Source organism: Oceaniradius stylonematis (assembly GCF_003149475.2).
Classification (GTDB): domain Bacteria; phylum Pseudomonadota; class Alphaproteobacteria; order Rhizobiales; family Rhizobiaceae; genus Roseitalea; species Roseitalea stylonematis.
On sequence record NZ_QFWV02000002.1, the window covers coordinates 52,854 to 163,498 of the forward strand.

Sequence of the window (110,645 nt, forward strand, 5' to 3'; positions counted from 1 at the left end):
CAACCGTCCCTCGGTCGATTTTGCCGCTTCCGGTTCGCTCCTTTTGAAATCGGGCAACGAGGCGATCGGGCGCAACCGCTGGAACCAGACGGTCACGCTGGCATGGCGCGACGAAACACTGCTCATCGCCGGGTTTACCCACAGCTTCTACGACACGCTCGATCCCGACGCCAATGGCGGCTGCGACATCAACGTGCTGACCGGCAAGGGTATCGTCCGCGAGGAGACCACGGAAACCGCCGTTTCACTGTCCCCGCAGCGGCTGACGCTCGAGCAATGGCTGGCGCAGGGCAGCCCGTCGCTCTGTCCTGACAGCTGACTTCAGCTCTCGCCGAACACCCGCTCGAAGATCGTGTCGACATGCTTGGTGTGATAGCCGAGATCGAACTTGTCGCGGATCTCGTCTTCGCCCAGATGGGCGCGGACATCGTCGTCGGCGAGCAGTTCGGTCAGGAAGTCTTTGCCCTGTTCCCAGACCTTCATGGCGTTGCGCTGGACCAGCCGGTAGGCGTCCTCGCGGCTCACACCGGCCTGGGTCAGCGCCAGAAGCACGCGTTGCGAATGAATCAGGCCGCGGAAGCGGTTCATGTTCGCCGTCATCGCGTCGGGATAGACGACGAGCTTTTCGATGACCCCGGTCAGGCGGGCCAGAGCGAAATCGAGCGTGATCGTCGCATCGGGGCCGATCATCCGTTCGACCGAAGAGTGCGAAATGTCCCGCTCATGCCACAGCGCGACATTTTCGAGCGCCGGCGTCACATAGCCGCGCACCATGCGCGCAAGACCGGTCAGGTTTTCGGTCAGCACCGGGTTGCGCTTGTGCGGCATCGCCGACGAGCCCTTCTGGCCGGGCGCGAAATATTCCTCCGCCTCAAGCACTTCGGTGCGCTGCAGATGGCGGATCTCGACGGCCAGCCGCTCGACGGACGAGGCGATCACGCCGAGCGTGGCAAAGAACATCGCATGCCGGTCGCGCGGGATCACCTGCGTCGAGACTGGTTCGGCGGTCAGGCCCATCGCTTCGGCCACATGGGCCTCGATGGCCGGGTCGATGTTGGCGAATGTGCCGACCGCGCCGGAAATCGCGCAAGTGGCGATGTCGGCACGCGCCGCTTCAAGGCGGCACTTGCACCGTTCGAACTCGGCATAAGCCTGGGCGAGCTTGAGACCGAACGTCGTCGGCTCGGCATGGATACCGTGGCTGCGGCCGATGGTGACGGTGTCCTTGTGCTCGAAGGCCCGCGTTTTCAGCGCGGCGAGCAGCGCGTCGAGATCGGCGAGAAGAATGTCCGCCGCGCGCGAGAGCTGTACGGCCAGACATGTGTCCAGCACGTCCGACGAGGTCATGCCCTGATGCACGAACCGCGCTTCGGGCCCGACGATCTCGGCCAGATGGGTCAGGAAGGCGATCACATCATGCTTGGTCTCGCGTTCGATCGCGTCGATGCGTTCGACATCGAACGTCGCCGAGCCGGCCTTTTCCCAGATCACCTGCGCCGCGCGCTCGGGGATCACGCCGGCCTTGGCGAGCGCGTCGCAGGCATGGGCCTCGATCTCGAACCAGATGCGGAACTTGGTTTCGGGCGACCAGATGGCGACCATGTCGGGGCGCGAATAGCGGGGAATCATGTGATGAACCTGCGGGTAGGAGAGGTGTGCGCGGTCCGCCTAACAGGCCTCAGCGCAACACTCAATGCGCCGTGCGGTGCACCCACCAGCTTGCGGCGACGATCAGCGCCAGCGCACCGACACCGAAATAGCGAATGCCCATCACCGCGAATTGGGCGGCCCCACCCAAAGCCGTGAAAGCCTGCTGCCAGAACCAAAGCCGCGTCAGGGCGGCATCGTGCCACTGGCTGTAATAGCTTCGGTGTTCGAGAAAGAAGATGAAGTAGGTGGCACCCAGGACGGCGAGAACGGCAAGCAGGACCGTCACCATTGTGCGCCGGCGCCTGCTGGCATGCGGCATGGCAAGGCTGGTTGCAAAAAGCGATGCCGCAAAACCGGTACCGGCCCCCGCTGCATAGATCGCGCTGACGATGCCGATATGTCCGGCGTCCGACCAGCCATATTGCCAGCGCAGCGTCAGCACCGTCAGAAGCCCCGCCACAACCGCGCATGCCAGGCTGGCTGTCGCCGCGCGCCGCAATGTCAGCCGCGATGCGGCCAGTCGCCCCCAAAGTCTCATGCGCCTCGCCTAAGGCATCATCGGCGCTGTCACCGCCATCCAGCGGAAGTCCGGTCCCTCGAAGCCGAACGAGCGGATGGCGATCAGGACGGCAAAGACCGGGTCGGCCTTGTCGGGGTAGAAGGTCTGGATGCCGCCGATGGCATAGCCGAGCGGGCAGCCACGGCTTGAAGGAACGCTTTCGTCCTCGTTGAGAAGCTCAGTGGACCCGCCCGGCGTCGGATCGATCTTGACGAGCCGGAAGCCGATGCTGGCGTCCGTCACGCCGTCGCAGGGCGGCTCGGCGAGGAAGCTCAATTCGGTCAACCGCACTTCGAGCGGCGCATCGATCGGCGGATTGACGGGACGCGGATTGACCACCATGCGGAACGGATCGGCGCCGATCTCGGTGATCGGGTTGAAACCGGCCAGCACGCCTCCATTGGCGGCGAGCAACGCATCGGAAATCGTCGTCTCGCCCACCGCCCGCGCCTGGGCGCGTGCCTCGGCGACGCTCGCCGTCTCGTCGTCGATCCGCTTGCGGATCGGCGAGCCGGGCAGGAACGTGTCGGTCGCCGTGTCGATGTAATAGCGGTTCGCATAGGGAAAGCCGGACCCATCCTGGACGCCATATTCCTCGAAGGCGAAAATCGCGCCGTCCGACGAAAAGCCCAGAACGTTGAGGGTCGCCGCATCACCGGCCTTCGCCGGTGCCAGTGCGCCAAAGACGGCGAACGCCGTCAGCAGCGCCAGGGCGAGGCAGGCGCGAAGCCTGCAGAAAAACCGTTCAACCATATCGACCTCCTATGGCCGGTTGTCCGTCGCCGCCGCCCGAATGGCCTCGATGTTAGCACGGTAGGCGTCCACTGTCCCGCCCTTGAAGACCGCCGAGCCTGCAACGAACGCATTGGCGCCGGCCTTCGCGCAGGCGGGCGCGGTGTCGGCCGTCACCCCGCCATCGACTTCAAGGTCGATCGGGCGGTCGCCGATCAGCGCATCGATGGCGGCGATCTTCGGCACCACGGCGTCGATGAACTTCTGGCCGCCGAAGCCCGGATTGACGCTCATCACCAGAACCAGATCGACCATGTCGATGACGTGTTCGATGGCCGACACGGGCGTTGCCGGGTTCAGCGTCACCCCGGCCTTCTTGCCGAGCGCGCGGATCGCCTGCAGCGAGCGGTGCAGGTGCGGCCCCGCCTCGGCATGGACCGTGATCGTGTCGCAGCCGGCCTTGGCGAACGCCTCGAGATAGGGATCGGCGGGCGCGATCATCAGATGGCAGTCGAAAGGGATGTCGGTGTGCGCGCGCAGCGCGGCGATAACATCGGGTCCATAGGAGATGTTGGGCACGAAATGGCCGTCCATCACATCGAGATGAATCCAGTCTGCGCCCGCCTCGGTGACCGCGCGCACCTCTTCGCCGAGCTTCGAGAAGTCCGATGCGAGAATGGACGGAGCGATCTTGATGTCGCGCATGGCTGGTCTCTCCTCGATGATGCGGCTGGGCTGTCAGTGGCGCGCGTGCCGCCGGCCTGTCAACGGCGCGACGACCAGACCGGCATGATATCCCCCGGCTCTTCGTGAGCGGCATAGACGCCCCGTGCCACCGCGCGCGCCATGGTCGCGGACGCCGCCGCGCACAGATCGACAAACACATCGAGATCGGGACCGATCTCGGTCCGGCCGGTCGCCAGCGCAAAGATGCAATCGCCGTCGAACGGCGTGTGCGCCGGCCAGATGGCGCGCGCCAGCCCGTCATGGGCGGCGATCGCCAGCCGCTTGCATTGCGCCTTGGTCAGCTTGGCGTCGGTGGCGACGACGCCGATCGTCGTGTTCACCGGCGCGCCGTCGGAGACCAGATCGCGGAACTTGATGCGCAGATCGGTCGCATTGGCGGGCATCGGTTCGGGCAGGCCCTCATCGCCGAACTCCCCGTCCTGTTCGAAAGGGGCGGCCCAGAAATGGCGGGTGCCGCCGACCATCGGCGTGCCCAGGCTGTTGACCGCAACCAGCGATCCGACGGTGATGCCGGTGCGTTCGAGCTCTGCCGAGGCCGAGCCGAGGCCGCCCTTGAGGTCGGCTGTCAGTGCGCCGGCGCCCGCGCCATGGCTGCCGATGGCGAACTCGGTCGCCGCCGTCTGCGCGGCAAGCGTGCCCAGCGCCCGATAGGGCGATTTGTCGCCCCAGTCCTTGTCGCCGCCATTGATCAGGTCGAACAGGATCGCCGACGGCACGATCGGCACCCGGTGCGGGCCGACGGGAAAGCCGCGTCCCTGTTCGGCCAGCCAGTCCTGAACGCCGGAAGCGGCGTCCAGCCCGAAGGCCGATCCGCCCGAAAGAACGATGGCATCGACCGCCTCGACCGTGTTGTGCGGCGCAAGAAGATCGGTCTCCCGCGTGCCGGGCGCGCCGCCGAGAACCTGCACGCCCGCCGCGGCCGGCGCGTCGCAGATGATGGCGGTGACGCCGCTCTTGATGCGGGCATGGGTCGCCTGGCCGACCTTGAGGCCTGCAATGTCGGTGATCAGGTTGCGCGGGCCGGGAGTCATGGGGCTATCCATCCATGTCGGGGGTGAGCGGTTCGGGGCGGCCGTTCCGGAATGTGTGGATGCGGAAGAACCGGGCATCGGGCTCGCCATCGTCGCCGAAGGCGAGGGGGCCGATATCGGTCTGGAATGTCAGCGTGCGCAGCGCATCGATCACGGGCATGTCCGCCGCAAGTGCCGCCTGCGCGACCTGCGCGGCGATCCGCGCCGGATCGATGTCGGCGGGCACGGCGACGGTGATCGTGCCGTCCGGAAGGCGCCCGTCGGCGGGCGGCGCGACCAGAATGCTGCCGCCGGCAATCGCAAGCCGATAGCCGATCCGCGCCGCGTCGGCCGCGATGATCGCCGCATCGCGCGCCTCTCCACCGATCAGCACATGGCTTGCGCCCGACCGTTGCAGCCGCCGCACCAGCGCGGCCTGACTTTCGAGCAGCGGCCGATATGTGTCGACGAAGACCGGCTCCAGTGCTGCATCGGCCAGCAGCAGGCGGACATTTTCGGCCAATTGCCGGCCATAGAGCGTGCCGTCATCGATGATCGCGAAACTGGCCTCGCGCCAGGCACGGGCGAGATGGCCGGCCAGCACGGCGAATTCGGTGTGCGCCGCCGGTCCGGAGCGAAACACCGGCCATCGCGTTGCACCGCGCGGCGCGGTCGTGATGTCCGCGGCGCGAACGTCCACCGCGATCACCGGCACGCCGGCGTCGGCAAGCGCCGGCATGGCGGCATCGAACGCATCGATGCAGGGCAGGCCGATCACCAGCGCGTCGCCGGCCTCGATCACGTCTCGGGCCGCACTTTCGGCCATCTGCGCATCGCAGCCATCGTCCAGCGCGGGCACATCGTCGCCGAGCACGGCCCGGACGCTCTCGTCGAGCGCCCGGCCGACCGGCGCATAGGGCCCGCTGAGCGGGGCGACGACCGCCGCGCCGTCGGCGGCGTGCGCCGGCTGGCCGGCCGTGGCGGCCAGCAGCAGGGCGAATGCGGCACATGTCGAAACGAGCCGGAACATGGCAGTTGTGATGCACCGGACCCCTGCAAAGGGCAAGGCTGCCGCGCTTTTCCAACCTCCGTCCATGGCCTATGGTGGCTGCCGTGAACGAGACAACGCCCACACAGACCGACCATGCCGCCGACCACGATCCGTTGCGCTTTGCCGAATCGGCGATGCGCGCGGGCCGCGATGTTGCGCTTGCGACGGTGGTCGAGACCTGGGGCTCGGCGCCCAGGCCGCCAGGCAGCCATCTGGCGGTCGATGCGGACGGTCTTTTCGAGGGATCGGTCTCTGGCGGCTGTGTCGAGGGCGAGGTGATCGTCGCGGCGATGGACGTGATCGCAACCGGTGAACCGCGCATGCTCGAATACGGCGTCGCCGATGAAACCGCCTGGCGCGCGGGCCTGTCCTGCGGCGGCCGCATCCGCGTCTATGTCGAAAGGGTCGGCTGACCGTGGAGCCCGCCGTTCTGAAAGCGCTAAACGCGGCACGGGACGAACGGCGGGCGGTTGCCGTGGTCACCGATCTGGGCGATGGCCGCGACCGGGTGGTGAGCGAGGACGACGCGATCCCCGGCGAACTCGGCGCGGCAATCGCCGAGGCGTTCCGGTCGGGCAAAGCGGCACCGGTGTCGGTTTCCGGCCGCGACTTCTTCATCAATGTCCATCTGCCGCCGGTGCGCATGGTGATCGTCGGCGCGGTGCATATCAGCCAGGCGCTGGCGCCGATGGCTTCCGCCGCCGGCTTCCACCCGGAGATCATCGATCCGCGCACTGCCTTCGCAACGCCCGAGCGTTTCGCCGGCATCGAACTGTCGGCGGATTGGCCGGAGATGGTGCTGGCCCAACGCCCGCTCGACCGCTGGTGCGCCCTGGTCGCCCTGACCCATGATCCGAAGATCGACGATCATCCGATCCGCGCCGCGCTCGAGGCGGAGTGCTTCTATGTCGGCGCGCTGGGCAGCCGGAAGACGCATGGGCGCCGCATCGAGCGGCTGATCGCCGCCGGCGCCGATCCCGATGCTGTTTCGCGCATAAGGGGACCGATCGGCTTGCCGATCGGCGCATCGACACCGGCCGAGATCGGCGTCTCCATTCTGGCCGAAATCATCGGCGAACGCCGCAAGTCACGCTCCGCGCCGGTTTAGCGGCCGGTCTTGACCTTCCCGTGGCGGGAAGGGTTAACCATGGCCGTTCGCGCACGTTGCGGACACATTATTGTCAAAAGGCCGTCACCGGCCATCGGGTGTAAAGACGTGGACAGGGCACCACATTGCGACCATGACCGAGCGACAGATGGCAACCGAACCGGAACTGGGCCAGCGCGAACCGGCCGCGTGCGAACCGGCCAGCTTTGCCCAGTTTTTGCGGCGCGCGCGGATGCTGGGCTTCACCGATGCGGAGATCGACCGGCTGCGCGCCACCTACGGCGCATCGAAACTGGGGACGGGCAATGAACATCGGCTCGGCGGCGCGCGCGACTGAGCTGCCCAGAAAGACCATCCGCTACTATGAAGAGATCGGTCTGGTCCATCCGGCGCGGGCGCACAATGGCTATCGCGACTATTCCGATACGGACGTGCACAGGCTGAAATTCGTGCAACGCGCCCGCAGCCTGGGTTTTTCGATCGAGGAGTGCCGGCTGCTGCTGTCGCTTTATGACGACGAGCACCGGGCCAGCGCCGACGTCAAGGCGCTGGCGCTGGAGAAGATCGGCGAGATCGACCGCAAGCTCGACGAATTGCAGTCGCTGCGCGCGACGCTGTCGCGGCTCGTCGAGACGTGCCAGGGAAACGACCGGCCCGACTGCCCGATTATCGACGATCTGGCACGCGCCTGACGGCGCGATGCGCTCGATGCTGCAATGAGAGAGAAAGTGGCACGCCCAACGGGACTCGAACCCGTGTTTCCGCCGTGAAAGGGCGGCGTCCTAGACCGCTAGACGATGGGCGCGCATCAAGGTGAGCGGTGTATAGGCACATTCAAACGCCGCCGCAACCCTGATCGCAAACCGGAAAACCGATTTTTTGCGACCGGGCAGTCACATAGGTTTCCGCCCGGCCCACGGCAAGCGATCGGCGGTCAGCTCCGCCGGCGGCAGCGCCAGTTCCAGTCGCGCTGGGGACCGATGTCGATATGCACCGACTTGGTGTGACAATAGGTGCCGACGCCGCCACGGCCGGGCACCGAGCGCAGATAGGCGGCCAGATCCCATTTGCTGACGCCCTCGACCTGGATATCGGCGGCCGCGCAATACATGTGCAGCGAATTCTTGGCGCCGCGCGCCCGGCGGTTGCGTTGCGGGCTGCGATAGCCGGACGTGACGACCACGGGCCTGCCGTAACGCTGCTCGACGCGCTTGAGAAGGCGCACAAGCGCCGGCTTGAGGCAGGCGACATCGACACCCGAATGCTGTGTGCGCAGGCCGTTTGGCGCCAGACGCGCCAGGCCGGCGGCCGACGCAAGCTGAACAGGCGCATCGGGCGTCACCGCACCCTGATTGATGCCAAGCGCCCGTTCCCGGCTGAAACCCGGCAGGGCGGCGGTGCTGCCGCTGGCCGACGCGCGGGCGATCACCGGCTGCGGAGCGGCGGGCTGCTCGATCACCGGCGAAGGCGCGCTTTGACTTGATGCTGTGGCGACCAGAGGCCGCGGGCGGCCCTGTGTATCGCGGCGGCTGCCGAACAGGGCATTGAGAAAACCCGGACGGTTCCCGGTGGCCGCGGCAGGCGCGGTGATGGCCGGTGGCGGCGCGGTGGCCACCTGGGGTTCCGGTTCGACCGGTTCGGTGCCGTTGGCGGTCGGCGCGTTGCTGGCCGCGAGAATGCGCTGGGTGGCGACATCGTCGGTGGCGGGCGCGGCGGGAGCCGGGGATTCGGCCGAAGGAGCGGGTGCGGAACCCGGTGTTGCCGCCTCGGCGGCTTCGGCTGCGATGACGGACTGCGCCGGCGCCTCGGCGATGGAGGTCGGTTCTGCCGCCGCGGTCTGAAGCGGTGCAGGCTCCGTCGGCGTCGGTCCGGCAAAGGCCACCGTGGCGCTGTCGGCGACCGGCGCGGTCTCGCCGATCGGCGCGGCGGGCCGCACGTCGGGAGCGGGCAGGGCTTCACCGTCGCTCAGCGCCATCATGGTGCCCGTATCGACGCCGGGTGCGGGGCCGAGCCCGGTCGCGACCGTGTCCAGGGAGGAAGTCGTGCACGCCGACACCAGCAGCGCGGCCGTGACGATGGCGAGACCCCCCGGCGCGCGGCCTTGAACAGCAAAGCGGAGCGATGACTTCAAAAGTACGTTTCCCCTCGGGCCCCCGATCGAACAATCCCGTCGGCTATCCGGCGATCTCATGATCGCATCTCTGGCTTGCCGCGGGCTGTCCCGCCATCATCGCCGCAAAATATGCGCAATGGCTTAATGCTGGCGCGAACCGATAAGGAGCGATTACGGCCAAATCGTGAAGCAATCAAGGCAGCGGGGCAAACCGCGATGCGGCCCCGGGCCGCAGGGCGGCCCGGCCTACCAGCTTCCGGTGTTTTCCATGCTCGCCCAAGGCTCCTTCGGCGCCAGCGCGTCGCCCTTTTGCAGCAACTCGATCGAAATGCCGTCGGGCGACCGCACGAAGGCCATATGGCCGTCGCGCGGCGGGCGGTTGATGGTCACGCCATTGTCGGCCAGCCGCTGGCACGTCGCATAGATGTCGTCGACCAGATAGGCCAGGTGACCGAAGTTGCGTCCGCCCTGATAGTCCTCGGGGTCCCAATTATAGGTCAGTTCGATCAGCGGCGCCTTGTTGGCCAGCGCGGCCTCCTTGTCCTCGGGCGCGCACAGGAAGATGAGCGTATAGCGCCCCTTTTCGCTCTCGTGACGCCGGACTTCCTCCAGCCCCAGCTTGTCGCAGTAAAATGCCAGCGATTCGTCGATGTCGCGAACGCGGACCATGGTGTGTAGATAGCGCATTGTCGGGTTCCGGATCCTGAATTTCGGTTGCGGCGATGCTGACCCGGCGTCACCTTCGCTGTGCGCCGCGCCGTGGCTGTCGCATTTCCGACGCGCATGGCGACGGCGCGTGACTTATTCACAGTATCGGGCCGCAATTCGGCTGGCTAGCCCGGTATTCCGGGGCAAATCGGGATTTCGCTCTTGCCGGAATCGGGCGTCGTGATGCTATCCTTGCCTCGAATCACGGCTTGCGCGCTCCTGGTCCGACTGCGCCAAGCGTGCGGGGGATGTCGATCGTATGAGTGACGAGTCGCAATCAGGCAAGGACAAGACCGTCGGCCAACGCGCGCCGCTTGCGCACGAGGCCGGTGTGGGCGCCCTTGTCGAGATCGCCGGCAAGATCAAATGGTTCGACATCGCAAAGGGCTATGGCTTCATCGTGCCCGACGATGCCGCTTTCGGCGACGTGATGCTGCATGTCACCTGCCTGCGCCGCGACGGATACCAGACCGCGTTGGAGGGCGCGCGCATCGTCTGCGAGGCACAGCGCGGCGAACGCGGCTTTCAGGCCTTCCGCATCATGTCCATGGACGCATCGACCGCTGTTCATCCGGCCTCCAGCGAGCCGCGCACCCACGCCAATGTCACGCCGACCAGCGGCTTGGAGCGGGTGATCGTCAAATGGTTCAACCGCACCAAGGGCTTCGGCTTCCTGACGCGCGGGGAGGGCACGCCCGACATCTTCGTGCACATGGAGACGCTGCGCCGCTTCGGCCTGACCGAACTCAGGCCCGGCCAGGTGGTCATTGCCCGTTTCGGCGAGGGCGAGAAGGGACTGATGGCGGCTGAAATCTACCCCGATATCGGGGTTCAGCCGCCATCGTCCCATTGATCGCCGCCGCGCGCGCTCATATCTGAGCGCATGCACCGAAACGCTCCGCTCCGATCCCCCGTTTCCGCGATGGTGTTGGCTGCGCTCATGGTTCTGGGCGCGTCGTTTGCCGTTCTGGCGAACGAGCCGATGCGGCTGCCGGTCGATCCCGCCCAATTGTCGGTCCTGTCGGCTGAAGGCGAAGTCAGGGCCCGCTTTGACCTCGAAATCGCGCGCACCGGCGAGCAGCACATGCGCGGGCTGATGCACCGCACCGATCTGCCCGAGAACCGCGCCATGCTGTTCGTCTTCGAGGTGTCCGGCCCGCGCGCCTTCTGGATGAAGGACACGCCGCTGCCGCTCGACATCGTTTTCGCCGCCGCCGACGGCACGATTGTCCGCGTCGCCCGCGACACGGTGCCCTTTTCGACCGTGCCGATCCGGTCGGGCGCGCCGGCGCTCTACGTGCTCGAGGTTCATGCCGGCACGGCCGAGACACTGGGCATCGAAGCCGGCGACCGGCTGGTTCATCCGGCGATCGGTGGGGGCTAGGGGCGCAACCGCGCCCAAGGCGGCACAGCTCTGCTACTGATCCTGATTGGGCTCGTGGTCCGGCTCTGCCTCTTCACCGTCGATCTTGGGAAGTTCGTCTTCGGCCTTGTCATAGACTGGCAGAATTTCGAGCGGCAGCCCAGCCGGATTGCGGGGGGCGACCCGAGGCGGCGAATGCTCGTCTTTCGGCGCGCCGGGCATCCCGCGCGGAGCATTTGGGATGTGGGGAACAAATCCTCGTGCCATATCATCCTCCTCTTGACCGATGCAGCAACGCTCACACTGCACGACAGCGGCCGGACGATCCTGCCGGGCCGCCGTTACGAATGAGGCTGCCGCGCCTGAACAGCGGCGTCAAGTGGACCCCGCTGCCCGGCACGGTTCGTAGCCCCAATGCGCGCGATTTGCTCCCTTGCCGAACCCGGGTTTCCGGTTTAGAGCGTCGGCCCATCGCCGGTGTCCGGCATCCGGAGCGTAGCGCAGCCTGGTAGCGCATCTGGTTTGGGACCAGAGGGTCGCAGGTTCGAATCCTGCCGCTCCGACCACGATACGCCGACCGTACGCCGGCGGCAGATGTTTGGCAGAGGAGACCAATGCCATGAGCGCGCGAATTTTCAGTCCCGCCAAGACCGCCATGCAGTCCGGCAAGGCCAAGACCGGCCACTGGGTTCTGGAATTCGACCGCGAGCAGCCGCGTCGCATCGAGCCGCTGATGGGATACACCTCTTCGTCGGACACCCGCACGCAGGTGCATCTGCGCTTCGACACCATGGAAGCCGCGGTTGCCTATGCCGAAAAGCACGGTCTGACCTATCGCATCGAAAAGCCGCAAAAGGCCGAACGGCGGCGCCAGGCCTATTCTGATAACTTCAAGTTCGACCGCCGTATCCCCTGGACCCACTGAAGGGTTCCGACCGGCAGGCGCCGGCATCGCCGAATCCGTCCCGGCATGCGATTGCGCCGTGCCGTGCCCAGCGTCTATATCTGCACCGACGGACCCGTAGCTCAGCTGGATAGAGCAGGTGACTTCTAATCATCAGGTCGCAGGTTCGAATCCTGCCGGGTTCGCCATCTACTTCAGATAATTGCAGGCGTTTCTTCAAGTATCCCAACGGTCTGGCCGTTGGGGTTATCGTGCGGGCATCCGGTTTTCCTTGCCGAGCGATAAACCGGCGTCCTAGACTGATCGCAATTGGAAACACGAACCGTCGCGCGGTCCGTGTGCAAATGACCGGTCGGGTGCGCAGGGAGGGGCTGCGCCTGCCATTGATCCGTCGGGAGCCCGCGATGCCGTGCCGCTCCACCGCCATGATCGGCGCGTGGGGGAGGATTGACCGATGAACATCGCAGCCGTCCGTCTGGACGACACCTACACCGCGTCCGGGGGCGCGGTGTATATGAGCGGCATGCAGGCGCTCGTCCGCCTGCCGATGGTGCAGATGCGCCGGGACCGCGCCGCCGGCCTGAACACCGCCGCCTTCGTGACCGGCTACCGCGGCTCGCCGCTTGGCGGCTACGACCAGCAACTGGTTCGCGCCAGGAAGCACCTCGATCCGCTCGACATCACGTTCCAGCCCGGCGTCAACGAGGAACTCGCCGCAACCGCGGTCTGGGGTACGCAGCAGGTCGGTCTGTCGCCGGGCGCCCGAAAGGACGGCGTACTGGGCATCTGGTACGGCAAGGGGCCGGGCGTCGACCGGTCGGGCGATGTCTTCAAGCACGGCAATGCCGCCGGGTCCGCGCCCCATGGTGGCGTGCTGTGCCTTGCCGGCGACGACCACACTTGCAAGTCGTCGACCGTGCCGCACCAGTCCGACCATGCGTTTGCCTCGGCGATCATCCCGTGTCTGTACCCGTCATCCATCCACGAATTTCTGGAGATCGGCCTGCTCGGCATCGCCATGTCGCGCTATTCGGGCCTCTGGGTCGGCATGAAATTCATTTCCGACACGGTGGAGACCACATCGGTGGTCGATTTGTCCGCAGAAAGCCGCCAGTTCGTCATTCCGGACTTCGGGCTGCCGCCCGGCGGTGTGAACCTGCGATGGCCGGATGCGCCGCTGGTTCAGGATCAGCGCCTGCAGGAGATCAAGCCCTATGCGGCGCTCGCCTTTGCGCGTGCCAACGGGGTCGACCAGATCACCATGGATTCGCCAAAGGCCCGGTTCGGCATTGCCGGCTCCGGCAAGGCTTATGAGGATGTCCGCCAGGCGCTGTTCGAACTGGGCATCGGAGACGAAGAGGCCGCCCAAATCGGTCTGAGGCTCTACAAGGTGCGGATGACCTGGCCGCTCGAACCCGAGGGCGTGCGCGAATTTTCCGAAGGTCTCGAAGAGGTCTTGGTTGTCGAAGAGCGCCGCGAGATCATCGAGAACCAGATCAAGATGCACCTGTTCAACTGGCGCGCCGATGTGCGCCCGCGCATCGTCGGCAAGTTCGACGAGCACGACCGGCCTTTCCTGTCGCTGTCCAAGGCGCTGTCGGTGGGGGCGGTGGCGCGCGGTATCGCCGACCGGGTGCTCAGGCTCGACGGCATCGATGACGGCCTGCGCGACCGGATCGGAGACCGGCTCGCCTATCTCGAAGAGCGCGAGCGTTTCGCCGAAAGCCATGTGCCGGCCGTCACGCGCCAGCCGCATTATTGCGCCGGCTGCCCGCACAACACCTCGACCAAGGTGCCCGAGGGCTCTCGCGCGCTGGCCGGGATCGGCTGCCACTACATGGTCCAGTGGATGGACCGGAACACCGAGACCTTCACCCAGATGGGCGGCGAGGGCGTGCCGTGGACGGCCATCGGCCGCTACACCGATGAAAAGCACGTCTTCGTCAATCTGGGCGACGGCACCTATTTCCACTCCGGCATTCTGGCGATCCGCCAGGCGGTCTCGGCGGGCGCCAACATCACCTACAAGCTGCTCTACAACGATGCCGTCGCCATGACCGGCGGCCAGCCGCTCGACGGCAGCCTGACGCCGCAGCAATTGACGCACCAGCTCAATCATGAAGGTGTCGGCTCGATCGTCCTGATGAGCGACAATATCGATGCCTACAGCGCGCCGGACTTGCCGCCGGGCACCGACATTCGCCATCGCGACGAGATCGATACGGTAATGAAGGAGCTGCGCGAGCAGCCCGGCGTGACGGCGATCGTCTATGTGCAGACCTGCGCGGCCGAAAAGCGCCGCCGCCGCAAGCGCGGGCTGATGGAAGACCCGGACATGCGCGTGCTGATCAACCCGGCCGTCTGCGAAGGTTGCGGCGACTGTTCGGTGCAGTCCAACTGCATCGCCATCGACCCGCTTGAAACGGAAATGGGCCGCAAGCGGACGATCAACCAGTCGGCCTGCAACAAGGATTTCTCCTGCGTCAAGGGCTTCTGCCCGTCCTTCGTGACGGTGCGCGGCGGCGAACTGCGCAAGAGCGCGCGCACCACGGCACCTGATGTTTCGGCCCTGCCCGTGCCCGACCTGCCCGAAATGGCGCCAAGCTGGAACATCGCTGTGACCGGCGTCGGCGGCACCGGCGTTCTGACCATTGGCGGCATCATCGCCATGGCGGCCCGGCTCGAAAACGTCGCGCCGCTGGTGCTCGACATGGCGGGTCTCGCGCAGAAGGGCGGCGCGGTGATGAGCCATATCCGGCTGTCGGCCGGCGACAATCCGCGCAAGAGCCCGCGCATCGCGCCAGGCGGGGCCAACGTCCTGATCGCCGCCGACAGTGTGGTCGCCGCCTCGCGCGACGGCACCGTGCGCTGCGATCCCGAGCGCACCCATGCGGTGGTCAATGCCAGGCTGACGCCGGTCGCCGAATTCGTGCGCCAGCGCGATTTCGATTTCCGCAAACAGACGGTCGAGGACACGGTGCGCTCCGTCGTGCGGCCCGATGCCCACTTCCACGATTTCGGCAAGGCGGCGATGGCGGTCGCCGGCGACGAGATCGCCACCAACATCCTGATGGTCGGCTTTGCCTGGCAGAAGGGGCTGATCCCGCTGTCGGCCGATGCGATCGAGCAGGCGATCGCGATCAACGGCGTCGCCGTCGATGCCAACATCGACGCGTTCCGCTGGGGCCGCGTCATGGCGCACGATCCCGCCGCGATCGAGGCGATGGAAACCCGTGCCAACGGCTTCAAGCCGATGGCGGAGATGACGGCGGACGAACTGGTTCGCCATCGCGCCGCCCATCTGACCGCCTATCAGAACGATGCGCTCGCCAAACGCTATCGCGACATGGTCGCGCGTGTCGCATCGGTTGCCGAGGACCGCCTGTCGCAGCCCGCCGACCGCGACGCGTTGGTGCGCGCCGTTGCCCATAACTATGCGAAGCTGCTCGCCTACAAGGACGAATATGAGGTGGCGCGGCTGTTTGCCGATCCGGCCTTCGACCGCTATCTGACGCAGACCTTCACCGGCGATTTCAGACTGTCCTTCAATCTGGCGCCGCCGCTGCTGCCCGGCGAGGACGCCGAGGGCCGGCCCAAAAAGCGCGAGTTCGGTCCCTGGATGCTGCGCGCCATGCGCCTACTGGCCCGGCTGAAGGGGTTGCGCGGCACCCGGCTCGATCCGTTCGGATACACCGCCGAGCGCCGTGCCGAGCGGGCGCTGATCGAACAATATGAGGCCGATGTGGAGTTGGCGCTCGCAAGGCTGGATGAGGCGCGGTTCGAGACGTTGCGCGATCTTCTGTCGGTGCCGGAGATGATCCGCGGCTTCGGCCCGGTCAAGGAGGAGGCGATGGAAAAGGCCGCAAACGAACGCCGGCGCCTGCACGCCGAGCTTGACAGGCCGCCCGAACAGGCGCGACTGGCCGAAGCGGCCGAGTAGCGCCAACGAGCAGGACGGGGAGGGGATATGTTTACGGCGACGATGAATTTCGCGCTCGGCGAGGAGATCGAGGCGCTGCGCGACATGGTGCACCGTTTCGCGCAGGAGCAGATCGCCCCGCGCGCTGCCGAGATCGATGCGACCAACCGGTTTCCTGCCGACCTGATACCGAAACTGGGCGAATTGGGCCTGCATGGCATCACCGTGCCCGAGGCCGATGGCGGCGCTGGCATGGGCTATCTGGCCCATGTGGTCGCGATGGAAGAGGTCAGCCGTGCTTCGGCGTCGCTGGCCCTGTCCTATGGCGCCCATTCCAACCTCTGCATCAACCAGATCGCCCGCAACGGCACTGACGCGCAGAAAGCGCGCTATCTGCCGGGCCTGATCTCCGGCGAACAGGTCGGCGCGCTGGCGATGAGCGAGCCGGGTTCGGGGTCCGATGTCGTCTCCATGAAGCTGCGCGCCGACAAGAGAAACGACCGCTACGTTCTGAACGGCAACAAGATGTGGATCACCAACGGTCCCGTCGCCGACACGCTGGTCGTTTACGCCAAGACCGATCCCGAAGCCGGCCCGCGCGGCATCACGGCGTTCCTGATCGAAAAGCAGATGACCGGCTTTTCGACCGCCCAGAAGCTCGACAAGCTTGGCATGCGCGGCTCGGACACCTGCGAACTGGTGTTCGAGGATTGCGAAGTACCGTTCGACAATGTGCTGGGCGAGGAGGGCCGCGGCGTCAACGTGCTGATGAGCGGCCTCGATTATGAGCGCATCGTCCTCGCCGGCGGCCCGCTCGGCATCATGGCCGCGGCGATGGACGTCGTCATGCCCTATGTGCACGAGCGCGAACAGTTCGGCCAACCGATCGGCGAGTTCCAGCTGATGCAGGGCAAGCTGGCCGACATGTATACGGTGATGAACGCCTGCCGCGCCTATGTCTACGCCGTCGCGCAGGCCGCCGACCGGGGCGAGACGACGCGCAAGGACGCCGCCGGCTGCATTCTCTATAGCGCTGAAAAGGCGACGCAAATCGCGCTGGAAGCGATTCAGTGCCTGGGCGGAAACGGCTATATCAACGAATACCCGACAGGACGCCTGCTGCGCGACGCCAAGCTCTACGAGATCGGCGCGGGCACGAGCGAAATCCGCCGCATGCTGATCGGCCGGGAACTGTTCGCGGAGACGCGGTGATGCTAGCGATTTCGGATCCGAATGCGCCGACGATCATTTTCGGCCGATGCGGCTTCAGAAACAGTATCCATGATCCACTGATTGAGCGATCGTCCGGTACGTTTTGCGGCTTCATCGGCCATGGCGTGCACCTCGGGATCCAGTCGGAGCGCAAGGCGACCCGAGTACGGCTTCTTGGGCTCGATCCCCTTCTCGGCGCAGAACTCCAAATAGTCATCGACGCTGTCTTCGAACGCATTCTGCAATTCAGTCATCGACCCTGCCGAAAAATGAATCATATCGGAGACATTGGAAACACGGCCATGAAAGGCGGCGTCGTCCTCTTCCCACCAAATATCGGGCACAAATCCTCTATAGCGCTTCATGGTCTGACACCCGCTTGTTCCAAGAACTCACATAGAGCAACAATAGCACCCTTGTCCGTCGTTGGCCGTGGATGCGGTCGATGGAAAGTCGCAACCTCGCCGTTCAGGAGAACCCGAATTCGCGACCCTCGGCCTTCTGAGACCTCGGCTCCCATTGCAACAAGCATCCGCTCGATATCCTGCCACCGAATGTCATTGGCGACCGGCCTACGAAACAGTTTGGTCAGAGTTCGCTTGTTCTTCGAGTTCATGACGCTCCTCGCAAAAGGCATTGACCACAAATGGTCATTCGGCGTGGCACGTCATGCGCTCGATCCGGCATTGAGATATCAATTTATGATACCACTCCTTGATTGTCAACGACGTAGGGCGGCCGCGTGACAAACCTCCTCCGCACCCAGACCGAACAGACCGCCGCCGAAGCCGCTCGCATCATGGCCGGCGGGTCCGAGGCGTCGCGCGAGCGGCATCTCAAGCGCGGCAAGCTGCTGCCGCGCGACCGCGTGCAGGGGTTGCTGGACCCCGGTGCACCGTTTCTCGAAATCGGGCTCTTTGCCGCGCGCGGCGTCTACGAGGACGACATTCCCGCCGCCGGTGTTATCGCCGGTGTCGGCAAGGTGTCGGGCCGCGACTGCATGATCGTCTGCAACGACGCGACGGTGAAGGGCGGCACCTACTATCCGCTGACCGTCAAGAAGCATCTGCGTGCCCAGGAGATCGCCGCCGAGAACCGGTTGCCGTGCCTCTATCTGGTCGATTCCGGCGGCGCCAACCTGCCCAATCAGGACGAGGTGTTCCCGGATCGCGACCATTTCGGCCGCATCTTCTACAATCAGGCGCGGATGAGCGCGGCGGCCATACCCCAGATCGCCGTCGTGATGGGCTCGTGCACGGCGGGCGGCGCCTATGTGCCCGCGATGAGCGACCAGACGATCATCGTGCGCGAACAGGGCACGATCTTCCTGGCCGGCCCGCCGCTGGTCAAGGAAGCCACGGGCGAGGTGGTCGATGCCGAAACGCTCGGCGGCGGCGACACGCACACGCGGCTTTCCGGCGTTGCCGACTATCTGGCCGATGACGACCATCACGCGCTGGCGCTCGCCCGCCAGATCGTCGCCGGCCTCGGCCCGGCGCCGGAACCGAGTGTTGCGATCAGGCAAGCGAAAGCGCCTGCTTACGATCCGGACACCCTGTTCGACCTGATCCCCGACGACACCAAGACGCCCTACGACGTGCGCGACGTCATCGCCCGGATCGTCGACGGTTCCGATTTCGCCGAGTTCAAGCCGCGTTACGGCACGACGCTCGTTACCGGCTTCGCCCATATTGACGGCGTGCCGGTGGGGATCATCGCCAACAATGGCGTTTTGTTTTCGGAATCGTCGCTCAAGGGCGCGCATTTCATCGAACTGTGCTGCCAGCGGAAAATCCCGCTCCTGTTCCTGCAAAACATCACAGGCTTCATGGTCGGCTCGAAATATGAGGCCGGCGGCATCGCCAAGGACGGCGCCAAGCTGGTGCAGGCGGTCTCCACCGCCGCCGTGCCCAAGGTGACGGTGATCATCGGCGGCTCCTATGGCGCGGGCAATTACGGTATGTGCGGCCGCGCCTACGGCCCGCGCTTTTTGTGGATGTGGCCGAACGCGCGCATCGCCGTGATGGGCGGCGCGCAGGCGGCCGGCGTCCTGGCCACCGTCAAGCGCGCCGGCATCGAGGCAAAGGGGGCGACGTGGAGCGCGGATGAGGAAGCGGCGTTCAAGCAGCCGACGCTCGATCTGTTCGAGGAGCAATCGCATCCGTTCTACGCCTCGGCGCGGCTTTGGGATGATGGCATCATCGATCCGCGCACCACGCGCGACGTGGTGGCGCTGAGCTTGCGCGCCGCGCTTAACGCGCCGGTCGAAGAGACGCGCTTCGGCGTGTTCCGGATGTGACGCCATGATCACCCGTCTCCTCATCGCCAATCGCGGCGAGATCGCCTGCCGCGTGATCCGGACTGCCAAACGCTTGGGCATTACCACGGTCGCGGTCCATTCGGACGCGGATGCAGGCGCGCTGCATGTCGAAATGGCCGACGAAGCCGTGCGGATCGGACCGGCGCCGGCTGCTGAAAGCTATCTGGACATCGATGCGATCCTAAAGGCCGCCAAGGCGACCTGCGCGGACGCGATCCATCCCGGCTACGGGTTCCTGTCCGAAAACCCGGCCTTCGTCGAAGCGGTCGAGGCGGCCGGGCTGGTCTTCGTCGGCCCGTCGGCGGATGCGATCCGCGCCATGGGCCTCAAGGATGCAGCAAAGGCGCTGATGGAAAAGGCCGGCGTGCCGGTGGTGCCGGGCTATCACGGCGACAGTCAGAACGCCGATTTCCTCGCCGGCGAAGCCGACCAGATCGGCTACCCGGTGCTGATCAAGGCGCGCGCGGGTGGTGGAGGCAAGGGCATGCGCAAGGTCGAGCGCGCCGGCGACTTCAAGAGCGCGCTCGAAAGCTGCCGGCGCGAGGCGCAGGGCGCCTTCGGCGACGATGCGGTGCTGATCGAAAAATATGTGACCGCGCCGCGGCATATCGAGGTGCAGGTGTTCGGTGACGCGCATGGCAATGTCGTGCACCTGTTCGAGCGCGATTGCTCGCTGCAGCGGCGCCACCAGAAGGTGATCGAGGAGGCGCCTGCGCCGGGCATGACCGAGGAGGTGCGCGCGGCGATGACGGGCGCGGCGGTGCGCGCCGCCAGGGCGATCGGATATCAGGGCGCCGGCACGGTCGAATTCATCGCCGACGGTTCGGGTCCGCTCCGGCCCGACGGGTTCTGGTTCATGGAGATGAACACGCGGCTGCAGGTCGAGCATCCGGTGACCGAGGCGATCACAGGCCTCGATCTGGTCGAGTGGCAGTTGCGTGTGGCGTCCGGCGAGCCGCTGCCCAGAGATCAGGACGAGATCGCCATATGCGGCCATGCCTTCGAGGCGCGGCTTTACGCCGAAGACCCGGCCAACGGTTTCCTGCCGCAGACCGGAACGCTCGCGCATCTGGCGTTCGGCGATGCACGCATCGACACCGGCGTCCGGTCGGGCGATGCCATCTCGCCCTTCTACGATCCGATGATCGCCAAGCTGATCACCCATTCGGGTTCGCGCGAACAGGCGCTTGGCCGGCTGCGACGGGCTCTCGCCGAGACCCATGTCGCCGGAACCATGACCAACCGCGCCTTTCTTCTGGCGCTGGCAAGCCATGACGGATTTGCCGCAGGCGAGCTGGATACCGGCCTGATCGACCGCGATGTGGATGCGCTGACCGCGAAACCGGAGACATCAGACATGGCGGTGGCTTTGGCAGCCATCGCCGCGCTTGATCTCGATCCGGCCGATCCGCGCCTGGGCTGGCGGCTCTGGGGCGAGGCCAGCCATCAGGTGCGGCTTCTGCAGGGCGATACCATGATCGGGCGCCGGCTGATCCTGCACGGGCACGGTAGCGTGACGCTGGAGGGCGAGACGCCGTTCCGGCTCGACAATCTGGTTCGCGACACGACGACCATCGGCGGCAATTCGGGCAGCCGTGGCTTCGCCGCCGGTCTCGTGCGCTACCAATCCGCCGGCGCGACCCATGTCTCGGTTCTGCTCGGTGGCGCGTCGCATGATTTCACGGTGCCCGACCCGCTCACCGCGGGCGCCGATATCGCGGGCAGCGGTGACGCGGTGACCGCGCCGATGACCGGCATCGTGCGATTGATCGACGTCGATGTCGGGCAGGCGGTTTCGGCCGGCGACCGGCTGGCGGTGGTCGAAGCGATGAAGATGGAACATCCGCTGACCGCGCCGCGCGACGGCACCATTGCCGCGATCCATGGCGAACCGGGCAGCGCGGTGGAGGGCGGTGCCGTGCTGATCGCGCTTGAGCCGGACGAAGACTGATGCTGCCCGAAGCGGCAACATACGAGGAGTTGGCCGACCGGTTCCGCTGGGATGTGCCGGAGCGCTTCAACATGGGTGCGGCCTGCTGCGACCGCTGGGCGGAGGCCGATCCCGACCGGCCGGCCCTGATCCTCGACGATGAAGACCGCACGATCAGCTTTGGCGAACTGCGCGACATGTCGAACCGCATCGCCAATCTGCTCGCGGCCCAAGGCGTTTTGCATGGCGACCGTGTTGGCGTCCTGTTGCCGCAGGCGGTCGAGACCGCCGCCGGCCATATCGCCATCTACAAGATGGGCGCGATCGCCGTGCCGCTGTTCGTGCTGTTCGGCCCCGATGCGCTGGAGCATCGCATCGTCGATGCCGGCATCGGGCACGTGATCACGAACCGGGACGGGGCCGCCAAGCTGCGCGCCATGTCCAAGGGCGCGCAGGAGGGGCTGACGATCGCGACGATTGACGGCGCCCATGACGCTCTCGAAACCGTCGACCTGCACGCGCTGCTGGCGGGCCAGCCAGCCGATTTCGATGTGATCGACACCGCCGCCGGCGATCCGGCTTTGATCATCTACACGTCTGGCACGACGGGGGCGCCCAAGGGCGCGCTGCACGCCCACCGGGTGTTGCTCGGCCATCTGCCGGGTGTCGAGATGCACCATGAGTTCTTCCCGCAGCCCGGCGATGTCATCTGGACGCCGGCGGACTGGGCATGGATCGGCGGCCTGCTCGATGTGCTTCTGCCGGCGCTGTTTCACGGCGTGCCGGTGGTTGCGCGGCGCTTCGACAAGTTCACTGCCGAGGACGCGTTTGCGCTGATGGCGCGGCGCAAGGTCACCAACGCCTTCCTGCCGCCGACGGCGCTGAAGATGATGCGCGCGGCGTATCCCGAGGCGCCGCCGCGACGGCTGCATCTGCGCACGGTCGGCTCGGGTGGTGAGTCGCTTGGTGCCGAGCTTGTCGACTGGGGCCGGAGGGTGCTCGGCGTGACGATCAACGAGTTCTACGGCCAGACCGAATGCAATCTCGTGATTTCCTCGTGCGCGGCGCTGATGCCGCCGCGCCCCGGCGTGATCGGCCGGCCGGTGCCCGGGCATTCGGTCGCCATCCTGCGCGAGGATGGCACCGAATGCGCCGAAGGCGAGCAGGGGCTGATCGCCGTGCGCCGGCCCGATCCGGTCATGTTCCTGGAATACTGGAACAATCCTGATGCGACGGCTGAAAAGTTCATCGGCGACTGGCTGATCATGGGCGATGTCGGGGTGCGCGAGACGGGCGGCTGGATCCGCTTTGTCGGCCGCGACGACGATGTGATCACATCGGCCGGCTACAGAATCGGGCCGGGGAGCATCGAGGATTGCCTGATCCGCCATCGAGCCGTGCGCATGGCAGCCGCCATCGGCAAGCCTGATCCGGAACGCACCGAAATCGTCAAGGCCTATGTGGTGCTGGCCGAAGGATACGCGCTCGATGCGGCGCTGGAGGCCGGGTTGAAAGCGCACGTCAGGGACCGGCTTGCCGCGCACGAATATCCGCGCGAGATCGAGGCCGTCGACGAGCTGCCGGTGACGACCACGGGCAAGATCATGCGGCGTGTCCTGCGCGACAGGGCCGCACGGGAAGGATGAGGGGCCATGGCGCGCTACGAAACGATCAGGATTGAAACCGACGCGCGCGGCGTTGCCACGCTGACGCTCGACCGGTCCGACAAGCATAATGCGCTCAGTGCGCAGATGATCGCCGAACTGACCGAGGCCGGCAATGCACTTGCCGCCGATCCGGCGGCCCGCGTGGTCGTGCTCCGGTCGGAAGGTCCGACATTCTGCGCAGGCGGCGATCTGAACTGGATGCGCCAGCAGATGGAAAAGGACCGCGCCGGCAAGATGGAAGGCAGCCGCGCGCTGGCCGATATGCTGGCGACGCTGAACGGGCTTCCCAAACCACTGATCGCCCGCGTCCAGGGCAATGCCTTCGGCGGTGGCGTCGGCATGCTCTCGGTGTGCGACATCGCCATCGCCGTGCCCGAAATGCGCGTCGCACTCACCGAGTCCAAGCTGGGCCTGGCGCCGGCGACCATCGGACCGTTCGTCGTCAGGCGGCTGGGAGAGGGGTTTGCCCGCCAGATGCTGCTGGCCGGCAGGGCCTTCGACGCCGAATTCGCGCTGCGCGCCGGCCTGATCGCCGAAATCTGCCCGGCCGAGACGCTTGATGAGGCCGTGGACCGGGCCGCGACCGCTGCGCTGATCGGTGCACCGGGCGCGATTGCCGACGCCAAGCAATTCTGCCTGACGTTCGAGCGGCTCGATCCGGCAACGCTCACCGAGGAGACGGCAGCGCTTCTGGCGGATCGCTGGGAGACGGAAGAGGCGGCCAAAGGCATCGCCGCCTTCTTTGCGCGCAAGCCGCCGCCCTGGGCGCCCGAAAGCTGAGCGTCAGCCTGCGGCCTTGGCGGCGGCGAGCCCGCGCTCAATGTCCGCCCGCAGGTCAATCTCGTCTTCCAGACCGATCTGCAAACGGATGACTTCGCCGCCATGGTCGCGCGCCGAGACGGTGCGATCCTTCAGATAGACGTGGGTGACGAGGCTCTCATAGCCGCCCCAGGAATAGCCCAGTCCGAAGAGTTCGAGTGCGTCGAGGAAGGCATGCGCCTGCGCTTCGGTTCCATCCTTGATGACGAACGAAAAGATGCCGCACGCGCCGCAGAAATCACGCTTCCAGAGGTCGTGACCGGGAAAGCTCTCGAGCGCGGGGTAGAGCACGTCGCCGACGATCGAGCCGGGCTCCTTGGCCATGTCTTCCAGCCAACGGGCGAGAGCCAGGGTCGTTTTCTGGTGCCGCTCCAGCCGGATGCCCATGGTCCTGAGGCCACGCAGAACGAGATAGGCGTCGTCCGGTGCGCCGCACGTGCCGAGCGCGACCTGCGTGTTGTAGAGCTGGCCCCACGTCGCCGCGTTGGCGCTGACCATACCCATGATCACGTCCGAATGGCCGCCGGGATATTTTGTCGCGGCATGGATCGAGATATCGACGCCATGGTCCAGCGGCTTGAAGAAGAGCGGCGTCGCCCACGTGTTGTCGATCATGGTGACGATGCCGCGCTCCTTGGCCGCGGCCGTCATGGCCGGCACGTCCTGGATCTCGAATGTGTTCGAGCCCGGCGCCTCCATGAAAACGACCTTGGTGTTGTCGCGGAACAGGGTCGCAATGTCGGCGCCGATTTCGGGCAGATAATATTCGACCTCGACGCCCATACGCGCGAGCATCGTGTCCGCAAAGCGCCGCGTCGGATAATAGACCGTATCGACGATCAGAACGTGATCGCCCGCCGACAGAAAGGCGAGCAGCGGCACGGTGACGGCTGCAAGACCGGAGGGGACGAGAATGGTGCCCGCGCTGCCTTCCAGCGCATTGACGGCCTCGCACAGCGCATCCGTCGTCGGGCTGCCATAGGTCGCATAAGTATAGGGCTGGACGCGGCTTCGGCTTGTCGCGTCGGCATTGCGGACCTGTGTCGCCTTCATGGTCGCCGCGTCGGGGAACAGCACCGTCGAGCCATGCACGACCGGCGGGTTCACCCAGCCGAAATAGGCGTGCGGGTCGTTCCCCGAATGCGCCAATTGCGTGTTGATGCCGCGTTTGCCGCCCTTGCCGCCGCCTGCCATGGTCCGGTGATCTCCTTGTCTCGTTCAGCGCCCAGCGCCTAGGCGGTCGTCCCGCCGGCGTCAACCTCAACCGGCCGGCAGGCGACGCGTCGCATGGATGCCGGCACTTCGCCAGGTCTTGCGGTGGCCTCGCACGAAAGCCGCCGGAGGCACCCAAACCGGCTCTCAAAACGCTTTGACGTTAAGTTAACCGGCGACCAAACCGGCAGATAGTCCTTGACCGGTCTCGTTTTTTGGCCTTGTCTCACATGCGGGAAGGGAGGTGCCGTTCGCGTTCTGGCTGTGGCCGGAGCACGCGGTAAGTCGGCGCTCAAGCCCAAAGCAACTTGAGCAACCATGAGGAAAAACGATGACAAAAACTGTACTCACAGGTGTCCTGGGAGCCGCCGTGCTTGCGCTCGGCGCGTCGACCGCATCGGCGGCAACGCTCGATGATGTCAAGGCCAAGGGCTTCGTGCAGTGCGGCGTGAGCCAGGGTCTGCCGGGGTTTTCCAACCCTGACGCCGATGGCGAATGGAGCGGCATGGATGTCGATCTGTGCCGGGGCATCGCCGCGGCGATCTTCGGCGACGCCACCGCTGTGAAGTTCACGCCGCTGTCGGCCAAGGAGCGTTTCACCGCGCTGCAGTCGGGCGAAGTCGATGTTCTGTCGCGCAACACGACCTGGACGATGAGCCGCGACACGCAGCTCGGCCTGAACTTCGCCGGCGTCAACTATTATGACGGCCAGGGCTTCATGATCCGCACGGACATGAACATCAATTCGGCGCTCGAACTGTCCGGTGCCTCGATCTGCACCAACACGGGCACGACGACCGAGCTGAACGTGGCCGACTATTTCCGTGCCAACAACATGGAGTACGAGCTGGTCGCCTTCGAAAAGGCCGATGAGGTCGTCGCCGCCTATGACGCCGGACGCTGCGACGTCTACACGACCGACCAGTCGGGCCTTTATGCGCAGCGCCTCAAGCTGACCGATCCCGGCGCCCACAAGGTTCTGCCGGAAATCATCTCCAAGGAGCCGCTCGGTCCGGTTGTCCGTCAGGGCGACGACCAGTGGTTCAACATCGTCAAGTGGGTACATTTCGCAACGCTGAACGCCGAGGAACTCGGTGTGACGATGGCCAATGTCGAGGAGATGAAGGAAAGCGACAATCCGTCGATCCGCCGCCTTCTCGGCACCGAGGGCGAGTTCGGCAGCGATATCGGTCTCGAAAACGACTGGGCCGCCAAGGCCATCGCCGCCGTCGGCAATTACGGCGAGATCTTCGACCGCAACGTCGGCCCGGACACCGAACTGGCGATCGGACGCGGCGTGAACGCACTGTGGTCGCAGGGCGGCCTGCAATACGCACCGCCGATCCGCTGAAGACCGGCTGAAAAAGGGCCCGGGCGGCATTCCGCCCGGGCACGTCCAGACGGCACGCACCAGCGGGATACGTCACGATCGTGACAGTGTGATCCCTGGGCCGCGTGGTCGATGGCGCCCGTTCAGGTCCCGACCGGTACCGACGACAAGAGCAAGGCAGGAGGTCGAATGGCTGTCACGGATATGGGGCGCGGGGTCGCCGATGCACCGCCCAAGGTGGCGCTGCTCAACAATCCCAAGTTTCGCAGCTGGCTGTTCCAGATCCTTTTGGGCGTGGCGGTCGCCTATCTCGTCTACTCGGGCTGGGTGAACATGAACGCCAACCTGCAGGCGGCCGGCGTCGCCTCGGGCTTCGGGTTCCTTGGCGAAAATGCCGGCTTCTCCGTTGCGCAGTCGCTGATCGACTATGACCAGGGCACATCATCCTATGGACGGGTCTATGTCGTTGGCGTCCTGAACACGCTCATCGTCGCCGTCGTCGGGATCGTTTTCGCGACCGTCATGGGCTTCCTGCTCGGCATCGCCCGGCTCTCCAACAACTGGATCGTCAGCCGCCTTGCCACCTCCTATGTCGAATTTGCCCGCAACGTCCCGCTGCTGCTGCAGATCTTCATCTGGTATTTCGGCGTCTTGCGGCTTCTGCCACAGCCGCGCGACAGCCTCGATTTCGGCCCGCTCGGCCTTCTGAACATTCGCGGCTATTTCGCGCCCAAGCCCGTCTGGGGCGATGGCTCGGCGTTCGTCCTTTACGCGCTCATCGCCGGCATCGTCATCGCGATCGGCGTATCGCGCTGGTCGTACCGGCGCCAGATGGCGACCGGTCAGCGCTTTCCGTCGCTCTGGGTCGGTCTTGGCGCCGCTGTCGGTCTTCCGCTTGTCGTGTTTCTTGCGCTTGGCGCGCCGCTCACCTGGGACATGCCTGTCCTGGGCGGGTTCCGGCCATCGGGCGGCATGACGGTCATCCCCGAATTCATCGCGCTGCTCGTCGCGCTGTCGACCTACACGGCCGCCTTTATCGCCGAGATCGTGCGCGCGGGCATTCTCGGCGTCAGCAAGGGACAGTCCGAGGCTGCCCACGCACTGGGACTGCGGCAGGGGCAGAACCTGCGGCTTGTCGTCATCCCGCAGGCGCTGCGGATCATCATTCCGCCGCTCACCAGCCAATATCTCAACCTGACCAAGAATTCGTCGCTCGCGGTCGCGATCGCCTATCCCGAGCTGACGTCCGTGTTTGCCGGAACGGCACTGAACCAGACCGGTCAGGCGGTCGAGATCATCTCGATCACCATGCTGACCTATCTGACCTTCTCGCTGCTGACCTCGGCATTCATGAACTGGTACAATGCGCGCGTGGCGCTGGTGGAGCGCTGATATGATCGATCGAACCAATGTCACCGCTCCGCCCGAGAACGTCGGTCCCGCAACGGCGTTCGTCCGCGGCAAGATGCTGGCCGAGCAGGCCGCCCCTTCCGTCAGTCGCGGCCCCGTCGGCTGGATGCGCGAGCACCTGTTTCCGAGCGTCCCACAGACAATCCTCACGCTGGTCTGTATCTATGTGCTCTATCTGATCGTTCCGCCGATCGCCAATTTCATGGTCTTCGATGCCGTCTGGTCGGGTACCGACCGGACCGCATGCGCGACCGAGGCGCAGGGCGGCGTTCAGCCCAATGGATGGTTCGGCGCGTGCTGGGCCTATGTCGGCGCCTACATGAACCAGTTCATCTATGGCCGCTATCCGGACGAGGAGCAGTGGCGTGTGAACATCGTCTGGCTGATGTTCTTCGGTGGGCTGATCCCGCTCCTGATGCCGTCGCTTCCGTTCAAGCGCGAGAACATCGCCTTCATGGTGCTGGCCTTCCCGGTGATCACGCTGATCCTGCTGACCGGCGGCAATTTCGATGTAATTGGCACCTATCTGCCGCTTGCCATCCTCACCGTGCTGGCGCTGGCAGTGGCCTACGGCTTTGCCAGGGGATCGCAATCCGACCCGATGCCGGGGCTGAAGGCCACGGCGGTCATATTCGCCAGCCTGTTCGTGATCGTCGCGGTGCTCGGCATCGACTTCGGCCTCGAACGGGTGCGGACCGACGTCTGGGGCGGACTGCTCGTGACGATGGTGATTGCCGTCACCGGCATCGCCGCATCGCTGCCGATCGGCATCGCGCTGGCGCTAGGGCGCCGGTCCGACATGCCGATCGTCCGCTTCATCTGCATCGTCTTCATCGAGTTCTGGCGCGGCGTGCCGCTGATCACCGTCCTGTTCATGTCCTCGGTCATGCTGCCGCTGTTCCTGCCCGAGGGCGTGACCTTCGACAAGTTGCTCAGGGCGCTGATCGGCGTGGCGCTGTTCTCGTCGGCCTACATGGCCGAGGTGGTGCGCGGCGGGCTTCAGGCGCTGCCCAAGGGCCAGTATGAGGGCGCGATGGCGCTCGGTCTCAACTGGGGCCAGATGATGCGCATGATCATCCTGCCGCAGGCGCTCAAGCTGGTCATTCCCGGCATCGTCAATACCTTCATCGGCCTGTTCAAGGACACCACGCTGGTGCTGATCATCGGACTGTTCGACTTCCTTGGCATCATCCGGTCTTCGACGAGCGATGCGACGTGGGCGACGCCGGTACAGAGCATTACCGGTCTGATCTTCGCCTCGATCATCTATTTCATCTTCTGTTTCGGCATGTCCCGCTACTCCATGTACATGGAGCAGCGTCTCGACACGTCACACCGCAGCTAGGAGCCGCCTTCATGAGCGCAAACGCCGTCAAACCCGATGAAATCCATGTCGACCGGTCCAGGATGCAGGTGTCGGAGACCGATGTCGCCGTCGAGATCAACGACATGCACAAATGGTATGGCGAATTCCATGTCCTGCGCGACATCAATCTGAAGGTGATGCGCGGTGAGCGGATCGTCATTTGCGGCCCGTCCGGCTCGGGCAAGTCGACGCTCATCCGCTGCATCAATCGCCTGGAAGAACACCAGAAGGGCCAGATCGTCGTCGACGGGATCGAACTGACCAACGATCTGAAGAAGATCGACGAGGTGCGCCGCGAGGTCGGCATGGTGTTCCAGCACTTCAACCTGTTCCCGCATCTGACGATTCTCGAGAACTGCACGCTGGCGCCGATCTGGGTGCGCAAGATGCCCAAGAAGGAAGCCGAGGAGCGGGCAATGCATTTCCTGACGCGGGTCAAGATCCCCGAGCAGGCCCAGAAATATCCCGGCCAGCTCTCGGGCGGCCAGCAACAGCGCGTGGCGATCGCGCGCTCTCTGTGCATGAACCCGCGCATCATGCTGTTCGACGAGCCGACATCGGCGCTCGATCCGGAGATGATCAAGGAGGTGCTGGACACGATGGTCGGCCTTGCAGAGGAAGGCATGACCATGCTGTGCGTCACCCACGAGATGGGCTTCGCCCGCCAGGTGGCAAACCGCGTCATCTTCATGGACCAGGGCCAGATCGTCGAGCAGAACGAGCCCGATCCATTCTTCGACAATCCGCAGCACGAGCGGACAAAGGAATTCCTCAGCCAGATCCTGCACTGATCCGCGCGCAAGGCCGCCGGGCCGATGCGCCGCCTTGCCGCCGTCCTTGCGATCGTCCTCGCGCTGCCGGCACTCGCGCTCATGGCGGGCGCCGTACCGTTCCCCGCATCTGTGCCTGCCGGCGGCCCCGTGACGGCGGAGCAGCGCCACCGCATCTACGTCCTGTCGAACGGCTTTCATGCCGGCATCGCGCTGCCAGCCGATGCGATGCTGGCCGATGTTGATGGCGAGCGCGGGATCATGGCCGCGATCGGGCTCGATGAAGCCCATCACCCGGTCGATCCGGACGCCGTGCGGTACTGGCTGTTCGGCTGGGGGTCGCGCACCGCCTACACCAGCCTGCGCGAGGTGCGCGACCTGACAGTCGGCATCGCCGCTCGGGCACTCGCATTCGACGAAGCGGTGATGCATGTCCAGCCCCTCGGCGATCTCGGCACGCCGCGTCCGGGACTTTATGCAATCGAGGTGACCGAAGACCAGCTTGCCATGCTGACCGGTTCGATCGCCCCGTGGTTTGCGGCCCATGAACCCTTTGCAGGCATCAGCCAGGGGTTCGGCGACCGGTTCTTTGCCGGTCATGGCCGTTTTTCGCCGTGGCACAGTTGTAATGCCTGGGCCGGACGGCGCCTGCGCGACGCGGGGATCGGCGTCGGACACTGGACACCGTTGGCGCAGACGCTGGAGTTCGGGCTGGCGCGCGTGGCCGTCGGTCAGGCGCGATAGCCGTAGAGCCAGTCGAGATCGGCGCGAAAGGCGCTCGCCGGCCGCAGCCTGAAACCGAGATTGCGGGCGAGGCGCCCGATGCCGGCCTGATGATAGGTGAAGCGGTTGAAGGCGGTGCGCTGGGCGACGCGGCGGACCCGTTCGGCCCGTGCGGCGTGAAAGGCCTTGAAGGCGTTGGTGAAATCGGTGCCTGCGTCGGCGATCGCCTTGGCGAGAACCTGCCCGTCCTCGATCGCCATCGCCGCGCCCTGCGCCGCGAACGGTTCCATTCCGTGTGCCGCATCGCCCAACAGGCAAATGCGGTCCGAGTGCCACTGGCCGTGCGGATCGACCGAATAAAGCGGCCATGCGGTCCACTCGGCATGATCGTTCAGATCGCCATAGGGTGTGTGGTCGAGCTTCTCGAATAGGTGTTCGAGCGTGTCGAGATCGATGCTTTCCGACCAGCTCGTCTTGCCGGTCGTTCCGCGAATGACGGCGACGAGATTGCGCGTTTCGGCGTTGCGCACCGGATAGGTGACCAGATGGGCATGCGGCGCCATCCAGGCAACCACCGCATTGGCCTGCGCTCCGGCCGGGGCGGGCACCACGGCGCGCATGGCGATGCGGCCCGTCGGCTGCGGCGTGCCTGCGCCGGCCACGGCATGCCGCAGGATCGACCAGATGCCGTCGGCGCCGATCACCGCCGGCGCGTTGAGTTCGGCACGGTCGCCGCCATGGGCCGCCGTTACCGTCACCGCATCGTCGCCTTCGGCCACGTCGACGATCCGGTGGCCGGCCAGCAGCGTGATCGAGGGGTGTGCCATTGCGGCATTGTAAAGAACGCCATGGAGCAGCGCCCGGTGGGCGGTCAGATAGGTGCCATCGTCGGCGCCGTCGCGGTTCACATCGAGGCTGAGCACGATCCGCCCGCTGACCGCATCGCCGAGGCAGATACGGTCGGGCACCGATGCCTTCTTCTTCAGTTCGTCCAGAACGCCAAGCGAATCGAGCACATGGCAGGCATTGGGCGGAACCTGCAGGCCGGCGCCGATCTCCGAGGGCGCTTCGAACGCTTCAACGATCGTCACCGCGCGACCGCGCTGCGCAAGGCCGAGGGCCGCGGTCAGCCCGCCAATGCCGGCACCCGCCACGAGAATGCCATCGAGCGCGTCGCCCATGTTCGCCATCGCCGGTTCCGCGCGTCAGGCTGCGTCGGCGGCAATGTCGAACGCGCAGCCCGCCGGCTCTGTCTGCCCCGCAGAAAGGCTGGCATCGTGCACATACAGCGTCGAGCAATAGGGGCAGACAATGTCATTGTCGTCGCCCATGTCGAGGAAGACGTGCGGGTGATCGTAAGGCGGCGTTGCGCCCACGCACATGAATTCCTTGACGCCGATCGCGATGCGGGGGTGCCCGGCATCATTGTGGAAATGGGGCGTTTTGCCACCGGCCATTGCGGGTCTCCGGTCTTGTGCCTCGGGATTGCGGCAAGGCGCAGCCCTTTCGCTGCACTGCAGAACTTGGTAGCCAGTCGCGCGGCGAATTTCCACCCGTCTTTCGCTCAATTGTCGATCGGTTGCGCAAGGAAGCCCTATGCCCCGTTTTCACAATGACGGTCTTGACCTCGCCTTTTTCGACGAAGGCCCGCGCGACGGCACGCCGGTGCTGCTGGTGCACGGCTTTGCGTCGAATAGAGCCGTCAACTGGATCGGTCCGGGCTGGGTCGAGACATTGACCGGCGCCGGCTATCGCGCGGTCGCGCTCGACAATCGCGGCCATGGCGACAGCGACAAGCCGCACGACACCGAGGCCTATACGCCGCAGAAAATGGCGGGCGACGCAATCGCGCTGCTCGATCATCTGGGCATCGGTGCGGCGCATCTGTTCGGCTATTCGATGGGCGCGCGCATCTGCGCGTTCGCCGCGCTCGATCATCCGGGCCGCGTGCGGCGCCTCATCTTCGGCGGTTTGGGCATCGGCATGGTCGAGGGCGTCGGAGACTGGGACCCCATCGCCGATGCGCTGCTCGCGCCGTCGCTTGACGATGTCACGCACGAACGCGGCCGCATGTTCCGCGCCTTTGCCGATGAGACCGGCAGCGACCGGCTGGCGCTGGCCGCCTGCATCCAATCGTCGCGAACGCTTCTGACGCCCGACGAGATGGGCGCGATCGCCGCGCCGACGCTGATCGGCGTCGGCACGAAGGACGACATTGCCGGCGCGCCGCAGCCGCTGGCCGACATGATGCCGGACGCCCGTGCTCTCGACATCGAACGCCGGGATCACATGCTCGCGGTCGGCGATCCGGCGTTCAAGCGAGCGGTTCACGCGTTCCTGGGCGAGGCCGGCGCGTCTTGAACCCGGCGCCGGCGGTTCCAAATGTGAGGGTTCTGGGCTAGGTTTGGCACCGACAATCGGCTTGGGAGAGCATCCATGTCCCGCGAAGCACCGCGCAATCAGGCGCCGGCGGTCAACCCCGTCGATCCGATCTGGCACCGCATCCGGCAGGAAGCTGCGGCGGCGGCGGACAGCGATCCGGCGATCGCGACCTTCTTCTTCACCAACGTGCTCAACCAGCCCGGTCTCGAACAGGCGGTCACGCACCGCATCGCCGAGCGGCTGGATCATCCCGATCTGCCGGCCGACCTTATCCGGCAGGCTTTCGATGCCATGCTGTCGGCGAACACCGATTTCGCCGAAGCGGTGCGGATCGATCTGCAGGCGGTGCATGACCGCGACCCGGCCTGCACGCGGCTGATCGAGCCCATGCTCTATTTCAAGGGCTTTCACGCCATCCAGACCCATCGCCTGGCCCATTGGCTGTGGAACGGCGGCCGCCGCGATTTTGCGCTCTATCTGCAGAGCCGTTCGTCCTCCGTGTTCCAGACCGACATCAATCCGGCCGCGCGCATCGGCAAGGGCATCTTCCTCGATCATGCCACCGGCCTGGTGGTCGGCGAGACGGCGACCATCGGCGACGATGTGTCGATCCTGCACTCGGTCACCCTGGGCGGAACCGGCAAGGAAGGCTCGGACCGCCATCCCAAGATCGGCCACGGCGTGTTGATCGGCGCGGGCGCAAAAATCCTCGGCAACATCAAGGTCGGCCATTGCTCCAAGGTGGCGGCCGGGTCGGTCGTCTTGTCGGACATTCCGCCGTGCAAGACGGTCGCGGGCGTGCCGGCCAAGGTCGTCGGCGAAAGCGGCTGCGCCGAACCCTCCCGCGCCATGGACCAGATGCTGGATTAGCGCCGGACCGGCGCCGGGATTTGCCGCCACCCCTTGAACGGCGCCGTACGGCGTGTATGTCAGGGCCAGCCGGCGGCAAAAGCCGGACACTCGAATCGATCCGGAGGCCTCCTTGAAAGCCAGCGAACTCGAACAGCTCACCGCCTATTTCCGGCGCACCTTCGGCAATGCCTCGCTGGCGGTGAAGGCGCGCCCCAAGCTGAGCGATTCGGCGGAACTCTATCTGGGCGAGGAGTTTCTGGGCATCATCTCGCGCATCGAGGATGAGGGCGAGGTCTCCTACGATTTGTCCATGTCGATCCTGGACATCGATCTGGAAGAATAGCGTTCCGGCCTATTCGGCGCGCACCTGAAGTCCGTGGAGAAACGCATCCAGCTCGGAGCGGAACCGCGCCCAGTCCGCAAGGAAATGGGCCGGAAAACGGATGCGCGCCTCAAGCGTCTCGCCGAAGAACAGGTCGGTCTCGCACGCCAGAAGCAGCGGCGTCGCGCCCGCCGCCGGTTCGTTGCAGCGGGCGATGAAGGCAGGCAGCGCCCCGCCATTGGCGGACGGCGCGAAATAGAGCGTTTCATCGACATAGCCGTGCGCCGGGTCGAGGCGTAAGGCGGTCAGTCCGTGGAGCGGGCGCGGCGCGGCGGATGCATCGGCGGCCTTTCCGTAGACCAATTCGAGCCGTCCGGCCATGTCGAGCAGCCATTGCCGCTTGGCGACCGAAATCAGGACGGTCTGTGTCGTTTCGGGATCGGTGTCCGAAAATGCGTCGGCATGGCTGAGGCGATAGCCCGCGCGTTCCGGCCAATAGAGCCGCAGATCGACACGGCCGGTCACGCCCGGAACGCGCTGGGCCTCGTGCCGGATCATGTTTTCGGGCACGTCCAGGACATCGTTGCCGATGACCAGCTGAATCGGTTCGGGCGATGTGCTCATGCTCGATTGCAGCAGACGCGAGCCATAAAAATGGCCGGCAACGACCATAATGGCGGACAAGCCCGCAATGACGGCCAGAACCCGGAAAGCGGTCCATGCGGCGGCGGGCAGGCCGTTTGCGGCCGGATGGGGCGACGGTGAGGCGGCAGCTGTGTCATAGGCCGGTGTCATGGCGGGTCGGTGTCCGTATATGGCGCGCGGATCTTGGCATCGGAATTGCACTCACTGGAGCGGGACAGGGTTAATTCCCGGTTAAGAGTGGGTGAGGGCGATGGTGTTGTGGATCGTTGTGGTGGGCTTCGCGGTGGCGCTGAGCACGTTTTTTCTTCTCGAGGCGGCGCTTGATGGCCAGCCCGCTTTCGATGAGGCGACGGTCTTGCGTCTCGGGATCGCGCCATCGGTCTTGTTTTTCGCCCTGTGCGGACCGGTGATGATTGTCCGGGCCGGGCTTTCGCCCAATCGAAGGGGTCGGCGGTCGCGCTGGCCGCTGACGGCCCTCGTCGCGGCGGGCGCATGGGCCGGCCTTGTCGGAATCGTCGCGGTGGAAACGGGCCGGCTGATCGCCGTCGCCTGATTGAAGCGGGCCGGTTTCTCTGTCAAAGCATGCTGCAACATCGCTTGAGCAGGGGACGGACATGGCCATTTACGCGTTGGACGGAGTTTCGCCGCGGTACTTCGGTGCGGGGCCGGCATTCGTCGCCGACGATGCTCATGTGATCGGTCAGATCAATCTGCACGAGGATTGCAGCGTCTGGTTCGGCTGCGTGCTGCGTGGCGACAATGAGCCGGTGACCATCGGCGCCCGCACCAATGTGCAGGAGCACACGGTCATGCACACCGACATGGGCTTTCCGCTTGTGGTCGGCGAGGGGTGCACGATCGGCCATCGCGCCATGCTGCATGGCTGCACCATCGGCAACAACAGTCTGATCGGCATCGGCGCGATTGTCCTCAACGGTGCGGTGATCGGCAACAATTGCCTGGTCGGCGCCGGCGCGCTGGTCACCGAAGGAAAAGAGTTTCCCGACAATTCGCTGATCATCGGATCGCCGGCGCGCGTCGCGCGGACGCTGGACGATGCGGCGGTTGCGATGCTCACGGCTTCGGCCGAGCATTATGTCGACAATGCGCGCCGCTTCGCGACCGGCTTGTCCGAATCCACTTGATCACAACTCGCCTGCGGTCCTCAGAAACGAAAAAGAGCCGGCTCTCTTGCGAGAGCCGGCTCCGGCCCGGTCTGGGGGACGGGTGGGTGGGGACTTGACCGGGCAGTCTCGGTTTACTGTGCCTGTGAGAGCCTCGTGCGGCTGTCACGGATGGTTTCCCAACGGCCCGCGTGACGTGTGCTCTGCCGTTTGAGATAGGTGTAGGGCGTGTCGCGCCAGTCGGCGATTTCACCGACCAGATTGTCGAGGATGAAGTCGCCCCGGTCGGTGCGCACCGTCAGAACGGCATGCCCCTCGCCATTGGGTTGGCGCACCACGGTGATCAAAAGGTTTGAGGGGTGAAACCCGCGCTGCATCAGCGCGTTGCGCTTGGCCAGAACGAAATCCTCGCAGTCACCGACTTCGCTCGGATAGGACCAAAGCTCTTCGCGGCCCCAGATCTGCATGTCTGTGCGCGGCTGGACCGTGGTGTTGAAATGATTGTTCACCTCGATCATCTGCGCCCAGCCCTTGCGGTCGAGCGTGTGCGGCGCTGCTTCCGAAATCGGTCGGCATTCGGCCGGATCGCGCTGACAGAACTCGTAATGGCCGATCGGCTGCGTCGTCCGGCCCGCGGTCGGCATGGTCACCGCATGGGCGCCCATGGTTGCCGTGAACAGAAGCGAGCCGGCCAGCGATGCGGTTGCCGCCATCCGGCGCCGAATCTGGCGCGGCAATGCTGCCTGTCCATCGCTTCGGCAATTGTCTGTCGAGTCTATTGTCTGCTTGGGCGCAGTCTTTGTATAAGTCATGTGTCCGTCTCCCTTGTACGGACAACATGACAAAAACAAATCTACACGAGACCAACATCGGTATGTGTATTCAAATCAAAACTATGCGAAAACTATGCAGTATTTCATTAAAGCAAGAATAGAATAAATATTAAATGAGAGACGTATTCGCCTAAAAATGGTTCAGCGACGGGGACAAACGCTTAACCACACCATTGCCGATGAATGAGACGCATGAAACCGGCCCGCCAGCCGGCGGCCGACCGGTCAACAAAAAACCCGCCTTGCGGCGGGTCCGGTCTGTCAGCTTTCTGGAAGCGGCGGGACCGCTTGGTCAGCCCAGATATTGGGAGAGCGATTCGGGCCGCTGGACGAAGGCGAACTCGACCGCGATGCCCTCGTCGAAGTGGCGCACGACCGAACCGCGCATGCCGCCAAGGCTGACCAGTGTTCCGATGGCCGGACGGACCGCGATGGAGACGGCGGCGCCGGACAGGGACAGATCGATGATGCGGCAGCGATATTGGCGCCCGTCGGCAAGTGTCAGGATGGAGGCGGGGTTCTTCGGCATGACGCGCTCGTGGCGCCGGTCTTCGGGCAGGTCCAACTCGTGCTTGTTGGCCAGCCAGATGAGCTGGGCCGCCAGCTTTTCGCGCTTGCGCGGCGATGTGGTCAGATCCACCGCAAAACCGCCATCGAACGAACGCACCACATGGCCTTCGACGCGGCCGATATGGTCGATGTAAGCGACCACGCGCTCGCCGTCGCGCGCATGCGCCTCGGTGTAGAGCGTTGCCGTGGCCGGAGACATGTCGAGAATCTGGCACGGATGCTCGGAGCGGTCCTGCAGCATGAACCGGCCGTGCAGATTGACCTTCACCCGCTGAAAGGCACGGCGATTCGGTCCGGTATCGCGTGGTTCGGCAGCGACGGCGCTGAGCATGAACGGGCTTCCGTAAGGCAAGTGGAACTGTTCCGACCTTAGGCGAGCGCTGGTTAACAAGCGGTAAGAATCCGCCTTCGCGAATTTTTGGGGGGCACCCGTTCGAGCCATGGTTTCCGGACGATGAAGCGGTTCACCGGCGGTCATCTCCGGTGCGGCCGCCATCGATCAGGTGCAGGGCCGGGCGTTCACGCTGAACAATTGCGGCCGCGCGGTTGCCGTCGATCACACGCAGCAGCCTGCGTGGGGCGCTCGGCCGGCCGTCGCTGCGCCGCCGCGCGAGCGGTATCGCCGGCCGGTTGGCAAGGTTGAACAGCGGCCGGTCCGGATCGATCAGCCGCACGCCGGTCACGCGGGCCGGCCCGAGCGGAAACGCGCCCAGCCAGAACGGTTGGCCGCATGGATGGATGGCGCCCAGGACCCGCGAGGGTTCGCCGGCCAGCGGCAACAGCACCATTTCCATGTCCAGCAGGCGTTCCGGGTCGGCCTTCGCGGTCAGATCCAAGATCGCGACGGCGCTTTCGCTGCGAACGGCATCCACCACCCGCTGCGCCAGCATCCGGTCGTCACGGCCGAACAGCGCGCCGAAGGCATGGCCGGTCAGTTCGTGTCCGAACGCGGAGCCGAGCCACGTGCCGGCGAGACGAAACCGGCCAGGGACATCGCCGGCGTCGAGAATGAAGAGATGGGCAAGCGAGCGACCGAGCGCGGCCGGAGCGATGTCCGAACGCGCCGGCGCGGCGTGCTGGCCGCGCAGTTCGTTCCAGTACTCGTAGACCCTTTGTGTTCCGTTCTGGTGCATCTGCTTCATCCCGCCGCCTTGCGAAGCATCGAACCCGTGTCAGGATGACACGGTGTTTCACCTCGCATTGCCCCTGCGCAGAACGATGCAAGCGACGGGCCAGCTCGCGGCGGAGGGCCCGGTCGCCATTAACCCTAAAGGGGATCTCGGCTTGTGGAGGCTGCGTTAATCTGGCATTAACCCAATTCGAAACGGGAGCGGCTTGCCGCAGCACAAATTGACCGGTTACGGGGTGGGCAGGGGACTCGCCGGGCCATCCAGGGCGACCTGGATGGCCTCTTTTTTTGCCGTGGCGGCTGGCCTATCTGGCAAGCATGGCTGATCCAGACCGTATTCCCGGCACGCCGCCCTTGTCCGGTCACGACCCGTCCGGCGAAAATCCGTCCGATCACGTCCCGTCCGGTGATCGCCGGCCGTCGCCGGCTTTCAACCTGCACGGCGCGATCGTCCTGATGGCCGGCCTTTGCATCGGCGTTCACCTGATGCGCACGCTGGTCTTCGACGGCCAGATCGACCGCTGGCTGATCGTCAATTTCGCCTTCTTCCCCATCCGCTATGCGCCCGGCTATTTCCAGCTCGACTGGCCGACGCTCGTCTCGCCCTTCACCCACACGCTGCTGCATGGCGACTGGGTGCACCTGGGCTTCAACATGATCTGGCTCGTCGCCTTCGGCGCGCCGGTGGCCTACCGGCTTGGCTGGGCCCGTACGATCGCGTTGTGGGCGATCACGGCATTCGGCGCGGTCGTCCTGCACACCGCGCTCTATTTCGGCGACTGGGTGCCGCTGCTTGGCGCATCCGGCGCTGTCTCGGGCTTTCTGGGCGCCGCTGCCCGCTTCGGGTTCCGCGCCGACCGCCGCAATCCGCGCCGCGGCTTTGCCGGCCCGCTCCTGCCGCCGCTGGCATCGCTGCGCCAGCGCGGCGTTCTGGCATTCATCATCGTCTGGATGGTGATCAACTATGCCACCGGCGCCGATCTGTTCGGCCTCGCCGGCGGCGCGTCGATCGCCTGGGAAGCCCATATTGGCGGGCTCTTGACGGGCTTTTTCGCCATCGGCTGGCTCGACCGGCATCCGACCGCGCGCCGTCCGGCCTAACCCATTGGCTGGCTTGTCAAGCGCGGAACTTTCGCCGATGCTTTGCTTCTTTGAACGGCAGGAGGAGGTCGCGCAAATGTCGGTTGCCCGGATATTGGAAGAAAAGGGCTCGGACGTGTTCACCCTGTCCGAGGACGCCAGCATTCTCGACGCGGTGCGTGAGCTGGGCGATCACAAGGTGGGCGCCATGGTCGTCGCCGATACGGATCGCACGATCAAGGGCATCCTGTCGGAACGCGACGTGGTCGGCGCGATCGCGAAGCGGGGCGTCGGCGCGCTGTCTGAGCCGGTGTCGGCGCTGATGACGCGCAATGTGATCACCTGCACCGAGGACATGGCGATCAACACGCTGATGGAACTGATGACCACCGGCCGCTTCCGGCATTTGCCCGTCGAACGCGACGGCAAGCTGGCGGGGATCGTGTCGATCGGCGACGTCGTCAAGCGGCGGATCGCCGAGATCGAGCAGGAGGCGGCCGAAATCCGCCACTACATCACCTCGTCGGCCTAGGCCGTTCATCCGTTGCCATAGACCGTGGCCGGATCGAAGCGCGGCCGGTCGCCCTCATCGAAGGTCAGCCGCGCACCATTTTCGCCATCGCTGACGATATGGCGGTAAAAGCAGCTCTTGCGGCCCGTGTGGCAGGCCGAGCCGTGCCCGTCCGTGCGCACGGCAACAAGCACCACATCCTGGTCGCAATCGGTCCGCATTTCGGCGACGCGCTGGAGATTGCCCGAGGTCTCGCCCTTCTTCCAGAGTTGCCCGCGCGAGCGGGACCAGTAATGCGCGATGCCTGTCTCGAGCGTCAGCGCCAGCGCTTCGGCATTCATGTGGGCGACCATCAGCACCGTGCCGTCATCGGCGTCGGTAACGACGGCGGTCACAAGCCCGTCGGACGAAAAGCGCGGCCGGAAGACCGACCCGTCCTCGGTTTCGTTTGCGTCCGCCACGGGCGGTGCGAAGGGTGTGTTGGGGCTGGTCATGTCGACGCTCCAGGCCGCCGGGCGTCGGCAATCAAGCCCGACGCACAGGCGGCCGATATCAGCGGGTGCGGATCAGATCGGTGAAGCGGTTTTGCCATGCGGGATCGTCGAACGCGCCGGTGAACCGCGTGGTGATCGTCGTCGAGCCGTGCTTGCGGATGCCGCGCATCGCCATGCACATATGTTCGGCCTCGACCATCACGGCAACGCCGCGCGGCGCCAGCGCATCGTCGATGGATGTCGCGATCTGCGCCGTCATCGTCTCCTGGGTCTGAAGGCGCCGGGCAAAAATGTCGACCACCCGCACGATCTTGGAAAGGCCCAGCACGCGTTCGCGCGGCAGATAGGCGACATGCGCCTTTCCGATGATCGGCACCATGTGATGTTCGCAGTGCGAGTGGAACGCGATATCCTTGACCAGGACGATATCGTCATAGCCGGCCACTTCCTCGAATGTGCGGCCCAGAATGTCGGCCGGATCGCTGTCATAGCCGCCGAACATCTCCTCATAGGCCTTGACCACGCGCGCGGGCGTATCGATCAGCCCTTCGCGCGCCGGATCGTCGCCGATCCACTTCAGAAGCGTCAGGACGGCCGCTTCGGCCTCCGCGCGGCTCGGTTTTTCGTCAGAAGGGTGGGTAGAGGTCGGCGCGATGGCGTCCATATCCTGCTTCCTTGTTTGAGCACCGGTCTTGTTACGCACGAAAATCCAGCCGGACCGAATCTGCTCATGTTTCCCGGATCGGCACCGGCGCAGGCAACCCTTGCGCGTCGGCCCCTTCGCCGTGCCCTTGCCTGCGCGGCATCGCCCTTCCTATATATGTCGGGAGCGTTTGAAAACCATAGCGCCGTCCGGCGGAACCGGACCGCCAGGGCCATGGCAGCCGATGATCGACGACATCTACAACTCCCGCATCCTGGAACTCGCCGGAAACCCGCCGCCCGCCGGACGCCTCGAGGCGCCCGATGCGACCGCCAAGGCCCACTCGAAACTCTGCGGATCGACGGTGACGGTCGATCTGGCAGTCGAGGACGGCCGGGTGACGGCCTATGGCCAGGACGTCAAGGCTTGCGCGCTGGGCCAGGCCTCCTCAGCGGTGATGGCGCGCGAAATCGTCGGCACGCCGCTCGCCGAATTGCGGGCCTTGCGTGAAACCATGACGGCGATGCTGAAAAAGGGCGGCCCCGCGCCCGACGGCCGATTCGCCGATCTGGCGTGGCTCGAGCCGGTGCGCGACTATCCGGCGCGTCACGCATCGACGCTTCTGGTGTTCGACGCGGTGGTCGATGCGCTCGACCAGATCGAGGCGCGCGCAAGCGCGGCCTGATCGTGTGCGCCGATCATCCGCGCAGCGGCCGGACGCGCTCGCGCAACTGGCAGGGGCCATGGCCGAAAACGCCGGGCAGGGTGCTCGGCACCTCTCTTGTGCGGCTTTACCAGCTGACGCTTTCGGGCTTTGTCGGCAATTCCTGCCGCCACATGCCCACCTGTTCCGAATATGGCTATGAAGCGATTGCCCGGCACGGCCTGTTGACCGGCGCGATCCTCGCTGCCCGCCGTGTCGGCCGCTGCGGCCCGTTCGGAACATCGGGCATCGACAATGTGCCCGAGACGATCGCAGGGCCGCTTGCGGCGCTGCGCCATCGCCCCACACACTGAGGCGAAAAAACGCGGCACGGCGCGGTTGTGCCGTTTCTGTTTCGCATCCGTCCCGCTGGAGCGGTTCATCGTTAGCTGGAATCGTTTGAGCGCCGGGATTTTGTGGTCTGGCAAGGCGCGCAAGGCGACGCGGTGCAGGCACCGTTAGCCTTGCGCAACGCCGTCCAGAACGCAAAAGACCAAGCTCGGGCGATTGGCGGATATCGTTATCCGTCAATGGCTTGAGGCGTGACGGCTTGGCCGTCTTTTCCGCGGGCAGCAGCGTCGAAATCCTCACGCGATCGTCAGATCGCGCTGCGGTGTTCTCCTTGCTGCCGCGAAAAATCCTGTCCATCATTCCGCTTCCATCTAAAGATGAACCGCTCTAACTGTCTTGTTTAGAGGCGCAAATCCAGACACGGGAGCGGAGCGGCATGGCCGGCGCGGACCAGCCAAACTATTCCGAGACCGGCGGCCCGGCGATCTACGCCGAGGACGGCTCCATCCGTGCCGACTATCTCGATCAGGTGACCGCGGCCATCGCGGCGGGCAATGCCGAAACGCTCGGCGAGGTCACCGCGCCGCTGCACGAATCGGAGATGGGCGACCTTCTGGCGACGCTCGAACCGGCCGAACGCCAGGAACTTGTCGCGCTTCTGGGCGAGAGCTTCGACTATTCCGCCCTGACCGAAGTCGACGAGGCCATTCGCCTGGAAATCATCACGGTTCTGCCCAACGAGCAGATCGCGCTCGCTCTCCAGGAACTGGAAAGCGATGATGCGGTCTACATTCTCGAAGACATGGACGAGAGCGAGCAGGCCGACATCCTCGCCCGCATTCCGTTCACCGAACGCATCCGCCTGCGCCGCTCGCTCGACTATCCCGAGGAAAGCGCGGGCCGGCGCATGCAGGCCGATTTCGTCGCTGTCCCGCCCTATTGGAATGTCGGCCAGACGATCGACTATCTGCGCGACAATGCCGATCTGCCCGAACGGTTCAGCCAGATCTTCGTCATCGACCCGACGTTCCGGCTCGTGGGCGCCGTCGATCTCGACCGTATCCTTCGCGAACAGCGCGATGGCCGGATCGAGGAGATCATGCGCGAAACGCGCCATGCCGTCCCCGCCGAGATGGACCAGGAAGAGGCGGCGCAGATCTTCGAGCGCTACGACCTTCTGTCGGCCGCCGTCGTCGACGAGAACGAGCGTCTGGTCGGCGTTCTGACGATCGATGACGTCGTCGACGTGATCAACGAGGAGGCGCAGGAGGACATTTTGCGCCTGGGTGGCGTCGGCGACGAGGAATTGTCGGACTCCGTGGTCGAAACGACCAAGTCGCGCTTCACCTGGCTGCTGGTCAATCTGGGGACGGCGGTGCTCGCATCCGTCGTCATTGGCCTGTTCGATGCGACCATTCAGCAGATGGTGGCGCTGGCCGTGCTGATGCCGATCGTCGCCTCCATGGGCGGCAATGCGGGCACGCAGACCATGACGGTGACCGTGCGAGCGCTCGCGACCAAGGACCTCGACATCTACAATGCCGGCCGCATCATCCGCCGCGAACTGATGGTCGGCGTTCTGAACGGTGCGCTGTTCGCGCTTCTCATCGGCGTCGTGGCGACCGTCTGGTTTTCGACCATCGGCCTTGGCTTCGTGATCGCCATCGCGATGATCATTAACATGGTGTCCGCCGCGCTCGCGGGCATTTTCGTCCCGCTGATTCTCGACCGGCTCGGCGTCGACCCGGCCATCGCGTCCAGCGTTTTCGTCACCACCGTGACCGATGTCGTTGGCTTCTTTGCCTTTCTCGGCCTGGCCGCTTTGTGGTTCGGCATCTGAAGGTTGGGATCGGTCCCGTTGCGCAATTGACTTTTACGTAAGAATTTTTAAGCTGTATCGATTGAAACAGGTTGCACAGGCGCATGGCGCCCTTGGGGAACGAATGCGCGAATTCTACACCATAACCGAACTGACACGCGAATTCGGCGTTTCGACCCGAACCTTGCGCTTCTACGAGGACGAGGGGCTCATCGCACCGGTCCGTCGCGGCCGCACCCGCCTGTTCCGGCCCGGAGACCGGCACCTGATCAAGCAGATCATGCGCGGCAAGCGCCTGGGCTTTTCGATCGCCGAGATTCGCGAGATTGTTCAGATGTACAAGGAACCGCCGGGCGAGGCGGGCCAGATGCGGGCGATCGTCGATCGCGTCGAGGAAAAGCGCGCCGAACTGCGCCAGAAGCGCAAGGACATCGAGGAAACGCTGGCTGAACTCGATCAGGTCGAGGAAAATTGCCTCAACCGGCTGGCCGAACTGCGCGTGGCCTCCTGACGGGGCGGCCCGGGACGCCTTAAATCCAGCGGTTCACGCTTTTCTTGTAATCGCGGTAGGTTTTGCCGAAGCGTGCCTCCAGATGCGCTTCCTCGCGCTCGATGGCGAGCTTTTGCGTCGCGAACCCGTCGACGGGCGCCAGCAGCACCAGCCACCAGTTTCCGAAGAACAGGCCGATGCCGGCGATCAGCATCACATTGGCGACATAGATCGGATTCCGGCTGAACCGGAAGACGCCTTTCGTCACCAGATGGTCGGATTTCCGGTGCGGCAGAACGGTCGTCTTGGCCGCCGACATGGTGCGCATGGCGCTGACATCGACGATCAGCGCGACGATGATCAGGAACAGGCCAAGCCCGGTCAGCAGATCGCCCCACATGCCGGCGGGCCATCCAAGCGGGACGAACGCACCGAGCGCCACGCCGAGCACAACAAAGCCGATCAGCAGAACCGGCGGCCACGGGAACGTGCTTGGGCGGTCTTCGGGATGTTGCCGGTCGGTCATCGGTTGCGTCCATCGCCGGTAATGCCGGCCTCGAACGCACACTGGACGATGATCGCCGATGTCTCAAGGTCGCTCTGCGCGCTTGCCGGCTCGCTCAGCAGGCTTTCAAGCTTTCCGGCGGCTTCCAGTTCCGCTTCGGCGCAGGCGCAATAGACGGCGCATGGCTCCGCCTCGAACTGCGCGGTGCAGGCGGCGTTGCAACCCGCTGAAAAGCTTGGCGGCTGTGCGGGGAACGCAAGCGAGACCAGAAACACAAGCCCGATCAGGATCGGCTGGTGCAGCAGGTAGAAGGTCAGGCTCCAGCGCCCGAACAGGGCCAGAAGCCGGGACAGGGGACTGTTCGCCGACCAGCCTTCCGGCGTCAGGACGCGTGGCGGCGTGCGCGCGATGAAGACAAGCTTTGCCGCCGCCATGCCAGCCAGCACGGCCGAGAACCAGGGCAGGACCGGCACGAAATCGTTCGAACGCGGCGGCGTCGAGGAAAGGCCTGTCCAAACCATGCCAAGCGGCGTGAAGATCGGCGATTGCAGAAACGGGGTTCCAATGAAGATCGCCGCCGCGATCGCAGCCAGCGCCCACCAGGGCAGGCCCAGGAAGAACAGGCCCGCAAGGCTTGCGAACGCGATGTGATGCAGGATGCCGAAGAAGACGAAGGTCTCGCGGGTTGCGAACCATGTGGCGATGGTGATCAGCGCCGCGGCCGCGGCGATCTTCAGCCAGCGCCTTGCGAACGCAGGCCAGCGAATGCCGTTCGCATGGGCGAGCATGATGCCGACGCCGACCAGGAACAGGAACGAAGCGGCAATCGACCGGGCATAGTGTTTCAGGGCGCCCGTCGTCGATGTGCCGGGCTCCAGATAGCCGAAGAATTCGAGATCCCACGAGAAATGATAGGTCGCCATGGCGACGAGCGCGACGCCGCGGGCCACATCGAGCGCGTCGATGCGCTTGCGGGGCACCGTCTCGGTCGTCGAAACGTCCGTCATGACGGGCGCTTCCGGGCAGGGTGCGCAATCGCCGCGCCGCTGCCGGCGCGCGCGAAGAACAGGCCGGCCATGATCAGCCCGAGCGCGATCAGCATTTTCGGCTGCGGCTCTTCATCGAGAATCAGCACCCCCAGCAACACACCGAACGCCGGAATCATGTAGATCGACAGGGCAAACGTGGAAAAGCCGATCGCACGGATGAGCTGGTAGCGCATCACATAGGCAAGGCCGGTCGGAAACGCACCGAGATAGACAAGCGCCCAGATTGCCGAACCTGACGGCATCGCGGTCGGTACGCCGTCTACCAACGCGGCCAGCGGGATCAATAGCGCCGCGCCGACGCACAGCGCCAGAAACGCCATGCGCGTCGGCGGAATGTCGATGCGCCGCACCAGAAGACCGGAGGTCGAATAGCACAGCGAGGCGGCCAGCGTCGCCAATTGCGCCACGATGTGGGCGCCGCCGAGCCCGCCAATGGTCGCGCCGCCGACAAGCACGATGACGCCGGAAAAGCCGAGCGCCACCGCGATCAGCTTGAGTGCGTTGATCTTGTCGTCGACGGTGAACAGATGGCTGCCGACAAGCGCCATCAGCGGGCCGGTGCCCATCAGGAGTGCCAGCATGCCGGCATCGATCGTCAATCCGGCCCATGAAATCAGGAAGAAAGGCACGGCGACATTGAGCATCGCCATGGCCACCACAAGGCCCCAGACCTTCGCTGTATCGGGCAGCACCAACCCGCGCCAAAGGGCGTAGGGCGCCAGCACCAGGGCGCCGATGGTCACGCGGATCGCCGCCAGCCACAGCGGACCCGTGTGCGGCACGGCGATCTTGATCGCGATGAAGGCGGAGGCCCAGATGATCGCCACCAGCACCAAGAGGCTCACATCGATCGGGCCGGCCCTGCGGATCGTCCCGTCCGGCGCGGGCAGGACGGATGTCTGCTGGCTCATTTGGTGTTCCCTTGCGGTCCAAAGCGGTGGCACAGGCCGCAACGCCTTGCAAGGCCGGGGTGGCATTGAGGGCGTCAATGTTGCGGCGCACCTGTTTCAGGCCGCACTGCAGCGAACTCACGACAATCTTTGGTCGCAAATCCTAACCGGAATTAACCTCAGCCAAGCTGCGCAAGCCGCTGACTGCAATGCAAAAACGCCGATGACCGCGAGATGCGCGCGGAACCGTTGCCGCTTTTTCGCCATTTTTTGCACTTGCGGGCCCCCGGCGATCTGCCTATACGCCGCGCCACCAAGAGCCGATGGGAATGCCGTCCGCAGGGCGGCCAACAGGAGCACTCATGGATCGACACACTGCAAAGCCGGGCTGGAACCTCACAATGTGGGCCCTGGCCGGATTTGTCTTGGTCGCGCTGGCCGTCTACGTCGCCGGCGCCAAACCGGGCGGTGATCTGGTGGTCACGGAGACCACGGCCACCGCGTCCTGACGGGTCGTTCAACGGTCCAACGCACAATCGATGAGAAAAGGGCTGCCGTGCCGGCGGCCCTTCTTTTTTTGTCCGTGCTTGACCATGTCGCGCCCGTGGCACTTGATGTCGGTCCGGGCGGCGTCCGCCGCGTACGGCGCGCGGACAATGGCCGAATTCGGCAATCACGGTGGTGCCATGTTTCTTTCGGTGTTTGACCTCTACAAGATCGGCATCGGCCCGTCCTCGTCGCACACGATGGGACCGATGAGCGCCGCCGCGCGGTTTCTCGACGAGTTGAAGTCCGATGCCTGGCCCAGACCGTCCGGCGCCGTCGTGACCCGGCTCGGCGTTTCGCTACACGGCTCGCTCGCCTTTACCGGCGTCGGCCATGCCACCGATCGCGCGGTGATTCTCGGTCTGGCCGGCGAACGGCCCGATACGGTCGATCCCGACGCGATGCAGGCGATCCTCGACAGGGTGCGGGCGACCGGACGCGTCGAACCGCCCGGCCATTCCGGCTACGCCTTCGATGCCGATGCGGATCTGGTCTTGGACAAGGTCGAGGCGATGCCCGGCCACGCCAACGGTCTGGCGTTTTATGGCTATGACGATGACGGCCGGCTGCTCTTGAGGCGCGGCTACTATTCCGTCGGCGGCGGCTTCATCGTCGGCGAGGACGAGATTGCGGAGACGACGGTCTACGGCGCCAGGGCCGAGGACGATCACGTGCCGTACCCGTTCGCGAGCGCCGCCGAGATGTTGCAGATGGCGGACAAATCCGGCCTGTCCATCGCCGAGATGAAGCGCGCCAACGAGCTCGCCCGCGCGCCCGACAGCCATCTCGATGCGCGTCTCGATGCGGTCTGGGAGGCGATGGAGGGCTGCATCGAGCGCGGCATGAAGGCGACCGGCGAACTGCCCGGCGGGCTCAAGGTGCGCCGCCGTGCCGCCGTCCTGGCAGAAAAACTCACCGAGCGCGCCAAGTCCAACCGTTTCAATCCGATGGCCGCCAATGACTGGCTGACGGTCTATGCGATGGCTGTCAACGAGGAGAACGCGGCGGGCGGCCGCGTCGTCACCGCGCCCACCAACGGCGCGGCAGGCACGGTGCCGGCGGTGATCAAGTTCATGACGCAGTTCCACGAGGGCGCGACGAAGGAGGATGTGCGCACCTTCCTTCTGACATCGGCGGCGATCGGCGGGCTGATCAAGCACAATGCCTCGATCTCGGGGGCCGAGGTCGGCTGTCAGGGCGAGGTGGGCAGCGCTGCCGCGATGGCCGCCGCCGGTCTTGCCGCGGTGATGGGCGGCACGCCGCAGCAGATCGAAAACGCGGCGGAAATCGCGCTTGAGCATCATCTGGGCATGACCTGCGACCCGGTGGCCGGGCTTGTCCAGGTGCCCTGCATCGAGCGCAACGGCATCGCAGCGGTCAAGGCGGTCACTGCCGCTTCGCTGGCGATCAACGGCGATGGCGAGCATGTGGTGCCGCTCGACAATTGCATCGAGACGATGCGCCAGACCGGCGCCGACATGGATGTGCGCTACAAGGAAACATCGCTGGCGGGCCTGGCCGTCAACCTGCCGGCCTGCTGAACAGGCCTGTGGATGGCGGCACATGCCGCATTGATCCGCGCCGACGAGACGCCACATTGGACCGATGGCCCTGCACCTTCTCAAACTGTGCGTTGGCGCAGAGAGCGTCGAGGATCACCGCGCCTGGATCGAGGCGCGCATTGACGCGCTGCGCAAGGCCGGCCTGCCGCCCGAACAGACACACACCACACGGATGATCCCCAAACGCGCCGACGAGATCATCGGCACCGGGTCGCTCTACTGGGTGACCAAGGGCAAGGTGCAGAGCCGTCAGCGCATTGTCGACATCAGGCCGTTCGTCGATGCCCAGGGCATATCGCGCTGCGATCTGGTGCTCGATCCCGAACTGGTTCTGACCGTGCCGCAGCCGCGCCGTCCGTTCCAGGGCTGGCGCTATCTGAAAGCGGAGGATGCACCGCGTGATCTGTCCGACGCTGCCGCAGCGCTCGCCGAAATGCCGTCGGAGATGCGCGCCGAACTGTCGGAACTTGGGCTCCTGTAAGCTCACGGTGCGCCAATTTGGCCGGAATCGATCGAACGCATTCCATCTTGCATCCGCCGCACAGAACGCCATCTTGGCATCATGAGCAAATCACCGGTCAGAACCGATCGATCGGAACGCAGGCCCGAAGCCAAGACGTCGTCGTCGGGCGACATCGCCGCGTTCCTTAACGCGGCCAGGGCGGTCAAACCGGGCGAAGGCGGCGCCGGCCGCATCGTGCTGGCGCTCGACGCCACGATGAGCCGCCAGCCGACATGGGACATGGCGTCCGCCATCCAGGCCGAGATGTTCGAGAGCGTTGCAAGCTCCACCGCGCTGACCATGCAGCTTGTCTATTTTCGCGGATTCGGCGAATGCCGCGCCTCGCGCTGGGCGCAAAACGGCCGCGAGCTCGGCACCATGATGACCCGGATCGACTGCCGCGCCGGCCGCACCCAGATCGGCAAGGTACTCAAGCATGCGCTCAAGGAGCACGGCAAGTCGCCGATCTCGGCGCTGATCTATATTGGCGATGCGATGGAGGAGGACGCCGATGCGCTTGGCCATGTGGCCGGCCAGCTCGGCGTACGCGGCGTGCCCGCCTTCATCTTCCAGGAAGGCCGCGAGCCGGGCGCTGAGCTTGTGTTCCGGGAGATTGCCCGGCTGACGCGCGGCGGCTGGTTCCGCTTCGATCCGTCCTCGCCCAGGGTGCTTGCCGACCTCCTCAAATCCATCGCCGTCTATGCGACCGGCGGGCTGAAGGCGCTGGAAGCGCGGGGCACGGGGTCCGACAAACGGCTCCTGACCCAGCTCAAGGGAGGCGCGTCGGGACGATGAACGCGCTGCTCGTGCTGATCGGAACGCTCGGTTTCGCAGGGCTGGCGGTCTGGTACTTCGTCGTCACGCCGCCCGAAAAGGTTGCCCGGACGTTGCGCTATGTGGTGCCGGCCCTGGTCGCGCTGCTCGGCGTCATCATGACCCTGACGGGCCGGATCGGACTTGGCGCGCCGCTTCTGTTTTTCGCCTACGCGCTGTTTGCCCGGGCGCGGCGGACCGCCAGCGTTCGCGCAACGCCGGGTCAGCGATCGACAGTACGCAGCGCCATGCTGGAAATGATGCTCGACCACGATACTGGAGAGATGGACGGCATGGTGCTCGGCGGCACGTTCGAGGGCCGCCAGTTGAACCAGATGAGCGAAGCCGAACTTTTGGAGCTTGCGCGCGAGGTGCGCGACGACGCCGAAAGCGCGCAGCTATTGGAGGCGTATCTTGACCGCCGCATGCCCGGCTGGCGCGACGACGCGGAGCCGGACGACACCGCGCGGCAGAGAAGCACGGCTGAGGCGGGCGCCATGACAGAGCAGGAGGCCTACCAGATCCTTGGCCTTGAGCCGGGGGCGGATCTTGCCGCGATCCGAAAGGCCCATCGCAGCCTGATGCAGCGCGTCCACCCCGATCTCGGCGGCAGTTCCTTTTTGGCGCAGCGGATTAACGAGGCGAAGGATTTTCTGTTGCGGCTTCATGGCGAGCGGTCCTGATACGCGGATACAAAAACGGGACGGCGAAATGCCGCGGCACTAGTTCTGGTAGGCGAGGCACGAATAGTTGTGGCTCTTGAGCGCCGAACAGGCGTTCCATGCCTGCGACTTCGACGCAAAGCCGGCAAAGCGCGCCCTGTGGTAGGTCACGCCGCTCTTGACGAACTGCTCGACGAACGGCTCGCGTGCACCGAGAATGCCCGGCGCGCGGGCCTGTGCGACGCGCAGATAATCGACCGCCTGGTCCTGCGTTTCGAGCGCCGCAATCTGGATCACCCAGCCCGAACGGCTTTCGGCCGTTGCGGTCACGATCGGGTCGACGCTGGCGCGCGGCTGCGGTGTCGGCGCGTAGGCGACGACGGGCGCGGCCGGCGCGGGCGCGGCCTCCGCCACCCGGTCGGTGAAGGCTGGAATTGGCAGGCGGTTGAGCGGGATCGAGGCGATCGACGCGCCGCGGATGGCGAAATTGGTCGAACCGTTGCGCGCGATCAGCGGGCCGCGATCGCGGCGCGATGCCTTGGGGAAGTATTGGGCGACCAACTTTTCCATCTGGGCGTTGCGCGATGCGCCGGTGCGCCCACCCATCACCACGGCGACGATCGAGCGGCCATTGTGGTTGACCGACGTCACCAGGTTGAAACCTGACGCGCGGATGTAGCCGGTCTTGATGCCATCGACGCCACGCACGCGGCCAAGAAGGCGGTTGTGGTTGCGGTGGGTTACGCCCGCATAGCGGAACGAGCGCGTCGAGAACATATCGAACTGGCGCGGGAAATGCTCCTGCAAGGCGATGCCGAGGCGCGCCATGTCGCGTGCCGTGGTCACCTGGCGTGAATTGGGCAGTCCGGACGCGTTGCGGAACGTCGTCGAACTCATGCCGAGCTGCCGTGCCTTGCGCGTCATCATCTGCGCGAATTCGCTTTCGGTGCCGCCAAGATGTTCGGCGACGGCGGCGGCGACATCATTGGCCGACTTGGTGATCAGCGCCTTGATGGCGTTTTCCGCCGTGATCGTACCGCCGGCCCGTATGCCGAGCTTCGAGGGAATCATGGATGCCGCGTGGGGCGAGATGCGGATCGGCGTGTTGGGCCGCAGCTTTCCCTGCTCCATGGCCTCGAACATCATGTAGACCGTCATCATCTTGGTCAGCGATGCGGGAAAACGCTGGCTGTCGGCGCGATAGGCATAAAGCGTTTCGCCGGTGTTGGCGTCGATGACGATGCCGGCATATTTGGGATTGGCCTTGGCGGGCGAGGGGGCCGCAGCGGCAAGGCACAGCGCAATCAGGGCAAGAGCGACAAGGCGGACAGGCGCAAACGCAGCGCCGGAGGCGAGGGGTGACTGGAACACGGGCGGGCACTCTCGTTACACGGGACGCACACGGCCGGACGGGCCGGCAAACTGGAAAGAGGCTACGGCGCCAGCGTTACCAATCGGTTTATGGTAACCGGTTCCTTGACCGAACCTGTTCGATTTGTGTCAAAGTTTTTTTGTGCAATGCAAAAAATTCTTGCATTTTTGTGCAGTGCACACTATACAGGGTGCGAGGACGTCATCGCGTCACGATGCCGACCCGAGATAAATGCAAACCGACAGGTGACACCATGATGAAAGCATTTGAAGATATGAGCAAATCCAACAAGGAAATGATGGACAGCTCGCTGAAGAGCTATGCGGCCGTGACCAAGGGCATGCAGGCCATCGCCACCGAAGCCACCGACTATTCGAAGGCTTCCTACGAAGCCGGTGCCGCCGCTTTTGAAAAGCTGGCCGCTTCCAAGTCGCTGGAAAAGGCAATGGAAGTTCAGACCGAATACGCCAAGTCGGCTTATGAAGGTCTGGTCGCTCAGGCCACCAAGATGGGTGAACTCTACACCGATCTGGCCAAAGAAGCCTACAAGCCCTTCGAAGGCATGGTTCCCGCAGCCACCAAGTAAGCTGTGTCGAATCGGGCGCGCGTTTCAACGCTGCGCCGCCATCAGGCCCGCGCGCTCCGGCACGCGGGTCTTTTTCGTTGCCGGACGCGGCAAGCGAAATCGGCCGCCCATTGACACCGATCTGTGTCTTGCGCCTCGATGGCAGGGACTTAAAATGCGCTGAATACGACCTAGATAATGCGGGAATCGGACCCACCGGTTAATCCAGACGACCAATCGAAACCGGAGATCATGGACAGCTTGCCGGATACCAGCAAACCACACCGCGTGCCCGCCCGCACGAACATGTCGCCGATCAGGGCCGCGGCCGGCGACGATGACCGCCAAGGCGGCACCGGCCGCGGCACCTCGGTCATCACCCGAACCGAACCAAAGACCAAGAAACCAAGCCTCTACCGGGTGCTCCTGCTCAACGACGATTACACGCCGATGGAATTCGTCGTCCATGTGCTCGAGCGCTTTTTCCAGAAAGACCGTGATCAGGCCACGCGCATCATGCTGCATGTGCACAATCACGGCGTCGGCGAATGTGGCGTCTACACCTATGAGGTTGCCGAGACCAAGGTGACCCAGGTGATGGATTTCGCCCGCCAGAACCAGCATCCCCTGCAATGCGTGATGGAGAAGAAATAATGCCGGCCTTTACCCAGACACTCGAACGCGCATTGCACCAGGCACTGACCTTTGCCAATGAACGCGAGCATGAATATGCAACCCTTGAGCATCTGCTGCTCGCGCTGATCGACGACAAGGATGCACGCGCCGTGCTCGATGCGTGCAATGTCGACATGGATGCGTTGCGCAAGACGCTGTCGGATTATGTCGACAACGATTTGTCCAATCTGGTCACCGGCTATGACGAGGACGCAAAGCCGACCGCCGGCTTCCAGCGCGTCATCCAGCGCGCGGTGATCCATGTGCAGTCCTCGGGCCGCGAGGAGGTCACCGGCGCCAATGTGCTGGTGGCGATCTTCGCCGAGCGCGAGAGCCACGCCGCCTATTTCCTGCAAGAGCAGAACATGACCCGTTATGACGCGGTCAACTACATCGCCCACGGCATCGCCAAGCGCCCCGGCGCCTCGGTCGCCCGCACGCCGAACGGCGCCGACGACGAGAACGAACCCAACCAGGCGAACGAGGGCGAAGAGGGCGCAAAGAAGCAGGAAAGCGCGCTCGGCGCCTATTGCATCGACCTGAACGCCAAGGCCAGGGGCGGCAAGATCGATCCGCTGATCGGCCGCACCGACGAGATCAACCGGACGATCCAGGTGCTGTGCCGCCGCTCCAAGAACAACCCGCTCTATGTCGGCGATCCGGGCGTCGGCAAGACGGCGATCGCCGAAGGGCTCGCCAAGCGGATCGTCGAGGGCGATGTGCCCGAAGTGCTGGCCGACGCCACCATCTTCTCGCTCGACATGGGCGCGCTGATCGCCGGCACGCGCTACAGAGGCGATTTCGAGGAACGGCTCAAGCAGGTCGTCAAGGAACTGGAAGAATTTGACGGCGCCGTCCTGTTCATCGACGAGATCCACACCGTGATCGGCGCCGGCGCGACGTCCGGCGGGGCGATGGATGCGTCCAACCTGCTCAAGCCGGCCCTGTCGAACGGTGCGATCCGCTGCATCGGCTCGACGACCTACAAGGAGTTCCGCCAGTTCTTCGAAAAGGACCGCGCGCTGGTGCGCCGGTTCCAGAAGATCGACGTGGTCGAGCCGACGCTCGACGACGCGGTCGAGATCATGAAGGGGCTCAAGCCCTATTTCGAGGACTTCCACAAGGTCAAATACTCCGACGATGCCATCAAGTCGGCGGTCGAACTGTCGGCGCGCTACATCAATGACCGCAAGCTGCCGGACAAGGCGATCGACGTGGTCGACGAGACCGGCGCGCGGCAGATGCTGGTGCCCGCCAAGAAGCGCAAGAAGACGATCAATGTCCACGACATCGAGGAGACGATCGCAACGATGGCGCGCATTCCGCCCAAGTCGGTCTCCAAGGATGACGAGAAGGTGCTTGCGAACCTCGAAAAGGAACTCAAGCGCGTCGTCTACGGTCAGGATCTGGCGATCGAGGCGCTGGCGTCCTCGATCAAGCTGGCCCGCGCCGGCCTGCGCGAGCCCGAAAAGCCGATCGGCGCCTATCTGTTCTCCGGCCCCACCGGCGTCGGCAAGACCGAAGTCGCCAAGCAACTCGCAAGCTCGATGGGCGTCGAACTGCTGCGCTTCGACATGAGCGAGTATATGGAGCGGCACACCGTCTCTCGCCTGATCGGCGCCCCGCCCGGCTATGTCGGCTTCGACCAGGGCGGCCTGCTGACCGACGGCGTCGACCAGCATCCGCATTGCGTGCTGCTGCTCGACGAGATCGAAAAGGCCCATCCGGACCTGTTCAACATCCTGTTGCAGGTGATGGACCACGGCAAGCTGACCGACCACAACGGCAAGCAGATCGACTTCCGCAACGTCATCCTGATCATGACGACCAACGCGGGCGCTGCCGAAATGACCAAGAACGCGATCGGCTTTGGCTCGTCGCGGCGCGAAGGCGACGACATGGAGGCGATCAACCGCCTGTTTACGCCCGAGTTCCGCAACCGACTCGACGCGATCATCCCGTTCGGTCCGCTGCCGGTGCCGGTGATCCACAAGGTGGTGCAGAAGTTCGTCATGCAGCTCGAGGCGCAGCTGTCCGAGCGCGGCGTCACCTTCGATCTCGACAAGGCTGCCGTCGCCTGGCTGGCCGACAAGGGCTATGACGAGCGCATGGGCGCGCGGCCACTCGGGCGCGTCATCCAGGAGCAGATCAAGAAGCCGCTCGCGGACGAGGTGCTGTTCGGCAAGCTCAAGACCGGCGGCACCGTCAAGGTCACCGTCGCCAAGGACGAACTGGGCGAGGAGAAGCTCCAGCTCGAGGCCGTCGCCGATGAGGTGCCGGTCAAGCCCAAGCGGGAAACGCCGGCCAAGCGCAAACCGCGCGCCAAGGCCAAGACCGCGACGACCAAGGCCAAGCCCGCCGCCAGCAAGCCGTCGACCAAGGGCGATGGCGGCAGCTCCGCTGCGGCGCCCGGCAAGGGCGGCGATTCCGGCGAAGCCAAGGCCTCCCGCTCGGCGGTGCCCCGCGTGCCGCGCAAATAGCCACCAGCAATACCGGTTAGGGAAAACCCGCCTTCGGGCGGGTTTTTCTTTGGGCCGACCAGATCGCTCGGCGCTGCGAACCGTTCGTTCGTCTTGGCATCTCGTCGCGCGCGTCCATCCGTGCTAGCGCGATCCAATGACCGAAAGTGCCGTGCCGAAACACGATGAGCCGATTGCCAGCGGCGGATTTTGGTACTGGTACGGACGCGGCCTGCGCGAGGTCTTTTCGCTGCCTGCCCTGATGCTGATGACGGCATTTGTCGGCTTTGCCGGTTTTGCGCGCGAGGCCGGCCTTCCCGCCGGGCAGGTCGTTTTGATGACGCTGATGATCTGGGCGCTGCCGGCCAAGTTCGTCCTGGCCGCCGCCATCCAGTCCGGTGCGTCGCTGGCCGCCGCCTTCATCGCCGTGACCCTGTCGTCGGCGCGGCTGATGCCGATGGTCGTCTCGATCGTTCCCGAAATGCGCACGAAGGGCACGCGCACCTGGGTGCTGGTCTTCCTGTCGCATTTCGTAGCGATCACAGCCTGGGTCATCGCGATGGATCGGTTCCGGGAGGTTCCGCGCGAGTGGCGGACGACGTTCTTTGCAGGCCTCGGCTGCACGCTGACGCTCGGCAACACCGCTTTGGTCGGCGTGGTCTACGGGCTCGCGCCCAGCCTGCCGGCGGAGCTGCTCGGCGCGCTGTTCTTCCTCACGCCGGTCTATTTCCTGTGCTCGCTGTGGGGGTCCGCGCGCGAGCCGTCCGGCCAGTTGGCCATGGTTTTCGGCCTGCTGCTGGGGCCGGTCTTCTACCTGCTCGTGCCAGGCGTCAGCCTTCTGGCGACCGGCGCGGTGGCTGGCGTTGCGGCATACGGGGCAGGGCGCTTTGCGCGCTGGTGGGCCAACCGGACATGACCTACCAATCGATCGATGCGCTGTGGTGGCAGATCGCCTTCATCCTGATCGCCGGATGGATCGCAACCGACCTGTGGCGGGTTATGGGCGTGCTGCTCGGCAACCGGATCCGCGAAACGTCGGAAGTGCTGGTCTTCGTTCGCGCCGTGGCCACCGCGCTCGTCGCCGCGGTCATCGCCCAGCTGATCGTCTTTCCGAGCGGCGCGCTGGCCGAGCAGACGTCGCTTGGTCTGCGGCTTGCAGCCGGCGGGGCCGGCTTTGCCGCCTTCCTGGCTTTCGGCCAGCGCGTCGCCGTGGGTGTGTTCGGCGCGCTGGGCGTTCTGGGCGTGGGGATGGCGCTCGGCCTTTGACCGAGCGCTTTAGCGGCCGATCATCATGAAGGCAGGAATGTCGTCACCGAAGCCGACCGGCGCATCGCCGCGCTCGGACTTGTCGCGCTCGGGCTTGCGCGACCGCGACCGGCCGCGCTTGTCGCCCTTGCCGGCATCATCGTCATTGGCAGCCGCAGCCGGCCGCGCCTCATTGTCGGTTTTGGCCGGCGCCGTGTCTTCGACCGCTTCATCGGCGGCCTTGGCGCGCTGGCGATTGTCGTCCTTGATCTTGTCGCGGCGCGGCTTGCGGTCCCGTCCGCGCCCGCGCGCCGGCCGGGTGTCATCCTCCTCGCCGTCGGTTTCGGCGGGCGCGGCGATACCGTCGACATAATCGAGCGACTTGTCGATCAGCTTTTCCACCGATTCGAGATATTTCATCGTCGACCGGTCGACCAGCGTGAACGCCTTGCCGGCGCGCCCTGCGCGGCCCGTCCGGCCGATCCGGTGGACATAGTCCTCGGCGTGGATCGGCACGTCGAAATTGAACACATGGCTCACATCGGGAATGTCGAGCCCGCGCGCGGCCACGTCGGACGCAACCAGAAGCTGGATCTTGTTGTTGCGGAACCCGTCGAGCATCTGCGTGCGCGAATGCTGGTCCATGTCGCCATGCAGTGCGCCGACCGAAAAGCCGTGCTTGTCGAGCGAACGGAACAGCGTCGCCACATCGCGCTTGCGGTTGCAGAAGATGATGCCGTTCTTGATGTCGTCCTGGGAGCGCAGAAGATCCCGCAGCGCGGCGCGCTTCTCGAAGTCCTTGGAGCCCGTCTTCAGGAGTTTTTGTTCGACGGTCAATGCGGTCGACGAGGCCTTGGCCACCTCGATGCGCACCGGCGCGGACAGGAACTTGTCGGCCAGGCTGGCGATCTCCGGCGGCATGGTCGCCGAGAAGAACAGCGTCTGGCGGGTGAAGGGAATAAGGCCGGCAATCCGCTCGATATCGGGAATGAACCCCATGTCGAGCATCCGGTCGGCCTCGTCGATCACCAGAATTTCGACGCCGTTGAGCAACAGCTTGCCGCGTTCGGTGTGATCGAGCAGCCGGCCCGGCGTTGCGATCAGGACGTCGACGCCGCGCTCCAGCTTGCGGTTCTGATCGTCGAACGAGACGCCACCGATCAGAAGGGCCACCGACAGCTTGTGGTGGATGCCGTATTTCTGGAAGTTCTCGTCCACCTGCGCGGCCAGTTCGCGCGTCGGCTCCAGGATCAGCGTGCGCGGCATGCGTGCCCGCGCGCGCCCGCGTTCCAGGCGCGTGATCATCGGAAGCACGAAAGAGGCGGTCTTGCCGGTTCCGGTCTGGGCGATGCCGAGGACATCCTTGCCTGCGACCACATGGGGGATCGCCTGTTCCTGGATCGGCGTGGGCTCTGTGTAACCGGCGTCCTCGACGGCCTTGATCACCTTGGGTGACAAGGGAAGTTCGGCAAATGCGACCAAAAGTAATATCCGTTTGGGTTTGGGATGTGCGCCAAGCCCCTCTCGGGCCGCGCTCCTGCGCCGGCGATAGGCAAAAGCCGGCCCAATGTCAACCAGAACCCCCGGAATCAAAGGCATTTGGGCTGCTTATGACGGCAATTGTGACTTTAAAGGCCCGCCGGGTTCAAAGCCGCATCGTTGTCTTCACCCCCGTCTGGAAGAACCGTCGGCCTGGCTGTGCGTAGAAGGGTGTGAGGCGCGCAATGACCGCGCATCTCGTCACACCTCAATACGGGAGACTATTCGATGACCATCATCAAGACCGCCATCGCTGCCATCGCTGCCACGGGCATCATGACCGGCGCCGCGCTGGCCGGCGGCATGGGCGCCAAGGATATCGTCGACACCGCCGCAGCAAACGACGACTTCGAGACCCTGGTCGCCGCGGTTCAGGCCGCCGGACTCGTCGAAACGCTGAAGGGCGAAGGACCGTTTACGGTTTTCGCGCCGACCGATGAAGCCTTTGCGGCGATCGGAGCCACCGTTGAAGAACTGCTCAAGCCCGAGAACAAGGACGCGCTGACCGCAGTCCTGACCTATCACGTGGTAGCCGGCAAGGTGATGTCGACCGACCTGGTCGATGATGCTTCGGTCGCCACCGTCCAGGGCCAGAACATCACGATCGATCTCGACAATGGCGCCATGGTCAACGATGCCAACGTCGTGACCGCCGACATCGAAACGTCGAACGGCGTCATCCATGTGATCGACAAGGTGATCGTGCCCGAAGGCATCATGTAAGCCTTCAAGACACGGGCGGTTTTGGCCGCCCGCTTTCATCACGCCGGACGGGCAACCGTCCGGCGTTTTTCATGTTTGAGCGGTCCGCGACGCGCTCAGAACGTCTCGATGATCAGCCGCGCATCGCACGAACTGCCGTCATAGGTGCCCACCCAGACGTCGAAGATCCCGTCGCCGGCCGGCCGCGTCAGCCGGATCTTGGCGTCGCCGGCGCCCAGATCGTCATCGTCGAAATACCAGTTGCGCGCGGCCGTGTTCACCAGAAGCACCGAGTCGCACTCGCTGCGCACGCGAAACTCGATCGAGTAGCCGCTGATGCCCTGGACGGTGATCGAAAAGTCTGGGCTGCTGGTGGTGTAGCCCGGCAGTGCGCCGCGATAGTTCTGCGCCCTGATGCCGCATTTGGTCAGGCTGTTCTGACCGCCAGCGACCACCGAAAGCGATTTCGGCGAATACAGTTCGTCGCCCGAGAATGTGTATTTGTCGCCCCAGATCGTATAATCCGGACAAGCAAACGCGGCTGTGGCCAAACTCGCCATCAGTCCCGCGAGGATCAATCGCATCATGGTAAGCCTCCCTGAAAGCCGATTGAGACTATTTGTCGCACTGCGTGATGTCAATTTTCCGAAGCGGAGGCGCGGCGGCGGGCAGGGAGCGGCAGGCCGCTTCAGTAGCGGAACTGCTCGGCCAGGATACGCTCGTCCCAGGAGTGGTTCGCGTCGAACAGGATCGTCGCCGTCGCGTCACGGGCCTCGCGCACGGTCACCCTTTGCACCGACTTGACCTCGGTGTGATCGGCAACGGCGTTGACGGGGCGCTTGGACGCTTCCAGCACCTGGATGTCGACCGTCACCCGGTTGGGCAGCAGCGCGCCGCGCCAACGCCTTGGCCGGAACGCGCTCACCGGGGTCAGCGCCAGAAGCGGCGCGTCGATCGGCACGATCGGCCCCTGGGCCGACAGATTGTAGGCGGTCGAGCCCGCAGGCGTTGCCACCATGACGCCGTCGCAGACCAGTTCCTCCATGCGCACCTTGCCGTCGACCGTGATCTTCAGCTTGGCGGCCTGGTAGGATTGGCGGAACAGCGAAACCTCGTTGATCGCCAGCGCGCGGTGCGCGGTGCCGTCCTCGCCGATGGCGGTCATCCGCAAGGGCCGGATGGTCTCGCGCTCGGCGGCGGCGATCCGCTCGCGCAGACTGTCTTCTCCATATTCGTTCATCAGAAAGCCGACCGAGCCCCGGTTCATGCCGTAGATCGGTTTGCCCGAATTCATGAAACGGTGGATGGTCTGCAGCATGAAGCCGTCGCCGCCCAGCGCGACGATCGTGCTGGCATCGGCGGTCGCCGATTGTCCGTAAAGTGCGGCAAGGTGGCGGGCCGACTCATCGGCCTCGGGCGTGCCGGAAGACAGGAAGGCAAGGCCACCGGTCACCGTCTGGTCCATCGTCCCGCGCTCCACCCGTTCGTCCAGCATTTTGCCAGAGGACTTGTGGGGCGTGTGGCTGGTGCGGCCGAGAAGACTCGAACTTCCACGGGTTGCCCCACAGCGACCTCAACGCTGCGCGTCTACCAATTCCGCCACGGCCGCACACCGCCAGAATTGCCCGCGTGAGCGGGCTCGCAGCCGATAGCAAACCCGATTCCATTGCACAAGGGCGTGGCCGGCGATTTTCCCTTCCCCCGGGCCGCCTGCGCGGGCCCTTTACCCGCCCGGCGCGATCGCTTATCTGCGCCGTGCAACAGAACCACCCGCATGTGTTGGCGGGACTGGAAAGGAGATCACACCATGGCCGCTTCCGGCAGTATTTCACTTGTATTTCCCGATGGCTCCGAACGCGCGTACGACGCCGGCACGACCGGCCGCGCTGTCGCCGAATCCATCTCCAAATCGCTTGCCAAGAAGGCGGTCGCCATCGCGCTCGACGGCGAACTGCGCGACCTGGCCGATCCCGTCGAGGACGGCACGATCGAAATCGTGACCCGCGACGACCCGCGTGCGCTCGAACTGATCCGGCACGATGCGGCCCATGTGATGGCCGAAGCCGTGCAGGAACTCTGGCCCGGTACGCAAGTGACCATCGGCCCGGTGATCGAGAACGGCTTTTACTACGATTTCGCCAAGAACGAGCCGTTTACGCCCGACGACCTGCCGGTCATCGAAAAGAAGATGCGCGAGATCATCAAGCGCAACGAAAGGTTCGAAAAGGCGGTCTGGCCGCGCGACAAGGCAAAGAAGGTGTTCGCCGAGATGGGCGAACGGTACAAGGTGGAGCTGGTCGACGCGATCCCCGAGGGCGAGGACGTCAAGATCTACGCGCAAGGGCAATGGTTCGACCTGTGCCGCGGGCCGCACATGGCTTCGACGGGCCAGATCGGCAACGCATTCAAGCTGACCAAGGTGGCCGGCGCCTATTGGCGCGGCGATTCCGACAACGAGATGCTGTCGCGCATCTACGGCACGGCCTGGTCGACGCAGGAAGAGCTCGACGCCTATCTGCACATGATCGAGGAGGCCGAAAAGCGCGACCACCGGCGTCTCGGCCGCGAGATGGACCTGTTCCACTTCCAGGAAGAGGGGCCGGGCACGGTCTTCTGGCATGCCAAGGGCTGGCGCATCTACCAGACGGTGATCGCCTATATGCGGCGGCGTCTTGCGGGTGCCTATGACGAGGTCAACGCGCCGCAGGTGCTGGTCTCCGACCTTTGGGAAACGTCCGGCCATTGGGGCTGGTACAAGGAGAACATGTTCGGCGTGCGCTCTGCCGATCCCGACGTCGAGGACCAGCGCACCTTTGCGCTCAAACCGATGAACTGCCCGGGCCATGTGCAGATCTTCAAGCACGGGCTCAAGAGTTACCGCGACCTGCCGATCCGCCTGGCCGAATTCGGCGTGGTGCACCGGTACGAGCCGTCCGGCGCGCTGCACGGGCTGATGCGGGTGCGCGCCTTCACCCAGGACGATGCGCATATCTTCTGTACCGAGGAACAGCTCGAGGCCGAGATCCTGAAGATCAACGATCTGATGATGTCGGTCTATGCCGATTTCGGCTTCGAGAAAGTCGAGGTGAAGCTGGCGACGCGTCCTGAAAAACGTGTCGGGACCGATGCGGCCTGGGACCATGCCGAGGGCATCTTGAAAGCGTCGCTCGAACGCATGGTGCGCGAGGATAGCCGCATCACGGCGGGCATCAATGAGGGCGAGGGGACGTTTTACGGACCCAAGTTCGAATATACGCTCAAGGATGCGATCGGCCGCGACTGGCAGGTCGGAACGACCCAGGTCGACTTCAACCTGCCGGAACGGTTCGGCGCTTTCTACATCGACTCGGACTCCGAGAAGAAGCAGCCCGTGATGGTGCACCGCGCAATCTGCGGCTCGATGGAACGGTTCCTCGGCATCGTGCTCGAGAACCATGCCGGACACCTGCCGCTGTGGCTGGCGCCGGTACAGGTCGTCGTGGCGACCATCACCTCCGAAGCCGACCCCTATGCGGAGGAGCTGGCGGCGGCGCTGACGCGCGCCGGCCTGCATGTCCAGACCGATCTGCGCAACGAGAAGATCAACTACAAGGTGCGCGAACATTCGGTCCAGAAGGTGCCGGTGATCCTGGTCTGCGGGCGCCGCGAAGCGGACGAACGCACCGTGTCGATGCGTCGGCTGGGCTCGCGCGACCAGACCATGCTGGGCTTTGACGAGGTGGTCGCGGCACTGGCCGACGAGGCGACGCCGCCCGACATCAAGCGGGCGCGGCAATCCGATGGGCGCGCCGCCGCGTAAACGTCGCATCGATCCTGTCCCGGAAACGCGGGACAGGATCGAGCGAACTTGATACATTCGCGCACCACGACCAGGGGCCGGGCCGTCACCGAACATGCCACGCAGCGTCAGATTTGCCGAACTGTCCTATGCGCGGCCCACCGATCCGCCGGTCAAGCGCTGGCTGATCCGCACGGTCGAAAACATGTCGGGCCGCGAGCGGCTGGCCGATCTCTACGAGTTCTGGCGCAGCGAAATTTTCGGCAAGCGCGACGACGTCTTCACCGAAATGCTCAACCTGATCGAGGTCCGGCTCGACGCGGGCGGCGAGTGGCCTCCGACGAACCTTCCCGACACGCCGCTCGTGCTGATCGCCAACCATCCCTACGGCATCGGAGACGGGATCGCGTTCCTGTCACTGGCCGAACGGCTGGGTCGCCCGTTCCGGGTGATCATCAACAACGATCTCATGAAGGTGCCGGAGATGCGGCCCTATTCGCTGCCGGTCTCGTTCGAGGAGACCAAGGAAGCGCTGGCGCTCAACCTCAAGACCCGGCAGGAGGCGGTCCAGCTTCTCAAGGAAGGTGTGACCATCATCATCTTCCCGTCCGGCGGCGTCGCCACCGCGCCCAAGGGGCTGGGCCGGGCACAGGACCTGCCCTGGAAGATGTTCGTCGCGCGGCTGGTGCAGACGGCACGGGCGTCGGTCATTCCGGTCTATTTCGAGGGGCAGAACGGCCGCGTCTTCCATCTGGTCAGCCAGTTTTCCCTGACGCTGCGCACCTCGCTTCTGATCCGCGAATTCCAGCGGCTCTACGGCAAGCAGATCAAGGCGTGGATCGGCGAGGTGATGCCGTGGGACGATCTCGAAAAGATCAAGGACCGCAAGGTGCTGTTGCAGCATTTGCATGACAGCGTCTTCGACCTCGATCCGCGCGGCCAAGGCGGCGCCCGCACCGAAGAGGTGAAAGCCGGTCCCTGCGGCTGAGGCGGAGCCGGACGCCGGCCCTACTGCGCGTTTTCCTCACTGGCCATGACGCGCACGGTCACGTCACGCCCGGCGACCACATCGAATGTGTGCTGGTAGATCGCGTCGCGATGGTTCGCGATGGCGGTGTATTCACCAGCCGCCAAGATCAGCGTCGGATAGGCGCCGACATGCTCGGCGAGCACCTCGCCGGAGACGCCGATCACCGACCACGCGGTGTCGGCCAACGGGAACCCGTTCTCGGACCGCACGAGGTTGAGCGTGACCTGTGCGGCGCGGTGTTCGATCGCAGCTTCGGTCAGCTTGCCCGGCTCGACCCGCAGATCGGCGCGAATGGTCGCGTTGATGTCGCCATAGCGCGAAACCACATGATAGGTGCCCGCCGGAAGCCGCACCGTCTTGCCCGGCGGCACTTCGGGGAGGATCAGGTCGCGCTCTCCATCGGCGCCCATGTCGTAGATGTCGAAGGCCAGCTTGGCTTCGCGGACCGCGCTGCCGTCGGGCAGGGTTGCATCGAGTTTCAGCCCGCCCGCGTTGAGCACCATGGTCTGGCGGCGGGCCTCCTCGCCGATCGAGATGCGGGCGCTGGCACTGGCGCGGCCGAAGGCGGCATGGACGAGATAGCTGCCCGGCTCCAGCGCGAACTGGGCGCCGCCGCCACTGGCCGTGGCGATCAGCGGCAGCTTGCCGTCGGGGTCGGTCTGCGTGCCGAAAATCCGCCACAAAAGGCCGTTGGCAACCGGCGCTCCGTCTTCGGTCAAGCGCGCTTCGAGGAACAACTCGCCCGTCGTCACGCCGGTCAGCGGCGCGACGCGATTGGCCGGTGCGTAGCTGGTCAGGCCGGGCAGATCGAGGTCGGGGAGGGTGTCTTCGGGCGCCAGCGCCGGCAGGTCCAGACCGGTATCCTGGGCGTTTGCGCCAGATGGGATCGCCAACAGGGCAAGCATGGCAATCGCTGCGCTCAGAAGGGCAATCGCCGGACGGCCGGGCCGGAAGGTCGAGACAGACGCGTTCATGGCTGCGTTCTGACCGCAAAGCGGTGGCAATTTCAAGGCGGATGATCCATATCGCGACCGTCCGATCAAGGGAAACGACATGCCGACCATGACACCCGGGGAGCGCCACGAAAGCGTTCTGTCCTTCCTCGAGCGCCGCAAATCCGTGCCGCTGTCGCAGTTTCGCGGGCCGGGGCCCGATGAGCCGACGCTGCGGCGGCTGATCGGCATCGCCACCCGCGTGCCCGATCATGGCCGGCTGGAGCCCTGGCGTTTCATCATCTACCGGCCCGAGCACGGCGCGCGGATCGGCGAGGCGCTGGCAGAACTCGCCCTCCGGCGCAATCCGCAGATGCGCGAGGACGAACTGGACCGGGAACGCAAGCGGCTCAGCCGCGCGCCGGTTGCCGTGGGCGTTGTCTCCACCGCGGCCGAGCACGAACGCATCCCGGTCTGGGAACAGTTCCTGTCCGCCGGTGCGGCTGCAATGAATCTGGTCACCGCCGCCACTGCCCACGGATATGCGGTCAACTGGGTCACGGGGTGGTATTCGGACGATGCCGAGGCGCGGGCGGTTCTCGGCCTTTCACCGCACGAGCGCATGGCCGGCATCGTCCATATCGGCGATTACGACACCATGGTGCCCGACCGTCCGCGGCCGGACACGGACGCGTTGATCAGCACCTATGGTGGCCCGGCGAGAGCCTGACCATGACCCATTTCTACCGCCCCGAAGAGGGACACGGCCTGCCGCACGATCCGTTCAAGGCGATCGTCGCGCCGCGTCCGGTCGGCTGGATATCGACGCGCGGGTCGGACGGAACGGTCAATCTGGCACCCTATTCCTTCTTCAACGCCGTGGCAGGCCGTCCGCCGATCGTGATGTTTTCGTCGGATGGCGAAAAGGACTCGGTGTCTCTTGCACGGGAAAGCGGCGAGTTCGTCTGCAATTTCGCCAGCGCCGATCTTGCCGATCGGATGAACCGGACCTCGGCAAGCGTGCCGCGCGGCACCTCCGAGTTCGATCTGGCCGGGCTGGCCACGGCGCCGTGCCGCATCGTTGCGGCGCCGCGCGTTGCCGCCGCGCCGGCGGCGCTCGAATGCGTTGTCACGCAGATCATGCAGCAGCACGACAGAAACGGGACCACGCTCGATGTCTGGACGGTGTTCGGCGAGGTGGTCGGCGTGCACATCGCCGCCGCCTTTCTCGAAGACGGCCGGTTCGACACGGCGAAGGCCGACCCGGTGATGCGCATGGGTTATCGCGATTTCGGCCGGCTCGGGCCGGTGTTTGCGCTCGATCGCCCGGACGGCTGACGCGGCATCGCGGTTAACGGCACCGGAAGAAACATGGTGAACCAAACATAAACCTTTTGGCCCTAGCGTTGACCGTCAGAGCGTTCCGGGGGCCAAGGCATTGATTGTCCAGCATTTCCTCAAATGGAAGGATTCGGCCAATGTGGCGCGGCGCACCGCCGCAGCCTCCGCGCTCGCGCGGGCCTATCTGCAGTCCGATCTCGATCTGGACGACCGTGTGGCGGCAGAAGCGGCGCTGACCCTGCTTCTGGACGATCCGTCTCCCAAGGTGCGGCTCGCGCTGGCCGAAGCGCTGGCCGCCAGCATTCATGCGCCGGAGCAGATCGTCACCGCGCTCGTCCACGACCAGATCGACATCGCTTCGATCGTCATTGCCCGTTCGCCCGTCATTCGCGACGGCGACCTGATCGAACGGGCCCGGACGTCGTCCGGCGCGCTGCAATGCGTGATTGCCGGCCGCGCCGAAGTCTCCCAGCCGCTGGCCATGGCGCTGGCGCGCCACGGATCTGCGGCGAGCGCCATCGTCCTGGTTTCCAATCCCAATGCGCGGCTTTGCCGCCAGGGCAGGGCGCTGATCGTGGAAAGGCACGGATCGGATGCCGGCGTGCGCGGCGCGCTGCTCGACCATCCCGATCTCGAGGCGGACCTGCGCTACAGGCTGATGAAGGCCGCCGGACGGGCCCTGGCCGACAGTCCGTTCCTTCGCGGCGTGGCGGGCCCGGACACGGCCGACCATCTCGTCCATGACAGCGAACAAAAGGCATTCGGCGCATTGTTGGCGACGCTCGACAAAAGGGCGTGCGACGCGCTGGTCGATACGATGCGCGATCAGGGCGACCTGACGACGGTGCTTGTGGTGCGCGCGGCATGCCGCGGCCAGATCGATTTCCTGGCGTCCGTCCTGTCCGGTCTTGCCGGTGTGCCGTTGCAGCGAGTCACCTCGATCCTCGTCAACGAGCGGACCAACCAGTTGCGGGCGCTGCTGACCAATGCCGGGCTGGCCGACACGGTCCAGCCGGTGTTCGTCCATGCCGTCGGGCTTTGGCGCGATGTCGCCACCGGCCGCGTCTCCGCCGGCGTTCAGGAGGTGACGCGCCGCATCATCGAACGCGTGGAAGCCGAAGCTGCCGCACGCCGCAGCGCGGCCAACGACGACATTGTCGGCATTTTGCGCGCGATCCATCTCGATGCGATGCGCGACAATGCCCGCGCCCACGCCCGCGATCTGGCCGCGGCCTGAACACAGCGCAAGATCAGATAATTACGACCATTCTTTGAAGTACGGGCAAGGTTACGCGGCGAAGTTCACCTCAGATATCGAGATCCTTGGCGAACTCGGCGTTTTCCTGAATGAAACGGAAGCGGGCCTCGGGCTTGGTACCCATCAGTTCGTCGACCGTCTTGCGTGTCGAGCCGGGGTCCAGTTCATCGATCTCCACCCGCAACAGGCTGCGCTGCGCCGGGTCCATCGTTGTTTCCTTGAGCTGCTTGGGCAGCATTTCGCCGAGACCCTTGAAGCGCGAGACCTCGACCTTGCCCTTGCCGTTGAACTCTCGCGCCATGAGTTCGGCCCGGTGGGCGTCGTCGCGGGCATAGAGCGTCCGTCCGCCCTGGGTGAGCTTGTAAAGCGGCGGGACGGCCAGGAACAAATGGCCGTTGCGGATCAGCTCGGGCATCTCCGAATAGAAGAAGGTGATCAGAAGCGAGGCGATGTGCGCGCCGTCGACATCGGCATCGGTCATGATGATCACGCGCTCGTAACGCAGATCGTCGTCGCGATACTTCGAGCGTGTGCCGCAGCCCAGCGCCTGGATGATGTCGGCGATCTGCTGGTTGGCGGTCATCTTGTCGCGGCCCGCCGAGGCGACGTTGAGGATCTTGCCGCGCAGCGGCAGGATGGCCTGGGTGGCGCGGTGGCGTGCCTGCTTGGCCGACCCGCCCGCCGAATCGCCCTCGACGATGAACAGTTCCGCGCCCGCCGCCGAATTTTGCGAGCAGTCGGCCAGCTTGCCGGGCAGGCGCAATTTGCGCACCGCGCTCTTGCGATTGATTTCCTTTTCCTTGCGCCGCCGCAGGCGCTCGTCGGCGCGCTCGACCACCCATTCCAGAAGCCGGTTGGCCTGTTGCGGCGACGCCGTCAGCCAGTGGTCGAACGGGTCGCGCAGGGCCGTCTCGACGATCTTCTGCGCTTCGATGGTCGCCAGCCGGTCCTTGGTCTGGCCGACGAACTCGGGTTCGCGCACGAACACCGACAGCATCGCCGCCGCCGAGATCATCACATCGTCGGTCGTGATCACCGAGGCTCGCTTGTTGCCGGTCATCTCGCCATAGGCTTTCAGGCCGCGCGTCATGGCAAGGCGCAGGCCCGCCTCGTGCGTGCCGCCCTCGGGCGTCGGGATCGTGTTGCAGTAGGAGTTCACGAAGCCGTCGCCCGTGTGCCAGGTGATCGCCCATTCGACCGCGCCGTGCCCGCCGCTCTTTTCGGTCTTGCCGGCGAAGACCGTTTCGCTGATCCGGTGATCGCCGGGCAGGGATGCCTCCAGATAGTCCTTGAGGCCGCCCGGAAAATGGAACGTCGCCTTGAGCGGGGTCTTGTCGCGATCCTTGGGCGCGACCAGTTCCTCGGCGCATTCCCAACGGATTTCCACGCCGCCGAACAGATAGGCCTTCGACCGCGCCATCTTGGCGAGCCGCGCCGGATCGAACTTCGCGCTCTCGCCGAAGATTTCCGCGTCGGGATGAAATTTCACGCGCGTGCCTCGGCGGTTGTGCACCTCGCCGAGATTTTCGAGCCCGCCCATCGGCTTGCCGCGCGAAAAACGCTGCCGGTAGAGCTGCCGGTTGCGCGCGACCTCCACTTCGAGGCTGTCCGACAGGGCGTTGACCACCGAGACCCCGACGCCGTGCAGGCCGCCCGAGGTCTCATAGGCCTTGCCGTCGAACTTGCCGCCCGCATGCAGCGTCGTCATGATCACTTCGAGCGCCGACTTGTCCTTGAATTTGGGGTGCGGGTCGACAGGAATGCCACGGCCATTGTCGCTGACGGTCAGCGAGCCGTCCGCGGCCAGCGACACCTCGATGAAGGTGGCATGGCCGGCGACCGCCTCGTCCATCGAATTGTCGATCACTTCGGCGAACAGATGATGCAGCGCCTTGGTGTCGGTGCCGCCAATATACATGCCCGGACGCCGGCGGACCGGCTCGAGCCCTTCGAGCACCTCGATCGAGGAGGCGTCATAGTCGGTGCCAGCCGCCGGTGCCGGCGCGGACCTGCCGGCCTTTGCGGCGGCTGGCGGCGTCGCCGCCGGGCGCGCCGGTGCCGGTTGGGATGCGCCGAAAAGATCGCCTGTGTCGTCCATGGTCATGACTGCTCGATGAGGGCCCCGAATCAGGCCGCACTATGGCACAGCCCGCCCGGCGGCGCGAAATGCGCGGTGCGCTTGTGCATGGCCGGTCGGAAAGGCTATCTGGGGCCGCTGAAACGAGGGAACGACAGCCGTGCGCGATCAACTTTCCGATCACCAAACCGGGCATGGCCGGGCCGACCCGGTCAAGGCGGCGCAGGAGGCGATGCGCGCGCCGCTGCCGAGGCGCTTCTACAAGACGGCGGGCGTCGCGCCGGAGGGCGACGGCCATGCCGTACAGCTCGACGGCCGCACCGCGAAAACGCCCGGCCGTGCGCCGCTCTTGCTGGCGACCGAGGCGGCCGCGCAGATGGTCGCCGACGAATTCGCCGCGCAGGGCGAGACGATCGATCCGGCATCGATGCCCTGCTTCCGGCTGGTCAACACGGCGATCGATGGCGTTGCGACCGACCCGCAGGCGGTGCTCGAGGATGTGGTGCGGTTCTTCGGCACCGATCTTCTGTGCTACCGCGCCGGAGAGCCGGAAACGCTGGTGGCGGCGCAGCGGGAGAAATGGGACGGCCCTCTGGCATGGGCCGAAGAGATGGCCGGATCGCGATTCGCACTGGCCGAAGGCGTCATGCATGTTGCCCAGCCGCGCGAGACGCTGGCGGCGATGGGCGTGCATTTGCGCCAGATCGCCGATCCGGTTGCGCTCGCCGCGCTTCATTCGATGACGACGCTGACCGGCTCGGCGATCCTGGCGCTGGGTACGCTGCGCGACGCCTGGAGCGCAGAGGAAGCCTGGACGGCCGCCCATGTGGACGAGGATTTCAACATCTCCCAGTGGGGCGAGGACGCCGAAGCCAAGGCGCGCCGCGCCCGGCGCTGGACGGAGATGAACGCCGCCGCGCGGATGGCGGCGGCGCTGGGCGAATAGGCCGAAAGACGCCTTTGCGTCCGGGCGATGGCTTGCTAGCGATGGCCACGAAACGACAGGGCGGGACTGTTCATGAAAAACGTGATCGAAGAGCTTGAGCAACGCCGTGCGGTGGCGATGCTCGGCGGGGGTGAGAAGCGGATCGAGGCACAGCACGGGCGGGGCAAGCTGACCGCGCGCGAGCGGCTGACGGTCCTGCTCGACGAGGGCAGCTTCGAGGAGTTCGACATGTTCGTCGAGCACCGCTGCACCGATTTCGGTATGGCCGAGACAAAGATTCCCGGCGACGGCGTCGTCACCGGCTGGGGCACGGTCAACGGCAGGACGGTGTTCGTCTTCGCCAAGGATTTCACCGTCTTTGGCGGTTCGCTGTCGGAAACCCATGCCCAGAAGATCATGAAAGTCCAGGACATGGCGCTGAAGAACCGCGCGCCGATCATCGGGCTTTACGATGCGGGCGGCGCGCGCATCCAGGAGGGAGTGGCCGCGCTCGGCGGCTATGCCGAAGTGTTCCAGCGCAACGTGCTCGCTTCCGGCGTCATTCCGCAGATTTCGCTGATCATGGGGCCGTGCGCCGGAGGCGACGTCTATTCGCCGGCGATGACCGACTTCATATTCATGGTACGCGACCGCTCCTACATGTTCGTCACCGGCCCCGACGTGGTGAAGACCGTGACCAACGAGACCGTGACCGCCGAGGAGCTGGGCGGCGCCAAGGTGCACACGACGCGCTCGTCGATCGCCGACGGCGCCTACGACCACGATGTCGACGCGCTGTTGCAGATGCGCCGGCTGATCGATTTCCTGCCCGCCTCGAACACCGCGCCGGTACCGGAGCTGGAAAGTCACCAGCCGGTGGACGACGAGGACCGCTCGCTCGACATGCTGGTGCCCGACAATGCCAACAAGCCCTATGACATCAAGGAACTGATCGAAAAGACCGTCGACGAGGGCGATTTCTTCGAGATCCAGGCCGATTTTGCGAAGAACATCGTCACCGGTTTCGGCCGCATCGAGGGCCGCACGACGGGGTTCGTCGCCAACCAGCCGCTGGTGCTGGCGGGCGTGCTCGATTCAGACGCCAGCCGCAAGGCGGCGCGTTTCGTCCGGTTCTGCGATGCGTTTTCGATCCCGATCGTCACCTTCGTCGACGTGCCGGGCTTTCTGCCGGGCACCGCGCAGGAATATGGCGGGCTGATCAAGCATGGCGCCAAACTCCTGTTCGCCTATGGCGAGGCGACCGTGCCCAAGGTGACGCTGATCACCCGCAAGGCCTATGGCGGCGCCTATGACGTGATGGCGTCCAAGCATCTGCGCGGCGACATCAACTATGCCTGGCCATCGGCGCAGATCGCGGTGATGGGCGCCAAGGGCGCGGTCGAGATCATCCACCGCAAGGATCTGGGCGATCCCGACAAGATCGCCGCCCACACACAGTCCTATGAGGACCGGTTCCTGTCACCGTTCGTCGCCGCCGAGCGCGGCTACATCGACGAGGTGATCATGCCGCGCGTCACGCGCAAGCGCATCGCGCGCGCGCTGCGGCTCCTGCGGAACAAGGATCTCGAAAACCCCTGGAAGAAGCACGACAACATCCCGTTGTGAGGTGCGCGGTCAAACCTCCCCCTTGAGGGGAGGTCGGCGAGTGCCGAGTGAAATGAGGCAGAGCCGGGTGGGGGTGCCGGTGCGGACATCGCGGTCATTTGTTACCCCCACCCGCTCGACCATCGCACGCTCGGTCTCGCGTGCCTCCCCTCAAGGGGGAGGCGAGAGGCGCACACCCGCCGCTCAAACCAGCCCCAGCCCCTTCAGGCTGGCATGGCCGGATTTGCCGATGATCACATGATCGTGGACGGTGATATCGAGCGGCTCCAGCGCCTCGATGATCTTGCGGGTCATCTGGATGTCGGCGCGCGAGGGCGTCGGATCGCCCGAGGGATGGTTGTGGACCAGGATGATCGCCGTGGCGTGCAGTTCGACCGAGCGGCGCAGCACCTCGCGCGGATACACCGGCGTGTGGTCCACCGTGCCGGTCTGCTGCACCTCGTCGGCGATCAGGCCGTTCTTCTTGTCGAGATAAAGGACGCGGAACTGCTCGCGGCTCTCATGCGCCATGGCTGCCGTGCAATAGTCGATCACCGTCTGCCATGAGTTGAGGACCGTGCGGTTGTCGATGCCCTGGCGCACCATCAGCCGCGCCGATGCGGCGACGATTTTCAGGTCGAGCGCGCTCGACCGGCCCATGCCGGGCACCTCGGCCAGCCGGGCCGGATCGGCGCCGAGCACCGCGCCGAACGAGCCGAACCGCGCGATCAGCGCTTTCGCAATGGGTTTGGTGTCGCGGCGCGGGATCGACCGGTAGAGCAGCAGTTCGAGCAGTTCGTAGTCGGCCAGCGCTTCGGCGCCGGCCTTGGCAAAGCGCGTCCGCAGGCGCTGGCGATGGCCGGCATGGGGCGAGGGCGGCGCAGACTTGGGCGGCGCGGACGCCGCGAACGGCGTGTCGTCGCGGATTTCCCGCAGAAAGGCGGCGCGCTCGTCATGCTCGTCGCCATCGTCGGTCATCGTCTACCGCGCGATGGGCAGGCCCGGGCGATCGAGGCCGCCGGGCGACAGGGTGAAAATCTCGCAGCCGTCTTCGGTCACGCCGACGGTGTGCTCATATTGCGCCGACAGCGAGCGGTCGCGCGTCACAGCCGTCCAGCCGTCGGACAGCACCTTCACGTGGGCGCGGCCCAGATTGATCATCGGTTCGATCGTGAAGATCATGCCCGGCTTGATCTCCGCGCCTTCGTCGGTGCGGCCGTAATGCAGCACGTTCGGCGCATCATGGAAGAGCTGGCCGATGCCATGGCCGCAGAAATCGCGAACGACGGAACAGCGCTCGGCCTCCGCATGGGCCTGGATCGCCGCGCCGATGGCGCCCATCCGCGCGCCGGGCCTGACGGCTTCGATGCCGCGCATCAGGCATTCGTGGGTGACGTCCATCAGCCGCTCTGCGGCCCGCTTGGGCTGGCCGACCGGATACATGCGCGAGGAATCGCCGTGCCAGCCGTCGAGCACATAGGTGACGTCGATGTTGACGATGTCTCCGTTGCGCAGCGGCTTGTCGTTCGGGATGCCGTGGCAGACCACGTGGTTGATCGAGGTGCAGGACGATTTGGTGTAGCCGCGATAGTTGAGCGTTGCGGGCACCGCGTCATGATCCATGCCGAACTCGAACAGGAACTTGTCGATCGCGCTGGTGGTGGTGCCGGGCTGAACCAGCGGGGCGACCTCGTCAAGCGCCTTGGCGACCAGCGCGCCGGCCTTGCGCATGCCGTCGAAGCCGGCCGTGCCGTGAAGGCGGATCTGGCCGGTGTTCTTCACCGGGGCGATGGCTGCGTCAAGATAGGTCACCATGGTCGGGTCCGCTGGATGGTTTCCGGTCACGCGGCGCGCAGGATGGCCTCGTCGATCGCCACAAGCCGCTCCGGCGCGATGGCCGCCTGCGAGATGTGGCACCGAACCGCAAAGGCTTCAACCCCGCGGGCAATCGCCCGGTCGAATTCGCGCGCGTAATCCGGGTCGAGATCGCGGCACAGGCGGAAGCTGTCGCAGTCCGCGCGCTGGATCAGGAACACCATGATCGCGCGGTGGCCTTCCTCGGCCATGTCGCCCAGTTCGCGCAGATGCTTGGCGCCGCGCGCGGTCCTTGTGTCGGGAAATTCGGCCAGCCCGGGCGCCCGGCGCAAATGCACGTTCTTGACCTCGACATAGGCGCGCCCGCGCGCCGGGTCGTCCAGCAATAGGTCGATGCGCGAATTCTGTCCGTACTTCTGCTCGCGCCTGAGCGTTTCGTAGGAACCGAGATCGCCGATCATGCCGGCGGCGATCGCCTCCTCGGTGAGCCGGTTGGGCAGGCCGGTGTTGATGCCGACCAGCGTGCCGTCCGCTTCGACGATTTCGAGGCGATGGGCGTATTTGCGTTTGGGATCGTCCGAGCGCGACAGGAACACCCGACTGCCCGGTTCGGTCAGCCCCATCATCGATCCGGTGTTGGGCACGGAAACGGTTATCTCGCTTCCGTCCTCCAGCGTCACGTCGGCGAGGAAGCGTTTGTAGCGGCGGATCAGCCGCGCTTCGACAAGCGGCGGGTCAAACTTCATCCGAGACGATCAGAAGGGCAAGGCTTCAAACCCGCACCTTGACATACTCGCCGGGTGCGTCGCCGAGCAGTTTCTTCTTGCCGCCAACACCAAGCTTGGTGCGCGCGGCANTTTTCGATCCAGGCTTCGAACGCGCCCTCCACCTTCGGACCGGTCCAGAACTGGTACTTGCCGCGATGGGGCGGGTTGACGACGCCGGCAATGTGGCCGGAACCGCCCATCACGTAGGTGACATCGCCGCCAAACAGCTTCGAGCCTTCGAAAACCGACAGGGCCGGCGCGATATGATCCTCGCGTGTCGCCAGATTGTAGATCGGCAATTTGACGTCACCGAGATTGATCGGCGCACCGCCAAGGCGCATTTCGCCCTTGGCGAGATTGTTCTCCAGATAGCAGTTGCGCAGGTAGAAGATGTGGTTGGCGCACGCCATGCGCGTCGAATCGGCGTTCCAGTAGAGCAGGTCGAAGGGCAGGGGATCCTTGCCCTTCATGTAGTTGTTGACGACATAAGGCCAGATCAGGTCGCCCGAGCGCAGCATGTTGAACGCCGTCGCCATCTTCGAGCCGTCCAGATAACCGGTTTCCTTCATCCGCGCTTCGAGGATTTCGAGCTGCTCGTCGTCGACGAAGACCTTGAGGTCGCCCGCATGGGTGAAATCGACCTGGGTGGTGAACAGCGTCGCGGTGGCGATTCGGTCGTCGCCCTCGCGCGCCATCAGCGCCATCGCCGCCGACAGGAGCGTGCCGCCGACACAATAGCCGATCGCGTTGACCTGTTTTTCGCCGGTCGACTGCTCCACCGTGTCGAGCGCGAAGAACAGGCCCTGGCGGATATAGTCGTTCCAGTCCATCTGCGCGTGCCGCGTGTCCGGGTTGGCCCAGGAGATGACGAACACGGTGTGGCCCTGATCGACGGCCCACTTGATGAAGCTCTTGTCCGGATTCAGGTCCAGAATGTAGAATTTGTTGATCCAGGGCGGGCATATCAGAAGCGGCCGCTTGAGCACCTTTTCGGTGGTCGGCTCGTACTGGATGATCTCCACCAGCTCGTTGCGCGCGACCACCTTGCCGGGCGTGGTGGCGATGTTCTTGCCGATCTCGAACTTCGAATAGTCCGCCTGGCGGATGCGCACTTCGCCCTTGCCGGTCTTCAGATCCTCGGCCAGCAGTTCCATGCCGCGCACCAGATTCTCGCCATTGGTCGCGACCGTTTCCTTGAAGATCTCCGGGTTGGAGATCATGAAGTTGGACGGCGACAGCGCATTGGTGAACTGGCGCACGTAGAACTGCGCCTTGTGCTTGGTGTGATCGTCGAGGCCCTCGGCCTCGTCGACCAGGTCGGTCGCCCATTTCGACGTGATCAGATAGGCCTGCTTGAGGAACGAGAAGAAGGCGTTGCCGGTCCAGTCCTCATCGGCAAAGCGCTTGTCGCGCGGGGCGGCGGGAACCGCCTCGCCGACCGACGGGTCGCCCATCCGCTTGATCGAATTGGCCCAGATGTTCATGTAGCCCGAAAACAGCTTGGTCTGGGCTTCGAGCGCGCGCTGAGGATCGGAGAGCCAGTATTCGGTGACCTTGGAGAATGTCTTGGCCATGTCGGCGGCCGGCTCGGAGATGGTGTCCTGTGCTTCGCCCTTTTCGCGCGGGCCAACCCACTCGGCGGCGGCATGGCCGGCGGCCTGCACCATCCGCGCCAGATTGCGCGCGAATGCCTCGGGGTCCTTGATCACATAGGCATCGATCGCCTCCAGCCCTTTTTCGGACTGATGCACGGCGTCGTCGTCGCGCGCCTTGGCACTCATCGTTTCCATCCCGTTCGTTTTGTTCCGGCCCGCTTCTTGCGGCGGTCTTGCTGACGCCATACTAGCGTTGCAGAAAGATGACTATCAACCGGAACCAAGGCCGTAACCGCTTTGTCTCATGTTACGACAAAACTGTTGGTTTTCCTACGCGGCGGCCTTTTGGGACTGCTGCCGGCCGGCTTGATGCTGGCAGGATGCACATCGACCTCGACCATCGATACCGCCTTTTCCGATGTCGGACAGCCGGTTGCGTCGGCGCCGCTCGATCCGTTGCCGGCCCCGTCCGAGCCGCTTGCGCCGCTCAACGCGCCGTCCGAGCCGTTCACGCAGCAGGCACTTGTCCCCGTGCCGTCCTCCGGCGCGGCGAGCAAGACGGGCGCTTTCCCCAACATCAACGATGAGCCGCCGCCCTCGCAAAAGCAGATCACCGATGCCGAGCGAGCCGTCATGATGGCGGAAATGCAGGCGCTGCAGGCCGAACTCGATGCCGGGCGCGTGCCCACCGAATCCAGTGCGGCGCGGATGGCCGCACTGCAGCGGCTGGCGGCCACCCATTCCGCCGAGGTGCTGCGCCGGATCGAGGGCGAGTGACCGGTTCTCTGGCCTCGCTTTTTGCCGCTTTGCAGGCTATAGCGCCCCATATCCCGACGAGAGCCGCGCCATGGAAGAATTTCACAAGACCAAGCGTCTGCCACCCTATGTGTTCGAGCAGGTCAATAGGCTGAAGGCCAGCGCCCGCGCCGCCGGCCGTGACATCATCGATCTGGGTATGGGCAATCCGGATCTGCCGACGCCGCAATCGATCGTCGACAAATTGTGCGACACCGTTCGCGATCCGCGCACCCACCGCTATTCTTCCTCCAAGGGCATTCCCGGCCTGCGCAAGGCCCAGGCCGCCTACTATGCGCGCCGCTTCGGCGTGAAACTCGATCCGGAAACCCAGATCGTGGCAACGCTCGGTTCCAAGGAAGGCTTTGCCAACATGGCCCAGGCGATCACCGCGCCGGGCGATGTGGTTCTGTGTCCGGACCCGACCTATCCGATTCACGCCTTCGGCTTCATCATGTCGGGCGGCGTCATCCGCTCGATGCAGGCCACCCCCGACGAGGGTTTCATGAAGGCGCTCGACCGCGCTGTGCGCCACTCGATACCCAAGCCGCTGGCGGTGATCCTCAACTATCCGTCCAACCCCACCGCGCTGACGGCGACGCTCGACTTCTACCGGGACGTGGTCGCGTTCGCCCGCAAGCACGATTTGATCATCCTTTCCGATCTTGCCTATTCGGAGATCTATTTCGGCGATGCGCCGCCGCCTTCGGTGCTCGAAGTGCCCGGCGCCATGGATGTCGCGGTCGAATTCACCTCCATGTCCAAGACCTTTTCCATGCCCGGCTGGCGGATGGGGTTTGCGGTCGGCAACGAGCGGCTGATCGGCGCTCTGACACGGGTCAAGTCCTATCTCGATTATGGCGCGTTCACGCCGATCCAGGTGGCGGCAACCGCCGCGCTCAATGGCGACGGTTCCGACATTGAAGAGGTGCGCGAGACCTATCGCAAGCGCCGTGACGTTCTGGTCGACAGTTTCGGCAAGGCCGGCTTCGACGTGCCTGCGCCGGAGGCGACCATGTTCGCCTGGGCGCCGGTGCCCGAAAAGTTCCGCGAGCTGGGCTCGCTCGAATTCTCCAAGCTGCTGATCGAGAAGGCAGATGTGGCGGTGGCGCCCGGTGTCGGCTTCGGCGAGCATGGCGACGACCATGTGCGCATCGCGCTGGTTGAAAACGAGCACCGAATCCGGCAGGCCGCGCGCAACATCAAGCGGTTTCTGGCGAGCGCCGACACCAATCTCCACAATGTCGTGTCGCTGAGCGCCCACCGGTAGGACCCAAAGGGGATCAAGGTTATGAGTGAGAGTTTGCGGGTCGGGCTTGCGGGCCTTGGCACGGTCGGTGCGTCGGTGGCGAAGGTGATCGCCGAAAAAGCGGACGAACTGGCGGCCCAGTGCGGCCGCCCGGTCGAGATCACCGCCGTTTCCGCCCGCGACCGGTCCCGGGATCGCGGCTTCGATCACACGCAAATGCATTGGTTCGACGATCCCGTCGCGCTGGCCCAAAGCAATCATATCGACGTGTTCGTCGAGCTGATCGGCGGCGATGAGGGGCCGGCGCTGGACAGCGTCGCCGCCGCGCTCGATGCGGGCCGCCATGTCGTCACCGCCAACAAGGCCCTTCTCGCCAAACACGGTGTCGAACTGGCGCGCAAGTCCGAGGCGGCCGGCGTGATCCTCAATTTCGAGGCGGCGGTCGCCGGCGGCATTCCGATCATCAAGACGATGCGCGAATCGCTGTCGGGCAACAAGGTCAGCCGCGTCTACGGCATCATGAACGGCACGGCGAACTACATCCTGACCCGCATGGAGCGCGACCGCATCACCTTTGCCGAATGTCTCGCCGACGCCCAACGGCTCGGCTATGCGGAGGCCGATCCGACCTTCGACATCGAGGGCCATGACACGGCCCACAAGCTGGCCATCCTGGCATCGATCGCATTTGGCACGCAGATCGCCGCCGACGACATCTACATGGAGGGCATTTCCAACATCGCGCTCGGCGACATCGAGGCGGCGCGGGAACTGGGTTACCGGATCAAGCTTCTGGGCGTTGCCCAGCGCACCGCCAGCGGTATCGAACAGCGCGTCCACCCGACCATGGTGCCGCTCGGCTCGGTCATCGCCCAGGTCGATGGCGTCACCAATGCGGTGGCCGTCGAGGCCGACGTGATCGGCACGCTGATGATGTCCGGGCCCGGCGCCGGCGGCAACGCCACCGCATCGGCGGTGATCGGCGATCTGGCCGACATCGCCAAGGCCCAGCCGGGCCGCCAGCAGGCACCGGCGCTCGGCCGGCCGGCGGACCTGCTCGAACCCTATGAGCGGGCGCGTATGCGGACCCATGAGGGCGGCTATTTCGTGCGCCTGACCGTGCATGACCGGCCCGGCGTTTTCGCCGCTCTGGCCACCCGCATGGCCGAACAGGACATCTCGCTGGAATCCATCGTCCAGCACGGCGCCGCGCCGCATCCCGTGCCGATGGGACCGGACAACCCCTATGGCGACGATCTGGACGGGACCGACCCGAAGACCGTCATCCTGATCACCCACGAAACGACCGAACAGGCGATCCGCAAGGCGATCGAGGGCATTTTGCAGGACGGCCATCTGGTTTCGCGCCCACAGGTCATCCGTATCGAGCGGGCCGGCTGACACAACGGTCAAACCGCTGGCACCTAAATCGATTTTGTTTGGGGCGGGGGCGTTTTCGGCCTTTTGCCCGGGCCGCCCCTGTGGTCAGTGCGGGCCGACAAGAACAGGATCGGGTCTGATTTCATGAACGAAACCATGCAAACGCCGGGGTTGACCCGCGAATTGTCGCTCGAACTTGCGCGCGTCACCGAGCGCGCGGCGGTGGCCGCCGCGCGGCTGCGCGGCCGAGGCGACGAGAAGGCGGCGGACCAGGTCGCGGTCGACGCGATGCGCGCCGAACTCAACCGTCTGCCGATCGCCGGCACCGTGGTGATCGGCGAGGGCGAGCGCGACGAGGCGCCGATGCTCTATATCGGCGAGGAGGTCGGCGCGGGCGGCGGGCCGGCCGTCGATATTGCGCTCGATCCGCTGGAAGGCACCACAGTGTGCGCCAAGAACCAGCCCAACTCGCTGGCCGTCATCGCCATCGCCACCAAGGGCAGCCTTCTCAACGCGCCCGATGTCTACATGGAGAAAATCGCCATTGGTCCGGGCTATCCGGACGGGCTGATCGATATCGACGCGAGCCCGGCCGATAACATCTATGCGCTGGCCAACGCCAAGAACGTGCCGGTCAACGAGATCACCGCCTGCATTCTGGACAGGCCGCGCCATGCCAAACTGATCGAGGCGGTGCGCGACGCCGGTGCCGCGATCCGGCTGATCGGTGACGGCGACGTGGCCGGGGTGATCGACACCACCGACCCCGAGGACACCGGGATCGACATCTATATCGGCACGGGCGGCGCGCCCGAGGGCGTTCTGGCAGCCGCTGCGCTGCGCTGCGTCGGCGGCCAGATGCTTGGCAGGCTGATCCTCGATACCGACGAGAAGCTGTCCCGCGCCGGACGCATGGGCATCGACGATCCGCGCCGCATCTATTCGGTCATGGACATGGCCAGCGGCGACGTGCTGTTTGCGGCGACCGGCGTCACCGACGGCAACATGCTGGCCGGCGTGCGCTTTGCCCGCAACTACATCCAGACCGAGACGATCGTCATGCGTTCGCGTTCGCAGACGATCCGCGAAATCACCGCGCGTCACCTGGACATGGACAAGTTCTGAGACCTGCCGGGCCATCGGTCACGCTTGACGCTGCCACCGGCAGGGGCGACATGAGGCCATGACCAGCCGCCCCGCCTTTCTCGATGTGCGCCAGTCGGCCCGGCAAAGGCGCTGGATCGAGAAGCTGACGCCGGCACAGGCGAACATCGCGCTCGACATGGCGCAGACGCATGGCATCGAAGAGATCATCGCCCGCGTGATGGCCGCGCGCGGCGTCACCGCCGGCGAGGCTGCGGGCTTTCTCGACCCGACGATCAAGGCGCTGATGCCCGATCCGTCGGTGATCACCGGACTGAATGAAGCGGCCGAGCGGATCGCGCGGGCCGTCACGGACGGCGAACGCGTCGCGATCTTTGGCGACTACGATGTCGACGGCGCCGCGTCGAGCGCGCTGCTTTCCCGCTATCTGGCGCATTTCGGGATCGCAGCGGACATCTACATTCCCGACCGCATTTTCGAGGGCTACGGCCCGAACCCGGCGGCGATGGCCAAGCTCGCCGAAAACGCCGACCTGATCGTCACTGTCGATTGCGGCACCAACAGCGCGGCCGCGTTCGAAACCGTGTCGGGCACCGACATCGTCGTGCTCGACCATCACCAGGTCGGCGGGCCGCTGCCCGACGTGGTCTCGGTCGTCAATCCGAACCGCGACGACGACATGTCCGGGCTCACCTATCTGTGCGCTGCCGGCGTCGTCTTCATGACGCTGGTCGATGTCTCGCGCCAGTTGCGCAGCGCAGGCCGGCGCGATCTGCCCGATCTGATGGCGCTGCTCGATCTGGTCGCGCTGGCGACGGTTTGCGACGTGGTGCCGCTCGTCGGCCTCAACCGGGCCTTTGTCGTCAAGGGTCTGGCCGTGGCGCGCCGCCAGACCAATGCCGGCCTTGCCGCCCTGGCCTCGGTGGCGCGGATCGGCGAACCGCTGGCACCGTTTCATTTCGGGTTCGTTCTGGGCCCGCGCATCAATGCCGGCGGGCGCATCGGCGATGCCGCGCTTGGCGCGCGGCTGCTCACCGCCGACGATCAGGACGGCGCACGGGCTCTGGCCGGCGAACTCGACGCGCTCAACGCCCAGCGCCAGGCGATCGAAGTGCAGATGGTCGAGGAGGCCCGCGCCGAGGCCGAGCGCGAGCTTCAGTCGGCCAATCCGCCTTCGGTGATCGTGACCGCGAGCCATGACTGGCATCCGGGCATAGCCGGGCTGATCGCCTCGCGCCTCAAGGAAGCGCTGCGCAAGCCCGCTTTCGCCATCGCGTTCGATGCCAACGGCATCGGCACCGGGTCGGGCCGGTCGATTGCCGGCTTCGACATGGGCCGGATGGTACGCGCGGCCGTGGAAGCGGGCATCCTCGAAAAAGGCGGCGGCCATGCCATGGCCGCGGGTCTGACCGTCCGCACGGAAAAGCTCGGCGAACTGCGCGCCTTCTTCGAGGACAAGGCCAGCGAGGCGGTGGGCCGGCTGATCGAAAACGATGCTCTGGAGATCGATGGCGCGCTCTCGGCGTCGGGCGTGACGGCGGCGCTGATCGACAAGCTCGCCAGGGCGGGCCCGTTCGGCGCCGGCCATCCGGAGCCGGTGTTCGCCCTGCCGCGTCACCAGATCGCGCATGTCAAACCGGTCGGCAACGGTCACCTGAAGCTCGGCTTGCGCGGCATGGGGCCGGGCACGCTCGATGCGATCGCCTTCAGGGTGCGGGACGAACCGCTGGGCAAGATGCTGGCCGAAAATGCCGGACGCAGCCTGCATCTGGCAGGCACCGTGTCCATCAATCACTGGAACGGCCGGCAGATCCCGCAATTGCGCGTCATCGACGCCGCGATTCCGGACCGATAACCCGTCGGGTCTGTCAGAGGTGGCTGCCGAGGCGCGTTCCGGCCTTCAGATAGCGCATCGGATTGACGGCCTGGCCGTCCTTGCGCACTTCGTAATGCAGGTGCGGACCTGTCGACCGTCCCGTATTGCCCGATGCGCCGATCCGCTGGCCGGCGGAAACCTCCTCGCCGACCCTCACCTGAATGCGGCTCAGATGGGCAAAGCGCGTCTTCAGCCCGTTGCCATGGTCGATCTCGACCATCTTGCCGTAACCGCCATTGCGGCCGGCCCGGACGATCTTGCCGCTCGCCGGTGCGCGGATTGGCGTGCCTGTCGGCGCCCGGAAGTCCATGCCGGCGTGAAAGGCGCTGCGGCCCAGGATCGGGTCGCGCCGCGGCCCGAAACCGCTTGTGATCCGCTGACCGGGCGCGGGATGGGCGATCGGAAAGGCGGTGACTTCGCTCTTTGTGCGTTCAAGCGCGTCAAGCGCGGTCTGCAGCGCTTCGATGCCGGTTTCGAACGATTCATCCGCCGAGATGTCGCCGATCGGCACGAACGGGCCGCCGACCGCGTCGAGCGGCGTGGTCTCCGAGCGGATCGGAAGACCCGATTCCCTAGCGGCCGCGATGATCGCGTTGCGCTTGGAGTGTGCGGCGCGGGCGAGAACGCCGAGTTGCTCAAGCTGCGCGGTCTCGATCTCGTCCAGCGTCGAGGTGACGCTGCTGAGCGCGGTGAGCGGATCGGCCGGGCCGAGACGGTCGGCCTTGGTGCTCGCGGCCGAGCGCGTGGCTGGCGCGTAGCCGAGCCCGGCCCGAACGGGCTGCGTGGCCGGCGCCAGCAGCGGATTGGCGGGCACGATGGTCTCAAGCGCGGCCTGGTCGGCGCCCGGCCTGAGCGCCGGGACGGGCAGGGCGTCCGCGGGAACCGCCTGCGCGCCGATACCGCGGCCGCGCGCCCGTTCGAGCAGCGGCGCCAGCGTGCCCGATCGCTCGGCCAGCGCGCTTTGCCGCGTTGCCAGTTCGGCGATCTTGCTTTCCATGAACTGCTGGTCGAGCAGCCGGTGCGAGGTGATCCGGTCGACCTGCGCGCGCAGCGAGGCGATCCGGTCCTCGTAGGCGTGCTGGACCCGGGCCTGACGCAGCACTGCGGCGTTGATCAGATCGTCACGCATGATCAGATAGCCTGTGGCGATCAGATAGCCGGCGGCGACCGCCAACAGAAGCGAAGCGCCAAGCGCGACGGCCCAGGGCCGGACGGTGAAATGCCTGATCCGGTCGCCCTGGGCGATGACGATCATGTGCGGCTGCCGGCGGCGTCCGAATACGGCGGATTGACCCACGATACCCCGTCTCCAGTGTCATTATCCTGACCCGGAATTAGAAGGCGTTAGGGTTAACAAAGCGTATCGCCGCCGGTCGCTGGCGGCCCCGCGGCGACCGGGATCAGCCGTTGAGCGCGACGGCCGCCTCCAGCACCGCTTCGGCATGGCCGGGCACTTTCACCTTGCGCCAGACCTGCGCGATCTTGCCGTCGGCATCGATCAGGAAGGTGGAGCGCTCGACACCCATGTATTTGCGGCCATACATGCTTTTTTCGACCCATACGCCATAGGCTTCGAGCGTGGTCTTTTCCTCGTCGGAAGCGAGGGTGACCGTGAGATCGTGCTTGGCCTTGAACTTGTCGTGCTTGGCGGCGCTGTCCGGCGACATGCCGATCACCGCCGTGTTGGCCGCCTTGAAGTCGTCGAGCAGGCCGGAAAAGGCGATCGCTTCCTTGGTGCAACCGCTGGTGTCGTCCTTGGGGTAGAAGAACAGCGCCACCTTCTGGCCCCGGAACGCGGAGAGCGACACGGTTTCGCCATTGTCGGCCGGAAGGGTGAAATCGGGCGCTTCGGCGCCGGCATCGATTGTCGTCACGGATCGGTTTCCTCGTCATCGGGTTGGGTCGGGGCGTGCGGATCATGCGTCGCGCCGGACGCGTCGCAGTCTTGCACGCCATGACATATAAGCGATGGTGCGCGGGCGTCCACGGCGATTCCCGCTTACCTGCCAGGTGCGCGAACGGTCGGAACGATTTGAACAGGCACGACACCCAATATGTGAAGTTCGAGCGCGACGCGGGCCGGCGCTTGCGAACGCTGCCGTCCCATGGCGGGCGCCGCAAGGGGCCGGTGCATGCGCCGCTTCTGCCCCCGGTCCGCCGCCTCGCGCGGCGGACGATCGGCTTTTCCGTTGTGGCGGTCGTGGCGGTGGTCTTGCTGGCCGCCATGCTTGCCGCCAGCGGGCTTCTGGCCGGTCCCGCCCAGCGTATGGCCGGCGAAACGCTGCAGCGCATGGTGCCCGAGGGGTTTGCGCTGACATTGGGCAACACCGATGTCCGCCTCTCTTGGCCGCCAAGCGTGGCGGTGACGTTCGACGACGTGTCGCTTGCGCCCGGTCCCCAGGCCGACCCGGTGGCGACGGTCGGCCGGCTGTCCGTGCAGATCGACCCCGTCGGCCTTGTGCGCGACAACCCCCGCGTGGCCGGCATCGCCGTCAAGGGCGTGCACATCGACAGAGCGGCCATGGCCGCGTTCAATGCCGGCGGCGACGAAGCGCCCGGCGTGCCGTTCGCACTCTCCGAAGTGCCCGAGCGGTTCGACGCCCTGTTTGCGGCGATGCGTCGATGGGGCGCGATCCACCTGCACCAGGAGGGCGGACTGCGCCTGAACATTGCCGACAGCACCCTTGTGCTGGGTGAGGGCGGCATGGTCTCGACCCTCTCCGTCGAGCGGCTGACGGGACGCGCCGATGCCAGGGGCAATGCCGTATTCGAGGGCGAGATCGCTTTCGACGGCAGCATCTCGGCCGTTTCGGGCGAATTGAACGTTCCACGCGCCGACCAGCCGTCGGAACCCGCGCAGCTCTTGGTGACAGTCGATGCGATGCCGTTTCCCTGGCGCCGCCTGCCAACGCTGTTCTCCGAGGTGGCCGCCGATCACGAGCCCGGCGCCGAACGGCCGCCCGTGCCCACCGAGACGGTATTGGAACTGGTCCACACGCCGCGCGATTCAGCCGCCAACGTGCTTCGGGCGACGCTTGCGCCGCAAGATCTGACCCTGAAGCTTGGGGCGGACGATTTCGTGCCGCTCGGCGGACGGATCGTCGCCGATTATGGTTTCGAAGACCGGGTGCTCTCGGTCGAACCGCGGCAATGGTCGCTCGGCCGCTCGACCTTCGAACTGTCGGTGCGCATGCGCGATGCCGTTGACGCGGCTCCCGCGCCGGGCGCTGCTTTCGCGCCGCTCGAATTCGATGCGATCGCCAATCGCGGGCGCCTGTCGCCGGCCGATTCGCCCGAGCAATCACTGCGTTTTGCGGCGCGCGCGCGGGGCATCGTCGATCCCGCCGAACGGCTTGTGCGGTTCACCGACATGCAGATGCAGTCTGACGCCGGCGGCGCCAGCGCCGAGGGCCAGATGAGCTTTTACGCTGCCGCGCCGAGCGCGGTGTTCAAGATGGACATCGAGGACATGTCGGTCGCCGGGCTCAAACAGTTCTGGCCGGCGCCGGTGGCGCGCGGCGCAAGGCGCTGGGTTCTGGACAATCTCGCAGGCGGGCGGGTGGTTTCAGGCCGTTTCGACATCGTTGAGCCGCTGCGGCGGCGCCTGCCGGGCACGAACCAGCGCGTCCTTGGCGACACGGAGATCGCGCTCGAGGTTGAAGGCGTGCGCTTTGACATTGCCGGCGATCTGCCGCCGGTTCGCGATGCGGTCGGCCGGATCGAGCATTCCGACCAGACCACCCGCATGCTGCTGCGATCGGGCACGGTGTTCCTGCCGTCGGGCCGGACGGCCGAGGCCAGCGACGGCGTGATGGTGATCCAGCCCGAGGATGAGAACGGGCTGGTCGGCGCCGATGTCAGTGTGCGCGTCCGCGGCACGGCCGCAGCGCTCGGCGAGATCATCGCATACCGGCCGATCAACGCGATGCAGTATCGCGCCTACGACCCCGACGACTTGAGCGGCAATGTGGATGCGCAGATCGCCATCGGCCTGTTTCTCAATGGCGGCGAGGACGGGCCGAGACCCGACTGGACCGTCGACATGGACCTGTCGGACGCGGCCATTGCCGAGCCCGTCGACGGCTCGCTTCTCACCGGCTTGAACGGCGCCGTCAGCGTCACGCCCGCGCGCGCCGAGCTGGATCTGACCGGGGCGATCGACGGTCTGCCCGCCGAGATCGCCATGACGATCCCGTTCGCATCGGATGTCGAGGCGGCAAGGTCGATCACGCTGCGGCTCGACGATGCCAGCCGCGAGACTTTCGCGCCTGGGCTGGACGTGCTGCTGCGTGGACCGACCCCGCTGGAAATGGAGGGCACGGGCGCGGCGTTCGACGTGTCGGCCGATCTGACATCGGCCGAACTCCTGTTGCCCTGGATCGGCTGGTCGAAGGGCGCCGGCGTCGGCGCCCGAGCGAACTTCCATCTGCTTCTGGACGGCGAGACGGCGGTGCTCGACGCGTTCAGCCTGACCGGCGGTCCGTTCGGCGCCGAGGGGCGGATCGCGGTCGATGGCAAGGGGTTGAGCCAGGCCCGCTTCGGCTCACTGCGGCTCAATGAGGGCGACAGCGTCTCCGTCGATGTTCGCCGCGAGGGCGCGGGGTACGCGGTCGATGTCGAAGGGCAGGCCGTCGATGCGCGGGCGCTGATCCGCCACGTCCGCAGGCAGATGCAGCAAAGCGGCGAGGGCGGCGGCACGCCGGTGACGGTCTCGGCGTCGCTCGGCACCGTGCGCGGTTTTCGCGGTGTGGAGATGCGCGACGTGCGCACCGAACTGTCGATCCGTGACGGCGGGGTGGAAAACCTGTCGATTACCGGCACCAGCGACACCGGCATGCCGTTCTCGGTGGCGATTCGCGGGCAGGGCGCCGGGCGGCGCGTGCGCATCGAGGCGCTGGACGCCGGCGGGTTCCTGCGTTTTCTCGATCTGTACGGACAGATTCGCGGCGGCGTCCTCAATGCCAGCCTGGCCGGCGCGCCGGGCGGCCAATTGTCCGGTCCCGTGCAGATGACCGGTTTCAGCGTGTTCGACGAGCCGAAACTGTCGCAGCTCGTCTCGACGCGCGGCGACGGAACCGCCAGCCTGAGCGAAGCGGTGCGCCGCGACATCGATACGCGCGAGGTCGTCTTCGACGTGGCGCAGGCCAACGCGGTCTTTGCGCCCGGGGGCCTTTCGATCGGCCAGGGTATCGTGCGTGGCCCGATGGTCGGCTTCGCGCTTCAGGGCCAGGTCTATGACCGGGACGGCGAGATGCGGATGACGGGCACATTCATGCCCGCCTACGGCGTCAATTCGCTGTTCTCGGAAATACCGATCCTGGGGCTTTTCCTGGGCAATGGGCGCGAACGCGGGCTGATCGGCGTGACCTTCAAGCTCGAAGGCTCGTTCGAACGGCCGCAGATCACGGTCAATCCCTTGTCCGTGATCGCGCCCGGCCTGTTCCGGTCGATCTTCGAGTTCAGGTGACATCTGTCCACCTCCCCCTTGAGGGGAGGTCGGCGAGTGGCGCCGTCACACCGGCCGGACGAGCACGTGCTTCTTCTTGCCGACGGACAGCTTGACGACGCCGTCGGCGACCGCGCCTTCATCGACCGTCAGGCGCTCGTCGCTCACCGCCGAATCGTTGACCCGCACCGCGCCGCCCTTCACATGCCGGCGCGCTTCACCGTTCGATACGGCAAGACCCGCCGCGACAAGCAGGTTCAACAGCCCCATGCCGGCTGACAGTTCGGCGGCTGGAACCTCGATCGTCGGCAGGTTCTCCGACAGCGCCCCTTCCTCGAACGTCTTGCGCGCGGTCTCGGCGGCCTGTTCGGCAGCATCGCGCCCATGCACCACTGCCGTCGCCTCGGTCGCCAGAACCTTTTTGGCCTCGTTGATCTCGGTGTCTTTCAACGCGGCGAGTTTGGCGATCTCGTCGAGCGGCAGGCGCGTGAAGATCTTCAGGAACCTCTCGACGTCGGCGTCCTCGGTGTTCCGGAAGTACTGCCAGAAATCATAGGCGCTGAAGAGGTCGTCGTTCAGCCAGACGGCCCCCTGCGCGGTCTTGCCCATCTTCTGGCCCGACGATGTGGTCAAAAGCGGCGTCGTCAGCGCGTAGAGCTGCGGGCCGCCCATCTTGTGGGACAGGTCGAGCCCGTTGACGATGTTGCCCCACTGGTCCGAGCCGCCCATTTGCAAAATGCAGTCATAGCGCCGGTTCAGTTCGGTGAAGTCGTATCCCTGCATGATCATGTAATTGAATTCGAGGAACGACAGCGATTGCTCGCGGTCGAGCCGAAGCTTGACCGAATCGAAGGTCAGCATCCGGTTGACGGAGAAGTGCCGGCCCACCTCGCGCAGGAAGTCGACATAGTTCAGTTCCATCAGCCATTCGGCATTGTTGACCATCAGCGCGCCGGTTTCGCCCTCGCCATAATCGAGAATGCGGCCGAAGACGGTCTTGATGCCGGCGATGTTGTCCTCGATCTTTTCGGGCGTCAGCAATTGGCGCTGGTCGTCGCGGAACGAGGGGTCGCCGACCATGGACGTGCCGCCGCCCATCAGCGTGATCGGCCGGTGGCCGGTCTGCTGCAGCCAGTAGAGCATCGTCACGGAGATCAGATTGCCGATATGCAGGCTGGTCGCCGTCGCGTCATAGCCGACATAGGCGGTGATCGGCCCTTCCATACACTTTGCGTCCAGTCCTTCGGGATCGGAGATCTGGTGGATGAAACCGCGTTCGTTCAGGACGTTCAGAAAGTCGGACTTGTAGGCGGGCATGGGTGCGGTGTTCCGTGCAGATGAGGTGGCCGGCCTTGCCCGCAGGTGCGGACCATTGCCGTGCAAAACCGGTCTGTTCCGGTTTCACGCCGTCATGGCGGTTTGCTTGGTCAAGATCAAGCCGGTGCGGCGCTCGACAGGTCTGCGAGGTAACGACCCATGAGGGCTCTACCGCCCGGCAAGCTTCCGGACATTGTCCGGCACCAGTTCGCCGCGCAGGCGGGCATCGAGATAGTCGGCGCATTCGCCCAGCAGCGTTTCTTCCATCCCCGAGAAGAAATGGTTGGCGCCGGGCAGGGTCTTCTGGGTGATCAGAATGCCCTTTTGCGTGTGCAGCTTGTCGACAAGCCCCTGCACCGCGTCGGGCGGCGCGACCTTGTCGCTATCGCCGTGGATGATCAGTCCGGACGAGGGGCATGGCGCCAGGAAAGAGAAGTCGTAAGTGTTGGGCTGCGGCGCGATCGACATGAAGCCCTCGATCTCGGGGCGGCGCATCAGAAGCTGCATGCCGATCCAGGCGCCGAAGGAATAGCCGGCGATCCAGCACGATTTCGATTCGGGATGCAGCGACTGGACCCAGTCGAGCGCGCCCGCGGCGTCCGACAGTTCGCCCACGCCATGGTCGAACTCACCCTGGCTGCGGCCGATCGAGCGGAAATTGAAGCGCAGCGTGGTGAAGCCGCGCTTCTGGAACATGTAGAACAGATTGTAGATGATCGGGTTGTTCATCGTTCCGCCGAACTGCGGATGCGGATGCAGGATCATCGCGATCGGCGCCGTCTTGTCGGCGGCCGGCTGGTAGCGGCCTTCGAGGCGTCCCGCCGGTCCGTTGAAAATCACTTCTGGCATCGGGTCTCCTTGGCAAAACCGTCGGCGGCCCATCGCATGCGGCGCTGCCGGCATTGAGATGCGTGTTTGCGGCCCGGTTTCAAGGTCTGAAAAGGTTGAATGCAAGCGCGGAGGCCGTCATATGACCATCGACCCCGAAATATCAAGGAAATCCCGCACCTGGCGGGAAAAGAGCGGCCGGTGACGCACTATCTGGACCATAACGCCTCGGCGCCCCTTTTGGAGGCCGCGCGCGAGGCAGTGCTTGCGGCGATGGAGATCGAGGGCAATCCGTCGTCCGTCCACAGGAACGGTCGGGCCCTGCGCGCCATGGTCCAGAAAGCCCGGCGGCAGGTGGCCGGGCTGGTCGGCACCGCGCCGGACCACATCGTCTTTACCTCCGGCGCGACCGAGGCGGCCGCGACATTGCTGACGCCGCACTGGTCGATGGGCCGGTCGTCGCTGACGATGGGCCATCTTTATGTCTGCGCCGCCGATCACCCCTGCCTTCTGGCGGGCGGGCGTTTCCTGCCCGAAGCGGTCACGCGAATCGGCGTCGGTCCAGATGGACTGCTCGATCTTGAGACGCTCAAAGGACGGCTCGCCGCGCACGANGGAGATCAGCGCCGTCGTGCGCGGCGCCGGCGGCATCCTCGTCCTCGATGCGGTGCAGGCGCTGGGGCGCATTCCGGTCGATCTTTCAACGGGTTTGGCCGATTTCCTGATGCTGTCGTCGCACAAGATCGGCGGACCGAAAGGCATGGGCGCCATTGCCGGAGCGTCCGATCTGATGATGCCGCTGCCGCTGATCGCCGGCGGCGGGCAGGAGCGCGGCCACAGGAGCGGTACCGAATCGCCGGCGCTGATCGCGGGTTTTGGCGCGGCCGCCGACGCCGCCGTTGCGGGGTTGAACGGCTTTTCCGAACTGGCACGGTTGCGCGATCGCTTCGAGACCGAACTGCGGCGTGCGGCCGCTGATGTCGTCGTGCACGGCGTCGCTGCGCCGCGCGTCGCCAACACCGTTTTCTTCACCGTGCCGGGCATCAAAGCGGAGACACTGGCCATTGGCCTCGACCTGGCCGGGTTCGCCGTGTCTTCAGGCTCGGCCTGCTCATCGGGCAAGGTGGGCAAGAGCCATGTGCTCGAAGCGATGGGCGTCGAGGGCGACGATGGCGCGATCCGTGTCTCGTTCGGATTGGGAACGGGTTGGGCGGATTTGTCCGCGTTGGTCGATGCGCTGACGCCGCTGATCGGACGGATGCGCGCCGCCTGACGGCTTGCCTACGCGGCAAGAAATGCCACATGATGGAAAACCTATGGCAAAAAGTCAGATTTTCGCTCTTTAGAACTTTTCAAAACTGATGTATGGACTAGATTGACCATGATGAAGGCCGCGTCAGACGGCCATCGTGCGCGCGGTAGCGCTGCATGCAGTTCGGTTGGAAGGAGAGATCGCCATGCCCGCGGTTCAGGAGACGATCGATCAGGTCGCAAAGATCGATGTCGATCAGTACAAATACGGCTTTGAGACCATCCTGGAGATGGACAAGGCCCCAAAGGGCCTGAACGAGGACATCATCCGCTTCATCTCGGCCAAGAAGGAAGAGCCCGAATGGATGCTGGAGTGGCGGCTTGACGCCTATCGGCGCTGGCTGACGATGGAGGAACCCGACTGGGCACGGGTGAACTATCCCAAGATCGATTTCAACGACATCTACTACTACGCCGCGCCCAAGGGGCAGACCGGCCCGAAGACCATTGACGATGTCGATCCGGAAATCCGCCGCACCTACGAAAAGCTCGGCATTCCGCTTGCCGAACAGGAAATCCTGGCCGGCGTGCAGGAGCGCAGGGTTGCCGTCGACGCGGTGTTCGATTCGGTGTCCGTCGTCACCACCTTCAAGGCCGAGCTCGCCAAGGCCGGCGTGATCTTCATGTCGATCTCCGAAGCCATGCGCGAGCATCCCGAACTGGTGAAGAAATATCTCGCTTCGGTGGTGCCGGTCTCCGACAATTATTACGCCGCGCTCAATTCGGCGGTCTTCACGGACGGTTCGTTCGTCTATGTGCCCGAGGGCGTGCACTGCCCGATGGAACTGTCGACCTATTTTCGCATCAACGAGAAGGACACCGGCCAGTTCGAGCGCACGCTGATCATCGCCGAAAAGGGCGCCTACGTGTCCTATCTCGAGGGTTGCACGGCGCCGCAGCGCGACGAGAACCAGCTTCACGCCGCCGTGGTCGAACTGATCGCGCACGAGGATGCGGAGATCAAATACTCGACCGTCCAGAACTGGTATCCGGGCGATGCCGAGGGCAAGGGCGGCATCTACAATTTCGTCACCAAGCGCGGCGACTGCCGGGGCGACAATTCCAAGATTTCCTGGACTCAGGTCGAGACCGGTTCGGCAATCACATGGAAGTACCCGTCCTGCATCCTGCGCGGCGACAATTCACGCGGCGAATTCTATTCGATCGCGGTGTCGAACGGTGCGCAGCAGATCGATTCGGGCACCAAGATGATCCATCTGGGCAAGAACACGTCGAGCCGGATCATCTCCAAGGGCATTTCGGCGGGTACATCGGAAAACACCTATCGCGGCAAGGTGTCCGTGCATCGCAAGGCGACCGACGCGCGCAATTTCACCCAGTGCGATTCGCTGCTGATCGGCGACCGCTGCGGCGCACACACCGTGCCCTATATCGAGGCCAACAATTCCTCGGCGCAGCTCGAGCACGAAGCGACTACCTCGAAGATTTCCGAGGACCATCTGTTCTACTGCATGCAGCGCGGCATTCCCGAAGAGGAGGCGATCGCGCTGATCGTCAACGGCTTCGTCAAGGAGGTCATCCAGGAGCTGCCGATGGAGTTCGCCGTCGAGGCGCAGAAGCTGATCGGCATTTCGCTGGAAGGCAGCGTTGGGTAGCAGCAGCCGGTTTTCGGCACAGGCCGGAGAACAGCCATGTTCGATCCGACAACCATCGTCTGGTACGCGGCGATCTGCGGTGCGCTCGCCGCGCTCGCACCTTCGCTTGGCACCCGCAACCGGCGCATTCTTGTCGGTGCCGTCGTCGGCATCGTGGCAGCCAGCCTTTTGCCGCCGGTCCGCGCAGCCCTGGGGTTGTGATGCGAAAAAATGACGACAACCGTGATCTGACCGGCACGATCCGCCTGGCGGGCGCTGCCACCATCCTGTTCGTGACGGTGGCCGGCTATTTGTGGAACCCGTTCGGCGACCGCTATCTGAGCGCCGGGCTTCTGGGCGGTGTCGCCGCCATCAGCTACGCCATGCGCGGGCTGTTCGTGAAGAAGAAACAAGACTGAAAAGACCGAGTTGGGAACGAAGAAAATGCTGGAAATCAAGAACCTGCACGCGCGGATCGCCGAGGATGGCACCGAGATCATCAACGGTCTCAACCTGACCGTGAAAGCCGGAGAAGTGGCCGCGATCATGGGGCCGAACGGCTCGGGCAAGTCGACGCTTTCCTACGTGCTGGCTGGCCGGGACGACTATGAGGTGACCGAGGGCGACATTCTCTACAACGGCGAATCCATTCTCGAGATGGACCCGGCCGAGCGCGCCAGCGCGGGCCTGTTCCTGGCCTTCCAGTACCCGGTGGAAATTCCCGGTGTCGCCACCATGCAGTTCCTCAAGGTGGCGCTCAACGAGCAGCGCAAGGCGCGCGGCGAGGACGAGCTGACGACACCGGACTTCATCAAGAAGGTGCGCGAGGCGGCCGGCACGCTCGGTGTCGAGATGGAGATGCTCAAGCGTCCCCTGAATGTCGGCTTTTCGGGCGGCGAGAAAAAACGGGCCGAGATCCTGCAGATGAAGCTGCTCGAGCCGAAACTGTGCGTGCTCGACGAGACCGATTCTGGCCTCGACATCGATGCGCTGAAGATCGTTGCCGATGGCGTCAACGCGCTGCGTTCGCCCGACCGCGCCGTGATCGTGATCACCCACTATCAGCGCCTGCTCGAATACATCGTGCCCGATACGGTGCATGTCCTGTCCAAGGGCCGCATCGTCAAGACCGGCGACAAGTCGCTGGCGCTCGAGCTCGAAGCCAAGGGCTATACCGACATCATCGCCGAGGCGGCCTGACATGGTTGCANAGCAGCCATCTGCCCGGCAATGCCGATACCGTGATGGCGCGCGATCAGGCGGTGCAGGCGATCAAGGCGCACCGGCTGCCGACGCGCAAGGTGGAAGCCTGGCACTATACGGACCTGCGCCGGCTTGTGAACGCGATGCCCGAATGGCGCAGCGATGTGGCTGCCGGGCCCGCCGATCCGCTTGTCGACAATGCCCACCGGTTCGTCCTGATCAACGGTCAGCTGATCGAGCGGACCGAAATCGAGGGCTGTCAGATCGAGGCGGTGGCCGACGCGCTGCGCGCCGATGTGGGCGGTGTGATCCTGGAAGCGCCGACCGAAGCCGACGATGCGATCGGCGCGATCAACACCGCGTTTGTGACCGACGGCGTGCGCCTCACCGTCGCCGAGGGCGCTGACATCGAACGTCCGATCGAGCTCCAGTCGATCCATGATGGCGGGCAGGTGCACACGCGCAACCTCGTCACCGTCGGCGCCGGCGCCAAAGCCGCCTTCATCGACCGGCACATGGGGTCGGACGAAGACGTGCTCGCGTCGAATGCCACCGAACTGACGGTGCGCGAAGGCGCCGAAGTCCGCTGGATCATCGTGCAGGAACAGGGAGCGGCTGCGTCCCATCTCGGCACTTTCAGGCTGACGCTCGAAAAGGACGCAAAAGCCACCCTGTTCATCGCCAACTATGGCGGCCGGCTGGTGCGCCAGGAGGTTCATGCCGCAGCGACCGGCGAGGGCGCCGAACTGGCCTTCCGCGCGATCAACATGATCGGCGAAAAGACTCATTGCGACGTGACGCTGGAACTGGACCATCTCGTCGCCAACACCACATCGACCGAGACGGTGCGCAACGTCGTCACCGGCAAGGCGCAGGGCGTGTTCCAGGGTCAGATCCGCGTCGCACGGGCCGCGCAGAAGACCGACGCGCAGATGGCCTGCAACACGCTGCTGCTCTCCGATGAAAGCGGTTTTGCCACCAAGCCGGAACTGGAGATCTTTGCCGACGACGTCGTCTGCGCCCATGGTGCCACGGTCGCCGAGATCGACGAGGATCATCTGTTCTACCTGATGGCGCGCGGCATTTCGGCCAAGACGGCGCGAGGCCTGCTGATCGAGGCTTTTGTCGACGAGATCGTCGAGGAACTGGACGACGATGCGCTGATCGAGGCGCTTGAAATCCGCATTGCCGACTGGCTGGAGGCGAACGGGTAATGAGCGCCGATCCGGTCTCGAACGCTGCTTACAATGTCGACGCGATCAGGGCCGACTTTCCGATCCTTTCCCGGGAAGTCTATGGCAAGCCGCTGGTCTATCTGGACAATGGCGCATCGGCGCAAAAGCCGCGTGCGGTGATCGACGCGGTGGCGCGCACCTATGAACACGAATATGCAAACGTGCATCGCGGGCTGCATTACCTGTCGAACGCGACGACCGATGCCTATGAGGCAGCGCGCGAAACCGTCCGGCGCTTTCTGAATGCGGGCTCGGTCGACGAGATCGTCTTCACCAAGTCGGCGACAGAGGCGATCAACACGGTCAGCCACGGGTTCGGCGCGGACGCGATCGGCGAGGGCGACGAGATCGTCATTTCGATCATGGAGCACCATGCCAACATCGTGCCCTGGCATTTCCTGCGCGAGCGCATAGGCGCCAGGCTCGTCTGGGCGCCCGTCGATGATGAGGGTCGGTTCGACATTGCCGAATTCGAGGCGCGGTTGACCGACCGGACCAAACTGGTCGCGCTGACCCATGTCTCCAACGTCCTGGGGACGGTCGTGCCGATCAGGAAGGTCTGCGAGATCGCCCATGCGCGCGGCATTCCCGTTCTGGTCGACGGCAGCCAGGGTGCCGTGCATCTTCCGGTCGACGTTCAGGATCTCGGGTGCGACTGGTACGTCTTCACCGGCCACAAGACCTACGGGCCGTCCGGAATCGGCGTGCTCTACGGAAAGGCGGAACGCCTTGCGGCCATGAAACCGTTCCAGGGCGGCGGCGAGATGATCCTCGATGTGAGCGAGGATGCTGTAACCTACGCCGATCCGCCGCACCGGTTCGAGGCGGGCACGCCGCCCATCGCCCAGGCGATCGGGCTCGGCGTCGCGCTCGATTACATGGACCGGATCGGCCGTCCCGCCATCGCGGCGCATGAGGCCGATCTGCGCGCCTACGCGCACGAGCAGCTTTCGCGCATCAACGCGCTGCGCATCATCGGCAACGCGCCCGACAAGGCGGCAATCATCGCGTTCGAGATCGAGGGGCTGCACGCGCACGACATTTCCATGGTCATCGACCGGTCGGGTGTTGCCGTGCGTGCCGGCACCCATTGTGCCCAGCCGCTGCTCAAGCGCTTCGGCGCCACGTCCACCTGCCGGGCGTCGTTCGGCATGTACAACACGCGCGCCGAAGTCGACGCGCTGGTCGAAGCGCTGGAAAAGGCGCGCGAGTTTTTTGCATGAGCACCGTCGTGCTAGGATGATCCCATGATGGAAGACCAGACACCACAAACCGCACAAACCGAAGCGCCGGCAACGGCGGCCACGCCGACCCCGTCGGCGCTGCCGCGCGACGAACTGGCGCGCATGACCGACGATATCGTCGCGGCGCTGAAGACGGTCTACGATCCGGAGATTCCGGCCGACATCTACGAACTCGGCCTGATCTACCGCGTCGACATCGAGGACGACCGGACGGTCAAGGTGGAAATGACCCTGACGGCGCCGGGCTGCCCGGTGGCCGGCGAGATGCCGGGCTGGGTCGAAAACGCAGTACGCACCGTCGAGGGCGTCATGGATGTCGAGGTGGAGATGACCTTCGATCCGCCCTGGACGCCGGACCGGATGAGCGAGGAAGCGCAGATCGCGGTGGGGCTCTACTGACGGCCGCTTGCGCGCGCTGCCGGGCGTGCATAAATCTCAGGCAACGACAGGAGTTGAACCCATGGCCTTTGCCATCATGACCATGACCGACCAGGCTGCGGATCGCGTGCGCGAGATCGTCGCCGGACGCGCCGAACAGGGTGCGCAGGGCGTGCGGGTCGGCATCAAGAAGGGCGGCTGCGCGGGCATGGAGTATACGGTCGATCTGGTCACCGAACCCGATCCCAAGGACGACCATATCAGCCATGCGGGCGCCCATGTATGGGTCGATCCGGCGGCGATGCTCTATCTGCTGGGCACGCAGATGGATTTCGAGGTGACCAAGCTGCGTACCGGCTTCGTCTTCAACAATCCCAACCAGTCTTCGGCGTGCGGGTGCGGCGAATCGGTCGAACTCAAGCCCGCCGATCTGAAGGAACTGGCCGAGGCGCGGGGCGAACTGTAGCCCGACACAGGCGCTCGACCCTCCACCGGCTCGAAACGCAGCGCGGACCAAATGCAACCCAACCGGGAGCGTGCCGTCAGATTCCTCATCGGCCTGACTTGTGCCGCCGCGGCGCTGGTCGCCGCCTTCCGCCGGACGGGCGCGACCTTCCCGGCGTGTCACGAGCATTTCCGTCTCGAGCAGTAAGGACCGTCGAGGGACGCCGATGGATGAAGACTATCTCAGGGACCTGTTTGCCCCGTTCGGGCCGATCACCATCAAGCGCATGTTCGGCGGGCAGGGCGTCTACTGCGCGCACGGCATCTTTGCGCTCGTTGCCTTCGACAAGCTCTATGTGAAGGGCGACGACCAATCCTCGCCGGTCTATGAGGCCGAGGGCATGGAACGCTGGGTCTATGAGGGCCACAAGAACCGGCGGCCCACGGCCATGCCCTATTGGCAGGTTCCCGACGAGGCACTGGAAAGTGCCGATGCGATGGAGCCCTGGGGGCGCCTCGCCGTCGAAACGGCACGCCGGGCGCGCAAGTAATCCTGTTCAGAGCGCGGCGAGCGCCGCGCGCAGCTTCTCGGCGTTGGCCGTCAGCACGTCCTGGTCTTCCATCTGGCCCGAATGGGCGCGCAGCGGCGTGCCGTCATGGCGCGGAATGACGTGGAAATGCAGGTGGAACACCGACTGGCCGCCCGCCGCTTCGTTGAACTGCATCACCGAAATACCATCGGCAGCGAACGCCGCCTTTGAGGCTAGCGCCACGCGCTGGACGACCGCAATCGCCGCGCCAAGCGCCATCGGCTCGGCATCGAGCAGGTTGCGTGACGCGGATTTGGGGATGACCAGCGCGTGGCCGTCGGCCTGCGGCATCACATCCATGATCACCAGCGTGTCTTCGTCCTCATGCACCGTGTGGGACGGGATTTCGCCACGCAGGATTCTGGCGAAGATGTTGTCGGTGTCGTATGCTGTCATGTCCTCGTCCGCCGTTCCGGGCATCGTTGCCGATCCGGTCTAGGCGCAGTTGCGCGGCGATTCAATCGGCCTTCCTGAACGGTCCCGCGTCGGCGAGGATCTTGCCGAACCGCGCCACATCGGCGCGCTCGTGGTGCAGGTAGTCCTCGATGGCCTTGCGGAAACCCTCATGCGGGATGAAATGGGCCGAATGGGTCGTCACCGGCAGATAGCCGCGCGCCAGCTTGTGTTCGCCCTGCGCGCCCGCTTCGACCACGGCCAGCTTGCGTTCGATCGCGAAATCGATCGCCTGGTGGTAGCAGACCTCGAAATGCAGGAAGCGGTGATGCTCGACACAGCCCCAATGCCGGCCAAAGATCGTGTCGCCGCCGATGAAGTTGATCGCGCCTGCAATGTTGCGGCCGTTTCGACTGGCCATCACAAGCAGGATGTCGTCGGCCATGCGCTCGGCGACAAGCGAGAAGAAGCGCCGGTTGAGATAGGGCCGGCCCCATTTGCGTTCGCCCGTGTCGGTGTAGAAGACGTAGAAATCGTCGAGTGCCGCTTCTGTGATGTCCGAACCGGTCAGCCAGTCGATGGTGATGCCGTTCTCAAGGGCGGTCGCGCGCTCCTTTTTCAGCGCCTTTCGCTTGCGTGAGGACAGGGTTTCCAGGAACTCCGCATAGGAGCCGTAGCCCTTGTTGATGAAATGGAACTGCTGGTCCGTGCGGTGCAGGAAGCCGGCCTCGAGCAGCGCGTCGAGATCGGGCTTTTGCGCAAACGTCACATGCGCCGAGGAGAGACCCAGCCGTTCGGTCAGTTGCGCGATCGCGTTGGCCAGCGCCGCGCGGGCGGCCTCGGCGTTGACGTCGGGGCCGATCAGAAGGCGAGGGCCGGTGGCCGGTGTGAACGGCACCGAAAGTTGCAGCTTGGGATAATAGCGGCCGCCGGCACGCTCCCAGGCGTCGGCCCAGGCATGGTCGAAGACATATTCGCCCTGGCTGTGCGCCTTCAGATAGGCAGGGGCCGCTGCCAGCGCGTTTCCCGCGCCATCTTCAAGCACCAGGTGCTGGCCGTGCCAGCCCGTGTCGGCGATGGCGCAGCCCGCTTCTTCCAGCGCGCTGAGAAAATCATGCCGCATGAACGGGTTGTAGGCCGTACCGTGGGCACGGCTGGTGCCGTCAAATCCGTCCCAGACCGCGCGGGGGACGTCGGCGATGCGCTCGTGAACCCGCACGACATGGGCGGGCTGGCCCTCGGGCGGGGCTGTGGCGGCTGTGGGATCGGTCATCAACCGAGATGTATTGCATCGCAAACGCGCCGCAAGGCGCGGCGGCGATTTTCATGCCGCGTCGGGATCGAACCCTTCAAACGTCATCTGGTCGGCATGGGCACGGGTCAGCGCAACCTGTTCGGGCGTCCGGACCGTCCAGGTGATGACCGGCAGGCCGCGCGCGCGCACCTCGGCGACGAAGGCATTGGGCAGGGCGGCGACCTGATAAGAGACGAAATCGATCCCCGCTTCGAGCTGTGGCCTGTGTTCGGCCAGCGCCGCATTGCTGATGCCCGACGCGGTCAGGCCCAGCGGCACGCCCGTTTCCATGGCGCGAAACGCGTCCAGAAGCGCGTGCTCGAACGACATGATGGCGACTGGCCCGCGATAGCCCGCAACATCGCGCGCGACGGCGCGCGCCAGATCGCCGTTGCGGGCGCCATTGTCCTTCATCTCGATGATGACAGGCACGGTCCCATCGACCAGATCAAGCGTTTCGACGAGCGTCATGATCCGGTCTTCGGTGCCCCCGACGGCGAGATCGCGCAGTTCATCCGCACAGCGGTCCGCGATAGGGCCCGTCGCGCCGGTCAGACGATCCAGCTCCGCATCGTGGAAGACCATCGCAACGCTATCGGCGGACAGTTGCACGTCCAGTTCGATGCCGAACCCGCCGGCGATCGCGGCGCGGAACGCGGACGCGGTGTTCTCCCACCGCGTCCGGTTGTCGTCGTGCAGGCCGCGATGGGCGATGGGCCGCGCGGTCAGAGAGGCGATGTCGGTCATCGGCCCTCGATGATCGCCTCGATCTCGACGGCGGCGTTGAGCGGCAGGCTGGCCATGCCGACCGCCGCGCGCGCGTGCCTTCCCCTGTCGCCCAGCGCTTCGGCCAGAAGGTCCGATGCGCCGTTGGCGACCAGATGCTGCTCGGTGAATCCGGGCGCGGACGCCACGAACACGGAGATCTTGACGATCTTTTCGATGGCCTCGAGGCTGCCGAGCGCGCTTTTCGCCACCGCCAGAATGTTGACCGCGCACCATTTGGCCGCGTCCTGGCCGTCTTCAAGGCTGACATCGGCGCCGACCAGACCCGTCGCGCGCAGTGCGCCGTCCATGAACGGCAACTGCCCGGAGGTGAACACCAGATTGCCGCTGCGCACATAGGGCAGATAGTTCGCCGCCGGCGCGGCAACGTCCGGCACCGTGATGCCCATTTCGGCGAGCCTGGTTTCGATCTGGTCGGTCATGCGTTCTGGTTCCTCCTGTGGCGCGGGGCGGATTTTGCCTCGCTTCTGACAAGACGTTTCCTATAGTGGCGCCAAAAAGGAAAGCGATTCACGATGCCAATCCGCCGAAAAACCCTTGCCGTTTCAGCCGGCCTTCTGGTCGCCGTTGCAACGATGCCCGCGCCCGCCGAGGCCGCCGGCGTCCAACTGGCGCCGCACCGGGCTGTCTACGCGGTCGAACTGGAAGAGGCGTCGGACCGCAGCGGCATCACCGGCATGCGCGGCCGTATCGTCTACGAGTTCCGGGGATCGGCCTGCGAGGGCTACACGACCAATTTCCGCTTCGTCACGCAAATCGCCGCGCGCGCCGGCGGCCGCGTTACCGACCAGCAGACGACGACCTTCGAGGAAGCCGACGGCTCGTCCTTCCGCTTCCTGACCCGCACCTTCGTCGACCAGCGGCCCGACCGCACGATCGAAGGCGTGGCGGCCGTCGAGGACGATGCGACGATCGTCACGCTCAGCGAACCGGAGGAAACCGAGATCCGGCTCGACCCGGCCGCGTTTCCCACCGCGCACATGATCGATCTGATCGAGCGGGCCGCCGCCGGCGAGCGCTTCTACGAAAAGAAGATTTTCGACGGGTCGGACGATGCCGACCGGGTGCTGACCACAACGGTGATCATCGGTCCCGAAAAGACCGAGGACGAGGACGATCCCGATGCGATCGGCGCGGTCGCCGATGCGCCGTTTCGCAACATCTCGGTTGCCTATTTCGACGAGGTGACCGAGGGCGAGGGGCTGCCCGAATACCGGATCGCCTTCAAGATGCACGACAATGGCATCACAAGGTCGCTGGAGATGGACTATGGCGACTTCATGCTGTCGGGCACGATGGAGGAACTGGAACTGTTCGAGGTTGAAGACTGCTCCTGAGAACCCCATCTGACAGGTCTCTTGCCAAGAGGCGGGCTTTGGGCTAAGCGCCCGATCATTCCACACACGGTGCAGGCTGACGACCGGGAGACATCCGGCGGGGCCACCGGTGGCGGGCAACCGCTGACGCGCCGTGGAGGCAGAACCGGAAAGGACCATACGCATGGCAATGCCAGACTATTCCATGCGCCAGCTGCTTGAAGCTGGCGTTCACTTCGGCCACCAGACACACCGCTGGAACCCGAAGATGGCGCGGTACATCTTTGGCGACCGCAACAATGTCCACATCATCGACCTGTCGCAGACGGTGCCGCTGCTTGAGCAGGCGCTCAAGAAAGTGTCCGACACGGTGGCCGGCGGCGGCCGCGTGCTGTTCGTGGGCACCAAGCGCCAGGCTTCTGAAATCGTCGCCGACGCGGCCAAGCGGTCGGCGCAGTACTACGTCAACGCCCGCTGGCTCGGCGGGATGCTGACCAACTGGAAGACGATCTCCAATTCGATCGCGCGCCTGCGCAAGCTCGAGGAGCTTTTGGGCGGCGAGGCCGAGGGCTTCACCAAGAAGGAACGGCTGAACCTCGAGCGCGAGCGCGAAAAGCTCGACCGCGCGCTGGGCGGCATCAAGGACATGGGCGGCATTCCCGACCTGATGTTCGTGATCGACACCAACAAGGAAGCCATCGCCATTCAGGAAGCGCATCGTCTCGGCATTCCGGTCGTCGCGATCATCGATTCCAACTGCGATCCGGACGTGGTCGACCATCCGATCCCGGGCAATGACGATGCCGCGCGCGCCATCTCGCTCTATTGCGACCTGATCGCACGGGCGGCGATCGACGGCATCGAACGCCAGCAGGGCGCTTCGGGCGTCGATGTCGGCGCGCAGGCCGAAGCACCGGCCGAGCCGGCCATCGAGGAGGCTCCGGCTGAAGAGCCGGCGGCGGTCGCCGAAGAGCCTGCACCGGCTGCCGAGGAAGCCGCACCGGCCGAAGAACAGCCGGCCCAGGCCTGACGCAGCGCGATCGGACGCCCGCGGGGGCGTCCCTTCATCGGCGCGTCACACGGACCGGGCAGGGCCGGTTCCACAACGACAATTGGATGACACGCCGTGTCCCGGAGAGCTCCGGGCCGGCATGACGAAAGGCACGACAATGACCATTACAGCCGCATTGGTGAAACAGCTGCGCGACCTGACGGGCGCGGGCATGATGGACTGCAAGAAGGCGCTCACCGAAACCGATGGTGACCTGGATGCGGCGGTCGACTGGCTGCGCACCAAGGGCATCGCCAAGGCCGAGAAGAAATCCGGCCGCACCGCTGCCGAAGGGCTGATCGGGGTCGCCGCATCGGGTACAGACGCCATCGTGGTCGAGGTCAACTCCGAAACCGATTTCGTCGCCCGCAACGACGCGTTCCAGACGCTCGTCGGCGATGTCGCGCAGGTCGCGCTGGGCACGGACGGTTCGGTCGAGGCGGTCGCCGCGGCCGCCTATCCGGGCAGCGACAAGAGCGTTGAGGAAACCATCAAGGACGCCGTCGCGACCATCGGCGAGAACATGAACCTGCGCCGTTCGGCCAAGCTGAGCGTCGGCAGCGGCACGGTCGCGACCTATGTCCACAATGCGGTCAAGACCGATCTGGGCAAGCTGGGCGTGCTGGTCGCCATCGAAACCGGCGGCGATGCCGCTGCGGCGTCGGCGATCGGCCGGCAGATCGCCATGCATGTGGCGGCGACCAATCCGCTGGCCATCGATGTGGCCGATCTGGACCCGGCCGCCATCGAGCGCGAGAAGGCGATCTTTTCCGAGCAGGCCAAGGCATCCGGCAAGCCCGAAAACATCATCGAGAAGATGGTGGAGGGCCGCTTGCGCAAGTTCTACGAGGAAGTCTGCCTTCTCAAGCAGAGCTTCGTGATCAATCCCGACCTGACGGTCGAGCAGGCGCTCAAGGAAGCCGAAAAGGAAATTGGCGCTGAGGCGAAAGTGACCGCTTTCGAACGGTTCGCGCTGGGTGAGGGCGTCGAGAAGGAAGAGAGCGACTTCGCCGCCGAAGTCGCCGCCGCCGCCAAGGGCTGACCGGCCCTTGAGCCTTCGGATCGAAATCGGTCCACACGAGACGGGCACCGCGTGACAAGGCGGTGCCCGTGTTGTATCGGGGCCCAACCGAATCCTGCCGCTGATCCCGAAAATCTGCCCATGTCCGAAGACCTTGCCTACAAGCGTGTCCTGCTGAAAGTGTCCGGCGAGGCGCTGATGGGCAATCAGGGCTTTGGCATCGATGTCGAAGTTGCCGACCGGATCGCCAGCGACGTCAAGCAGGCGGTCGACATGGGCGTGCAGGTCGCCATCGTGATCGGCGGCGGCAACATCTTCCGCGGGGTCGCGGTGGCCTCGCGCGGCGGCGACCGGGTGACCGGCGACCATATGGGCATGCTGGCAACCGTCATCAATTCGCTGGCGCTGCGCACTTCGCTGGTCAAGAGCGGACTGGATGCCGTGGTGTTGTCAGCCATTGCGATGCCGCAATTGTGCGAAAGCTTCTCGCAACGCAAGGCGATGTGGAACATCGAACAGGGCAGGGTGGTTGTCTTTGCGGGGGGCACGGGAAATCCCTATTTCACGACCGATTCGGCTGCGGCGCTCAGGGCCGCCGAAATCGGCGCGGACGCGCTGTTGAAGGGCACGCAGGTGGACGGCATCTATTCGGCCGATCCCAAGCTCGATCCGGCGGCCGAGCGCTATGAATGTCTGACGCATGCGCAGGTCATTGAAAAGGGCTTGAATGTCATGGACATAGCGGCGGTTGCGCTGACCCGCGAGAACCGGATTCCCATCGTCGTGTTTTCGATTCACGAAAAGGGCGGCCTGGCCGCCATCGTCAAGGGACGCGGCCGTTCGACCGTTGTCCGCGAGCAATAGTTCATCTGCCCGTTCCGGAGGAAGCAGTGTCATGAGTGAGTATGATCTTGCCGATCTGACCCGCCGCATGGAAGGCGCGATCACATCGTTCAAAAGCGATCTTGGCGGTCTGCGCACCGGCCGCGCTTCGGCCTCGCTGCTCGACCCCATCACTGTGGAAGCCTATGGCAGCGCGATGCCGATCAACCAGGTCGCCAACGTCACCGTGCCCGAGCCGCGCATGCTGGCGGTCAATGTTTGGGACAAGTCCATGGTCGGGGCCGTCGAAAAGGCGATCCGCGAGTCGAGCCTCGGCCTCAACCCGATGACCGACGGCACCACCGTGCGCGTCCCGCTGCCCGAACTGAACGAGGAGCGGCGGCGCGAACTGGTCAAGGTTGCCCACCAATATGCGGAAAACGCCCGGATAGCTGTGCGCCACGTGCGCCGCGACGGCATGGACACCTTGAAAAAGCTCGAAAAAGACGGCGAGATCGGTCAGGACGAGGGACGGTCGGAATCGGACGCCGTGCAGAAGCAGACCGACACATACATCACGCGTATCGACGAGTTGCTGGCCGAGAAAGAAGCCGAAATCCTTCAGGTGTAACCGCCGCGGCCGCAGGCGCAACGAATCGGGCGCCCGGCGTCCCCAAAGGAGATGTACGTGCTGTCCAAAGCGCCCGCTGACACGATCCTCGGTCCCGAACATGTCGCCATCATCATGGACGGCAACGGCCGCTGGGCCACCGCGCGCTCCATGCCGCGTACTTTCGGCCACAGGGCAGGCGTGGAAGCGGTGCGCCGCACGGTGCGCGCCGCGCCCAGGCACGGCATCCGGCACCTGACGCTCTACGCGTTTTCGTCGGAGAACTGGTCTCGACCGCCTGAAGAGGTGCGCGATCTTCTGGGTCTGCTGCGGCTTTACATCCACCGCGACCTGGCGGAGCTGGCGGCAAACGGGGTTTGCATCCGCATCATCGGCAGCCGTGAAGGGCTCAAGCCCGACATTCTCGACCTGATCGAACGTGCCGAATCGCGCACGCGCGGCAATGTCCGGCTCAACCTCAACATCGCCTTCAACTATGGTGCGCGCGACGAATTGCTGCGCGCGGCGCAAAAGCTGATCGACACGGCGCGCCTGACGCCCGATTGCGAGCGGCGCCTGACGAGCGCCGATGTCAGCGGCGCGCTCGACACGGCCGGACTGCCCGATCCGGATCTGATCATCCGCACCAGCGGCGAAATGCGGCTGTCCAATTTCCTGCTCTGGCAGGCGGCCTATGCCGAATTGGTGTTCCTCGACTGCATGTGGCCCGATTTCGACGAAGACCAGCTTGTGCAGGCGCTCGAGGAATATCGCGGCCGGGAACGCCGTTATGGCGCGGTGACGCCGGCGCGCGACGTCGCCCTATGAGCAACCTCGCCGCCCGGGTCTGGTCCGGCGTGGTGCTGGGAGCGATCTTCATCGCCGTCACGATTGCCGGCGGAACGCCTTTCGTGATGTTCATCACGCTGATCGCCGCCATCTTCTGGGTCGAATGGACCGACATGAAGATGCCCGGCAGCGACGACCGGCTGCAACCGGTTGGCATTCTGGGCTTGATCGCACTGGCGGTCGTCATCCTGTTTGCGCCGCCGGCTGCCAAGACACTGCTTCTGCTCGCCGTTTTGGCCTTGTTCGCCGTTGCGGCCGTCGGCCTCAAGGACAGACGAGCGATTGGCGGGTTCGTCTATGCGGCGCTGCTTCTGACCAGTCTGGGCCTTTTGCGGGGCGATTGGGGCTTCGAGCCGGGCTTGGCGGCCATCATCTTCCTGGTCGCCGTGGTCTGGGCCACCGATATCGGCGCCTATTTCGTCGGACGCCGGGTAGGCGGGCCGAAGCTGGCGCCGCGCGTCTCACCCAACAAGACGATCTCCGGCGCGCTCGGCGGGCTCGCCTCGGCCGTTGCCGCAGCGCTCTTGGTCGATGCGCTGTTCGGCGTCAGCAGCTTTTGGGCGGCAATCGGACTGGCGCTGGTCCTGTCGACCCTGTCGCAGGCCGGCGACCTGTTTGAATCGTGGATCAAGCGGCGCGCCGGCGTCAAGGACTCAGGCCGCGTGATCCCCGGCCATGGCGGCGTCATGGATCGAGTCGATGGTCTTGTTTTCGCCGCGATTGGCCTATGGTTTGCCAGTGCGCTGCGCGCCGGCATCGACCAGCCCGCCCTTGCCTTTTTCTGACCGACAGCGGAGACCCGATGTTTGACTTCCTGACCGGACTCGTCGCGACGGACGGCTTCATCATCGGCATTGCCGTGCCGTTCCTGTTCGTTCTGACGGTCGTCATCTTCTTTCACGAACTGGGCCACTATCTCGTCGGCCGCTGGTGCGGAATCGGCGCCAAGGTGTTCTCGGTCGGCTTCGGCCCCGAACTTTTCGGCTTTGACGATCGCCACGGAACACGCTGGCGGCTGTCAGCGATCCCGCTCGGCGGTTATGTGAAGTTCGTCGGAGACATGAACGCGGCCTCGGCGTCGGCGACGATGGATGACGCGCTGACCGAAGCGGAACGGGCCCGGGCCTTCCACACCAAGAGCGTCTGGCGCCGCGCGGCGACCGTGTTTGCCGGTCCGGCCGCCAACTTCATCCTTGCAATCGTCATCTTCGCATTCGTCCTGGCCGTGTTCGGACGCGTCGTCGCCGATCCTGTGGTGGCCGAGGTTCGTGCCGGCAGCGCGGCCGAAGCCGCGGGCCTTGAAGCCGGCGACCGCTTCGTCAGTCTCGACGGCCAGCCCGTTGCGAGTTTCTCCGACGTGCAGCGTTATGTGGCGCCCCGCGCCGGCAGCCCGATCGCCATGGTCGTCGATCGCGACGGCCAGTCCATCGACCTGACCATCACACCCGAACGGCTCGAGATCGAGGACCGGTTCGGCAACAGGATCGAGCAGGGTGTGATCGGCGTCGTCAACAACCCCGAGGCGGGACGGTATCGCACCGAAACCTATCCGCCGCTGCAGGCCGTCTGGCTGGGCGTTCAGGAGACCGGTTATGTGATCTCGCGTACCGGCGGATATCTGGCCGGCGTCATCACCGGGCGCGAGAGCGCCGACCAGATCGGCGGCCCGATTCGCGTGGCGCAGGTGTCGGGGCAGGTGGCGACACTCGGCTTCATCGCCCTTTTGAACCTGACGGCGATTCTGTCGGTCTCGATCGGGCTGTTGAACCTTTTGCCTGTGCCGGTGCTCGATGGCGGGCACCTGATGTTCTATGCCTATGAGGCGGTGCGCGGAAAGCCGCTGTCGGAGGTGGCTCAGGAATATGGCTATCGGATCGGATTCGCGCTCGTTCTGGGCCTGATGGTGTTTGCGACCTGGAACGACATCACGATTCTTTTCGGAAATGGCTAGAACGTTACGCGTATCGTCATGTCGCATGCTTGACCCGCGCGATGAGGGCATTTCGTTTACCATAAGAGCCGGTCGTGCGTTGCGAAAACGTCACTAAACGGCACAAGCTAAACGCTTTTTAACCCTACTGCTTGCGTGTGGGACAAAAGCCTGCAATACGGATTTCGACGCTTTGAGTGAACTATCTGGTCTGGCTCGGACCCAAGCAGATTGGGGACAATACCGCATGAAAGCGGCTCCTAGATTTTTGAGCGCCGTGTCGGCTGCCGCGCTGGCTTTGACGCCGGCCGTCGGCGGTGCGATCGCCGTGCAGACGCTGACGATGGCAAGCGCGCAGGCAGCTGTGGTGAACGCGATTTCGGTTCGCGGAAACCAGCGTGTCGCCGAGCAGACGATTGCCGATTTCGTCGGATATCAGCCCGGCAGGAACTTCACTGATTCCGATGTCAACGACGCGGTGCGGGCGCTGTTCCGTTCGGGACTGTTCTCGAACGTCTCGGTCGTGCGCTCGGGCTCGACGCTCGTCGTAACGGTGGAGGAATTCGCCACCGTCAACCAGGTTCTTTTCCAGGGCAATCGGCGTCTCGACGATGACCGTCTGCGCGGCGTGGTGCAACTCGCCCCCCGCGCGCGATTCGATCAGGACACGCTGGACGCCGATGTCGAAGCGATCGTGGAAGCGTACAGCCGCACCGGACGGAGCGACATCACGGTCGATGCCAGCGTCGTCGATCTGGGTGAGAACCGCGTCAACGTCATCTTTCAGGTTGTCGAGGGCGACCGCACGAAGATCTCGCGCATCAACTTCACCGGCAACAACGCTTTCGGAGACCGGCGCCTGCAGGCCGTCATCACGACCAAGCAGTCCAACCCGCTGTCTTTCCTGACGCGCAACGATGTCTATGACGATCAGCGTCTGGCTGCCGACGAAGAGCGCCTGCGGCGCTTTTACTTCAACCGCGGCTATGCCGATTTCCGGGTCATCTCCTCGTCCGCCGATGTCGATCCGTCATCCGGCAACATCGTCATCAACATCGAGGTGGATGAGGGCGACCGCTACACGTTCGGCAACATCGAGATCGACAGCACCGTCACCGGCGTCGATCCGCAATCGCTGACGAGCACGATCCAGACCCGTTCGGGTCGCGTCTACAGCGCCGTCGATGTCGAGGATACGCTGATCGACATGTCCGAGCGATTGGCTGGCGCGGGCTTCCCGTTCGCCGAGGTCACGCCGGTCGGCAACCGCAATTTCGACAATCGCACGATCGATGTCACCTACATCGTCGACCAGGGTCAGCGCGCCTTCATCGAGCGCATCGAGATCGCCGGCAACACGCGCACGCGCGACTATGTCATCCGCCGCGAGTTCGACCTGGCCGAAGGCGATGCCTTCAACCAGATCCTGATTCGCAGGGCGCAGCGCCGGCTGGAGGCTTTGGACTTCTTCTCGACCGTGTCGATAAGCACACGTCCCGGCTCGTCGCCCGACCGCGTCATTGTCGTCGTACAGGTCGAGGAAAAGCCGACCGGCGAATTCGGCGCAGGTGTCGGCTACACCACCGGCGGCCAGGACGAGGGCGTCAATCTGGAAGGTTCGATCACCGAACGCAACTTCCTTGGCCGCGGCCAGGCCATTCGCATCGGCATCGGCGGCAGCCAGAACTCGCGCACCTACAACATCTCTTTCACCGAGCCCTATTTTCTGGGCTATCGCGTGGCTGCAACCGGCAACGTGTTCCAGAACCGGCGCGACTTCGGAGACTATGAAGAGGTGGCCACAGGCGGTTCGGTGAGCTTTGGCCTGCCCCTGACAGACGATCTGACGGCCACTGCC

113 protein-coding genes, 4 tRNA genes and 1 pseudogene (2 of these 118 cut by a window edge) are annotated in these 110,645 nt (G+C 65.1%); 75 read left to right on the forward strand and 43 right to left on the reverse strand.

Annotation, left to right across the window (positions count from 1 at the left end; all coding sequences use genetic code 11):
• On the forward strand, positions 1-319 hold the 3' portion of the coding sequence (locus DEM25_RS01680) for a hypothetical protein (protein WP_120222614.1). 302 nt of this gene lie to the left of the window's left edge; only the last 319 of its 621 coding nucleotides appear in the window; its start codon lies off the left edge, out of view; it ends in the stop codon at positions 317-319.
• 2 nt (positions 320-321) lie between these two features.
• Here the strand turns inward: DEM25_RS01680 and purB are convergent, their stop codons facing one another.
• The 6 genes from purB to DEM25_RS01710 all read right to left on the reverse strand — a co-directional run bounded on the left by purB (position 322) and on the right by DEM25_RS01710 (position 5,728).
• A complete protein-coding gene (purB, locus tag DEM25_RS01685) occupies positions 322-1,629 on the reverse strand; it encodes an adenylosuccinate lyase (RefSeq protein ID WP_109767964.1) in 1,308 nt (435 codons plus the stop codon).
• Positions 1,630-1,690: 61 nt separating this feature from the next.
• Positions 1,691-2,188: a hypothetical protein gene (locus DEM25_RS01690; protein ID WP_109767963.1), complete on the reverse strand. Its 498-nt coding sequence runs from the start codon at positions 2,186-2,188 to the stop codon at positions 1,691-1,693.
• A 9-nt stretch (positions 2,189-2,197) separates the two neighbouring features.
• Positions 2,198-2,962: a DUF2259 domain-containing protein gene (locus DEM25_RS01695; RefSeq protein WP_109767962.1), complete on the reverse strand. Its 765-nt coding sequence runs from the start codon at positions 2,960-2,962 to the stop codon at positions 2,198-2,200.
• A gap of 9 nt (positions 2,963-2,971) precedes the next feature.
• Positions 2,972-3,646: a ribulose-phosphate 3-epimerase gene (rpe, locus tag DEM25_RS01700; protein WP_109767961.1), complete on the reverse strand. Its 675-nt coding sequence runs from the start codon at positions 3,644-3,646 to the stop codon at positions 2,972-2,974.
• 59 nt (positions 3,647-3,705) lie between these two features.
• Positions 3,706-4,719: a P1 family peptidase gene (locus DEM25_RS01705; protein ID WP_109768037.1), complete on the reverse strand. Its 1,014-nt coding sequence runs from the start codon at positions 4,717-4,719 to the stop codon at positions 3,706-3,708.
• Between the two features lie 4 nt (positions 4,720-4,723).
• Positions 4,724-5,728, reverse strand: a complete 1,005-nt coding sequence (locus tag DEM25_RS01710; protein WP_158585135.1) for an ABC transporter substrate-binding protein — start codon at positions 5,726-5,728, stop codon at positions 4,724-4,726.
• Positions 5,729-5,883: 155 nt separating this feature from the next.
• Between DEM25_RS01710 and DEM25_RS01715 the strand changes: the two genes are divergently transcribed.
• The 4 genes from DEM25_RS01715 (at position 5,884) to cueR (ending at position 7,549) form a co-directional block, all read left to right on the forward strand.
• Positions 5,884-6,162, forward strand: coding sequence for an XdhC family protein (locus DEM25_RS01715; RefSeq protein ID WP_245412741.1), 279 nt, complete (start codon positions 5,884-5,886; stop codon positions 6,160-6,162).
• Between the two features lie 2 nt (positions 6,163-6,164).
• Entirely contained in the window at positions 6,165-6,857 is a 693-nt protein-coding gene (locus DEM25_RS01720; protein ID WP_109767958.1) for an XdhC family protein, read from the forward strand.
• Between the two features lie 148 nt (positions 6,858-7,005).
• Entirely contained in the window at positions 7,006-7,194 is a 189-nt protein-coding gene (locus DEM25_RS01725) for a hypothetical protein (RefSeq protein ID WP_158585136.1), read from the forward strand.
• On the forward strand, positions 7,163-7,549 hold the full coding sequence (gene cueR, locus DEM25_RS01730) for a Cu(I)-responsive transcriptional regulator (protein WP_109767956.1): 387 nt from the start codon (positions 7,163-7,165) through the stop codon (positions 7,547-7,549). The genes DEM25_RS01725 and cueR overlap by 32 nt, the downstream gene beginning before the upstream one ends.
• A gap of 37 nt (positions 7,550-7,586) precedes the next feature.
• Here the strand turns inward: cueR and DEM25_RS01735 are convergent.
• The 3 genes from DEM25_RS01735 to DEM25_RS01745 form a co-directional block, all read right to left on the reverse strand.
• Positions 7,587-7,662 (reverse strand) — tRNA-Glu (locus tag DEM25_RS01735).
• Between the two features lie 129 nt (positions 7,663-7,791).
• Positions 7,792-8,988, reverse strand: coding sequence for a D-Ala-D-Ala carboxypeptidase family metallohydrolase (locus tag DEM25_RS01740; RefSeq protein ID WP_245412722.1), 1,197 nt, complete (start codon positions 8,986-8,988; stop codon positions 7,792-7,794).
• A gap of 228 nt (positions 8,989-9,216) precedes the next feature.
• Entirely contained in the window at positions 9,217-9,657 is a 441-nt protein-coding gene (locus DEM25_RS01745; RefSeq protein WP_109767954.1) for a VOC family protein, read from the reverse strand.
• A gap of 280 nt (positions 9,658-9,937) precedes the next feature.
• Here DEM25_RS01745 and DEM25_RS01750 point away from each other — a divergent pair, with 280 nt between their 5' ends.
• On the forward strand, positions 9,938-10,531 hold the full coding sequence (locus tag DEM25_RS01750; protein WP_109767953.1) for a cold-shock protein: 594 nt from the start codon (positions 9,938-9,940) through the stop codon (positions 10,529-10,531).
• 69 nt (positions 10,532-10,600) lie between these two features.
• Positions 10,601-11,062, forward strand: coding sequence for a DUF192 domain-containing protein (locus DEM25_RS01755; protein WP_245412723.1), 462 nt, complete (start codon positions 10,601-10,603; stop codon positions 11,060-11,062).
• A 33-nt stretch (positions 11,063-11,095) separates the two neighbouring features.
• Here DEM25_RS01755 and DEM25_RS17540 read toward each other — a convergent pair whose 3' ends face one another.
• Positions 11,096-11,308, reverse strand: a complete 213-nt coding sequence (locus DEM25_RS17540) for a hypothetical protein (RefSeq protein WP_147393255.1) — start codon at positions 11,306-11,308, stop codon at positions 11,096-11,098.
• A 222-nt stretch (positions 11,309-11,530) separates the two neighbouring features.
• Here DEM25_RS17540 and DEM25_RS01760 point away from each other — a divergent pair.
• From DEM25_RS01760 to DEM25_RS01780, 5 genes are all read left to right on the forward strand, one after another.
• Positions 11,531-11,607 (forward strand) — tRNA-Pro (locus tag DEM25_RS01760).
• Positions 11,608-11,660: 53 nt separating this feature from the next.
• Complete coding sequence (locus DEM25_RS01765; RefSeq protein WP_120222616.1) at positions 11,661-11,966, forward strand: ETC complex I subunit; 306 nt, start codon at positions 11,661-11,663, stop codon at positions 11,964-11,966.
• Positions 11,967-12,056: 90 nt separating this feature from the next.
• A tRNA-Arg gene (locus DEM25_RS01770) sits at positions 12,057-12,133 on the forward strand.
• A 266-nt stretch (positions 12,134-12,399) separates the two neighbouring features.
• On the forward strand, positions 12,400-15,885 hold the full coding sequence (locus DEM25_RS01775) for an indolepyruvate ferredoxin oxidoreductase family protein (protein WP_109767950.1): 3,486 nt from the start codon (positions 12,400-12,402) through the stop codon (positions 15,883-15,885).
• A 42-nt stretch (positions 15,886-15,927) separates the two neighbouring features.
• Positions 15,928-17,076 carry an isovaleryl-CoA dehydrogenase gene (locus tag DEM25_RS01780; RefSeq protein WP_500797123.1) on the forward strand — a complete coding sequence of 383 codons (1,149 nt, stop codon included), beginning with the start codon at positions 15,928-15,930 and terminating at the stop codon, positions 17,074-17,076.
• A 2-nt stretch (positions 17,077-17,078) separates the two neighbouring features.
• Here DEM25_RS01780 and DEM25_RS01785 read toward each other — a convergent pair whose 3' ends face one another.
• Both DEM25_RS01785 and DEM25_RS18270 read right to left on the reverse strand, forming a co-directional pair.
• On the reverse strand, positions 17,079-17,441 hold the full coding sequence (locus DEM25_RS01785; protein ID WP_109767948.1) for a type II toxin-antitoxin system HicB family antitoxin: 363 nt from the start codon (positions 17,439-17,441) through the stop codon (positions 17,079-17,081).
• Positions 17,438-17,713 (reverse strand): type II toxin-antitoxin system HicA family toxin, encoded by a 276-nt coding sequence (locus tag DEM25_RS18270; RefSeq protein ID WP_342633453.1) that lies wholly within the window; start codon positions 17,711-17,713, stop codon positions 17,438-17,440. The genes DEM25_RS01785 and DEM25_RS18270 overlap by 4 nt, the downstream gene beginning before the upstream one ends.
• A gap of 162 nt (positions 17,714-17,875) precedes the next feature.
• Between DEM25_RS18270 and DEM25_RS01795 the strand changes: the two genes are divergently transcribed.
• Genes DEM25_RS01795 through DEM25_RS01810 form a run of 4 tightly spaced genes read left to right on the forward strand, consistent with a single transcriptional unit; the run spans position 17,876 to position 23,773 of the window.
• On the forward strand, positions 17,876-19,375 hold the full coding sequence (locus tag DEM25_RS01795) for a carboxyl transferase domain-containing protein (RefSeq protein WP_109768036.1): 1,500 nt from the start codon (positions 17,876-17,878) through the stop codon (positions 19,373-19,375).
• A gap of 4 nt (positions 19,376-19,379) precedes the next feature.
• Positions 19,380-21,347, forward strand: a complete 1,968-nt coding sequence (locus DEM25_RS01800) for an acetyl/propionyl/methylcrotonyl-CoA carboxylase subunit alpha (protein ID WP_109767946.1) — start codon at positions 19,380-19,382, stop codon at positions 21,345-21,347.
• A complete protein-coding gene (locus DEM25_RS01805) occupies positions 21,347-22,972 on the forward strand; it encodes an acyl-CoA synthetase (protein ID WP_109767945.1) in 1,626 nt (541 codons plus the stop codon). The genes DEM25_RS01800 and DEM25_RS01805 overlap by 1 nt, the downstream gene beginning before the upstream one ends.
• 6 nt (positions 22,973-22,978) lie before the next feature.
• Positions 22,979-23,773, forward strand: coding sequence for a crotonase/enoyl-CoA hydratase family protein (locus tag DEM25_RS01810; protein WP_109767944.1), 795 nt, complete (start codon positions 22,979-22,981; stop codon positions 23,771-23,773).
• A gap of 3 nt (positions 23,774-23,776) precedes the next feature.
• On the opposite strand, the gene DEM25_RS01815 is transcribed toward DEM25_RS01810, so the two are convergent.
• Positions 23,777-25,006: a cystathionine beta-lyase gene (locus DEM25_RS01815; RefSeq protein ID WP_109767943.1), complete on the reverse strand. Its 1,230-nt coding sequence runs from the start codon at positions 25,004-25,006 to the stop codon at positions 23,777-23,779.
• A gap of 349 nt (positions 25,007-25,355) precedes the next feature.
• Here DEM25_RS01815 and DEM25_RS01820 point away from each other — a divergent pair, with 349 nt between their 5' ends.
• The 5 genes from DEM25_RS01820 (at position 25,356) to DEM25_RS01840 (ending at position 30,644) form a co-directional block, all read left to right on the forward strand.
• A complete protein-coding gene (locus DEM25_RS01820) occupies positions 25,356-26,375 on the forward strand; it encodes an amino acid ABC transporter substrate-binding protein (protein ID WP_109767942.1) in 1,020 nt (339 codons plus the stop codon).
• 168 nt (positions 26,376-26,543) lie between these two features.
• The gene (locus DEM25_RS01825; protein WP_196780239.1) at positions 26,544-27,746 is read left to right on the forward strand and encodes an amino acid ABC transporter permease; all 1,203 of its coding nucleotides are present in this window, start codon (positions 26,544-26,546) and stop codon (positions 27,744-27,746) included.
• 1 nt (position 27,747) lies between these two features.
• Positions 27,748-29,109, forward strand: a complete 1,362-nt coding sequence (locus tag DEM25_RS01830; protein ID WP_245412724.1) for an amino acid ABC transporter permease — start codon at positions 27,748-27,750, stop codon at positions 29,107-29,109.
• Between the two features lie 11 nt (positions 29,110-29,120).
• On the forward strand, positions 29,121-29,921 hold the full coding sequence (locus tag DEM25_RS01835) for an amino acid ABC transporter ATP-binding protein (protein ID WP_109767941.1): 801 nt from the start codon (positions 29,121-29,123) through the stop codon (positions 29,919-29,921).
• A 24-nt stretch (positions 29,922-29,945) separates the two neighbouring features.
• Positions 29,946-30,644, forward strand: a complete 699-nt coding sequence (locus tag DEM25_RS01840) for a DUF2459 domain-containing protein (RefSeq protein WP_109767940.1) — start codon at positions 29,946-29,948, stop codon at positions 30,642-30,644.
• Here the strand turns inward: DEM25_RS01840 and DEM25_RS01845 are convergent.
• Both DEM25_RS01845 and DEM25_RS01850 read right to left on the reverse strand, forming a co-directional pair.
• Positions 30,632-31,813, reverse strand: a complete 1,182-nt coding sequence (locus tag DEM25_RS01845; protein ID WP_109767939.1) for an FAD-dependent monooxygenase — start codon at positions 31,811-31,813, stop codon at positions 30,632-30,634. The two genes, DEM25_RS01840 and DEM25_RS01845, sit on opposite strands and share 13 nt — an antisense overlap.
• Before the next feature lie 15 nt (positions 31,814-31,828).
• Complete coding sequence (locus DEM25_RS01850) at positions 31,829-32,080, reverse strand: zinc-finger domain-containing protein (RefSeq protein WP_109767938.1); 252 nt, start codon at positions 32,078-32,080, stop codon at positions 31,829-31,831.
• A 139-nt stretch (positions 32,081-32,219) separates the two neighbouring features.
• Here DEM25_RS01850 and DEM25_RS01855 point away from each other — a divergent pair, with 139 nt between their 5' ends.
• The 3 genes from DEM25_RS01855 (at position 32,220) to DEM25_RS01865 (ending at position 34,200) form a co-directional block, all read left to right on the forward strand.
• The gene (locus tag DEM25_RS01855; RefSeq protein WP_109767937.1) at positions 32,220-32,984 is read left to right on the forward strand and encodes an alpha/beta fold hydrolase; all 765 of its coding nucleotides are present in this window, start codon (positions 32,220-32,222) and stop codon (positions 32,982-32,984) included.
• A gap of 75 nt (positions 32,985-33,059) precedes the next feature.
• Complete coding sequence (gene cysE, locus DEM25_RS01860) at positions 33,060-33,875, forward strand: serine O-acetyltransferase (protein WP_109767936.1); 816 nt, start codon at positions 33,060-33,062, stop codon at positions 33,873-33,875.
• A 112-nt stretch (positions 33,876-33,987) separates the two neighbouring features.
• Complete coding sequence (locus DEM25_RS01865) at positions 33,988-34,200, forward strand: DUF3126 family protein (RefSeq protein ID WP_109768033.1); 213 nt, start codon at positions 33,988-33,990, stop codon at positions 34,198-34,200.
• Between the two features lie 9 nt (positions 34,201-34,209).
• Here the strand turns inward: DEM25_RS01865 and DEM25_RS01870 are convergent, their stop codons facing one another.
• Positions 34,210-34,974, reverse strand: a complete 765-nt coding sequence (locus DEM25_RS01870) for a hypothetical protein (RefSeq protein ID WP_109767935.1) — start codon at positions 34,972-34,974, stop codon at positions 34,210-34,212.
• A gap of 100 nt (positions 34,975-35,074) precedes the next feature.
• On the opposite strand from DEM25_RS01870, the gene DEM25_RS01875 reads away from it, so the two are divergent.
• Both DEM25_RS01875 and DEM25_RS01880 read left to right on the forward strand, forming a co-directional pair.
• Positions 35,075-35,377, forward strand: coding sequence for a DUF6949 family protein (locus DEM25_RS01875; protein ID WP_109767934.1), 303 nt, complete (start codon positions 35,075-35,077; stop codon positions 35,375-35,377).
• Between the two features lie 61 nt (positions 35,378-35,438).
• Positions 35,439-35,969 carry a gamma carbonic anhydrase family protein gene (locus DEM25_RS01880; RefSeq protein WP_109767933.1) on the forward strand — a complete coding sequence of 177 codons (531 nt, stop codon included), beginning with the start codon at positions 35,439-35,441 and terminating at the stop codon, positions 35,967-35,969.
• Between the two features lie 113 nt (positions 35,970-36,082).
• Here the strand turns inward: DEM25_RS01880 and DEM25_RS01885 are convergent, their stop codons facing one another.
• The 3 genes from DEM25_RS01885 to DEM25_RS01895 all read right to left on the reverse strand — a co-directional run bounded on the left by DEM25_RS01885 (position 36,083) and on the right by DEM25_RS01895 (position 38,484).
• Positions 36,083-36,661, reverse strand: a complete 579-nt coding sequence (locus tag DEM25_RS01885; protein WP_109768032.1) for a transglutaminase-like cysteine peptidase — start codon at positions 36,659-36,661, stop codon at positions 36,083-36,085.
• A 412-nt stretch (positions 36,662-37,073) separates the two neighbouring features.
• Positions 37,074-37,682, reverse strand: a complete 609-nt coding sequence (locus DEM25_RS01890) for a PilZ domain-containing protein (protein ID WP_109767932.1) — start codon at positions 37,680-37,682, stop codon at positions 37,074-37,076.
• A 133-nt stretch (positions 37,683-37,815) separates the two neighbouring features.
• On the reverse strand, positions 37,816-38,484 hold the full coding sequence (locus tag DEM25_RS01895; RefSeq protein ID WP_158585137.1) for a PAS domain-containing protein: 669 nt from the start codon (positions 38,482-38,484) through the stop codon (positions 37,816-37,818).
• 314 nt (positions 38,485-38,798) lie between these two features.
• Here DEM25_RS01895 and DEM25_RS01900 point away from each other — a divergent pair, with 314 nt between their 5' ends.
• Together DEM25_RS01900 and DEM25_RS01905 are read left to right on the forward strand one after the other, a co-directional pair.
• Positions 38,799-39,581 carry a rhomboid family intramembrane serine protease gene (locus tag DEM25_RS01900; protein WP_109768031.1) on the forward strand — a complete coding sequence of 261 codons (783 nt, stop codon included), beginning with the start codon at positions 38,799-38,801 and terminating at the stop codon, positions 39,579-39,581.
• Between the two features lie 76 nt (positions 39,582-39,657).
• On the forward strand, positions 39,658-40,092 hold the full coding sequence (locus DEM25_RS01905) for a CBS domain-containing protein (RefSeq protein WP_109768030.1): 435 nt from the start codon (positions 39,658-39,660) through the stop codon (positions 40,090-40,092).
• Between the two features lie 5 nt (positions 40,093-40,097).
• On the opposite strand, the gene hisI is transcribed toward DEM25_RS01905, so the two are convergent.
• Positions 40,098-40,565 (reverse strand): phosphoribosyl-AMP cyclohydrolase, encoded by a 468-nt coding sequence (gene hisI / locus DEM25_RS01910; RefSeq protein WP_109767930.1) that lies wholly within the window; start codon positions 40,563-40,565, stop codon positions 40,098-40,100.
• Between the two features lie 58 nt (positions 40,566-40,623).
• The gene (gene folE / locus DEM25_RS01915; RefSeq protein WP_109767929.1) at positions 40,624-41,229 is read right to left on the reverse strand and encodes a GTP cyclohydrolase I FolE; all 606 of its coding nucleotides are present in this window, start codon (positions 41,227-41,229) and stop codon (positions 40,624-40,626) included.
• Between the two features lie 223 nt (positions 41,230-41,452).
• Here folE and DEM25_RS01920 point away from each other — a divergent pair, with 223 nt between their 5' ends.
• The 4 genes from DEM25_RS01920 to DEM25_RS01935 all read left to right on the forward strand — a co-directional run bounded on the left by DEM25_RS01920 (position 41,453) and on the right by DEM25_RS01935 (position 44,532).
• Positions 41,453-41,893, forward strand: coding sequence for an iron-sulfur cluster assembly scaffold protein (locus DEM25_RS01920; RefSeq protein ID WP_109767928.1), 441 nt, complete (start codon positions 41,453-41,455; stop codon positions 41,891-41,893).
• A 2-nt stretch (positions 41,894-41,895) separates the two neighbouring features.
• On the forward strand, positions 41,896-42,225 hold the full coding sequence (gene yidD / locus DEM25_RS01925) for a membrane protein insertion efficiency factor YidD (RefSeq protein ID WP_109767927.1): 330 nt from the start codon (positions 41,896-41,898) through the stop codon (positions 42,223-42,225).
• 413 nt (positions 42,226-42,638) lie between these two features.
• Positions 42,639-44,042 carry a magnesium transporter gene (gene mgtE / locus DEM25_RS01930; protein ID WP_109767926.1) on the forward strand — a complete coding sequence of 468 codons (1,404 nt, stop codon included), beginning with the start codon at positions 42,639-42,641 and terminating at the stop codon, positions 44,040-44,042.
• A 103-nt stretch (positions 44,043-44,145) separates the two neighbouring features.
• Positions 44,146-44,532, forward strand: a complete 387-nt coding sequence (locus DEM25_RS01935; RefSeq protein ID WP_109767925.1) for a MerR family transcriptional regulator — start codon at positions 44,146-44,148, stop codon at positions 44,530-44,532.
• A gap of 19 nt (positions 44,533-44,551) precedes the next feature.
• On the opposite strand, the gene DEM25_RS01940 is transcribed toward DEM25_RS01935, so the two are convergent.
• Genes DEM25_RS01940 through DEM25_RS01950 form a run of 3 tightly spaced genes read right to left on the reverse strand, consistent with a single transcriptional unit; the run spans position 44,552 to position 46,976 of the window.
• Positions 44,552-45,037, reverse strand: coding sequence for a methyltransferase family protein (locus DEM25_RS01940; RefSeq protein WP_109767924.1), 486 nt, complete (start codon positions 45,035-45,037; stop codon positions 44,552-44,554).
• Positions 45,034-46,023 carry a heparan-alpha-glucosaminide N-acetyltransferase gene (locus DEM25_RS01945; protein WP_109767923.1) on the reverse strand — a complete coding sequence of 330 codons (990 nt, stop codon included), beginning with the start codon at positions 46,021-46,023 and terminating at the stop codon, positions 45,034-45,036. The genes DEM25_RS01940 and DEM25_RS01945 overlap by 4 nt, the downstream gene beginning before the upstream one ends.
• Positions 46,020-46,976: a DMT family transporter gene (locus DEM25_RS01950; protein WP_109767922.1), complete on the reverse strand. Its 957-nt coding sequence runs from the start codon at positions 46,974-46,976 to the stop codon at positions 46,020-46,022. Before DEM25_RS01950 ends, DEM25_RS01945 begins: the two co-directional genes overlap by 4 nt.
• 341 nt (positions 46,977-47,317) lie before the next feature.
• On the opposite strand from DEM25_RS01950, the gene DEM25_RS17705 reads away from it, so the two are divergent.
• From DEM25_RS17705 to DEM25_RS01970, 5 genes are all read left to right on the forward strand, one after another.
• On the forward strand, positions 47,318-47,464 hold the full coding sequence (locus tag DEM25_RS17705; RefSeq protein ID WP_158585138.1) for a hypothetical protein: 147 nt from the start codon (positions 47,318-47,320) through the stop codon (positions 47,462-47,464).
• Positions 47,465-47,641: 177 nt separating this feature from the next.
• Positions 47,642-49,042 (forward strand): L-serine ammonia-lyase, encoded by a 1,401-nt coding sequence (locus DEM25_RS01955; protein ID WP_109768029.1) that lies wholly within the window; start codon positions 47,642-47,644, stop codon positions 49,040-49,042.
• A 64-nt stretch (positions 49,043-49,106) separates the two neighbouring features.
• Positions 49,107-49,544 carry a DUF1489 family protein gene (locus tag DEM25_RS01960; protein WP_109767920.1) on the forward strand — a complete coding sequence of 146 codons (438 nt, stop codon included), beginning with the start codon at positions 49,107-49,109 and terminating at the stop codon, positions 49,542-49,544.
• An 81-nt stretch (positions 49,545-49,625) separates the two neighbouring features.
• Positions 49,626-50,360, forward strand: a complete 735-nt coding sequence (locus DEM25_RS01965) for a thioredoxin domain-containing protein (RefSeq protein ID WP_109767919.1) — start codon at positions 49,626-49,628, stop codon at positions 50,358-50,360.
• A complete protein-coding gene (locus DEM25_RS01970) occupies positions 50,357-51,061 on the forward strand; it encodes a DnaJ domain-containing protein (RefSeq protein WP_109767918.1) in 705 nt (234 codons plus the stop codon). The genes DEM25_RS01965 and DEM25_RS01970 overlap by 4 nt, the downstream gene beginning before the upstream one ends.
• A gap of 39 nt (positions 51,062-51,100) precedes the next feature.
• On the opposite strand, the gene DEM25_RS01975 is transcribed toward DEM25_RS01970, so the two are convergent.
• Complete coding sequence (locus DEM25_RS01975; protein WP_109767917.1) at positions 51,101-52,411, reverse strand: D-alanyl-D-alanine carboxypeptidase; 1,311 nt, start codon at positions 52,409-52,411, stop codon at positions 51,101-51,103.
• 254 nt (positions 52,412-52,665) lie between these two features.
• On the opposite strand from DEM25_RS01975, the gene DEM25_RS01980 reads away from it, so the two are divergent.
• From DEM25_RS01980 to DEM25_RS02000, 5 genes are all read left to right on the forward strand, one after another.
• Positions 52,666-52,998: a phasin family protein gene (locus DEM25_RS01980; RefSeq protein WP_109767916.1), complete on the forward strand. Its 333-nt coding sequence runs from the start codon at positions 52,666-52,668 to the stop codon at positions 52,996-52,998.
• 285 nt (positions 52,999-53,283) lie between these two features.
• On the forward strand, positions 53,284-53,631 hold the full coding sequence (gene clpS / locus DEM25_RS01985) for an ATP-dependent Clp protease adapter ClpS (protein ID WP_109768028.1): 348 nt from the start codon (positions 53,284-53,286) through the stop codon (positions 53,629-53,631).
• Positions 53,631-56,132, forward strand: coding sequence for an ATP-dependent Clp protease ATP-binding subunit ClpA (gene clpA, locus DEM25_RS01990; protein WP_109767915.1), 2,502 nt, complete (start codon positions 53,631-53,633; stop codon positions 56,130-56,132). Before clpS ends, clpA begins: the two co-directional genes overlap by 1 nt.
• Positions 56,133-56,268: 136 nt before the next feature.
• Positions 56,269-57,027: an AzlC family ABC transporter permease gene (locus tag DEM25_RS01995; protein WP_109767914.1), complete on the forward strand. Its 759-nt coding sequence runs from the start codon at positions 56,269-56,271 to the stop codon at positions 57,025-57,027.
• A complete protein-coding gene (locus tag DEM25_RS02000) occupies positions 57,024-57,377 on the forward strand; it encodes an AzlD domain-containing protein (protein ID WP_109767913.1) in 354 nt (117 codons plus the stop codon). Before DEM25_RS01995 ends, DEM25_RS02000 begins: the two co-directional genes overlap by 4 nt.
• 9 nt (positions 57,378-57,386) lie before the next feature.
• On the opposite strand, the gene DEM25_RS02005 is transcribed toward DEM25_RS02000, so the two are convergent.
• Positions 57,387-58,838: a DEAD/DEAH box helicase gene (locus DEM25_RS02005; protein WP_109767912.1), complete on the reverse strand. Its 1,452-nt coding sequence runs from the start codon at positions 58,836-58,838 to the stop codon at positions 57,387-57,389.
• Between the two features lie 333 nt (positions 58,839-59,171).
• Here DEM25_RS02005 and DEM25_RS02010 point away from each other — a divergent pair, with 333 nt between their 5' ends.
• The gene (locus DEM25_RS02010) at positions 59,172-59,618 is read left to right on the forward strand and encodes a fasciclin domain-containing protein (protein WP_245412744.1); all 447 of its coding nucleotides are present in this window, start codon (positions 59,172-59,174) and stop codon (positions 59,616-59,618) included.
• A gap of 95 nt (positions 59,619-59,713) precedes the next feature.
• Here DEM25_RS02010 and DEM25_RS02015 read toward each other — a convergent pair whose 3' ends face one another.
• From DEM25_RS02015 to DEM25_RS02025, 3 genes are all read right to left on the reverse strand, one after another.
• Positions 59,714-60,184 (reverse strand): hypothetical protein, encoded by a 471-nt coding sequence (locus tag DEM25_RS02015; protein WP_196780241.1) that lies wholly within the window; start codon positions 60,182-60,184, stop codon positions 59,714-59,716.
• A 101-nt stretch (positions 60,185-60,285) separates the two neighbouring features.
• Positions 60,286-61,062 carry an NAD kinase gene (locus DEM25_RS02020; protein WP_109768026.1) on the reverse strand — a complete coding sequence of 259 codons (777 nt, stop codon included), beginning with the start codon at positions 61,060-61,062 and terminating at the stop codon, positions 60,286-60,288.
• A 59-nt stretch (positions 61,063-61,121) separates the two neighbouring features.
• Positions 61,122-61,206 (reverse strand) — tRNA-Leu (locus DEM25_RS02025).
• 198 nt (positions 61,207-61,404) lie between these two features.
• Between DEM25_RS02025 and thrS the strand changes: the two genes are divergently transcribed.
• Together thrS and DEM25_RS02035 are read left to right on the forward strand one after the other, a co-directional pair.
• Positions 61,405-63,396: a threonine--tRNA ligase gene (gene thrS, locus DEM25_RS02030; RefSeq protein WP_109767910.1), complete on the forward strand. Its 1,992-nt coding sequence runs from the start codon at positions 61,405-61,407 to the stop codon at positions 63,394-63,396.
• Positions 63,397-63,490: 94 nt separating this feature from the next.
• Positions 63,491-64,363, forward strand: coding sequence for a lysophospholipid acyltransferase family protein (locus DEM25_RS02035; RefSeq protein WP_109767909.1), 873 nt, complete (start codon positions 63,491-63,493; stop codon positions 64,361-64,363).
• A gap of 20 nt (positions 64,364-64,383) precedes the next feature.
• Here the strand turns inward: DEM25_RS02035 and DEM25_RS02040 are convergent, their stop codons facing one another.
• On the reverse strand, positions 64,384-65,379 hold the full coding sequence (locus DEM25_RS02040; protein WP_245412725.1) for an RgsD C-terminal domain-containing protein: 996 nt from the start codon (positions 65,377-65,379) through the stop codon (positions 64,384-64,386).
• Between the two features lie 79 nt (positions 65,380-65,458).
• Here DEM25_RS02040 and DEM25_RS02045 point away from each other — a divergent pair, with 79 nt between their 5' ends.
• The 3 genes from DEM25_RS02045 to DEM25_RS02055 all read left to right on the forward strand — a co-directional run bounded on the left by DEM25_RS02045 (position 65,459) and on the right by DEM25_RS02055 (position 67,915).
• Positions 65,459-66,067, forward strand: coding sequence for a nitroreductase family protein (locus tag DEM25_RS02045; RefSeq protein ID WP_245412726.1), 609 nt, complete (start codon positions 65,459-65,461; stop codon positions 66,065-66,067).
• A 2-nt stretch (positions 66,068-66,069) separates the two neighbouring features.
• Positions 66,070-66,675 (forward strand): flavin reductase family protein, encoded by a 606-nt coding sequence (locus DEM25_RS02050; protein WP_109767908.1) that lies wholly within the window; start codon positions 66,070-66,072, stop codon positions 66,673-66,675.
• A gap of 100 nt (positions 66,676-66,775) precedes the next feature.
• The gene (locus DEM25_RS02055; protein ID WP_109767907.1) at positions 66,776-67,915 is read left to right on the forward strand and encodes a DUF2336 domain-containing protein; all 1,140 of its coding nucleotides are present in this window, start codon (positions 66,776-66,778) and stop codon (positions 67,913-67,915) included.
• A 70-nt stretch (positions 67,916-67,985) separates the two neighbouring features.
• Here DEM25_RS02055 and parE read toward each other — a convergent pair whose 3' ends face one another.
• Positions 67,986-70,034, reverse strand: coding sequence for a DNA topoisomerase IV subunit B (parE, locus tag DEM25_RS02060; RefSeq protein WP_120222624.1), 2,049 nt, complete (start codon positions 70,032-70,034; stop codon positions 67,986-67,988).
• Positions 70,035-70,173: 139 nt separating this feature from the next.
• Between parE and DEM25_RS02065 the strand changes: the two genes are divergently transcribed.
• Positions 70,174-70,959 (forward strand): ATP12 family chaperone protein, encoded by a 786-nt coding sequence (locus DEM25_RS02065; protein ID WP_245412727.1) that lies wholly within the window; start codon positions 70,174-70,176, stop codon positions 70,957-70,959.
• A gap of 72 nt (positions 70,960-71,031) precedes the next feature.
• Complete coding sequence (locus tag DEM25_RS02070; protein ID WP_109767187.1) at positions 71,032-72,564, forward strand: acyl-CoA carboxylase subunit beta; 1,533 nt, start codon at positions 71,032-71,034, stop codon at positions 72,562-72,564.
• A 183-nt stretch (positions 72,565-72,747) separates the two neighbouring features.
• Here the strand turns inward: DEM25_RS02070 and radC are convergent, their stop codons facing one another.
• From radC to DEM25_RS02090, 4 genes are read right to left on the reverse strand one after another with little or no spacing between them, the layout of a single operon-like run.
• Complete coding sequence (gene radC / locus DEM25_RS02075) at positions 72,748-73,521, reverse strand: RadC family protein (RefSeq protein WP_109767186.1); 774 nt, start codon at positions 73,519-73,521, stop codon at positions 72,748-72,750.
• Between the two features lie 3 nt (positions 73,522-73,524).
• Positions 73,525-74,358 carry a type I methionyl aminopeptidase gene (gene map, locus DEM25_RS02080; RefSeq protein ID WP_109767223.1) on the reverse strand — a complete coding sequence of 278 codons (834 nt, stop codon included), beginning with the start codon at positions 74,356-74,358 and terminating at the stop codon, positions 73,525-73,527.
• A gap of 26 nt (positions 74,359-74,384) precedes the next feature.
• A complete protein-coding gene (gene sfsA, locus DEM25_RS02085; protein ID WP_109767185.1) occupies positions 74,385-75,104 on the reverse strand; it encodes a DNA/RNA nuclease SfsA in 720 nt (239 codons plus the stop codon).
• A complete protein-coding gene (locus DEM25_RS02090; protein ID WP_120222625.1) occupies positions 75,101-76,906 on the reverse strand; it encodes a PHA/PHB synthase family protein in 1,806 nt (601 codons plus the stop codon). Before DEM25_RS02090 ends, sfsA begins: the two co-directional genes overlap by 4 nt.
• Before the next feature lie 135 nt (positions 76,907-77,041).
• Between DEM25_RS02090 and DEM25_RS02095 the strand changes: the two genes are divergently transcribed.
• From DEM25_RS02095 to recJ, 5 genes are all read left to right on the forward strand, one after another.
• Positions 77,042-77,497, forward strand: coding sequence for a hypothetical protein (locus DEM25_RS02095; RefSeq protein ID WP_147393257.1), 456 nt, complete (start codon positions 77,042-77,044; stop codon positions 77,495-77,497).
• Between the two features lie 70 nt (positions 77,498-77,567).
• Positions 77,568-78,785 carry an LL-diaminopimelate aminotransferase gene (locus tag DEM25_RS02100; protein WP_109767183.1) on the forward strand — a complete coding sequence of 406 codons (1,218 nt, stop codon included), beginning with the start codon at positions 77,568-77,570 and terminating at the stop codon, positions 78,783-78,785.
• Between the two features lie 21 nt (positions 78,786-78,806).
• Entirely contained in the window at positions 78,807-80,165 is a 1,359-nt protein-coding gene (locus DEM25_RS02105; RefSeq protein ID WP_109767182.1) for a homoserine dehydrogenase, read from the forward strand.
• A gap of 123 nt (positions 80,166-80,288) precedes the next feature.
• Entirely contained in the window at positions 80,289-81,269 is a 981-nt protein-coding gene (gene glpX, locus DEM25_RS02110; protein ID WP_109767221.1) for a class II fructose-bisphosphatase, read from the forward strand.
• Between the two features lie 58 nt (positions 81,270-81,327).
• Entirely contained in the window at positions 81,328-83,103 is a 1,776-nt protein-coding gene (gene recJ / locus DEM25_RS02115) for a single-stranded-DNA-specific exonuclease RecJ (protein ID WP_109767181.1), read from the forward strand.
• Between the two features lie 13 nt (positions 83,104-83,116).
• Here the strand turns inward: recJ and DEM25_RS02120 are convergent, their stop codons facing one another.
• The gene (locus DEM25_RS02120) at positions 83,117-84,379 is read right to left on the reverse strand and encodes a M23 family metallopeptidase (protein ID WP_109767220.1); all 1,263 of its coding nucleotides are present in this window, start codon (positions 84,377-84,379) and stop codon (positions 83,117-83,119) included.
• Between the two features lie 145 nt (positions 84,380-84,524).
• The gene (gene bcp / locus DEM25_RS02125; RefSeq protein WP_109767180.1) at positions 84,525-84,998 is read right to left on the reverse strand and encodes a thioredoxin-dependent thiol peroxidase; all 474 of its coding nucleotides are present in this window, start codon (positions 84,996-84,998) and stop codon (positions 84,525-84,527) included.
• A 158-nt stretch (positions 84,999-85,156) separates the two neighbouring features.
• Between bcp and DEM25_RS02130 the strand changes: the two genes are divergently transcribed.
• The gene (locus DEM25_RS02130; protein WP_147393258.1) at positions 85,157-88,591 is read left to right on the forward strand and encodes a DUF3971 domain-containing protein; all 3,435 of its coding nucleotides are present in this window, start codon (positions 85,157-85,159) and stop codon (positions 88,589-88,591) included.
• A 45-nt stretch (positions 88,592-88,636) separates the two neighbouring features.
• Here DEM25_RS02130 and tyrS read toward each other — a convergent pair whose 3' ends face one another.
• Positions 88,637-89,887, reverse strand: coding sequence for a tyrosine--tRNA ligase (gene tyrS / locus DEM25_RS02135; RefSeq protein ID WP_109767178.1), 1,251 nt, complete (start codon positions 89,885-89,887; stop codon positions 88,637-88,639).
• 168 nt (positions 89,888-90,055) lie between these two features.
• Entirely contained in the window at positions 90,056-90,736 is a 681-nt protein-coding gene (locus tag DEM25_RS02140) for an alpha/beta hydrolase (protein WP_109767219.1), read from the reverse strand.
• A 99-nt stretch (positions 90,737-90,835) separates the two neighbouring features.
• Between DEM25_RS02140 and DEM25_RS18465 the strand changes: the two are divergent.
• The 10 genes and pseudogenes from DEM25_RS18465 (at position 90,836) to DEM25_RS02185 (ending at position 98,676) form a co-directional block, all read left to right on the forward strand.
• Positions 90,836-91,988, forward strand: a pseudogene (locus DEM25_RS18465) (cysteine desulfurase family protein).
• A gap of 184 nt (positions 91,989-92,172) precedes the next feature.
• The gene (gene sufB, locus DEM25_RS02150) at positions 92,173-93,642 is read left to right on the forward strand and encodes a Fe-S cluster assembly protein SufB (RefSeq protein ID WP_109767218.1); all 1,470 of its coding nucleotides are present in this window, start codon (positions 92,173-92,175) and stop codon (positions 93,640-93,642) included.
• A gap of 36 nt (positions 93,643-93,678) precedes the next feature.
• Entirely contained in the window at positions 93,679-93,843 is a 165-nt protein-coding gene (locus DEM25_RS17865; RefSeq protein ID WP_196780242.1) for a hypothetical protein, read from the forward strand.
• A complete protein-coding gene (locus tag DEM25_RS02155; RefSeq protein ID WP_109767176.1) occupies positions 93,843-94,040 on the forward strand; it encodes a hypothetical protein in 198 nt (65 codons plus the stop codon). The genes DEM25_RS17865 and DEM25_RS02155 overlap by 1 nt, the downstream gene beginning before the upstream one ends.
• 25 nt (positions 94,041-94,065) lie before the next feature.
• Positions 94,066-94,821: a Fe-S cluster assembly ATPase SufC gene (gene sufC, locus DEM25_RS02160; RefSeq protein WP_109767175.1), complete on the forward strand. Its 756-nt coding sequence runs from the start codon at positions 94,066-94,068 to the stop codon at positions 94,819-94,821.
• 146 nt (positions 94,822-94,967) lie between these two features.
• Positions 94,968-96,038, forward strand: a complete 1,071-nt coding sequence (sufD, locus tag DEM25_RS02165; RefSeq protein WP_439650645.1) for a Fe-S cluster assembly protein SufD — start codon at positions 94,968-94,970, stop codon at positions 96,036-96,038.
• Entirely contained in the window at positions 96,038-97,282 is a 1,245-nt protein-coding gene (locus tag DEM25_RS02170; RefSeq protein WP_109767173.1) for a cysteine desulfurase, read from the forward strand. Before sufD ends, DEM25_RS02170 begins: the two co-directional genes overlap by 1 nt.
• Positions 97,283-97,309: 27 nt before the next feature.
• Complete coding sequence (locus DEM25_RS02175) at positions 97,310-97,702, forward strand: SUF system Fe-S cluster assembly protein (RefSeq protein ID WP_420578894.1); 393 nt, start codon at positions 97,310-97,312, stop codon at positions 97,700-97,702.
• 61 nt (positions 97,703-97,763) lie between these two features.
• Positions 97,764-98,147 carry a Fe-S cluster assembly scaffold SufA gene (gene sufA / locus DEM25_RS02180; protein ID WP_109767171.1) on the forward strand — a complete coding sequence of 128 codons (384 nt, stop codon included), beginning with the start codon at positions 97,764-97,766 and terminating at the stop codon, positions 98,145-98,147.
• 205 nt (positions 98,148-98,352) lie between these two features.
• Positions 98,353-98,676 (forward strand): TfoX/Sxy family protein, encoded by a 324-nt coding sequence (locus DEM25_RS02185; protein WP_109767170.1) that lies wholly within the window; start codon positions 98,353-98,355, stop codon positions 98,674-98,676.
• Positions 98,677-98,682: 6 nt separating this feature from the next.
• Here DEM25_RS02185 and DEM25_RS02190 read toward each other — a convergent pair whose 3' ends face one another.
• The 4 genes from DEM25_RS02190 to DEM25_RS02205 all read right to left on the reverse strand — a co-directional run bounded on the left by DEM25_RS02190 (position 98,683) and on the right by DEM25_RS02205 (position 101,610).
• Entirely contained in the window at positions 98,683-99,111 is a 429-nt protein-coding gene (locus DEM25_RS02190) for an HIT family protein (RefSeq protein WP_109767217.1), read from the reverse strand.
• A gap of 61 nt (positions 99,112-99,172) precedes the next feature.
• Entirely contained in the window at positions 99,173-100,381 is a 1,209-nt protein-coding gene (locus DEM25_RS02195; RefSeq protein WP_109767169.1) for a GNAT family N-acetyltransferase, read from the reverse strand.
• Between the two features lie 51 nt (positions 100,382-100,432).
• Complete coding sequence (locus DEM25_RS02200) at positions 100,433-101,149, reverse strand: glycerophosphodiester phosphodiesterase family protein (RefSeq protein WP_109767168.1); 717 nt, start codon at positions 101,147-101,149, stop codon at positions 100,433-100,435.
• Positions 101,146-101,610: a RidA family protein gene (locus DEM25_RS02205; protein WP_109767167.1), complete on the reverse strand. Its 465-nt coding sequence runs from the start codon at positions 101,608-101,610 to the stop codon at positions 101,146-101,148. Before DEM25_RS02205 ends, DEM25_RS02200 begins: the two co-directional genes overlap by 4 nt.
• Before the next feature lie 93 nt (positions 101,611-101,703).
• Between DEM25_RS02205 and DEM25_RS02210 the strand changes: the two genes are divergently transcribed.
• The 9 genes from DEM25_RS02210 to bamA form a co-directional block, all read left to right on the forward strand.
• Complete coding sequence (locus tag DEM25_RS02210) at positions 101,704-102,525, forward strand: cell envelope integrity EipB family protein (RefSeq protein ID WP_109767166.1); 822 nt, start codon at positions 101,704-101,706, stop codon at positions 102,523-102,525.
• Positions 102,526-102,688: 163 nt separating this feature from the next.
• On the forward strand, positions 102,689-103,534 hold the full coding sequence (gene rpsB, locus DEM25_RS02215; RefSeq protein ID WP_109767165.1) for a 30S ribosomal protein S2: 846 nt from the start codon (positions 102,689-102,691) through the stop codon (positions 103,532-103,534).
• Positions 103,535-103,673: 139 nt separating this feature from the next.
• Positions 103,674-104,597, forward strand: coding sequence for a translation elongation factor Ts (gene tsf, locus DEM25_RS02220; protein ID WP_109767216.1), 924 nt, complete (start codon positions 103,674-103,676; stop codon positions 104,595-104,597).
• 120 nt (positions 104,598-104,717) lie between these two features.
• Entirely contained in the window at positions 104,718-105,440 is a 723-nt protein-coding gene (pyrH, locus tag DEM25_RS02225; RefSeq protein ID WP_109767164.1) for a UMP kinase, read from the forward strand.
• A 31-nt stretch (positions 105,441-105,471) separates the two neighbouring features.
• On the forward strand, positions 105,472-106,029 hold the full coding sequence (gene frr, locus DEM25_RS02230; protein WP_109767163.1) for a ribosome recycling factor: 558 nt from the start codon (positions 105,472-105,474) through the stop codon (positions 106,027-106,029).
• A gap of 51 nt (positions 106,030-106,080) precedes the next feature.
• A complete protein-coding gene (locus DEM25_RS02235) occupies positions 106,081-106,836 on the forward strand; it encodes an isoprenyl transferase (protein WP_420578761.1) in 756 nt (251 codons plus the stop codon).
• The gene (locus DEM25_RS02240; protein WP_109767162.1) at positions 106,833-107,642 is read left to right on the forward strand and encodes a phosphatidate cytidylyltransferase; all 810 of its coding nucleotides are present in this window, start codon (positions 106,833-106,835) and stop codon (positions 107,640-107,642) included. The genes DEM25_RS02235 and DEM25_RS02240 overlap by 4 nt, the downstream gene beginning before the upstream one ends.
• Before the next feature lie 17 nt (positions 107,643-107,659).
• Complete coding sequence (gene rseP / locus DEM25_RS02245) at positions 107,660-108,808, forward strand: RIP metalloprotease RseP (protein ID WP_109767161.1); 1,149 nt, start codon at positions 107,660-107,662, stop codon at positions 108,806-108,808.
• A gap of 226 nt (positions 108,809-109,034) precedes the next feature.
• Positions 109,035-110,645, forward strand: the 5' portion of a protein-coding gene (gene bamA, locus DEM25_RS02250; RefSeq protein ID WP_109767160.1) for an outer membrane protein assembly factor BamA. It continues 744 nt past the right edge of the window; the window shows 1,611 of its 2,355 coding nt (coding positions 1-1,611); it begins with the start codon at positions 109,035-109,037; its stop codon lies off the right edge, out of view.

Bases quoted from the DNA above. Each gene is read 5' to 3' on its own strand.
- purB (WP_109767964.1), bottom strand. From the start codon at position 1,629: ATGATTCCCCGCTATTCGCGCCCCGACATGGTCGCCATCTGGTCGCCC.
- DEM25_RS01690 (WP_109767963.1), bottom strand. From the start codon at position 2,188: ATGAGACTTTGGGGGCGACTGGCCGCATCGCGGCTGACATTGCGGCGC.
- DEM25_RS01695 (WP_109767962.1), bottom strand. From the start codon at position 2,962: ATGGTTGAACGGTTTTTCTGCAGGCTTCGCGCCTGCCTCGCCCTGGCG.
- rpe (WP_109767961.1), bottom strand. From the start codon at position 3,646: ATGCGCGACATCAAGATCGCTCCGTCCATTCTCGCATCGGACTTCTCG.
- DEM25_RS01705 (WP_109768037.1), bottom strand. From the start codon at position 4,719: ATGACTCCCGGCCCGCGCAACCTGATCACCGACATTGCAGGCCTCAAG.
- DEM25_RS01710 (WP_158585135.1), bottom strand. From the start codon at position 5,728: ATGTTCCGGCTCGTTTCGACATGTGCCGCATTCGCCCTGCTGCTGGCC.
- DEM25_RS01715 (WP_245412741.1), top strand. From the start codon at position 5,884: ATGCGCGCGGGCCGCGATGTTGCGCTTGCGACGGTGGTCGAGACCTGG.
- DEM25_RS01725 (WP_158585136.1), top strand. From the start codon at position 7,006: ATGGCAACCGAACCGGAACTGGGCCAGCGCGAACCGGCCGCGTGCGAA.
- cueR (WP_109767956.1), top strand. From the start codon at position 7,163: ATGAACATCGGCTCGGCGGCGCGCGCGACTGAGCTGCCCAGAAAGACC.
- DEM25_RS01745 (WP_109767954.1), bottom strand. From the start codon at position 9,657: ATGCGCTATCTACACACCATGGTCCGCGTTCGCGACATCGACGAATCG.
- DEM25_RS01750 (WP_109767953.1), top strand. From the start codon at position 9,938: ATGAGTGACGAGTCGCAATCAGGCAAGGACAAGACCGTCGGCCAACGC.
- DEM25_RS01755 (WP_245412723.1), top strand. From the start codon at position 10,601: ATGGTGTTGGCTGCGCTCATGGTTCTGGGCGCGTCGTTTGCCGTTCTG.
- DEM25_RS17540 (WP_147393255.1), bottom strand. From the start codon at position 11,308: ATGGCACGAGGATTTGTTCCCCACATCCCAAATGCTCCGCGCGGGATG.
- DEM25_RS01765 (WP_120222616.1), top strand. From the start codon at position 11,661: ATGAGCGCGCGAATTTTCAGTCCCGCCAAGACCGCCATGCAGTCCGGC.
- DEM25_RS01775 (WP_109767950.1), top strand. From the start codon at position 12,400: ATGAACATCGCAGCCGTCCGTCTGGACGACACCTACACCGCGTCCGGG.
- DEM25_RS01780 (WP_500797123.1), top strand. From the start codon at position 15,928: ATGAATTTCGCGCTCGGCGAGGAGATCGAGGCGCTGCGCGACATGGTG.
- DEM25_RS01785 (WP_109767948.1), bottom strand. From the start codon at position 17,441: ATGAAGCGCTATAGAGGATTTGTGCCCGATATTTGGTGGGAAGAGGAC.
- DEM25_RS18270 (WP_342633453.1), bottom strand. From the start codon at position 17,713: ATGCCTTTTGCGAGGAGCGTCATGAACTCGAAGAACAAGCGAACTCTG.
- DEM25_RS01795 (WP_109768036.1), top strand. From the start codon at position 17,876: ATGGCCGGCGGGTCCGAGGCGTCGCGCGAGCGGCATCTCAAGCGCGGC.
- DEM25_RS01800 (WP_109767946.1), top strand. From the start codon at position 19,380: ATGATCACCCGTCTCCTCATCGCCAATCGCGGCGAGATCGCCTGCCGC.
- DEM25_RS01805 (WP_109767945.1), top strand. From the start codon at position 21,347: ATGCTGCCCGAAGCGGCAACATACGAGGAGTTGGCCGACCGGTTCCGC.
- DEM25_RS01810 (WP_109767944.1), top strand. From the start codon at position 22,979: ATGGCGCGCTACGAAACGATCAGGATTGAAACCGACGCGCGCGGCGTT.
- DEM25_RS01815 (WP_109767943.1), bottom strand. From the start codon at position 25,006: ATGGCAGGCGGCGGCAAGGGCGGCAAACGCGGCATCAACACGCAATTG.
- DEM25_RS01820 (WP_109767942.1), top strand. From the start codon at position 25,356: ATGACAAAAACTGTACTCACAGGTGTCCTGGGAGCCGCCGTGCTTGCG.
- DEM25_RS01825 (WP_196780239.1), top strand. From the start codon at position 26,544: ATGGCTGTCACGGATATGGGGCGCGGGGTCGCCGATGCACCGCCCAAG.
- DEM25_RS01830 (WP_245412724.1), top strand. From the start codon at position 27,748: ATGATCGATCGAACCAATGTCACCGCTCCGCCCGAGAACGTCGGTCCC.
- DEM25_RS01835 (WP_109767941.1), top strand. From the start codon at position 29,121: ATGAGCGCAAACGCCGTCAAACCCGATGAAATCCATGTCGACCGGTCC.
- DEM25_RS01840 (WP_109767940.1), top strand. From the start codon at position 29,946: ATGCGCCGCCTTGCCGCCGTCCTTGCGATCGTCCTCGCGCTGCCGGCA.
- DEM25_RS01845 (WP_109767939.1), bottom strand. From the start codon at position 31,813: ATGGCGAACATGGGCGACGCGCTCGATGGCATTCTCGTGGCGGGTGCC.
- DEM25_RS01850 (WP_109767938.1), bottom strand. From the start codon at position 32,080: ATGGCCGGTGGCAAAACGCCCCATTTCCACAATGATGCCGGGCACCCC.
- DEM25_RS01855 (WP_109767937.1), top strand. From the start codon at position 32,220: ATGCCCCGTTTTCACAATGACGGTCTTGACCTCGCCTTTTTCGACGAA.
- cysE (WP_109767936.1), top strand. From the start codon at position 33,060: ATGTCCCGCGAAGCACCGCGCAATCAGGCGCCGGCGGTCAACCCCGTC.
- DEM25_RS01870 (WP_109767935.1), bottom strand. From the start codon at position 34,974: ATGACACCGGCCTATGACACAGCTGCCGCCTCACCGTCGCCCCATCCG.
- DEM25_RS01875 (WP_109767934.1), top strand. From the start codon at position 35,075: ATGGTGTTGTGGATCGTTGTGGTGGGCTTCGCGGTGGCGCTGAGCACG.
- DEM25_RS01880 (WP_109767933.1), top strand. From the start codon at position 35,439: ATGGCCATTTACGCGTTGGACGGAGTTTCGCCGCGGTACTTCGGTGCG.
- DEM25_RS01885 (WP_109768032.1), bottom strand. From the start codon at position 36,661: ATGGCGGCAACCGCATCGCTGGCCGGCTCGCTTCTGTTCACGGCAACC.
- DEM25_RS01890 (WP_109767932.1), bottom strand. From the start codon at position 37,682: ATGCTCAGCGCCGTCGCTGCCGAACCACGCGATACCGGACCGAATCGC.
- DEM25_RS01895 (WP_158585137.1), bottom strand. From the start codon at position 38,484: ATGCACCAGAACGGAACACAAAGGGTCTACGAGTACTGGAACGAACTG.
- DEM25_RS01900 (WP_109768031.1), top strand. From the start codon at position 38,799: ATGGCTGATCCAGACCGTATTCCCGGCACGCCGCCCTTGTCCGGTCAC.
- DEM25_RS01905 (WP_109768030.1), top strand. From the start codon at position 39,658: ATGTCGGTTGCCCGGATATTGGAAGAAAAGGGCTCGGACGTGTTCACC.
- hisI (WP_109767930.1), bottom strand. From the start codon at position 40,565: ATGACCAGCCCCAACACACCCTTCGCACCGCCCGTGGCGGACGCAAAC.
- folE (WP_109767929.1), bottom strand. From the start codon at position 41,229: ATGGACGCCATCGCGCCGACCTCTACCCACCCTTCTGACGAAAAACCG.
- DEM25_RS01920 (WP_109767928.1), top strand. From the start codon at position 41,453: ATGATCGACGACATCTACAACTCCCGCATCCTGGAACTCGCCGGAAAC.
- mgtE (WP_109767926.1), top strand. From the start codon at position 42,639: ATGGCCGGCGCGGACCAGCCAAACTATTCCGAGACCGGCGGCCCGGCG.
- DEM25_RS01935 (WP_109767925.1), top strand. From the start codon at position 44,146: ATGCGCGAATTCTACACCATAACCGAACTGACACGCGAATTCGGCGTT.
- DEM25_RS01940 (WP_109767924.1), bottom strand. From the start codon at position 45,037: ATGACCGACCGGCAACATCCCGAAGACCGCCCAAGCACGTTCCCGTGG.
- DEM25_RS01945 (WP_109767923.1), bottom strand. From the start codon at position 46,023: ATGACGGACGTTTCGACGACCGAGACGGTGCCCCGCAAGCGCATCGAC.
- DEM25_RS01950 (WP_109767922.1), bottom strand. From the start codon at position 46,976: ATGAGCCAGCAGACATCCGTCCTGCCCGCGCCGGACGGGACGATCCGC.
- DEM25_RS17705 (WP_158585138.1), top strand. From the start codon at position 47,318: ATGGATCGACACACTGCAAAGCCGGGCTGGAACCTCACAATGTGGGCC.
- DEM25_RS01955 (WP_109768029.1), top strand. From the start codon at position 47,642: ATGTTTCTTTCGGTGTTTGACCTCTACAAGATCGGCATCGGCCCGTCC.
- DEM25_RS01960 (WP_109767920.1), top strand. From the start codon at position 49,107: ATGGCCCTGCACCTTCTCAAACTGTGCGTTGGCGCAGAGAGCGTCGAG.
- DEM25_RS01965 (WP_109767919.1), top strand. From the start codon at position 49,626: ATGAGCAAATCACCGGTCAGAACCGATCGATCGGAACGCAGGCCCGAA.
- DEM25_RS01970 (WP_109767918.1), top strand. From the start codon at position 50,357: ATGAACGCGCTGCTCGTGCTGATCGGAACGCTCGGTTTCGCAGGGCTG.
- DEM25_RS01980 (WP_109767916.1), top strand. From the start codon at position 52,666: ATGATGAAAGCATTTGAAGATATGAGCAAATCCAACAAGGAAATGATG.
- clpS (WP_109768028.1), top strand. From the start codon at position 53,284: ATGTCGCCGATCAGGGCCGCGGCCGGCGACGATGACCGCCAAGGCGGC.
- clpA (WP_109767915.1), top strand. From the start codon at position 53,631: ATGCCGGCCTTTACCCAGACACTCGAACGCGCATTGCACCAGGCACTG.
- DEM25_RS01995 (WP_109767914.1), top strand. From the start codon at position 56,269: ATGACCGAAAGTGCCGTGCCGAAACACGATGAGCCGATTGCCAGCGGC.
- DEM25_RS02000 (WP_109767913.1), top strand. From the start codon at position 57,024: ATGACCTACCAATCGATCGATGCGCTGTGGTGGCAGATCGCCTTCATC.
- DEM25_RS02010 (WP_245412744.1), top strand. From the start codon at position 59,172: ATGACCGGCGCCGCGCTGGCCGGCGGCATGGGCGCCAAGGATATCGTC.
- DEM25_RS02015 (WP_196780241.1), bottom strand. From the start codon at position 60,184: ATGATGCGATTGATCCTCGCGGGACTGATGGCGAGTTTGGCCACAGCC.
- DEM25_RS02020 (WP_109768026.1), bottom strand. From the start codon at position 61,062: ATGGACCAGACGGTGACCGGTGGCCTTGCCTTCCTGTCTTCCGGCACG.
- thrS (WP_109767910.1), top strand. From the start codon at position 61,405: ATGGCCGCTTCCGGCAGTATTTCACTTGTATTTCCCGATGGCTCCGAA.
- DEM25_RS02035 (WP_109767909.1), top strand. From the start codon at position 63,491: ATGCCACGCAGCGTCAGATTTGCCGAACTGTCCTATGCGCGGCCCACC.
- DEM25_RS02040 (WP_245412725.1), bottom strand. From the start codon at position 65,379: ATGAACGCGTCTGTCTCGACCTTCCGGCCCGGCCGTCCGGCGATTGCC.
- DEM25_RS02045 (WP_245412726.1), top strand. From the start codon at position 65,459: ATGCCGACCATGACACCCGGGGAGCGCCACGAAAGCGTTCTGTCCTTC.
- DEM25_RS02050 (WP_109767908.1), top strand. From the start codon at position 66,070: ATGACCCATTTCTACCGCCCCGAAGAGGGACACGGCCTGCCGCACGAT.
- parE (WP_120222624.1), bottom strand. From the start codon at position 70,034: ATGGACGACACAGGCGATCTTTTCGGCGCATCCCAACCGGCACCGGCG.
- DEM25_RS02070 (WP_109767187.1), top strand. From the start codon at position 71,032: ATGAAAAACGTGATCGAAGAGCTTGAGCAACGCCGTGCGGTGGCGATG.
- radC (WP_109767186.1), bottom strand. From the start codon at position 73,521: ATGACCGACGATGGCGACGAGCATGACGAGCGCGCCGCCTTTCTGCGG.
- map (WP_109767223.1), bottom strand. From the start codon at position 74,358: ATGGTGACCTATCTTGACGCAGCCATCGCCCCGGTGAAGAACACCGGC.
- sfsA (WP_109767185.1), bottom strand. From the start codon at position 75,104: ATGAAGTTTGACCCGCCGCTTGTCGAAGCGCGGCTGATCCGCCGCTAC.
- DEM25_RS02100 (WP_109767183.1), top strand. From the start codon at position 77,568: ATGGAAGAATTTCACAAGACCAAGCGTCTGCCACCCTATGTGTTCGAG.
- DEM25_RS02105 (WP_109767182.1), top strand. From the start codon at position 78,807: ATGAGTGAGAGTTTGCGGGTCGGGCTTGCGGGCCTTGGCACGGTCGGT.
- glpX (WP_109767221.1), top strand. From the start codon at position 80,289: ATGAACGAAACCATGCAAACGCCGGGGTTGACCCGCGAATTGTCGCTC.
- recJ (WP_109767181.1), top strand. From the start codon at position 81,328: ATGACCAGCCGCCCCGCCTTTCTCGATGTGCGCCAGTCGGCCCGGCAA.
- DEM25_RS02120 (WP_109767220.1), bottom strand. From the start codon at position 84,379: ATGATCGTCATCGCCCAGGGCGACCGGATCAGGCATTTCACCGTCCGG.
- tyrS (WP_109767178.1), bottom strand. From the start codon at position 89,887: ATGCCCGCCTACAAGTCCGACTTTCTGAACGTCCTGAACGAACGCGGT.
- DEM25_RS02140 (WP_109767219.1), bottom strand. From the start codon at position 90,736: ATGCCAGAAGTGATTTTCAACGGACCGGCGGGACGCCTCGAAGGCCGC.
- sufB (WP_109767218.1), top strand. From the start codon at position 92,173: ATGCCCGCGGTTCAGGAGACGATCGATCAGGTCGCAAAGATCGATGTC.
- DEM25_RS17865 (WP_196780242.1), top strand. From the start codon at position 93,679: ATGTTCGATCCGACAACCATCGTCTGGTACGCGGCGATCTGCGGTGCG.
- DEM25_RS02155 (WP_109767176.1), top strand. From the start codon at position 93,843: ATGCGAAAAAATGACGACAACCGTGATCTGACCGGCACGATCCGCCTG.
- sufC (WP_109767175.1), top strand. From the start codon at position 94,066: ATGCTGGAAATCAAGAACCTGCACGCGCGGATCGCCGAGGATGGCACC.
- sufD (WP_439650645.1), top strand. From the start codon at position 94,968: ATGCCCGAATGGCGCAGCGATGTGGCTGCCGGGCCCGCCGATCCGCTT.
- DEM25_RS02170 (WP_109767173.1), top strand. From the start codon at position 96,038: ATGAGCGCCGATCCGGTCTCGAACGCTGCTTACAATGTCGACGCGATC.
- DEM25_RS02175 (WP_420578894.1), top strand. From the start codon at position 97,310: ATGGAAGACCAGACACCACAAACCGCACAAACCGAAGCGCCGGCAACG.
- sufA (WP_109767171.1), top strand. From the start codon at position 97,764: ATGGCCTTTGCCATCATGACCATGACCGACCAGGCTGCGGATCGCGTG.
- DEM25_RS02185 (WP_109767170.1), top strand. From the start codon at position 98,353: ATGGATGAAGACTATCTCAGGGACCTGTTTGCCCCGTTCGGGCCGATC.
- DEM25_RS02190 (WP_109767217.1), bottom strand. From the start codon at position 99,111: ATGACAGCATACGACACCGACAACATCTTCGCCAGAATCCTGCGTGGC.
- DEM25_RS02195 (WP_109767169.1), bottom strand. From the start codon at position 100,381: ATGACCGATCCCACAGCCGCCACAGCCCCGCCCGAGGGCCAGCCCGCC.
- DEM25_RS02200 (WP_109767168.1), bottom strand. From the start codon at position 101,149: ATGACCGACATCGCCTCTCTGACCGCGCGGCCCATCGCCCATCGCGGC.
- DEM25_RS02205 (WP_109767167.1), bottom strand. From the start codon at position 101,610: ATGACCGACCAGATCGAAACCAGGCTCGCCGAAATGGGCATCACGGTG.
- DEM25_RS02210 (WP_109767166.1), top strand. From the start codon at position 101,704: ATGCCAATCCGCCGAAAAACCCTTGCCGTTTCAGCCGGCCTTCTGGTC.
- rpsB (WP_109767165.1), top strand. From the start codon at position 102,689: ATGGCAATGCCAGACTATTCCATGCGCCAGCTGCTTGAAGCTGGCGTT.
- tsf (WP_109767216.1), top strand. From the start codon at position 103,674: ATGACCATTACAGCCGCATTGGTGAAACAGCTGCGCGACCTGACGGGC.
- pyrH (WP_109767164.1), top strand. From the start codon at position 104,718: ATGTCCGAAGACCTTGCCTACAAGCGTGTCCTGCTGAAAGTGTCCGGC.
- frr (WP_109767163.1), top strand. From the start codon at position 105,472: ATGAGTGAGTATGATCTTGCCGATCTGACCCGCCGCATGGAAGGCGCG.
- DEM25_RS02235 (WP_420578761.1), top strand. From the start codon at position 106,081: ATGTACGTGCTGTCCAAAGCGCCCGCTGACACGATCCTCGGTCCCGAA.
- DEM25_RS02240 (WP_109767162.1), top strand. From the start codon at position 106,833: ATGAGCAACCTCGCCGCCCGGGTCTGGTCCGGCGTGGTGCTGGGAGCG.
- rseP (WP_109767161.1), top strand. From the start codon at position 107,660: ATGTTTGACTTCCTGACCGGACTCGTCGCGACGGACGGCTTCATCATC.